A 112,423-nucleotide genomic window follows, 5' to 3' on the forward strand; every position below is an offset into this window, starting at 1 on the left:
GCGGGCGGGCATTAGTGTGGATATTGCGGATCGTGCCGTCGCTCGCGATGAACAACATATCGAGCGGTATGAAGGTGTTACGCATCCAGAATGAGACCGAACGCTCTTCGAAAAAGTCGAAGAGCATGCCCGCATCATCGCCGAGTTCCTGACGATACATCAGGCCGCGCGCGCGGGTTTCGGCGGTATCGACGACTTCGACGGTGAAAGCGTGATCGCCGTTTTTGGAGTGGATAACCAGTTGGCTATCGTCGGCAAAAGCAAGGGCCGGCAGGCTGACGGCGAGCAGGACAGCGGCGGCAGCAAGTGCCTTGAATTGGTGCAGCATCGAAGGGGCTTTCGTTAGCAGTCCGTTAACATTGAGACAGCCCGAACGCACTTAGTGCGACGATGGCGCGTCGCCCCAACCATCGGGGCGGATTTCGGCGACCATAAGGCCTTTTGGACCATTGCCGTAGCGCACGAGAACATACTGGCCGGGGCGCAGTTCGGTGATGCCGAAACGGCGCAGCGTTTCCATGTGCACGAAAATATCGGGCGCGCCCTCACCCGCCGAGAGGAAGCCGAAACCGCGAATGCGGTTGAACCACTTCACCTCCAGGCGAACCATGGCCGAACTGGGTTCCACCACGACATGCGTGCGCGGGCTCGGCATCTGGGCGGGATGGCGGGCGGTCGAATCATCCATGGAGACGATGCGGAAAGCCTGAAGGCCACCGGGACGATTGAGCGCTTCGACAACAATGCGCGCGCCTTCATAAGCTGTCTGGTAGCCATCGCGGCGGAGGCAGGTAACGTGGAGGAGGACGTCGGCCTTGCCATCATCGGGGATGATGAAACCAAACCCCTTGCCGGCATCGAACCACTTGATGGTACCCGAAATCTCGATCGTATCGAGATTTGCGTCATCTGCGTGTGTAGGCACGGTTTCGCGCTGGTCCGATCCGGACTCCTGCGACGGATCCGTGGCATTCCCACCTGCGCCGTTAAGATTGGCCCCCATGACCTACGCCTTTTCCGCAACTCCCGTGACAACGGGTACTCCGACAATAGGACCACTCTGTCCGATTCAGGCTCAAAAGTTAAGAAGGTGTTGCGAAATAGTTGTCCTCTGTTGCAACCGGCGCGGTTGCGAGGGCTTGCTTGCATTGCTAGGCCAATGACCGGACACTAAAAAGGAGGCTAGTTATGAAATATCTGCACACGATGGTGCGCGTCACCAATGTCGAGGAAAGCCTCAAATTCTACTGCGAAGGCCTGGGGCTTGAAGAGGTGCGCCGCACCGAAAACGAAAAAGGCCGCTTCACGCTGATTTTCCTTCGCGCACCGGGTGACGAAGGCGGGGAAGTGGAGCTGACCTATAACTGGGACCCGGAGGAATATACGGGTGGGCGCAATTTCGGTCACCTTGCCTATCGGGTGAAGGATATCTATGCGCTATGCCAGCATCTTTCGGACATGGGCGTCGTGATCAACCGGCCACCGCGCGATGGGCATATGGCCTTCGTGCGCTCGCCGGACGGGATTTCGGTTGAGCTGATTCAGGATGGGACGCTGCCGCCGCAGGAGCCTTGGGCTTCTATGGCGAATACAGGCAAGTGGTAGGGGGTTAGGCCCCTCACCCGCAGCTCCGCGGCGACCTCTCCCCCAGAGGGAGAGGTGTTGCTGCGCGACGGAGCGACCTTCGCGCTTTGGGACTAGTAAGAAACTGCTAACCGTGCTGCTTAGCGGGCGGTTAGCGAAACTCTTCTAATTTTAGCGACTACACCGTCCAGCCCCTTTTCTGTGGCAGATGCGCCACACGGGCCCATCGGGAAAGTCGCTATGCCCCGTTTTCTGCGCTCCATCCTCGCTCTCATAACCATCGTATCCGCGCTTGCCGCATGCGTGCCCATGGCCATGTTCGCTTCAAGCAGCGGCTCCGGCTATTCGGGGTTGAGATCGGACTGGGGGACCTATGTCACCTCCAAGAGCGTCAATGCATTTTGCCTCAGCCCGAAACTGCGGCTGCTGATCTGGGAATTCGAGGGCCAGTTTGGCAAGAAGGTCGTGATGCAATCGGGCTATCGCGACGCCTATCACAACTCGGCTGCCGGGGGGACGGACAACTCCTTCCATATGAAATGCATGGCCGCCGACTTCTATATTCCCGGCGTCGACAAAGCCCGGCTGATCGAATTCGCCATGCGCACGAATGGCGTCGGCGGGCTCGGCTGCTATCCAGGCCGGAGCTTCATGCATGTCGATGTGCGCGACAGGCCGCGCGGCTACAATCGACCAGTCACCTTCTCAGGCTGTTGATAACTTTGTCCTTTTTGAAAAAAGTTTGAAATCTCCAACAAGGGGGTTGCGTCCGGAAAAAGCTCCCTCTATACGACACCCAGCGTTGAGCGCGCCCTTCGTCTATCGGTTAGGACGGCACCCTTTCACGGTGCAGAGAGGGGTTCGATTCCCCTAGGGCGTACCACGCTTCTCCCACCTTTGGTTGGGAAAGCAGGTTGGCTCAGGCGCTCAAACAGCTTTAGGCGCCCTTCGTCTATCGGTTAGGACGGGACCCTCTCACGGTCCAAAGAGGGGTTCGATTCCCCTAGGGCGTACCAAGCAAAGTCTTCTATATTTTTGGGTTTTGAGCCGGCGCGGGGTTTTGGTGCGCTTGGTTTGTGCCGTGGTGCTTACAAGGCGACGCGGCTTTTCGCGTCGTTTTGACTGAAGTTTTTGTTGGCAGCGCGCGTGTCTCGTCGCGGAGGCCTTCTCGGGAAAGCTGAATCCCATGCGTGGAAGGAGAGATTCCCGCTTTCGCGGGAATGACGCCGTGGGTGGGGCGGGGTCGTGAGTGTTGATGAGGTGGACCGACTTGGCCGCGCTTGGTCATTGTGTGGCCATTCTCATGCCCTGGACTGGCGCAACCCCTGCCCTATGGAGCGCCTATGAAGGTTTTGGACCACGAGCCCTATGCCTGGTTTTTGCTCGAGCATGAGGGGGCGCTCTATCTCGATGCGCATTGCAGCCATAGCTTTTTTGATTATTCGGTGCTGATTAAGCTGAGCGCCGAGGAGTGCGGTCAGTTCGAGACGCTTGGGCGGGATTATATCGGGCGGCTGGCTTACGACATTCATTATAGCGCGCCGGCGGCGCTAGGGAGCACGTCGCCGTTTCGGAGCCGGAATTTGACGCGGGAGCTGGGGGATGCGGTTTCGGCGGCGGTGAAGGATTGGCGGGGGAGAGAAGCTTTAGGATCGCACACGGCCTTCCCTCGGGCTTGACCCGAGGGTCACTTGCCCATGCCGAAACATTTGTGGCTCCCGCATTGGCCCTCGGGTCGAGCCCGAGGGAAGCGCGGTGGGTGGGGATGGTCGTATATAGTCTCGGCGGCCGGCACACCCTCCCGCCCCCCCCCCATCGAGGGGAAGATGTCACCGTATTCGCAAACGTGAATTCAGTTGGGGCTGGCCGTTAGGACAGCGCCTTGCCGCTTTCCTTTATTTTCAAGCCCACTGCACATTGGCGAGTTTGGCGGACGCGTCCCAGAGTTGCTTTGAGACGGCCTTATCGTTGGCGGCCTCAGGGACCTTGGCGGGGACGGGATAACCGCGGGTTTCGCTGAGGGCGTTGGGGCCGTAATAGGCGCCGGGTTGGGCGTTTGGATCTGTGGCAGCGTAGAGGGTGGGCAAGGCGCCTTGCCAGGCGGGTTGGAAGAGGAACCAGCCCAAGGAGCGGGCGATGCCCATGGGGCTGAAGCGGCCGGGGGCGTTGTGTAGAAGATCGGTGCGCGAGACGCCGGGATGGGCGGCGAGGCTGGTCACGTTCCAACCATTGGCGGCGCTTTGGCGCTGTAGCTCGACGGCGAACATCAAGCAGGCGAGCTTGGACTGGCTATAAGCCGTCATGGCTACGTAGTTCTTTTCCGATTGGAGATCGGTGAGGTCGATCTGGCCGGCGCGGGCAGCGACACTGGAGAGCGAGACCACGCGCGCGCCCTGCCCGCGGCGCAGCAGCGGCAAGAGGCGCGCGGTCAGCGCATAGTGGCCGAGATAATTGGTGCCGAACTGGAGTTCGAAGCCGTCCTTGGTGGTTTCGCGCTTGGGCGGGACCATGACGCCGGCATTGTTGACCAGGATATCGAGGCTATCGTGCCGCATGGCGAGACGCTCGGCAAAGCGGGTGACGGTCGAGAGATCGGCGAGATCGAGGGCTTCGAAATGGACATTGGCTTTCGGGACTTCGGCGAGGATCGAATGGATCGCCTGATTGCCCTTTTCGGGATTGCGGCCGGCAACGACAACCTCGGCCCCTGCTCTTGCCAAAGCGAGAGCCGTTTCGTAGCCGAGGCCACCCGTGCCCGTGACTACGGCCAGGCGGCCGGCTTGAGAAGGAATGTCAGACGTGGTCCATTTGGACATGATGGAAAGCCCTCGCTTTAAAATTGCACTCGGTGCATAATTTATATTGCACTGAGTGCATATTTTTACAAGAGTGATCCCAGTGGAAAATTTGGATGGCAGCGACGAGATGGAAGGCGTGCGGGAGCGCAAGCGCCGGGAGACGCGGCAGCGGATTGTCGATGCGGGGCTAAAACTCTTTGCGGCCAAAGGCTATGAGGCGTCGACGCTCGACGATATCGCGGCAGAGGCCGGGATTTCGCGCCGGACGTTCTTTCACTATTTCAAATCCAAGGACGAAATCCTGCTGTCGCTGCAATCGGGGCTAGGCGAGGCGCTGTCGGATGCCGCGCGGGATTGTTCGAGCGAGGAAGAGCCGCTGGCGGCGATGAAGACGCGGATGCTGGAGATCTCGCGGCGCTACCCGGCGGCGGAACTGCTGGTGATCGACCGGATGATGCGCTCGAGCGAGGTGGTGCAGGCGCGCAAACGCGCAAGCTATATTGCCGATGAAAGCGTGGTGTTCGCGGCGATGCGGGACGTCTGGCCAGAGCGGGCGGAGATGGATTTGCGCATTCTCGCCATGCTCTGCATCAGCGTGACGCGGCTTTCGCTCGATGCGTGGAGCCGGGAGGGCGGGACACGGGAATTGGCCGAGGTGGCGGAGGAGACGTTTGTGGCGCTGGGGGCGGTGGTTTCAGCTTGACGCCCGCCTTGCGGCGCTTGGCGGGGTCGGGCTGACTCGGCTCCAGGCGCGGCGGAGTTGGCGGCTGGAGCTGAAGCCGACGCGTTCGGCGATGTTTTCCATGTCGAGGCGGGTTTCGGTGAGCAATTGCTGGGCGAGCGCGACGCGTAGCTTGTTGAGATAATCGGGCAGGCTCATGCCGGTGTGTTCGTTGAAGAGCCGACTGAGATGGCGGGGGCTTGCTATGGCGATGGCCGCGAGGGTTTCGAGTGACCAATCACGTGTTGGGTCGGCGGTCATGGCATCCTGAACGCGGTGGATGGCCGGGTGGATGTGGTTGCGGCCTTCGAGCCATGGCGACAGCTGCGGATCGGTGCCGGCGCGGCGGAGATAGACGACGAGGGAGCGCGCGACGACGGCGGCTGTGGTCGGATCGGTTAGGCGGCCGATAATATGGAGCATCAGATCGATGCCGGCGGTGATGCCGGCGCTGGAGAAACAATTGCCGTCTTCGACATAGAGGCGATTTTCGAGAACGCGGGCGGCGGGCGCGGCGGCGGCGAGTTCGGCGCAATCGGAAAAATGCGTGGTGCAGGAGATGCCGTCGAGGAGCCTTGCCCGGCCCGCGAGCAAGGCGCCCGAGCAGATGGAGACGAGGCGCGTTTGCGGAGTCACGGATTTCTGGAGCCAGGCGATGATTTGCTGGGTGCCCGTATCGGTGGGCTCGGCGGGGTGGCCGGCGTCCATGGGATCCTCGGTGTGGCCCGAGAGGATGATCATGGCGTCGGGTTCGATGGTCTCGGGAAGCGGCTCGATGCCGGAGAGGCGGAGACCAATGGACGTGGTTAGCTCCGGCAAGGGTCCGATATAGCGGACATCGAACTGGATCTCTTGCTGGAATTTGTTGGCGTAACGGAGAGCCTCGAGCGGGCCGGCGACGTCGAGGAGAAGCGTCCGCGCCGGGAGGACGACATAGGTCGGGATGCGGCGCGGGCTTTTGGTCATTCGGCAGCGATCCTTGTGGGGCCATCGAGGGCTTCGGCGATGGTGCAGACGCGGGCGAAGCGGCCATCGAGGACGGCGGCGGTGCGGGCCTTGATGTCGTCGACCGTCCAGGTTTTGCCGGTGGCGTCGGTTAGCGGCATGGTGTGGGTGGCTTCGGTGACATAATCGACTTGCCAGCCGAGGTCGGAGCCGTGGCGGGCGGTGGTTTCGCAGCATTGCTCGGTGCGGATGCCGGAAATGACGAGGCGGCGGATGCCGTTTTCGATGAGGAAAACTTCGAGCTGAGTGCCGACAAAGGCGGAATGACGCCACTTGACGATGTCGAGATCGGGCTTTTCGAGACGGAGATCGCTGATCGGGGTGACGAAGCCGGAGGCGAGCGAGAAGAGGCCTTCTGGCTCGGCATGGAGGACGCGGACAATCTTCCAGCCGCTGGCGACGGCGCCGTCGATCAGGGCCTGCTGGTTTTTGAGGTAGGTTGGGCTATCGATCTCCTGCCAGCTGGGGCGCTGGCGGAAGCTTTCCTGAGCATCGATAACGAGCAAGGCGGTGTCGGTCATTTTCGGCCATCATGGTAGTTTGGGTGATGAGTCCAGTCTAGCTAAGCCAGATAGCTGCACGAGGCATGTTCCGGACTTGTTGCGGACAGAAAAAGACATCGGATTACTCAGGCGGCGCCGAGAGGTGACGAGCGGGGCTTGGCGTGGTGGAGTGTGGGCATGAGCACAGATTTCATATTCGACGGGCCTAACGATGCGCGGGTGACGGTGTTGCTGGCGCATGGGGCCGGGGCACCGATGGATTCGGACTGGATGAACACGCTGGCCGGGCTTCTGGCGGCCGAGGGGCTGCGGGTGGCGCGGTTCGAGTTTCCCTATATGGCGGCGCGGCGCACCGGCGAGGGCGCCAAACCGCCGCCGAAGGCCGAGAAGGTGATGGCCGATTATGTGGCGGCGATCGAGGATCTGGGGCCCAACAATGGCAGTTTGATCATCGGCGGGAAGTCGATGGGTGGGCGCGTGGCAAGCATGATTGCGGCGGAGGCTTTCGCGGCGGGGCGGATCGCGGGGCTGTTGTGCCTGGGGTATCCGTTTCATCCATCGGGGAAGCCGGAGCAGTTGCGGGTGGCTCATCTCAAGGATTTGCAGGTGCCGACGCTGATTTGTCAGGGGACGCGGGATGCGTTGGGGACGAAGGAAGAGGTCAGCGGCTATGCGCTGTCACCGGCGATCGAGGTGATGTGGCTGGAGGATGGGGATCATGATTTGAAGCCGCGGAAGTCGGTTTCGGGGTTTTCGGCGGCAGATCATATGGGGAGCGTGGCGAGGGGTGTGGCGGAGTGGGCTGGGCGACTGAGGGGGTAGTGCCACGCCCTCGTGGTTCGAGGCTACGCTTGCGCTTCGCACCTCACCATGAGGGCTACTGATTGGTCGGCGTGATTTAGCCGGTAACAGTCTGAATTGCTTCCACATGATGTCGGCCGATAGGGACGATCATGGGGGTGTTCGAGATCGGATCGAGGACGATGCGGGAGGACATGTTGAAGACGTCGTGGACGACTTTTTCGGTCATGACGTCGACGGGCTTGCCCTCGGCGATGATCTTTCCCGATTTCATGGCGACGATGTGATCGGCGTAGCGGCAGGCGAGGTTGAGGTCGTGGAGAACGACGACGACGGTGCGGCCGCGGGATTTGACGAGATCGGTGAGGAGATCGAGGACTTCGACCTGGTGGTTGATGTCGAGAAAGGTCGTGGGTTCGTCGAGGAGGAGAAGATCGGTCTCCTGGGCGAGGGCCATGGCGATCCAGACGCGTTGGCGCTGGCCGCCTGAAAGTTCATCGACTGGGCGGGCGGCGAGATCGGCCATGTCGGTGGCGCCGAGGGCTTCGGCGACGGCTGCATCGTCTTCGGGGGTCCAGCGGCGAAACCAGCCCTGATGCGGATAGCGGCCGCGACCGACGAGATCGGCGACGGTGATGGCGTCAGGCGCGACGGGGGATTGGGGCAAGACGCCAAGGAGGGTTGCGACTTCGCGGGTTGGCATCTGATGAATGGGTTTGCCATCGAGATAGACGGCGCCCTTGCTGGGGGACAAGAGGCGGGCGAGGCCGCGGAGAAGGGTGGACTTGCCGCAGGCATTGGCGCCGACGATGACAGTCAGTTTGCCGGATGGAATGGTGAGGTTGAGATCGGAAACGATCTCGCGGTCGGCATAGCCGAGGTGGAGACCGGCGGCCATGAGCTGGTGGTTGCGCATGTGGGACTCCATTTCAGTTGACGCGCCCCGAGCGGCCGGAGACGACCAAGAGCCAGAGGAGGAATGTGGCGCCGAAGGCACCGGTGACGACGCCGGTGGGCAATTGCGTGCCGGGCAGCGCGTGTTGGGCAACGAGATCGGACACCAGCATGACGAGCGCGCCAACCAGGGCCGCTTGCGGGAAGCCGCGCCCTGCCCCACCCATGAGGCGACGGGCGATAGGGCCGGAGACGAACGCGACGAAACCGACGGGGCCGACTGCGGCGGTGGCGAAGGCGGCGAGCGCGACGGCGACCAGCATGAGGCCGAGGCGGGTGCGCTCGACATGGGTGCCGAGGGCATGGGCGGTGTCGTCGCCGAGTTCGAGGCCATCGAGACCGCGGACAAGGACGAAGAGCATGGGCAGAATGACGACCATGGTGATGGCGAGGACGATCGAGTCCGCGGGCTGGGCGGCGTTGAGGCTGCCGACGAGCCAGGCCATGGCCTGTTGCACCTCGTTGAGGCGGGCGCGGGTGAAGAGATAGGAGATGATGGCGCTGAGCATGGCGGCGGCGCCGATGCCAATGAGGACGACACGATAGGCGGTAACGCCATTGCGCCAGGCGAGGAGATAGATGGCCACGGCGGTGAGAATGGCGCCGGCAAAGGCGCCGAGCGAGACCGAAAGACCGCCCCAGCCGAGGACGATAATGCAGAAGACGGCGGCGGCGCTAGCGCCATGAGCGATGCCGATAATGTCGGGGCTGGCCAAAGGGTTACGCAAAAGCGTTTGGAAAATGATTCCGCAGAGGCCAAAGGCGGCGCCGGAAAGCAGCGCCAGGATTAGGCGCGGCAGGCGGACCTGAAGGACGATGAAATCGACGCCCTTATTGCTGATGCCGGTCAGTGGGGAGAACAGCGACTGGAGGACGGTTTCGGGCGGGACCGGAAAATCGCCGAGGAGCATGGCGGCGATGGCGGCGACGAGCAGCGCGGCGAGGAGGCCGAGGGTGACACGGGTGGCGTGGTTCTGGCGGGCGCGGCGGGCGGCAGCGATGGTTGTGGCTTGGACCAGAGTCATCAGAGGGCAGCCAGTTTTCGGCGGCGAACGAGCGCAATGAAGAACGGCGCGCCGATAAAGGCGGTGACGATGCCAACCTGCACTTCGCCCGGTGGGGCGATGACGCGGCCGATGATGTCGGCGCCGAGCAACAGGATGGGCGCCATCAGCATGGAATATGGGAGGATCCAGCGATAGCCGGGGCCGGTGATGGCGCGGGCGACGTGGGGGACGGTGAGGCCGACAAAGGCAATGGGGCCGGCGGCGGCAACGGCGGCACCGGCGAGGATGACGGCGGCAAGACCAGCGAGCGCCCGAGAAAGGCCGATGCGTTGGCCGAGGGCGCGGGCCACATCGTCGCCCATGCTGAGACCATCGAGAAGGCGTGCGCTGAGGAGAGCGAGGGCAGCGCCGATGGCGATGAAGGGGCTGACCTGGAGCGCGATCTCCATGGAGCGGCCAGCGAGCGAGCCGACCTGCCAGAAGCGGACTTCATCAAGGGTGCGCGGGCTGGTGAGGAGGATAGCATTGATGACGGCGAGAATGATGGCGGTCATGGCGGCGCCGGCCAGCGCGAGCTTGATAGGCGTCGCGCCCTCGCGGCCAAGGGAGGCGACGGAATAGACCACGAGCATGGCAACGCCAGCGCCGATGAAGGCGAGCCAGACATAGAGGCTGAGCTGGGTGATGCCGAAGACGGAGACGCCGAGGACGACGAAGAGCGCGGCGCCCGAATTGATGCCGAGAATGGAGGGATCGGCCAGGGGATTGCGCGTGGCGCCCTGAAGGACCGCGCCCGAGAGGCCGAGGGCGATGCCGACGAGGACACCGACGAGGGTGCGCGGGAGCCGCAAATCCCAGACGATGCGGTGTTCGGTGGAATTGGGATCGAAGGCGGTGAGCGCAGACCAGACCATGTCCACCGGAATGGCGCGGGCGCCGGTGGCCATTGAGAGAAGAATGATGGTGATGAGGGCGACGGCGAGCAGCACGAGGCCGAGGCCGAGCGCGGCGGCCCGGCTGGCGCGTGCTTCGACGACGGATGCCTCCATCAGGGTGTCAGGTCCGGATCGGCCGCGTTAATGGCGGCGGTGAGATCGGTGAGCGCGCCGGCATAGGGCTTATAATTGCGCAGCCAAAAGGCGGGCCATTCGGCGACCTGGCCGGCTTCGGCAGCTTTCATTAACGTCCAGGTGGGCTGGGCGAGCGCGGTGGCCAGGGTGCTTTCGGCGCGATTGTCGACGAGGATGAGATCGGCCGGGTAGCGATCGGCATTTTCCCAACTGACGGTCTCAAAATAATTGTTGCCGGCGGCATCGACGCCTTCGGGTTTAACGATGTCGAGCCCCCAGGACTGCATATCGAGCAGCTCTGCGGCGCCAGCAGGATCGGCGACATAGAGAGCGTCGTCACCGGCATAAACAGCGAGCGCGGTCAGTCCGGGCTTGGCCTCGATGGCGGTTTTGAAGTCAGCGAGGGCGGTTTCGAAGGCTGCCTTGTTTTCGGCGATGGCGGGAGCGGAAAGATCGGCGCCAAGGCTTTGGGCAAGGGTTTCGTAGTCTTCGATCATGCCCACGATGGAATCGCCAGCCGAGACGCCGGTGATCGGGGCTAGCTGGCTCAGCGTTGCGACGACGTCTTTGCCGCCGGACCAAGTGCTGTTGCGGTCCCACCATTCGGCGAGGACGAGATCGGGTTCGAGGGCGGCGGCCTTTTCGATATCCACTTCGCCCCAGGCCTGGCCGATGATTTCGATGCCCGTGAGGTCAAGGCCTTCGAGCGCCTTGGCGGCGTCCACGGGGCTATCGGCATAGATGCCGACCGGGCGGATGCCTAGGGGAATGATGCCGGCGGCTGCGTCCTGACTCGCGATGATGCGCTGGGGGACGGCGTCGAGCGTAACGGTTTGGCCCGAGCCATCGGTATAGGTCCAGGGCTCGGCATGCGCAGCGCCGGAGAGCGCGAGAACAGCAAGGGATCCTAGAGCGATGGAGCGGAACAGCATTGGCCTAACCTTCCTCAAAAAGTCAGGGTTTTCTGCAACGCTTAAACTGATCGGTCAAGTCAAGTTTTAAACCGCTGATCCAAGCCTTTGCGCGCGGCGTAATCAAGCTGACAAGGATGGCGCGGCCGATGTATTCGATAACCATGTCCGACAGCAAAACCGGATCTCATTCCGGACTACCGCAAAGTGCCGACCCTGAAACCCTGCTGCTGCGCATTGCGCAGGATCGGGACAGGGAGGCGCTGGCGCAATTGTTTTCGCTGCTCGGCACACGCGTCAAAGCCATGATGCTCAAGCTCGGCGCCAGCGACGCCATTGCCGAGGACATGGTGCAGGAGACATTTCTCGCCGTCTGGCGGAAGGCGCATCTTTATTCGACGGACAGGGGCGCGGCCTCGACCTGGATTTTCACGATCGCGCGCAATCTGCGCATCGACCAATTCAGGCGGCAATCGAACAAGCCCTATGAAGACCTTGAAACCGTTACCATCGAGAGCGCGGAGCCGAATGGCAGCGTGATGGTTGAGCAGCGGCAGGTCATCGCAAGGGTGACAGATGCGCTGAAAACACTCTCGGCCGAACAGCAGGAAGTGGTGCGGCTCAGCTTCCTCTACGACCTCCCCCACGCGCAGATTGCAGAGCGGATCGGGATACCGCTCGGCACTGTTAAATCCAGACTTAGACTTGCTTACGAACGGCTCCGGCCCATGCTGGAGGATTTACAATGACGGTTACACACCACCCCGATATTGCAACCCTGATGGCCTTCAGTGCGGGCACGCTCGACGAGCCTTATGCTGCTGTGATCGCGACGCATCTGGCTATGTCAGAGGGCGGGCGCGAAACGGTGCGGCATATCAATGTCATTGGCGGCGCCTTGTTGGCCGATGAGCAACCGGCAGCGCTGTCGGATGGCGCGCTGACGCGGTTGATGAGCCGGTTGGGTGATGACCGGATCGAGGTTTCATCGCGGGATGACAAGGCGACGGCCGACGATGTGCCCCTGCCCTTGCGCAGGTATTTGCCGAAGGGCCTCAAGAGCGTCAAATGGCGCTGGACGGGTCCGGGCGTGGCGACGGCCGATCTTGGCTGGGGTCGGGACGGAAAATCGCGGCTGATGCTTTTGCGTGTGGCGGCGGGCCGCCCTGTGCCGGAGCATGGGCATGGCGGGCAGGAGCTGACGCTGATCCTGCAGGGCGCCTATCGCGACCGGTTTGGGGTTTTTGCTGTGGGCGATATTGCCGACCATGACGAGGACGTCGAGCACCAGCCGATTGCAGAGCCGGGCGAAGATTGCATCTGCCTCGTTGCGGTCGATGCCAAGCTGACTTTCCAGGGGCGGATCATGCGCGCCCTGCAACCACTGTTCGGGATCTGACCATGCAGCCGGGTGTCGCTTGGATTATCGGTGGTGGATCGGGCATTGGCGCTGCGGTGACCAAGAAACTTGCCGCCGAGGGTTGGACCGTGGCCATTTCGGGCCGTCGCGAGGACAAACTGGCGGCGGTGGCTGGCGGCAACCCCAATATTAGGCCTTATCCGCTCGATGTGACGGATAAGGATGCGGTCGAGGCGATGGTGCGCCGGGTCGCCAGCGAACTGGAGCGGATCGACCTGTTCCTCTTCGGCGCGGCGGCATGGCAGCCGATGGATGCCGGCAATTATGGGTTCGACGAATTTTTGAAGACGGTCGATACCAACTATCTCGGCGTTCTGCGGATTGCGCAGCCGATGATCGAGCAGATGCGCAAGCAGGGTGCCGGGCATTTTGCCGTTATCGCTTCAGTCGCGGGCTATTTTGGCCTGCCGCGCTCGGCCGCCTATTCGTCGACCAAGGCGGGGCTTATCAACCTTCTCGAGACGATGCGGACCGAACTTGCCCCGGACAATATCAAGGTGCGGATGGTGGCGCCGGGTTTCGTCAAATCGGAACTCACGGACAAGAACGACTTTCCGATGCCGTTCCTGATGGAAACCGACGATGCGGCGACCCGAATTGTCGATGGGCTGACGAAGTCGGACCGGTTCGAGATCGCGTTCCCCAAGCGCATGGTTTGGCTGATGAAGACCATTCGCTTCCTGCCCTATCCGATTTTCTTCTCGCTGATGAAGAACCTGCTGCCCAAGTGATTGCGCGCTGGCGATTGTCAGCGCTTTGATCCTCCGCGTAGAAGACTGAGGTCTTTGAGGAGGAAACCATGACCCCAGTAATCCGCCCTGCCCGCCCTGACGATCGCGCGGCGCTGTCTGAGATTTGTCTGCTGACGGCGGATACGGGCCAGGATGCCTCGGCGCTTTATTCCGATCCGGACTATCCGGGGCTCGTGTGGTCCGTGCCCTATCTTCTCTTTGCGCCCAAGCATGCTTTCGTTTTGGAGAACGAGAGCAAGGTCGTGGGCTATGTCGTTGGGGCGCCCGATACGCATGCTTTTGAGGCGCAGCTCGATCGGGATTGGTGGCCGGGGCTGGCGGAGCAGTATGCGGGGCGGCAGCCGAGGGCGAAGCTCGATAGCAATGTGCTCGATAAGCTGACGGCGCCGCCGAAGAGCGACCCGGCAATCGTGGCGGATTATCCGGCGCATATGCACATCAACCTGCTGCCAGAGGTGCAGTCGGGTGGATGGGGTCGGAAGATGATCGAAACGGAGATGGATTCGCTGCGGGCCGCGGGTGTGCGGGGGATGCATCTGGGGCTGGGGCTGCGGAACGAGCGGGCGTTCGGATTTTACCAGCGCGTTGGGCTCAAGGAGCTACGGCGCGATGATGCGATCTGGATGGGGATACGGTTTTAGGAATCCGTTTCAGGCATCGTGGCTCTCGGCATCCCCTCCCGGCCTCCCCTTTTACGGGGAGGTGCAGGTTGGAGCATGCGGAGAGGTTGTGCCGCGCCACAGTCCTTTGAGGTTCGCCTTTGGCGAGCGCCTCAGGATGAGGGCTAATGCTGAGTAGCGCCTAAGCGGGGCGACGGTATTGGTAGATGCCGACGTCGATGGAGCCTTCGGTGAAACCGGCTTCGCAATAGCTGAGGTAGTAGACCCATTTGCGCTTGAAGACTTCATCATAGCCAAGCGGCGCGATCATGGGCCAGCGTTCGAGGAAGCGCTCGCGCCAGAGCTTTAGGGTCTTGGCATAGGACAGGCGGAAGTTTTCGACGTCTTCGAGGACGAGGCCATATTTTTCGCCGAATTCGCGCATGACCGTCTTGGTCAGCAACATGCCGCCGGGGAAGATATAGCGCTGAATGAAATCGGGCCCACTGCGATAGGCGTCGAAATCGGCCTCGCTGATGGTGATGGCCTGGATAGCCGCCGTGCCGCCCGGTTTCAGGCGATCGTGAATGGCCTGGAAGTAGCTCGGCCAGTTGTCCTCGCCGACGGCTTCGATCATTTCGATGGAGCCGATGTGGTCGAACTGGCCTTCGGTGTGGCGATAATCTTCGAAAACGAGCGTAGCGAACTGGTCGAGGCCCTGGCGCGATAGGCGCTCTTGACCGTATTTGAGCTGCTCAGCGGAGAGCGTAATGCCGCGCAGGTTGGCCTGGTAATCGCGAGCAACTGTCTCGGCAAAGCCGCCCCAGCCGCAGCCGATTTCGAGGACGGACGAACCGGGCGTGATGCCCGCCATATCGGCGACGCGGCGATATTTGACGCGCTGCGCTTCTTCGAGACTTTGATCGCCGGACTGGAAGATGGCCGAGGAATAGGTCATCGAGGGGTCGAGCCATTGGCCGTAGAAATCGTTGCCAAGATCATAGTGCTCGGCAATGTTCTTCTTCGAGCCTTCGAGCGTGTTGCGGCGCGACATGTGATAGTGAAGATCGGTGGCGGCGCGGCGGAAGAAGCCACTGCCGGCGCTTTCGAACATATCGCGGTTCTGCAGGAAGAAGCGGAAGAGCGCGGTGAGATCATCGACCTCGATATCGCCATTCATATAGGCAGCGGCAAAACCAACCGTGCCGCGCCGCATGGCTTCGGTGATGACCTTGAAATTATTGACGCGCAGGACGGCGTGTTCGCCCGTCTTGGTATTGCCGATGGTGCGCGTGCGGCCGTTGGGCAGAATAACCGTCACGGCGCCAAATTTCGGATTGCCGATCAGGGCGACGCCGATGCGCTCGACGATGCGCGAAGCAAAACGCGTCCACAGGGTCACGCCGGTACGCGATTGTTCTACTACAGATTTACTCATTGCGCCGCTCTATCCAACTATCGCGATGCCGACCGACGTGGCGCATGCAACTTGCGCAATTTCAACGTCGGAGGCACGCCTTTGAGCCAGAGCAGAAGCGCTTCCCAATGGATGCCTAGCAATATTTTAACGGTCATTAACGGATATGCAAGCAGCAGTTTGAAGAGTTCCCTGTCGGTAATCTCCCGCCGCTCGCCACCAAAATAGGCCGACAATAACGGACCTTCGTCCGTCGTCAGCGTGATGCCCACAAAGACGTCCTGCTCGGGCGGACGAATGGCAAAACGGTAATTGCCCTCAAGCGTATTGAAGGGCGAAACGTAGAAGGCCTTGGCGTTTTCGTGGCGGATCTTGCCATGGGCCTCCGTCACCGGCGCGCTGTAAAAATGATGCTCGCCGAACGTATTGGATATTTCGTGCAGCATGAAGACGGTTTTGCCCGCTTCATTCTCGCAGAAGTAGACCGTGATCGGGTTAAACGCGTAACCAAAGATGCGCGGATAAGCGAGCATGCGGATGCGCACGATGCCTTCGACGCCCGCAGCCTGCGCCTTGCGACGGACGAAATCGCCGATATCGGCGCCATCGCGAGGGCCAAAATCTGACGAAAACAGCGAAACAGCGTTGAAGCGATTAAACGAGAAGAGGCGCAGCTTGCGGTCCAGTGCCTCGATCTGATCGAGATCGACCAGAAGCGAGAAAACGCGATAGCGGAGACTATGGCGCTTGGGCCTGACGCGTTTATGGACGACGTCTCCCACATAGATTGCGCTGCCGGTGTCCACCGCCCTACTCCGCAGCCAGGAGCTGCTCGCCCTGAGCCCAGTTGTGAGCAATGCGGTAGCGCTGATTGGCAAGGTTCCACGGGCGAAGAAGACCGCCGATGCGCTCGGCTACTTCAAGACCGGCCTGCAGACCATCTTCATGGAAGCCATAGCCCATCCAGGCGCCCGCGAACCAGGTGCGGTTGACGCCCTGGACCTGCCAGAGATCGTTCTGCGCTTCGACGGCCGTGGTATCGAACAGGGGATGTTCGTAATCGACTTCGTACTGGATCGAACCCGGCGCAAAATCCATATGCGGATTGAGCGTCACGAAGAGGTTCGTAGTCGTTGGCAGCGGCTGGAGCTTGTTCATCCAATAGGTGAGGCTGAGATTATCCTCGCCACGGCTGGACCGAAGGTAATTCCAGGCCGACCAGAGATGGCGGCGCTTGGGCATGAAGCGCGCATCGGTATGGAGCACGGCCTTGTTCTTGGTGAACTGGAAGCACGAGAGCACGCGCTGTTCGGCTTCGGTGGGGTCGGCAAGCAGCGCTAGCGCCTGATCGGCATGGCAGGCAAAGACCACCTGATCGAAATGGCGATGACTGCCATCTTCGAAATAGATCTCGGCGCCCTGCGCATGGCGGCGCACCGAGACGATCTTGGCGCTGGTGACAACCTCGGTCTTCTGATCGGCGAGAATGCGCGAGACATATTCGCGCGAACCACCCTTGACGGTGCGCCAAGTGGGGCGACCGAGAACCTGAAGCAGAGAATGATTGGCGAAAAAGCCGATAAAGGTCTTGGCCGGAAAATCGAGCATGCCGCGCGACGGCGTCGACCAGATGGCCGCTGAAATCGGCAAGATGTGATCGTCGATAAACGCTTGGGAATAGCCGAAGCGCTTGAGGAAATCGCCGATCGAAAGATCATCGTCGCAGGTGGCGATTTGCTTTTCCGCATCGCGGAAGAAACGCATGATATCGGCAACCAGCTTCCAGTGGCGCGGGCTGATGATATTTCGGCGCTGACCAAAGAGGCCCCAGAGATATTCGCCGGAATATTCCATCTCGCCCTGCCCGACCGAGACGGCAAAGGTCATATAGGACCGGGCGGTTTCGACTTTGAGATGATCAAAAAGCGCGGTGAGGTTGGGATAGTTGCGTTCGTTATAGACGATGAAGCCAGTATCGACCGCAACATCGCCCTGAGCGGTGCGAGCGACGATGGTATTGGCGTGTCCGCCGGGGCGTTCGTCTTTCTCGAAAAGGGTGACGTTTTGAGTCCGCGAAAGCAGCCAAGCGGCTGATAATCCAGATATCCCCGATCCAATAACAGCGATCGATGAGTTCGTCATAGGCGGGGATCTCCAGGCGTTCGTCTATTCAACTACGTGTCCAGCAACGTATTGGATCAGCAGCAAGTTTCGCCTTGGAGCCGATTTCACCGGGCGGGCCGCGCAATGTCGGAGAGGCGAAACTGCGGCTGCTCGCGACCTTGATAGTGGTCGATATTGAGCGTGCCTGCAAAGTGAAGCGGCTGCTCATTATCGCGCATCAGAATATCACCAAGAGGGGTATTGGCGGCGCGGAAGGCAATGGCCTTGAGGCGGGCGCCGTCTTCGGAGGTCAGCGTGAAGCTGACATGGCCGCCCTTGCCGACGATCTGCGGGAAGCGCGCGCGATGGGCGGGGAAAGCAAAGACCGGGTTGGGATTGCCGGAGCCGAAGGGGCCGGCTTTCTCGATCTTGTGCAAGAGATCGATGGTCGCGCCACGTGCGGTTAGGGCGACATCCACCTTGAGAGCTGAAGCGGCGCGGGCCGTGGCGACGCTTTTGCCCAACTGATCGGCGATGAAGGAGCGGAAGGGACCGAGATCGCCGGGGCGCAGCGTGACGCCCGCCGCCATGGCGTGACCGCCGCCCTTGGGGATGAGGCCGGTTTCCACTGCCTCGATGACGGCGCGGCCGAGATCGACGCCGGGCATGGAGCGGCCGGAGCCGGTGCCGGTGCCATCGGGATGAAGCGCGATCGCAAAGGCGGGGCGATCGAAGCGCTCCTTGAGGCGCGCGGCAATGAGGCCGACGACGCCGGGATGCCAATTGGCCGAGGCAAGGACGAGGACCGGGGGCCCCTCCCCGCTGCCGATCTCGGCGGCGGCGACGGCGGTGGCCTCTTCGACGGCCTCGACTTCTATGCGCTGGCGCTCGGTATTGAGTTCATCGAGCTTGGCGGCGATCACCAGCGCCTGGTGTTCGTCATCGAGCGAGAGAAGCTGTGTGCCGAGAGCTGCGTTGCCGATGCGGCCGCCAGCATTGATGCGCGGGCCGATGAGAAAGCCGAGGTGATAGGGATTGAGCGGCCCACTAACGCGGGAAGCGAGTGCGAGGGCCGACATACCGCGGTTGTCGCCGCGGCGGGCGACTTCGAGGCCGCGGATGACAAAGGCGCGGTTGAGCCCGACGAGCGGGACGACGTCGCAGACGGTACCGAGGGCGACGATATCGAGAAAGCGCAGGAGATCGGGGAGCCCGGTATCGCCGCGCTGGCGGAGAGCGCGATTGACGGCGACGAGGACCATGAAGGTGACGCCGGCAGCGCAGAGATAGCCGAGGCCGGAAATATCGTCGGGGCGGTTGGGATTGACGAGGGCCGTCGCGGGCGGGAGATCGTGGTCAGAAAGGTGATGATCGATGACGAGGACATCGACGCCGCGATTGCGGGCGTGGGCGATGGGGCCGTCGCTGGTGGTGCCGCAATCCAGCGTGATGATCAGCGTGGCGCCGGCATCGATCAGCTTGTCCATGGCCGCGATATTGGGGCCGTAGCCTTCAAAGATGCGATCGGGAATATGGACCTGCGGGGTCAGACCGAAATGGGCGAGATAGCGGACCATGAGGGCGCAGGAGCTCGCGCCATCGACGTCGTAATCGCCGAAAAGAGCGATGGATTCGTTGTCGGCGACGGCCTGGGCCAGGCGGCTGGCGAGGTCATCCATGGCGGTGAGAGTCGACGGGTCCGGCATGAGATTGCGGATCGTCGGCTCGAGATAGGCCTCGGCGGCGTCCAGATCGACGCCACGGCCGGCAAGGATGCGCGCGACGATGTCGGAAATGCCGGTGCGCTGAGCGATTGCAGTGGCGAGGCGGCTACCGGCGATATCGAGACGATCGACCCAGGCACGGCCAAGGACCGACTGGCTAACATCAAGGAAATTGCGGCGCGGTTCCAGCATGGGCTGGTGTTAGGCGATTTGAGGCGGGGGTGGAAGGGGTTGCCGGAGGTTGTGTGCGCGTGCTTGGTGCGCGGCGACCGGAGGAGCTGACATGACGAGCAAAGCCAGCATCATTTTTCTTCATGGCGCTTCGAGCAGCGGAAAATCCACGCTGGCGCGAGAGATACAGGCCAAGATCGAGAAACCTTTCTGGCATATCTCCATCGACCATCTCCGGGACTCCGGGGTCTTGCCGCTTGCCCGCGTCAAAGCGGGAGATTTCAAATGGAGAGATATGCGCGCGCCGTTCTTTGCCGGCTACCACGCCTCGCTCGCAGCCTATGCCGAAGCGGGAAACAACCTCATCATCGAACATATACTCGATACGCCAGGCTGGCAGCTTGAGCTTGCTGAACTCTTTGCACCGTTCGATGTGCTTTTCGTAGCGCTGCATTGCGAGATCGAAGAACTGCGGCGGCGAGAGTATGCAAGAGGGGATCGCCCGGTCGGCAGCGCGGAACAGGATGCGCTGACGATCCACGAGGGGCGTCGGTATGATCTCGAACTGGAGACGGCGGACGGCGTGGACACGAATGCCGCGCGAGTAATGACGGCTTGGCGAGAGCCACGAGCACAGTCGCGGTTTTTCGAGGTGACCGAAGGCAGGTGAGCTGCGGTCCTTCTGACGCGCAAGCTTATTTGGTCGGGCGGGTGCGGGCGCAGAGTTTGTTGCCGTCGGGGTCGCGGAGATAGGCGACGAAAGTGCCGTTCGGGCGGAGATTGGGTGGGGTTTCGACGGAGGTGCCGCCGTTTTCGGTGCCGGCCGCATGCCAGGCGCGAACATGGTCGGCGGATTCGGCGAAGATGCCGATGGTGCCGCCATTGGCGGCGGTGGCCGGTTGACCGTTGATGGGTGTGGTCACCATAAGGCGGCTGCCGTCGCGGGTGTAGACCAACCGGCCGCCAGCATCCATTTCGCCGGGACTGCTGCCGAGAGCAACGAAAGTGGCATCGTAGAATGCCTTGGAGCGGGCGAGGTCGTTGCTGCCGATCATGACGTGGGAAAACATGGTTTTACTCCAGAAGAGAGCGCGGCTTGCTAGCGCGCGTGGCGCGCCTTGATCCAGCGGGTGGTCTGGCTCCAAGAGCGCATGACGACGGTATTGGTTTCGACCCAATGGCGGCGCAGTTTTACGCCTTCGACAAGGGAGCCGTCGGTGATGCCGGTGGCGGAAAAGAGGACGTCGCCGGCCGCGAGTTCGCTGACATCATAGATACGGTTGGGGTCGGTGATGCCCATTTCGCGCGCGCGGGAGCGCTTGTCGGGCGTGTCGAGGATCAATTTGCCCTGCATCTGGCCGCCGATGCAGCGGAGCGCCGCGGCGGCGAGCACGCCTTCGGGGGCGCCACCGGAGCCGAGGTAGATATCGACGCCGGTATCTTCGGTGTTGACCGCGTGAATGACGCCGGCAATGTCGCCATCGCTGAGGAGTTTTACCGATACACCGGCTGTGCGCAGTTCTTCGATGAGGCCGGCGTGGCGGGGCCGATCGAGGACGATGGCGGTGATTTCGGAGACCGGAACGCCTTTAGCCTTGGCGAGCGCCTTGACGTTTTCGGTGGCGGACCACTCGATATGCACGGTTTCCGGCGCGTATTCGGCGCCGACGGCGATCTTGTGCATGTAAACGTTGCGGGCAACGTTGAGGAGGCCACCGCGCTCGGCCATGGCCAGAACCACCAGGGAATCGGGCTGGTTCTTGGCGCAGAGGGTGACGCCTTCGAGGGGATCGACGGCGATATCGACTTCGGGACCTTCATCGGCGCCGACGGTTTCGCCGACATAGAGATGGTCGCATTCGTATTGCTCGCCCTCGCCAATGACGATGCGACCGGCGACGGAGACGCGCTCCAATTCCTTGGACATGGCGGCGACGGAGGCATCGTCGGCCGCCTTTTCATCGCCCTTGCCGCGCCATTCGGCGGCGGCGACGGCGGCGCGCTCGGTGACGCGGACCATTTCGAGGGTCAGGGTGCGATGAAGATTGGCCGGGCTACGGGCGTCGTCGGCCTTGCTGAGCTTCATTTTGTCCCCTCGCCCTGAAACGCCTAGAGCATTTCGATGCGGATCAATTGCGGTTCGCCCACGATAAAGCCGTCTGCGGCGATTTGCGCAAGCGCGTCGCGCACCGACGATTCCACGGTCTGCTGGGTAATCATTACGACGGTCCGGGCCGGCGTGCCATCTGGCGCTGTGGCTTTAGCCGTCAAGTCTGACCGCTGGATGACGGAATCGATGGAGATCGCCTTTTCGCCCATGCGGGTCGTGATGGCGGCAAGGGCGCCTGGCACATCCTTGGCGCTGAGGCGAATATAGAAGCCGCCTTCATGGGCGCGGGAGGGCGCTTCGCGATAAGGGAGCAGTTCGTCGCTGGGGACGCCGAGAGGCGGCACGCGGGTGCCGCGGGCGATGTCGAGAATATCGGAGAGAACCGACGAGGCCGTTGGCGGACCACCGGCACCAGGACCGGCAAGAAGGAGTTCGTGGACGTGGTCGGTTTCGAGCGCCACCGCGTTCATGACGCCATCGACGCCGGCGATGGCGGAGCCCTTGGGCACGAAGGTCGGGTGGACACGCTGCTCGATGCCATCGGCGGTGCGCTCGGCAATGCCGAGAAGTTTGATCTTGTAGCCGAGGTCGGCGGCGACCTGGATATCGTGCTGAGTGATGCGGGAAATGCCCTCGACGCGCATCTTATCGGGGGCGATTTCATAGCCGAAGCAGAGCGTCGCGAGGATCGAGAGCTTGTGGGCGGTGTCAAAACCTTCGACGTCGAAGGTGGGGTCGGTTTCGGCATAGCCGAGCGCCTGCGCATCCTTGAGGCAATCGGCGAAGGAGATGCCTTCATTGCCCATGCGGGTGAGGATGTAGTTGCAGGTGCCGTTCATGATGCCAAAGACCTTTGCAATGCGGGCGGAGCCGAGGCCTTCGCGGAGGGTCTTGATGACGGGGATGCCACCGGCGACGGCAGCTTCGAAGCCGAGCTGGGCGCCGGATTCTTCGGCGAGTTTTGCAAGGGTCACGCCGTGTTTGGCAAGGAGCGCCTTGTTGGCGGTGACGACCGGACGGCCGATTTCTAGGGCGGATTTGACGGCGGCAAAAGCCGGACCATCTTCGCCGCCGATCAGTTCGACGAAGAGATCGATGCTGTCGGATTTGGCCAGGGCAACCGGATCATCGAACCACTCTATGCCCGAGATATCGATGCCGCGATCGCGCGACCGGGAGCGGGCGGCGACGGCTGTCACCTGAAGCTGGCGGCCGAGCTTTTTGTTGAGTTCGGCGCCGTCTTTTTGAAGGATGCGGACCAGCGTAGCGCCGACATTGCCGAGACCGGCAACGCCGATGCGGAGGGGCGAGAGCGTTTCGGTTTCGCCGAATTCAGCCATGGCTTTGAGGATGCGCGAGCGCGTTTCGCTGCGCGGTTCGCGGCCATCGCGGAGATCGAAGACGAAGAGCGGATCGCCCGCGACGATGCGGCCGAAACGCGTGGGAGTCCAACCGCGCGCGGAAATGAAAGACTCAACGGATTGGCGGAAAGACTGGATATCGCTCATGGGGCGAGCATGTGCATAGGAAGTCGCCTAGTCGTCAATAGGATAATTGGCGACTAGGCATTCGATGCACTCATTGCGCTTTGGCGGCTGTTGCGGCTCGACCGACTTCCTTGGCGACCTGGGGAAAACCCCAGCGCAGCGATACGGGTGTTACCGCGCCGCTGACAGCCATGGTGACGTCTTCGCCGACGAGCTTGGTATAGGCCTCCTTGGCGACGAGGGGCGAGAGTTTGATCAGGTCCATCGAGAAAAACTCATCGGCCGATTTCTGATCGTTGAAGAAGCTGAGGAGCATGTCTGCGGGGATGGTGTCGAAGTTCTCGTAGCTGACGAAATAGGCGATGCCGGTTTCGTTGATATTGGCGTTTTCCGGGGCCTTGGAGGGCACGAGGCCGATATCGGCGAAAAGCTGGACGCGGGGATCGCCTTCGAGACGAACGGAGACCTGACCGTCATTGCGATTGACGACATTGGCGAACACGGTGCCGGCGGCATCGGGATATTTGTCGAGTTCGGATTTGAGGAAGGTTTCGGTATCGGCGACGAGCTTTTCGGCTTCGGCGGAACGGCCGAGGGCCTTGCCGGTCATGGTGACTACCTGTTGCCAGCTCGCAAACCAGGGCTTGTCGGGATAGGCGACGACGGGCGCGATGTTGCTCAGAAGCGCGTATTCGTCGGGGGTCAGGCCGGAATAGGGTGCGAGGATCAGGTCGGGCGCCAGGGCAGCGATGGCTTCGATGGGTGGTTCGGTAACGTTGGGCAGGACTGTGGGCACCGCCATGCCACGTTCGGCGAGTGCAGCCTCGGTCCAAGGGAGGACGCCGTCTTCGCCGCCGCCATAGGCAAAGAAGGGCATGCCGACCGGCTCAATGCCGAGATCGATTACGACATCTTGCGCGGACCAGCCCCAGGTGACCACGCGCTGCGGCTGGGCTTCGATAGTGGTGGAGCCGAGGGCGTGTTCGATGGTGACGGGGAACGGGTCCTGCGCGAAGGCAGGTGCGGCGAAAAGGGATGCCGCGAGGACGGCGAGGCCAAGCTTGGTCAGCATGGTGGCTCCAGAAATTGGGGTTAGTTCTTGGTGACGGCGTCGGCAGCAGCGCCGAGGATTTCGAGATATCGCGGCAGGCCCCAGCGGAGGGACAGGATGCTCGGCGGGGAAACGGCGGCGACGTTTTCCGTGCCGACGAGAGCGGCGAGGCCGCCATTGACGATGGGCGGATAATTGCGCGCCTGGGGCGTGGCGAGCCAGGTATCGAGGGCGGATTGCTCTTCGAAATAGGTGACAAAGATATCGGCTTCGAGCTGATCGAAGAGTTCGTAGCTGAGGGAATAATAGAAGGCATCATCGCCAGGCGAGAGCGCTGCGACGCTGGGATTGAGGGTCATGCCGAAATCGGTGAGGAATTTCATGCGGGCGTCGAGCGGCGCGTAGACGGCCATGGAGCCATCATAATCGTTGGCGCTGGCGAAGGTGACCTCGCTTAGGGCCGGATATTTGGCGAATTCGGCTTTCACCCAATCGGTGGTTTCGGTGACGAGCGTCTTGGCCTCGTCTTCCTTGCCGAGGGCTTTGCCGACGATCAGAGTCAGGTCCTGCCAGGAGGTGGACCAGGGGGCGCCCGAAAAGGCGATGGTGGGGGCGATGCCGGAGAGGACGGCATATTGCTCTTCGGTGATGCCGGAATAGGCGGCAATGATGAGATCGGGATTGAGGGCGGCGATCCGTTCGATCGGCGGTTCGCCTGTATTGTCGAGGATAGTTGGGGGTTCCGCGCCGGCTTTGGCGAGGGCCTCTTCGACCCAGTCGTGGATGCCGTTGTCGCCGCCGCCATAGGACTGGAAGGGCATGCCGACAGGAATTTTGCCGAGCGCGATGACCGCATCCTCATTGCTCCAGCCCCAGGTGACGATACGCTGGGGCTCCGCGGGGATGGTGGTTTTGCCATAGGCGTGCTCGATCGTGACCGGGAAAGCCTGGGCTTGAGTGGCGCCGACCGAGGCTAATGCAATGGTGGCCGAGAGCAGGATCGAACGGACGGACATGGGGCACCCTTTTCGTGGAGGTCACACTCCATACGAAAGGTGATTATCGTTGTCATGTAATTTCTGGACGCTATGCGTCGGTGCGACGGGTCAGGAGCACCATGACTTCGTAGTGGTCGGTCTGGGGGAACATGTCGAAGAGGCGGATGGCAGTGGGCGTGTACGCCGGCATGGCGGCGAGGTCCTTGGCGAGGGTGACCGCGTTGCAGCTTGAATAGATGATGGTTTGGGCGCCGGAGGCTTGCAGGGTTTGGCAGAGTTGATCGCCGAGGCCGCGGCGGGGCGGATTGACGATGATGGCGTCGGGGAGTTCGGCGGCGACGAGGGCGGTGGCATCGCCGACTGAAAAGGTGACATCGGTGAGGCCGGCTTCGGCGGCGCTGAGGCGGGCAGATTCGACGGCTGGGGCGCTGAGTTCGATGCCGTGGACGCGGCGGCCGGGTGCGGCGATGTGAAGGGCGAAGCCCCCTACACCGCAATAAAGGTCGAGAATGGCGTTGGCGCCGGCTTGGTCGATCCAGTCCCGGGCCTGAAGGTAGAGACCCTTGGCGATTTCGGTATTGGTCTGGAAGAAGCTGGCGGGGCGGAGATGGAGGACGGTTGTGCCGAGACGCATGGCGAGCGTTTCGCTGCCGCTGAGCCAGATTTCCTCTTCGCCTTCGAGGACCGCCTTGTGTTCGGGGAGAAGGTTGGCGGTGACGACGGCGAGTTGGGGGAGCGCAGCAAGCAGGCTCGGCAGGTGCTTTTGCATGCGGCCAAGCGCTTCGGTCGAGCGCAGCACGAAGCGGAGCATGAGTTCGCCATCGGCGGATTCGGTCAGGAGGACGTGTTTTAACTCCCCGCGGCGGGTGGGCACGTCATAAGGGGCGATGCGCGCGAGGGAAATGAAGGATTTGGTGGGTTCCAAGGCGCTACGAAGGCCGGGGGTCAGGATGCCGCAGCAGGTGAGATCGACGCCGTGCTGAGTGTCATCGAGAATACCGAGGGTGGGCGCATCGGCGGTGCCGCCGACGACCATCTTGGCTTTGTTGCGGAAGGCTTCGGGACGGCTGACCATGGGCGGCAGCCATTCGGCTTCGGGCCACGCGGCGAGAAGGTCGTGGGCGTGGAGGAGCTTGGCGTCGAGTTGGGCGCCGTAGGGCTCGCCCATGCGGGTGCAGGAGCGGCAGACGCCGTGGTCGAAATAGCCGCAGTGCATGATGGCGTTCAGATTTGCCTCCACGCGGCTAGATTTGGAAATGAAGGCACGAATCCACGTCCCTCCAAAACTGCGATACGAGCATTCTATCACCGCGTCATTCCCGCGAACGCGGGAATCTCACTTCCGGTGAAGGGATTCCCGCTTTCGCGGGAATGACGTCGTTATAGGGCCGAGACCCAGGACCTAGGTGAAGTCGAGCCTAACTTAGTTCGTCGCAGAAGCCATCGGCACGATGTTGCTCTGCTCGCCCTTGCTACCGAGGAGCTTCTTGATGTTGCGGGCGGCCTGGCGGATGCGCTGTTCGTTTTCGACGAAGGCGAGGCGAATGTATTGATCGCCATATTCGCCGAAGCCGACGCCGGGAGCAACGCCGACGCCGGTTTCCTGGATGAGGAGCTTGGCGAATTCGAGCGAGCCGAGATGCGCGAACTGGGGCGGAATGGGCGCCCAGGCGAACATCGTGGCCTTCGGCACGGGAATATCCCAGCCCGAACGGCCAAAGCTTTCGACCATGACGTCGCGGCGGTGCTTATAGACCTTGCGGACTTCCTCGATGACGTCGTCGGAGCCGTTAAGCGCGGCGACGGCGGCAACCTGGATGGGCGTGAAGGCACCATAATCGAGGTAGGATTTGACGCGGGCGAGCGCGGCAATCAGGCGTTCGTTGCCGACGGCGAAGCCGACGCGCCAGCCGGGCATGGAATAGGTCTTGGACATCGAGGTGAATTCGACGGTGATGTCGATCGCGCCAGGCACCTGGAGGACCGACGGCGGCGGATTGTCTTCGTCGAAATAGATCTCGGAATAGGCGAGATCGGACAGGATGAAGATGTCGTGCTGCTTACAATATTTGACGACCTCGGCGTAAAAATCGAGATCGGCGGTGTAAGCGGTCGGGTTGGCCGGGTAGTTGAGAACCAGCGCGATAGGCTTTGGAATCGAGTGGCGGACGCCGCGATCGAGCGCGCGCATGAAATCCTCGCCCGGCTCGGCGGGCATGGAGCGGACGACGCCGCCCGACATGATGAAGCCGAAGGAATGGATCGGATAGGTCGGGTTCGGCACCAGCACCACATCGCCCGGGGCGGTGATGGCGGACGCCATATTGGCAAAGCCTTCCTTGGACCCAAGGGTCGCGACGACCTGGGTATCGGGATTGAGTTTTACGCCAAAGCGGCGGCCATAGTAGCTCGCCTGAGCCTTGCGGAGGCCGGGAATGCCGCGGGAGGTGGAGTAGCGGTGCGTGCGCGGGTCCTTCACCGTTTCCTGGAGCTTGGCGACGATATGCTCGGGCGTCGGCATATCTGGATTGCCCATGCCGAGATCGATGACATCGACGCCTTCTGCGCGCGCCTTGGCCTTGATCGGATCGATATGCGCAAAAACGTAGGGCGGCAGGCGGCGGATGCGATGGAAGACTTCGCTCATTTGATTCCTCGGAAGGTCCCTTCAAGGACCCTGACTGATCGCGACGCGCTGTGCGCTGGCGGCTCAAGAGAGGCGCCGATTATCGCGGAATTATGGTTTTGGATGGGTTAAAGCGGCCCTTGCGGGACTAAACGATCTATTCGGCTCCTCCCGGCCACCAGGTGGCCACGCGGGAAGAGCTATCGGGCGCTCGCCGCCGCGGCGATGGCATTGGCAGCGGCAATAGCAATCACCTTGCCGGCGAGCGGAGCTCCAACCCATGCAACAGTGAATGGAGACAGCATGTCTCTTGCCCTTCGAAGGTCGTTTTTGTAAAGAATGCAACAATCGACAGGCCGTTCATAATTGCTCCACATGGTCTTGTAAATGCCCGGGGGCACGACAACGTACGGCCTGACGGCGTATGATGAGGTTGAAACTTGAAGCGCATTGCCCTGGTGACGATCGGCACGCAAGGCGACGTACAACCTTACATCGCGCTCTCGCTGGCGCTGCAGGAACGTGGCTATAGCGTCGTGATCGGCGCCAACGAGGACTTTGAAGGCCTCGTGACGGGATATGGAATCGAATTCCATTCGCTGGGCCCCTCGATCCAAGCATTCCTCAAAGAAACCCGTTTCGAAAATGCGATGAACAGCTCGATGCTGATCAATGGCCCATGGTTTCTCAAACAGGGCCAGCAGATCATCGACACGGCGGCGCGGGCTGCCTGGCGCATGTGCCAGGGCACCGATGCGATCATCGTCAATATGAATACGAGCTTCGGCATCGACATTGCCGAGGCGCTGAAGATTCCGGCGATCATGACGGCGCTGCAGCCGCTTAACTCGACGAGCGAATTCCCGCTCTCGATGTATTATGTCGCCGACGATCTCGGCCCGACGCTGAACAAGCTTTCCTACACTGCTGCCACCATGCAGCAGGCCTATATGAACCTGCCGCGCAATCGCCTGCGCCGGGAACTGATGGGGCTTGAAGCGCGCAATATGGGCGGGGTCTTCACCAATACGGATGGCTCCTACCTGACGACCCTTTACGCTTATTCAGCCGCCGTCAGTCCGCGCCCGCGGGATTGGCCGAAGACGGCTTTGGTGACCGGCTACTGGAACCTGCGCGATCGCAGCAATTGGGAGCCCACACCGGAATTCGAGGCCTTTCTTTCGGCAGGTGAAGCACCGGTTTATATCGGCTTTGGCTCGATGCCGTTTGGGGCCGAGCGCAACACGCGCATTCTGAAAGAAGCCGTGGCGCTTTGGGGCGGCCGAGCCGTCGTGGCGCGCGGTTGGGGCGGCATCGATCCGCGCGATCTGCCCGATACGATCTTTCCAATCGAAAAAGCGCCACACGATCGTCTTTTCCGCTATGTCAGCGCTGTGGTGCATCATGGTGGCGCGGGCACGACTTCGGCGGGCCTGCACCTTGGGCGACCGACGTTCATCGTCCCCCAAGCCATCGACCAACCCTATTGGGGCCGCCGGGTTTATGAGCTTGGATGCGGACCAAAGCCGATCCGGCTGCGCAAGCTGACGGCGGAATCGCTGGCCGAAGCGCTCGCCGATCTCAACAGCAACGATTCCTATCGCCGCAATGCCGCATTGGTGGCGGAGCAATTGCGCAGCGAGGACGGCACTGACAAAGCCATCAAGGTCATTGAGCGGGTGATGGGCAACTTCGTGCCGCGCGTAGCCAAACTAGCGCGAAAATCCAAGACCAAAGCCAAGAAGCTATCGCTGAAAAAGGCTGTCTGAGCCGAAACCGGCTCAGCTTCCGACGCGGATGTTGCTGACTTCGGCCTCGAGCTTGTCGAGGCGCTCGACCATGGCTTTCTGGCGCGAATTCAGGCGCCCTTCGAAGGCGCGCAGCGAGTGCTGCATATCGGCATCAGTTTCCCGCGGCATATAGGGACGGCTTTCGGCGATGCCGAGAATAATCGTGCCCTTGACGACGAAGACGCCACCGATTCCGGCGAGAACCAGCGTCCACTGTGTCAAATCCGTCTGCCAATGCGTGCTGAGCCAGGCAGTGACTGCGGCACCGGCGGCTGCGGCCGCGCCGATGATGTTGGAAATCATGCCCAGGGTAACGGCGCGACGCCGTCCGTCCCACAAACCAGGTCTTTGAGCCATCATGCAAATCTTCCCATATGCACAGTCGGGTTCAATACCGGCTTGAACGGGCAAGTTGAAGGCTAAATGTGACTGGTTGGTAAAATGAGTGAGAATAGCTGACAACAAAAAGGGGAGGCAGCGCCTCCCCTTTCATATGGTTTATTGCGTCGCTTACTCGGCAGGAACTGCGTCAGCGCCGAGGGCGTCGATGCTTTTGCCGCGGTCGTAGGTCGCCTGATCGAGAATACCCTGGCGCTTGGCAACAATGGTCGGCACAAGGGCCTGGCCAGCGACATTGACCGCAGTGCGGCCCATATCGAGGATCGGGTCGACGGCAAGCAGCAGGCCGACGCCTTCGAGCGGCAGACCGAGGGTCGAAAGGGTCAGGGTCAGCATGACCGTTGCGCCTGTGAGACCAGCCGTGGCTGCGGAGCCGATGACCGAAACGAAGACGATCAGCAGATAATGCTCGATCCCTAGCGAAATGCCGAAGAACTGGGCGACGAAAATGGCCGAGATCGCAGGATAGATCGCGGCGCAACCGTCCATCTTGGTGGTGGCGCCGAGTGGCACGGCGAAGGCGGCGTATTCACGCGGCACGCCGAGATTTTCTTCGGTGATGCGCTCGGTGACCGGCAGGGTGCCGATGGACGAACGCGAGACGAAAGCAAGCTGAATGGCTGGCCAGGCGCTCTGGAAATAGCGGATGGGGTTGAGGCCATTGAGCTGCAGCAGCACGGGGTAGACGACGAACAGAACGAGGGCGAGACCGATATAGATGGCGGCCGAATACCAGCCGAGCTGGGCCAGCGCATCCCAGCCATAGACGGCAACAGCATTGCCGAGGAGGCCGATCGTGCCGATCGGGGTCAGCCGAATGACCCACCACAGGACCTTGTGGATCACCTTAAGGAACGAGCGGGTGAAGGCGATGAAGGGATCGGCGGCTGGGCCGACGCGGAGGGCAGCGATGCCGACAACGATGGAGATCACGAGGATCTGCAGCACGTTGAAGCTGAGGCTCGTCGAAGCGCTACCATCGGTGACGCGGGTCGAGGCCTGAAGGCCGAGGATATTGGACGGGATCAGGCCCTTGAGGAAATCGAGCCAGGAGCCGGTCGAGGACGGAGCCTTGGCAAGATCGGCGGCGACGCTGGAATTGAGGCCCGGCTGGATAATGAGGCCGAGGGCGATGCCGATGGCGACGGCGATCAGCGCCGTGATGGCGAACCAAAGAAGGGTCTGCCAGACGAGCTTGGCAGCGTTGTTGAGTTCGCGGAGATTGGCGATCGAAGCGACAATGGCGGTAAAGACGAGAACAGGGACCAGGGCGCGCAACAGCGACACGAAGGACGAGCCGATGGTCGCGAGCGTCTGGGTGAGCCAATTGGCGTTGCCGGCAGCGTCTGGGCCCATGGAGCGGGCGACGAAGCCAAGCGCGAGGCCGATGACCATGGCCGCCAGAACCTGGAATCCGAAATTGGCGTAAAGCGGCTTGGGCGCCTTGGGCGGGCGCGCAGCGGATACGGTGGTGGGAGACATTGTACGACCTTTGCACTGGCAAGGGCCGCTCAAAAAACGGGCGCCCTGCCTTTATCTTGCCCACAACTTACGCCCGCGCATGCGCTTGCGCAGCGCATGGCGTTCCATTTCCGGCCGCTAGAGAAGAATTTTCTCATTCTGTACAGGGAATTAGGGAATAGAAGTTGTCAGACCCGGTGCACGGCCAGACTCACGATGGCTGCGATGGTGGGAAGCAGGATCAGTGCGGACGCGTAGGACAGGGCCAGGATCGCCGGACCAGGATCGGTCCAGGCCATCCAAATGGTTAGCAAGCCAACCAGCGATGTCGCAAGGCCAGTCAGGCGGTGCGCAAGGAACCAGCCGCGATCAGAGCGGATCGGCCACGGTAGGCGCAGGCCGCCATAGCTGTGGCGCTCGGCGTAAAACAGGACAAGCCCGATGAAGCCCAGTGCGGCGCCGAGGATATAGCCTTCGCCGCGGATGATATCGAGATCAGAGCCGATGCCGATGAAGAGGAGGCCAAGCTGGTACACGGCGGGGACGGCGAGGAAAAAGCTGAGGGCAGGATCGAGAATGTGCTGGGTCTTGGCGAAGTGATTTTTAGTGAGGGCGCGGCCGAGCAGGAAGAAGGCGATTAGAAGCACGGCCTGTATAGCGGGGGCGACCGACAGCGCGATGCCGCGGGGCCATAGCCAGTCGGCGTTCGTGGCATGCCAATGGGCTTGGAACAGAAAGTCCGCAGGGATGCGGAACAGGGCGACCGCCGTAATGGAGAGCGTCACCGAGAAGATCAGGAGATGGAAGCGGGTGACGAGGGGCATCGGCGCGGGGTGGTCAGTGGGTTGGAGGATAGATGGGGTGTCGGACATGGATTGGAATGCATTTGCCTCTGTGTGAGGCGGTATTTTTTGAGCGACATGCTTTGAGCTTGGAGTTGGTGGCGGCGTCACCCCCTCCCATCCTCCCCCATCAAGGGGGAGGTGCGCATCGAGTTTGGGATACGGTCGGCTGGCAATCGCTGAACCACACCTCCCCCTTGATGTGGGAGGATGGGAGGGGGTGATGCATAATCCGACGCCCGCGCAAAAAGAAAGGGCCGGTTTCCCGGCCCTTGCAAATATCGAAAAGTGAAGCTTAGCGCTTCGAGAACTGGAAGGAGCGGCGGGCCTTGGCCTTGCCGTACTTCTTACGTTCGACGACGCGGCTATCGCGTGTCAGGAAGCCACCCTTCTTGAGGGTCGGGCGCAGTGCTGGCTCGAAGTAGTTGAGCGCCTTGGAGATACCGTGACGCACGGCACCGGCCTGACCGGAGAGACCACCACCGGCAACGGTGACGTTGACGTCGTACTGGTCGAGACGGTCGACAGCAACGATGGGCTGCTTGACGATCAGCTGGAGAACCGGACGCGCAAAGTAAGCGGCGAATTCGCGGCCATTGATCGTGACCTTGCCCTTGCCGGGCTTGATCCAGACGCGGGCGACGGCGTTCTTGCGCTTGCCAGTGGCATAGGCGCGGCCGAGGGAATCAAGCTTCTGCACATGAACCGGAGCCGAGGAGGCAGCGGGAGCAGCAGCGGAGGTGCCCAGGGCTTCGAGAGAGTTGATGGTTTCAGCCATATTACTTCACCCGGACGTTCTTGGGGTTCATAGCGCCGACATCGAGCTTGCTCGGGTTCTGCGCTTCATGGGGGTGCTCGCCGCCAGCGTAAACGCGGAGGTTCTTGAGCTGAGCGCGGGTCAGCGGGCCGCCCGGCATCATGCGGCGAACGGCGTTTTCGAGGACGCGGTTCGGGAAACGGCCTTCGAGCAGTTCGCGAGCAGTGCGGTCCTTGATGCCACCGGGGTAGCCGGTGTGCCAGTAGAAGCGGTGCTGGTCGAGCTTGCGACCGGTCAGCTTCACCTTGTCGGCATTGATGACGATGATGTTGTCACCCATGTCCATGTGAGGCGTGAAAGTGGCCTTATGCTTGCCGCGCAGACGCGAAGCAATGATCGAAGCCAGACGACCCACGACAAGCCCTTCGGCGTCGATGAGGATCCACTGCTTTTCGATCTCGCTCGGTTTTGCCGAGTAAGTGGTCATTGTTGGAATTCCCTAGAAAAAGCTGGGATGCCATGCTCCCAAATGCGGGAAAACGGCATGTTCGGCGGCTCGTTTAGGGGGGATTCTAGCAGGCGTCAATAGGGTTGATTTAGGTCAACGAAATCAACACGTTACGAATGCGGTATCATATTACCGCAAAGTATTGCGCGCTTTTTCAGCCCGGTATGCGAAGAGCGCCTTAAAGAGCGGATAGCAGCTCGCTGCGATGATCGCACCGCTTACCATCCATCCGATTGCGCCGCCGCCCATGAGCTCCTGGCCGATATAGACGCCGATGACGGAGCCAACGATGGCGAGAACGGTCTTCCAGATCCAGGCGGTCATCTTGCGGCTAACTCCTCAGCAAGCCGGACTCACCTGGCCCGGCGCATATCGGCAATATAGCCGAAAATGGAGCCGGCAAGCATGAAAGCGAGGCACTGGTGGCCAACCGCCAGCGAGATCGGGACGCTGGTGAGCAGCGTCGCAATGCCGAGGGCGACCTGGAGGAGGACGAGGAAGCCGATGCGCGGCAGCCAGCCATGGACGCCGCCAAAGCCGCCATCCTTGTTTCGGCGCCAGATGAGATAAGCGACATAAGCGGTGATGCCATAGGCGATGCAGCGATGGATGAACTGCACGGTCAGCGCATTTTCGAAGAAATTGCGCCAGGCGGGATCCATGATCAGGAGGCCTTTGGGGATGATCGCGCCATCCATTAATGGCCAGGTGTTGTAGCCCATGCCGGCATCCAGACCGGCGACAAAGGCCCCCGCCCCGATCTGGATGATCAGCAGCACGCCGAGGATGACGCCCGTTACCAGATGCCAGCGCGTAACGCGGCCGAGCACCCTGCCCGGCTCAAGGCTGCGCGCGACATAGATGAGCGCGACGAAGAGCAGCGAGGCGGCCGTGAGGTGGGCGGCGAGGCGGTATTGGGACACCGAGGTCAGTTCGGATAGGCCCGAGGAGACCATCCACCAGCCGAGCAGGCCCTGGAAGCCGCCGAGAATGAAGAGCGTGAACAGTGGCCAGGCGAGCTGGCGCGAAAGACGCTTCTGGACGAGAAAAACGAGAAAGGGAACGATGAAGATCAGGCCCAGCGTGCGGGCAAGCAGGCGATGCAGCCACTCCCAGAAGAAAATGTATTTGAAATCGCCCAGCGACATCCAGGAATTGAGCACCGTATATTGCGGGATCTGCTTATAGGCGTCGAATTCGGCCTGCCACTGCGCATCGTTGAGCGGCGGAATGATGCCGGAGATCGGCTTCCAGCTCGTGATCGAGAGCCCCGATTCCGTCAGGCGCGTGATCCCGCCGACCACGACGATCAGCAGAACGAAGCTCGCGAGCGCATAAAGCCAGATGCGGACGGGCCGCAGGAGGTCGCTGGCGTAGCTGATCTGGCCCGGTGCGGCATTGTGCTGGGTGGTCACGGTGATATTCCGGTATCGATGGGGCTGGCGGAGTGGTAATCCCCGCTTCGCTCCGTCGCAACAGTCCAGATGCCGCACATGACCCAACGTACTCGCAAATTGATCGGCGCTTTCCTCTGCGTGATCTCCATTTTCGTCTGGGCGTGCATCGCGACCTCGATCTATTTGATGTTTCCCGAGGGGCTGCCGGGGCTGGTGTTGATCGTCTATTTCATCGTCGCGGGGATGGGCTGGGTGTTTCCGGCGATGTGGATCATTCGCTGGATGGCGCGGCCGGATGAGCGCGTATAGGAAGGCCCCCTCACCCGGCGCTGCGCGCCGACCTCTCCCCCAGAGGGAGAGGTGAAGACGGTCAACCCGTCAGCTTGCCGATGGTGGTGAAGAGGCCGCCGCTGGCGAAGATGTCGACATAGCGGCGGGATTGGAAATAGCCGTTGAGGGAGACGCGTGGAAGGGCTGTGGGGGTCTGCACGTGGTGCGAATAGAGGCCACCGGGGCGAGTTGTAACGGCGGTTTTGAAGCCGAGATCACGGACTATGTCGAACTCGCGCGGACCGCACGAGAGTGAGCCGCCGAGAGGATATGAAAAGTGCTCAGGGCGTAGGCCGAACTGGGCTTCGATGACGTCGACGGACTGGGAGATTTCCTGGCGCGCGTCATCGGCGGAGAGTTTTGCCAATTCGTAATGGTGCACCGTGTGGGCGCCTATGGTGCAGAGCGGATCGCCGGCGAATAGCCGGAGCTCCTGCCAGGTCATGATCAGATCGCGGCACTGTTTTTCGAGATCGTAGCCGTAGTTTCTGCAGAACTCCGCGAGGAGGGCGCGGCGGGCGGGCTCGGGCATTTTGCGCATATGCCAATAGAGGCGCGAGAAGGCGTCTTTTTTCTTCGCCGTGGTCGAGGTGTCGACATATTCGACGTCGCCATTTTCGGTGAAGGCGACCGCTTCCTGGCGCGCAATGATGTCTTCGATCGCCTGCCACCAGATTTCGCCAACGCCATCGGCAAAGGCCGTGGGCACGTAGAGCGTGAATGGCGCTTCGTGGCCGCTGAGTATCGGCAGGGCATATTGGAGATTGTCGCGATAGGCATCGTCGAAGGTGAGGACGACAAAGGGGCGTGGCTTATTTTGCGCGGCGAGGCGCTCCATGGCCTCGTCGAGCGTGATGATGTCTATGCCCAGGTCGCGGAGGCGCTCGATGGTGTAATCGAGAAAGTCCGGCTCGATCTGGAGGATCGCATTGGGGGAAAAGGCCGGGGGCGGTTCGGGCAGGACACGATGCAGCGTAAAAATGACGCCGCGGGACTTCGACAGCGCCCGCGAAAGCAATGGCAAGCGCGAGAGCCAAATCAGCTCGAAGGCGGCACGGATGGCGGCGTATTTCATTAAATCTCGCTCAGCGGATCAGGCTGCAACGGCATCGTCCACGGCGGAAATCTCGACCCGCGGCAGGCCAGCATCGATAAGCTGACGGCGGACGCTATCGGCGGAATCGATATCCTCGTCTTCGGCGGTGACCAGAACGACCCGGCCGCCGAGATCGGCGAAGATGGGAAGTGTCGAGCGGCCGCCGACTTTGCCGGTGAGGACGAGAACGACTTCGTAGATATCGCCTAGGGCTTCCACCAGCGTCGATGGCTTTGTGGAGCTGCGCTCGATGGTTTCGCCTTGCCCCCAGGCAACTTCCGCATAGCTTTGGTCGGCAGATTTCTGCACGACATCGCCGAAGCCAGCGCGATTGAGGCTGAGATCGGAGAGGCCAGGGTTCTCGCCGACATAGCCGCTGCCGGCATCGATAAGGACGACGCTCAACCCCTTGCCAAGCGCGTCGGCAACGAGGGCGTCAGCCATGCGGCGGCCGGGCTCGGCGCTGCCGTGATCGGCCAGCAGCAGCAGATGGGTCTTGCCGAGGACGAGGTCGGCCGCAAGATCGGAATAGCGGACGATGCCCGTGACCTGTTGGGTCTTGGGACGCATGGTAGCGACTTCGACGGGTTCTTCTTCGGACGATGCTGCGACGGCCGCACGGGCCGCTTCGCGCTCGGCGCGGCGTTCGGCGAGATCACGAAGCAGAGTGCGGGCATTGGCGGAGGCGACTGCGGTTTGGTCGACCGGCTCGGGCTCGGCGACTACCGCGGATCCATGGTTGGTTTCCGCTGCGGCTTCGTCATAGACGACCTCGTCTTTGACATCGATTTGGACCGGCTCTTCGACAGGCTCAGGAGCCGCAGCGGTGCGGACGGGTTGAGTCACAACCGGGACCGGTTGCTGGGCAGCGGCGTAATAGGGTTCGATCGGGCGCAGCGCGCGGCCCGACATCAGTTCGCCGAAAACCACGGCGCCGAACTGGACGGAGAACGCGACGATACCAATGCCGGCGAGAATGAGTGCGGTCTTGGGAAAGGCCGGGATAACCGAAGGCACAGCCTCAGTCACGACGCGGACATCGGGAAGCGTCGAATTGGAATCGACGCGCGACGAGGCTTCATTATAGCGCAGCAGGTAGGACTCGAGCAGATCGCGCTGGGCCTTGGCTTCGCGCTGCAGGCTATCGAGCGCAACAGTGTCTTGGGTTGCGGTCGACGCCGTCTGCTTGAAGCGGGCAAGATCGGACTGCATGGATGCTTCGAGATCGGCCTCGACCTGGGCTTCGGCTTCGAGGGCCGCAGCGACACGATAGCCTTCCTGGTTGATGCGGGTATCGAGCTCGGCGATCTGCGCATTGAGCGCGCGCACCGTGGGGTGGTTGGAAAGCAGCGTTGCCGAAAGCTGGGCGAGCTGGCCCTGGAGTCGCGCCTTTTCCTGGCTGAGCTGCTGGATGACGGTCGAATTTCTCGCGTCAGCAATGCTCTCGATCGGCTGGCCGCGTTCAAGGAGGCCGCGAATGACGGCGGCGCGCGATTGCGCGGTGTTCTTGCGCTCCTGAGCCGATGTGATCTGGGTCGTCAGCGTCGAGAGTTGCTGATCGAGCAAGGTGGTGTTGTTGGTACCGACAAAGAGATCATTGTCGACGCGGTACTGGGCAACCTTTGATTCAGCGTCCCGCACGGCAATGCGCAAACGATCGATTTCCTGATTGAGCCATTCCGATGCCTCGGCGGTATCAGCAAGCGAAAGCTGGGCGCGGCGGGCAACGTGGGCGGCAGCGACGGCATTGGCAATGTCGGCGGCCAATTGCGGATCGGTCGAGCGCACGAGAATGGAGATGATGCGGGAATCGCGCTCCTGAATGACCGTCATGCGATCATAAAGCGTGGTCATGACGCGCTCGTCGACGCTGACTGGTGTCGAGCTGCGGCCGATAAGCTGCATGATGACGCCAAGCGGCGAGAAGCCGGACTGGCTGCCGTTGAATTCGGGTTTGGAGCGCAGATCGAGTTTATCGATGACGCCAAGCAGGGTATCGCGCGATTTGATCAGTTCGATCTGGCTCGAGACGACGCTAGCATCGCCAGCCGTGCTCGACGGCGCTTGTTCATTGGCAGCGCGCGCATAAACATTGGAGCGCGGTTCGACGAGAATAGATGCCGAGGATTCATAGAGCCGCGGCATCATCATCAAGACGAGAAATGCTGCAGCCAAGACCAACAAAGTTATGATGATGATGCGCGGCAGTCGCCGGCCGACGGCGGAAAAGACAGCAGCTACATCAATTCGCGCATCGCGCATCGTCGGGGCGTATTCGCTCACGGCAAATCCTCATCATCCGCCGCACTATCGGTGTTCGCTATCAAAATTCAGTTAATCGTCAGATCACATTCGAATTGCCCCGCAAGGACATAAGGGAAATCTTAACCATAAACGGGAAGACTGAGGGTCAATTCAAACGCGCGGATTCACCATGCGCTGGCTTCCCATACTCGCCGTCACATTGATGCTCCCCCTTGCTGCGTGCGCTACGACGCGGCCGGCTAGCTATTTCGTAGAGCCCTCCGGGCCCTATACGCTCGACACCGGCGATCTCGTGCGAGTGACCGTCTACGGCGATCAGGAGCTGAGCAACAGCTACCGCGTCGGCGACAATGGCACGATATCCTTCCCGCTTGTGGGTCAGGTGCAGGTGCGTGGACAGACCACTTCGGTGGCGGCCAACCGGCTCGCCGGAGCGCTGGCCAACGGTTATCTTCGCAATCCCAATGTGGCGGTGGAAGTGGCGCAATATCGCCCCTTCTTCATCCAGGGCGCTGTGCGGACATCGGGCCAGTTCGCCTATGTGCCGAACATGACGGTGCGCGCTGCGATCAGCACGGCCGGCGGCTATGGCGAAACGGCAAACCGCAACAATGTCACCGTCTATCGCCGCCAGGGCAATGAAATGGTGCGCGGTGACGTCGATCTCGACTTCCCGGTCTATCCCGGTGACACTGTCGTCGTTTCCGAACGCTGGTTCTAAACTCGATGACGAGGCCGCTGCGCATATTGCAGGTGATGCGCGCGCCTGTCGGCGGACTTTTTCGCCATGTGGCCGACCTCACCCGCATGCTCAATGCGCGGGGGCATAGCGTCGGGCTAATCGTCGATGCGCTCGCAAGCGATGCGCAGACGACGGCGCGTCTCGATGCACTGCGCGAGCATGCGACGCTTGGCATTCATGCGATGCCTATGCCGCGCGTGCTAGGCAAAGGCGATCTGACGGCGCCTTTTGCCGTGCGGCGGATCGCTCAGCAAGTTTCGGCCGATATTCTTCACGGGCACGGCGCCAAGGGCGGGCTTTATGCGCGGCTGGCGCATTTGGGACGCAAGCTGCCAGCGGCGGTCTATACGCCGCATGGCGGTGTGCTGCACTTTTCGGCGCGCTCGCGGAGTGGGCAGGTTTTTCACTGGCTGGAGCGAAAGCTGCTGAGCCAGACCGGCGCCATCGTCTTCGAAAGCCAATTTGCCCGCGACACCTATAGCCGGTTGATCGCGCCGCCCAGTTGCCGGACTGAAATTATTTATAATGGGCTCGATCGCGCTGAATTCGAGCCCGTCGCGAAGGTTGGCGACCCGGCTGATTTCGTGTTTGTTGGCGAGTTGCGCGAGCTTAAGGGCATTTTCCCGCTGGTCGATGCGCTTAATCAGTTGAAGCGGGCAGATGGCAAGCCGGTGACACTTGTAATGGCCGGCGACGGACCGCAGCGCGAGGAGCTTGAGGCGCATATTGCGGGGCTGTCGCTGCAGCGTCAGGTCAAGCTTGTGGGCTCTCAGCCGGCGCGCAGTGTCTTTGCCATGGGCAATTATGGCGTGATCCCGTCGCTGGCGGAGTCACTGCCCTATGTGGTGCTGGAGGCGACGGCGGCGTGGCTTCCGGTGGTGACGACGCGGGTTGGCGGCATCCCGGAAATCTTTGCCGGCACTACAGAGACATTGGTTGAGCCGGGGAATGCTGAGGCTCTGGCCGTGTCGATGCAGCGGATGCTCGATGAGCCGGAGGCTGCAATGGCGGAACTTGCAATCCGGCGGCGGCGCGTCGAGACAGAATTTTCGCTCGACACCATGGCGACGCGCATCGAGGCGCTCTATCGCGATATCCTCGACAAAGCCTGAGCTTTCGTTTCACCGAGTATAAACCCCTTGGCCCCATGATGCAGCCGGGAGTAGGTGAGTACCGGTAGCATCATGTTTCGTGTCGATCCAAAGCAGGCCATCGCGGACCATGCCGCGCGCAAGCCCGAGGGGGATGGCGCGACGCTGTCGGCCGCTGCCGTCGAAATCGCTGCGCGCCCTGTCGAACGCACCTATTCGGGCACCGTTATCGTCGGCGTGGCGCAGGTCGTCGAAGCGCTCCTGCTGATTATTCTCGGCTACGGCATTCACGCGGTCTATGTGCCATCGGGACAGGAAGGCTTTTATCTCTCCGTCGTCGTCGGCACGTGCCTCGCGACCAATATCGGGCTCAACCTGATCCGCGCGCATCGCATCACCACCTATCGCCGCGTGGTCGGGCAGTTCGGCCAGGTATTGGCGGTGTGGCTTTGCGTGATGGCGGTGATGACCGCTGCCATTTTCTTTTTCAAGGCGGGGGATATGCTCTCGCGCGTCTGGCTGCTGACCTGGTTCATTTCGGGCGCAGTGGTGCTCATCGCCTATCGGCTCATGCTGCGTTTTCTCGTCCTGCGCTGGACAAATCTCGGACGGTTGAAGCGTCGCGCGGTGATCGTCGGTGGTGGGCGCGATGCGGAAATTCTCATCGAGCAGATTCAGAACGGCGCAGACAAAGACATCGAGTTGCTGGGGCTGTTTGACGATCGCTATGACTCACGGTCGCCAGAATCGGTGGCGGGACTGAGCAAGCTTGGCCGGGTGTCGACGCTGATCGACTTTGCGCGACTGACACCGGTTGATCTCGTGATCGTGTCAATGCCGCTTTCAGCGGAAAAGCGCGTGCTCGATATGCTGACCCAGCTTTGGGTGCTGCCGGTGGACATCCGCCTTTCGGCGCATATGAGCAAGCTCAAGTTCACGGATCGCGCCTATTCCTATGTCGGTGGCGTGCCCGTGCTCGACATGGCCGATCGGCCGATCTCGGACTGGAACCTCGTCTTTAAATGGGTGTTCGACAAGATCGTCGCGATAACGGCGCTGCTGCTGCTCTCGCCGGTGATGATCGTCGCCGCCATCGCCATCAAGCTCGAGAGCAAGGGGCCGGTGTTCTTCGTGCAGAACCGGCATGGCTTTAACAACCAGCTGATCCGTATCTACAAGTTCCGCTCGATGCGGACCGACATGCTCGATGCCGGTGCCACGAAGCTCGTGACCAAGAACGATCCGCGCGTGACACGCGTCGGCAAGTTCATCCGCAAGACCTCGATCGACGAATTGCCGCAGCTTTTCAACGTGTTGAAGGGCGAGCTTTCGGTAGTTGGCCCCCGCCCCCATGCCCTGCAGGCCAAGGCCGATAACCAGCTCTATTATGAAGCGGTTGAGGGTTACTTCGCGCGCCATCGCGTCAAGCCCGGGATGACCGGCTGGGCGCAGATCCATGGCTGGCGCGGGGAAACCGACACGATCGACAAGATCATGCAGCGCGTGAACCATGATCTCTACTATATCGAGAACTGGAGCCTCTTGCTCGATCTCTACATCGTCTTGATGACGCCGGTTTCGCTCATCGCCAAGAACGAGAATGCGTATTGAGTGTCTCTGGCACATTTGACCCAGGCCTTGTGAGGCCTAGTGTCTCGGGCCGGGATTATGTGCGGCAGCGCGCCGAGAAACTGCTCGATGTTGTCGTCGCCCTTTGGATCTTTGCCGGCGGCATCGTCATCATCGAGCCATCGCCCTACGAGGTGATGTTCCTGCTGGTATTGCCCGTGGCGGTCATGGCCGGGCTTGGGCTCTACCGATCAACGTTCGGGCTCCTCGCCATCATTCTGGGCTTCATACCCTTCGCCCTGATCGCGGCCATCCAGGTTCGGATAACGCCGATATCGGAAGCGATCATCTTCACGGCCGTGACCATCTTCCTGATGATCACGAGCTATTTCCTCGCAAATTATCTCGCCGAAGCGACCGAGCGGCGCATGCGCGTGATCATGCGCGCCTATACCTGGATTGCCGTGATACTCGCGCTGGTCGGCACTCTCGCCTATCTCCGGGTTATGCCGGGCGGCAGCTTTTTCCTGATCTATGATCGCGCCAAGGCGACGTTCAAGGATCCCAACGTTTTCGCGCCGTTTCTCGTCCTGCCGGCGATGTTTGCGCTGCAGCGCATTCTCCTCGGACGCGGTTGGCAGGTGATCCTCGCCTGCGCGGCCTATTTCATTCTGTTTCTGGGGGTCTTCGTCAGCTTCTCGCGTGGCGGCTGGGGGCATTTTGCGGCCTCGTCGCTGATCACGCTGGTGCTGGTCTTTCTGTTCGAAGCCAATGCGCGAGATAAGGTGCGTATTTTGCTGATGAGCCTGATCGGCGCGGGCCTTCTCGTCGTGGCGCTGGGCGGTTTGCTCTCGGTGCCGGCCGTGAGCAAATTTTTCGAAATGCGCGCCTCGGCCCAACACTATGACGAGGGGGAGACCGGCCGCTTTGGCCGCCAGGGCTATGCGCTTGAACTGGCGCTCGATCACCCATGGGGTATTGGGCCGGCAGAGTTCCGCCATCTCCGTGTCCGAGAAGAACCGCACAATGTTTATGTGACGGTGCTGCACGTCTATGGCTGGGGCGGCGGGCTCTTTTACTACCTGATGATCCTGCTGACCCTCTGGAAGGGCTTTGGGACGATCATGCGCCCCTCACCCTATCGGCTGATGGCCATTCCGGTCTTTGCGACATTCACCATGGTGGTCGCGGAATCAGCGATCATCGACTCCGATCACTGGCGGCATTTCTTCTTGCTGATCGGCCTCACCTGGGGCCTATCGAGCGCCATCAACAATGAGCGGCGTACGACAGCGAGCCGCGAGCGAATGCTGATCTGAAGATCAGCGTCGCATCACGCGCGGATTTTGGTGAAATGGTCGGAGCGACAGGATTTGAACCTGCGACCCTTTGTCCCCCAGACAAATGCGCTACCAAGCTGCGCTACGCCCCGACTGCGCGGAGACATAGAGAAACCGGGGTTTGGGTGCAACCCTCAATTTGGAGGGTTGTGTGAGCAAAGTGCAGATTTTTGCGCGACCCTATCTGAGCTGGCGCGGATGCTGGCGGTGAAACCCCGAGATTTTCAAGGGGTTTCACGCCTTTTCCAAGTGCCTCAGACGGTCAAGCCGGCTTGATCGGATTGAGTTTTCGCCAAGCCTGGTATTCGTCCTCGGCGTCGGGATGCAATGGATAGTACCGCTGTAGCGGTTCGCCCTGCATGAGCTTCATGCGCGAAAATTCTTCCCATTCAGCGTGCTTCTTGCCGTCTTCGATGACATGCTCAGCCATCGAGACCGGCACGACGACGGCGCCATCGTCATCGGCAACGATGATATCGCCCGGGACGACCGTGACGCCACCGCAGGCAATGGTGACGTTGACGGCATTGGGGAAGATGTCGGTCTGGACGTGATAGTTCGGCGACCAGCCCTTGAGCCAAAGCGAGAGATCGAGCTTTTCGACATTGGGGCGATCGCGCATCACGCCGTCAATGATCATGCCGGCGCCGCCGCGACCCTTGAAATAGGTGGACATCATGTCCCCGAAAATGCCTGAGCGCATGTCGCCGCGCGCATCGACCACGACCACGTCGCCATCCTGAACATGATAGAGCACATGCCGGTGGAGCTGGATCTCAGGATTGGCGTATTCGCCTTCGCTGAATAGGTCTGGACGCTGTGGGAGACATTGCAGGGTGAGCGCCGGGCCGCAGATCGACTTGCCCTTGGTCTGAGGCAGGATGCCGGTCATGTGCGGGTTCTTGAACCCCATATGGCCGAGCGTGCCGGCAATGGTGGCGGCGCCGAGATTTTTGAGGCCCTCGATGAGGTGCTTGGACGGACGCGTGATGTCGTGTGTCTCGATCATGGTTTCTCCTCTGGGCCTTTGGCCTACCAGTTGGTCACCGAACCGTCGGTGCGTTTGAGATGGGGCGCTTCCCAGAACTTGAAACTTTGCTTGGCGAGCAGCGCCTCGTTGACTTCAACGCCCAGGCCCGGCGCATCGCTGACAGGATAGACCGCGCCCTCGAGTTTGAGCTGGACCGGGAAGAACTCGGAATTGTCAAAGCCGAGCGCAGTTTCAGGAGCGCGCGTTTCGAGCCAGGCGAAATTGGGGACGGCCGCCGCGAAGTGAACCGTGGCGGCGGTGCAGATCGGGCCGAGCGGGTTGTGGGGCATGAGGTCGACGTAGTGCGCCTCGCTCCAACCGGCGACTTTCATCGCTTCGGTGAGGCCGCCGACATTGCAGACGTCGAGGCGATTGAACTGATGGATGCCGCGCTCGATATAGGGAATGAATTGCCACTTGCTAGAGAATTCCTCGCCGATGGCGAAGGGAATGTCGGTCATGGTGCGGAGGGTTTCATAGGCTTCGGGCGCCTCGTCGCGGATCGGCTCTTCGAGGAAATCGAGGACGCCCTTGTCGAGCTTGTTGCAGAAGCTGGCAGCCTCGGCGACCGAAAGGCGATGGTGGTAATCGATACCGAGGACGACCTCGCTGCCGAGTTCTTCACGTGCTCGATTGAGAATGCGGGCGGTTGCGGCGATGGATTGGCGCGGCTCGAAGACGTCTCGACTGTCCTGCCCGATTGGGAAGAAGCGGATGGCATCAAAACCCATTGCGCGCAGTTCATGGGCGCGTTCGACGGCCTCCTCCCCCGCCGCATCGCCGGTCGAGGCAAAAGCGGGCACGACATTGCGCTGCTTGCCGCCAAGGAGTTCATAGACCGGCACGCCGAGCGCCTTGCCCTTGATGTCGTGGAGGGCGATATCGATGGCCGAGATGGCGGCCTGGAGTACGCGGCCGCCCTCGAAATACTGGCTGCGATACATTTCCTGCCAGATGCGGCCGATCTGCATGGCATCCTGGCCGATGAGGAATTTGGCATAATGCTCGATGGCGCCGGCCACCGCCTTCTCGCGGCCAGAAAGGCCGCTTTCGCCCCATCCGACAATACCCTGATCGGTTTCGATCTTGAGAAGGAACTGATTTCGTATGCCGACCCATACGGGATAGGGCGTGATGGCAGTGATCTTGAGTTTTAAGGACATAATGATTTCTGGTTAGTCGGCGCGCAGAGCCATTTCGGTCTGGCCATCGAAGAGGTGAATGCGGTCCTGGTCGAATTCGAGCCAGACCTGTTCATCGGGCGCAACGACGACGGAGGGCGGAAAGCTGATATTGACGATGGCGCCGGAGAGGAAGGCTTGCACGAAGGTGATGTCGCCGGTTGGCTCAACCGTATAGACGCGCGCCGGGACGGTGCCGGGCATCTGAGACTTGTGTAGTTTGATGGTCGAGTGGCGGGCGCCGAGGACGACTTTGCTGGACGTGGCGCCGGCAACTTTTCGAGCGTTTTGTTCAGAGAGCGGCAGGCTCCAGCCTTCGGGGCTGGTAAGGACGCTCTGGCCATTGGCGGTCGAGAGTTCGAGCGGCACGAGGCTCATGGCGGGGCTGCCGACGAAGCTGGCGACGAACATGTTGACCGGATTGGCGAAGACGTCGGCCGGCGTGTCGTATTGCTGGAGAAGACCGCCATTCATCACTGCCATCTTGTCGGCCATGGTGACCGCTTCGAGCTGGTCGTGCGTGACATAGATGATGGTGGCGTTGAGATCCTGATGGAAACGCTTGATCTCTGAACGCATCTGCACGCGCAGTTTGGCGTCGAGATTGGAGAGTGGTTCGTCCATGAGAAAGACGGCAGGATCGCGGACCAGCGCACGGCCGAGGGCGACGCGCTGTTGCTGACCGCCCGAAAGTTCCCGCGGCTTGCGCTCGAGAAGATGGGTAATGTCGAGCACCCTGGCGGCTTCGCGCACCTTCCGGTCGATCTCATCCTTCGGGAGCTTCCGCATCATCAACGGGAACGCGAGGTTCTGGAACACCGTCTTTTGCGGATAGAGCGCGTAGTTTTGGAAAACCATGGCGATGTCCCGATCCTTGGGATCGAGATCGTTGACGACGCGATCGCCGATGACGATGTCGCCCGACGTGATCGGAATGAGCCCGGCAACGAGATTGAGCGTCGTCGTCTTACCGCAGCCGGAGGGGCCGACGAGAGCGACGAATTCGCCGTCATTGACCGTCAGCGACACGTCCTTGGCGGCATAGATGGAGCCGTAGGTCTTGACGAGATCCTTGAGAACCACTTGGGCCATGTGTACCCCCGTTAGTGTTTGACGGCGCCTTCGGTGAGGGCACGCACGAAGTATTTTTGCAGCACGAGGAACAGCACCACGACCGGCACGCTCATCAGGAAGGTGGCGGCCATCAGGCCCGGCCAATCGGTCGCGTTCTCCGAGAAGAAGCGTTGGATGCCGACCGGAAGCGTCATCTGATCGTGCCGCGTGAGGAACGTGTAGGCGTAGATGTATTCGTTCCAGGCGCCGATAAAGGAATAGATCGAGGTCGCGATGATCCCCGGGATCGAGAGCGGCATGACGATATGGAAGAAGGCCTGGAACCGGGTCGCGCCATCGATGCGCGCAGCCTGTTCGAGCTGGATCGGGATATTGTCGTAAAAGCCCTTGAGCAGCCAAATGGCGAGCGGCAGACCAAAGGTTAGGTAGGTCAGGATCAGGGAGCCATGTGTGTTCACGAGGCCCAGAACCCGCATCAGGATAAAGAGAGGCACAAGGAACACGACCGCCGGAAACATGTTGCGCAAGAGAATAGCGAAGAACAGGAAGTTCCTGCCCGGAAACCGAAAGCGCGAGAACGCGTAGGCCGCCGGGACCGCGACGACAACGGCAAGCACGGTCGTCGCTACGGACACGAACATGCTGTTCCAGAAATAGCGCAGGAAATCGCGGCCTACGCTGCCATTAGGATCGAGCAGCCGCCAGTAGTTGTCGAGTGTCGGCGCCGCCGGCCACCATTGCGGCGGATATTGCATGGCGGCAAAGCCGGTCTTGAGCGAGGTGATCACCATCCAGAACATCGGCATGATGGTGAAGCCGACCAGCAGCGTCAGGAAGATGCGGCCGGCCCAGCGCCAGCCGTCGATGCTGCGTCGTCGCGCCACCCGGATTGGTTCAGCGGCGGTTGTGATCTCGGAGGTCATGCGCCGGCCCTCGATTCATCGCCGCGGGTCAGTGCGCGGACATAGAAGTAGCCCAGCGTCATCATGATGATGAAGAGCAGGACGGCGTAAGCGGCGCCGACACCCCAGCGCTGGCGCAGGAAGGCGAGTTCGTAGATGTGGGTGATCCAGATCTGCGTCGAGCCAACTGGCCCACCCCCGGTCATGATGAAGGGGATGATGAACGAGTTGAAGTTTTGTACGACAAGCAGCAGGATTGTCACCGTCGACACGCCCGACAGATGCGGGAAGGTGACGTGCCAGAAACGTTGCCAGGGATTGGCGCCATCGACCTGGGCGGCGCGCAACAGCGAGTCGGGCACTGTCTGGAGGCCAGCCATCAGCATGATCATGGCGAAGGAGAACTCCTTCCAGACATTGACCACGATCAGCGAATAGAGAGCGCTCGTCGAATTATCGATGAAGTTGATGGGCCTGTCGGTGATCCCGAGCTGCACGAGCGCCGCGCCGATGGCCCCGAAATCGGAATGGTAGAGCCATTTCCAGACATAAGAGGCGGCCACCGCACTGATCACCCAAGGGATAAGCAGCAAGCCACGCAAGAGCGCGCGCCCGACAAACTCGCGATGTAGCGCGAGCGCGGCACCTAGGCCCAGCAGGAAGGCAAAAAGGGTCGAAAGCACGGTCCAGACAATGGTCTGCCAAGTCACTTTCCAGAAGACAGGACTGGTCAGGATGGTGACGTAATTGTCTATGCCGTTGAACTGCTTATCGGCCAGCGACAGGCTGGCTGGTGTGTTAAAGAAGCTCAGTTCGATAGTGTAGTAGATCGGATAGGCGATCACCACGATCATGGCCACAATGGCAGGCGCGACGTAGAGATAATCGGCGCGGCTCTTCCAGATTTTTTGACCGAGATTGGGCCGCTTGGGCACAATCCCAGGCACGTCGCGAAAGATGGCCTGCTTCTGAACGCTGCTCACCAGATAACCCCTTTATACCGGCATCGCGGACCGGCAGCACGAGCTGCCGATCCTTGGAGTTGGTAGAGGTCAGAGGCCGCCGCCGCCGCCAATGATCGCTTCGATCTTGGTGGCCGCATCATCGGTTGCCTCGTCCACCGTCATGTTTTCCGTCAGAGCATTCTGCAGCATGTCCGGAACGATGATGTTCATGATCTCCGGCGCTTCCGGGATCACCGGGAACGGAATGCCGTTGGGCAGCATGGAGGTGGTGACATCCAGGAACTTGATGGTATCGAGACGTTCCTTCATGGCATCGGTGAGGAAGCCATTGATATTGCCGGGATTGGAGCCGACCCAAGCAAGCTTGGTGGACCATTCCGGGCTATTCCAGAAGCAGATCAGCGCCTTGACCGCCTGCTCGTCCGACTGTCCGCCTTCGACGAATTCGGGCTTGACCACATGGATGTTCGAGCCGCCGAACACGACGGCGCGCTTGCCATCGGGGCCCGTCGGCAACAGGCCATAGCGCATATTGGCGACAACATCGTCGGCAACAGCCTTGTCTGCGCCGGTGGCCTTGGAAGCAAGGTCGACCATCTTGGCATATTCGGCAGGGTGGGCGATCATCATGCCGAGTTGCCCGGCGATGAACGGGGCCTGATTTTCCGCCTGAGTATTGGTCAGGGCCGAAACCGGAACTGATTTATCGACGACATACATCTGGTACGCAGCCTCGAGTGCCGCCTTGGACCCGTCATTATTGATCTCGACCGTGGTATAGGTCGGGTCAGCCGAGGTTTCGTCGAGCGCGCCGCCACCATAGGCCCAGAGCTGGGGCATGAAGCGGAACGGCGTATTGCCCGCATTCTGCTTGGCAACGAGGCCATAGCCGGCAATGCCGAGCTTGTCGTGGATGGTCTTTGAATAAGCCACCACGTCATCCCAGGTCGCTGGGGGATTTTCTGGATCGAGCCCGGCGTCCTCGAAAATCTTGGCGTTCCAGATCAGCGCCATGGTCTCGTTATTGGTAGGCAAGCCGTAGGTCGTGCCCTCGTAAGTGACAGACTTGAGAGCACCGGGCCAGAAATCGGCGGCCGTGTATCCGACATCCTCCGGCGCGAGCGGCTGCAGATAGCCCTTGGCGGCAAACTCGACGCCACCGAGGATCTGGAGACGGATGACCATCGGAGCGGCATTCCCGAGCAGAGCCGTGCGGAACTTGTCGAGCAATTCGTTATAGGTAATCGACTGCACATCGGTCTGGATATTGGGATATGCTGCCTTGAAGGCTTCCCAGAATGCCTTGTCCTGATCGTGCGCGATCTGCGGATCTGCCTCGAATGGCCCGGTGTACCAGTAGCTGACCTTGCCAGCATAATCGTTGGGAACGACAGCGCCGCAATCCTTGGCGGCGTCGAACTGCTTCGTGCCTGCGATCGACTTGACGTAGTCTGGCGACCACTGGCTGAGATCGACGGTCTGAGCAAATGCGGTCGTCGACATCAGCGACGTAGTCGTCAGAGCTGCAACGGCATAGGCAACGGCCTGCCGACGAGTCAGCGAGCCCGGCCGCTGAGCGCGGCCCTGCATATTCGTCATCGATAGTCCTCCTCAAGCGGAAAGCCGCTCGACCCCATCGGTCTGACCTGGCTCTCCACGCAGCTTGCGCTGCGCCTCCTCTGCAGACGATCAGGTGGCGCCTGCTCCGGGGCCGGGCTTTTGCCCATGTCTCCCAAACAAGAACGTTACAGACGGGAAGTTGTGTGTCAAGCGCGCGAAAATCGTACATTATTTTGTGATTTATGCGTGCGAAGAAGCTTGGCTTACCCGTGAAAGGCGCATAAGACAGGCGCTATGACTGAGAGCAGCGCCACCCCTTCTTTGCCTGAAACGGCGAATGACCAGCCGGGCACTGTCTACGAATTGATCCGCGAGGATATCATTTCGGGACGGCTCGAGCCCAGTGCGCGCCTCAAGGTTGCCGACCTGGCCGCCACCTATAACACGTCGACCAACCCGGTGCGCGAGGCGCTGCAACAGCTGCGCGGCGAAGGGTTTGTAGTGATGGAAGCCAATCGCGGTGCGCGCGTGGTCGCCATCGACGAAGACTTCGTGCGCGACATCATCGAGATCGAAATGCTCATTGAGCCGGCGCTGACACGCTGGTTTGTCTCGATCGTCAGCGACGCCGACATTGCAGAACTCGAAGCCGCCCAAGCCGAAATCGAGGCGCTCAATTTTTCCGATCCGCGGCAGCATGGCAAGCTGGATACGAAATTCCATCAGCTCATTTACGACCGCCACTACAACAGGCACGCCGCTGAACTCTGGTGGAAGCATCGCGAGATCCTCCGCGCTATTAGCCGCCGTTTTCCGACTTCGCTGAGCCGTCGCGTCGCCGTGTTGAGCGAACATCGTGAGCTCATTGCCCGCATCAAGGCGCAGGATGCCGACGGCGCTGCGGCTGTGGTTGCACGGCATGTCGAAGGATCGGGACGTCACATCATCGAACAGATGGGCGTTGCCAAGCGCAATCTGGCGCGGAGGAGCGCCGGATAGAGCATCCGCACCGCTGGCGCGGTGAGAGCATAACAAGGGAGGGAGTTTCATGACCAGGGATTTGACCGCCGGCGAGCATATCGAAACCAATGTGCGCCGGTCTTCCGCGCCAAGCGACTTGCGCATCACCGACCTGCGGGTGGCTGAGATCGTCGGCGCACCCTTCACCTCCGCCTTGCTCAAGATCTACACCAACCAGGGCATTGTCGGCCTCGGCGAAATCCGCGACGGCGCGAGCGCGACTTACGCGCTGATGCTCAAAAGCCGGCTGCTTGGCGAAAATCCCTGTGACATCGATCGGCTCTTCCGCCGCATCAAGCAGTTTGGTGGCCATGGCCGGCAGGGCGGCGGGGTGTCAGCGATCGAGATTGCGCTCTGGGACCTTGCGGGCAAGGCCTATGGCGTGCCGATCTATCAGATGCTGGGCGGCAAGTTTCGCGACAAGGTCCGCTGCTATTGCGATACCGACGCCGACAAGCCAAGCGGCACCGAGACGGGCAAGCGGCTCAAGGCGCGCATGGATATGGGGTTCACCTTCCTCAAGATGGACCTGGGGCTGATGCAGATCGCCGATATTCCGGGGGCCGTGGTGTCGCCGGCAGGATCGCTCGAAGCCTATCGCGTCCATCCCGATCGCGGGCCGGTGACGTCGATGGATGACCGCCGCGCGCGCAACGCAGTCTATGACACGCATAATGTGCGGCACCCCTTTAGCGGATTGCATTTTACCGACAAGGGCATCGATCTCTTGGAGCAGTATATCCACGAGGTGCGCGAGGTGATCGGTTACGAAGTGCCGCTCGCCATCGATCATGTCGGCCATATTTCGCTGCAGAACGGTATTCGGCTGGCCCGCCGGATCGAGAAATACGTCCCCGCTTGGCTCGAGGATGTCATCCCCTGGCAATATACCGAGCAATATCGGCAACTTCAGGAAGCGACCACCGTGCCGATCTGCACGGGCGAGGACATCTATCTCAAGGAGGGGTTCGAGCCGCTCCTCAAGGCCGGGATTTCAGTGATCCATCCCGATCTTCTTACTTCGGGAGGCATCCTCGAAACCAAGAAGCTTGGAGATATGGCGCAGGATCATGGAGTGGCCATGGCCATCCACATGGCGGAAAGCCCGATCGCGGCGATGGCCGCTGCGCATGTGGCGTTGGCCACCGAGAATTTTATGGCGCTCGAATATCACTCGGTCGAAGTCGACTGGTGGGACGATATCGTCACGGGCCTGCCCAAGCCGTTGGTCAAGAACGGGTTTATCGAAGTGCCGGACAAGCCCGGGCTCGGGATCGACGATGTGGTGGATGAAGTCATCCGCCAGCATCTGCAGCCGGGTGTGAAGGGCATCTGGCAGCCGACGGATCATTGGGATCAGGAATATTCTTGGGATCGGACCTGGAGCTGAAATCTCTGGAAGGCTCCCTCACCCGACCTGCGGTCGACCTCTCCCCCAGAGGGAGAGGTGAAGAAAGGCAAAAGGCATGAAAATCACTGATCTGCGCTGCGCCGTTATCGGGCGGCATCCAATTGTTCGCATTGTGACCGATGAGGGACTGTATGGCTTAGGCGAGGTGGAGTTCACCAAGACCTATCTCAAACCCTGGGTACTGCATTTCCGCGATGCACTGATTGGGGAAGACCCGACCGATGTCGAGCGTTGCATGCTCAAAATCCGGCAGCGCGGGTCGTTCAAGCCCTATGGCGCAGCCGTCAGCGCCATCGAGCATGCGCTCTGGGACATTGCGGGCAAGGCGGCCAATGTGCCGGTCTATAAGCTCCTCGGCGGCAAGGTTCGCGACAAGGTGCGAGTTTACAATGGTTCTATCCGCCAAAAGCGCACGGGCGACCGGCCGGAGGATTATGCGGCTGATGTGAAGTGGATGATGGAGCGGCCCGAGAAATTCTTCATGGTGAAGCAGGGCATCTCCTTCCACTCGAACATGAAGGATACGGTCGACGACTTCCACTATGGCGTGCGCCAGAACAAGGCCGGCTATCACGGCGCCATGGACCAAGGGCAGATTTCCGAGCGCGGGTTTAACCACATGCTCGACTGCGTGGCGGCCATGAAGGAAGTGCTGGGCGACAAAGTAAGCCTGGCGCTCGACTGTGGGCCGGGCTGGTTCCTCAATGACGCCATCCGCTTTGCGCGGGCTGTCGAGAAATATGATCTGATGTGGCTCGAAGATATGCTGACAGGGGACTATGTGCCTTGGGTCAACCATCAGGCCTATCGCGAGCTGACCGTTTCGACCTCCACACCGATCCATACCGGGGAGCAGATTTACCTCCGGCACAATTTCAAGGAGCTGATCGAGACGCAATCGGTGCGGGTCGTCGGGCCAGACCCGGCCGATATCGGCGGGATCGCCGAGCTCAAATGGGTGGCGGAACACGCCTACATGCACTCGATCATGATGGCGCCGCATGGCACCGCCAATGGCCTTTTGGGGCTCGGGGCGCTGATCAATGTCTGCGCGACGCTGCCGGCCAACTACATCGCCTTCGAATATCCCAGCGCATCCGATCCGTGGTGGGAAGACATTGTCATCGGGCTACCGAAACAGATCGTCACCGATAGCCATGTCGATCTGCTCGAAGCGCCGGGCCTTGGGCTCGATATCGATGCCGACGGCGCGAAAAAGTACCTGGCAGAAGAAGATGCCGGATTCTTCGACTAGGAGGATTTCTCGATGAAGTATCGCTATCTAGGCCGCTCAGGGCTTCTGGTGTCGCGGCTCTGCCTTGGCACCATGACATTCGGTAATGCGCAATGGGGCTGCAACCAGGACGAGGCGAGTAGCATCGTCCGGCGGTTCGTCGAGGCTGGCGGCAATTTCATCGATACCGCAGACGGCTATAGCGGTGGCGAATCCGAACGGATGTTGGGCACCGCGCTGAGCGAACTCGATCGAGACAATCTCGTCATCGCAACCAAATGCTGGTTTCCAACAAATCAGGCAGTGACATCCCGAGGGCTTTCGCGAAAACACATCATCGAGGCCTGCGAGAAAAGCCTGAAGCGCCTGGGGCTCGACTATATCGACCTCTATCAGTTTCATGGGCCAGACCCTTACACACCGATCGAAGAAAGCCTGAGGGCCGCCGACGATCTCGTGCGGGCGGGTAAGGTGCGCTATCTCGGCTGCTCGAATTTCCACGGCTGGCAGATCGCCAAGGCGAATGCGCTTGCTGATGCGAAGGGGCATGAGCGGCTGATCTCGGCCCAACATCTCTACAATCTTATCCGCCGCGATGTTGAGCGCGAAATCTTGCCGGCCGCCGAAGATGCTGGCGTCGGGATGATCTGCTGGAGCCCGCTCGCAGCAGGCATGCTTTCGGGAAAATATCGCAATCAGTCGGCGCCGGACGCGCAATCGCGTATTGGCATTCAAGCCTCCGTCACCATGCCGCGCTACTGGTCCGATAATGCGCTGCGATTGATCGACAAGGTGGTCGAGGTTGCCGATCGGCAGGGACATACGCCGAGCCAGGTGGCGCTGAGTTGGCTCTTTGGCGATCGACGGGTGACTGCGGCGATCATCGGGGTGCGCACGGCGGAGCAGCTCGACGAAAATCTGGCCGCGGGCGACGTGGATTTGCCGCCTGACGCGAGGGACGAGCTGACGGAAGCTCTACCGTTTGCCTTGGGATATCCTGTCGAATGGACGGACAACAATCTCAAGGCCACATTCGGGAAGGCGGAGTTCGAGCCGAACCACCGCGTGCGTCTGCCGTGACCAGGCCGAATTGTGGGCGCCTAACCGCAGTCGGCGAGAACTTTGCCGATTGCTGCTGAGGAACCCACCGCGCCAAAGCGATGACGATCGAAAAAATCCGGCCCGCCGCTGGCGGTGGATTTCACGAAGGCAAGTTCCATGGTTTCGCCGGCCTGCTGCGCGGTCCGTGCCCATTGCCGCGCTACCGGGCCGCGGATGATCAGCGAGCTGCCATCGTAGTGGATCATCGGAAAGTCTTGGGCGAAACTCGTATCTCCCCCGGCTGACACCCCGCCGCCTCGCGTGCTGATTGCAAGGCTGAGGGAAAGTGACTTGGCGACCGTCGCGCCGGGCTTACGCACCCAATACGCCATGGCCAGATCACCGCCGCGGCAGGCGAACTGGAACTGGGCCTCGCCATTGTCGGAATAGGCGATGGGCGTAGCGCCGCCTTCAAATTTCCAATCGGCGGCGATAGCTGGGGACGATAGCACTAAAACAAGCAACAACGCTCTGAGCATGGATCCATTCACGTTGGGAAAGGGCGCGTACGCATTACTCGATCGCGCATCTCATCTTGGTCGATGATGGTGAATGGAATGATAAGATCGGCCATTGTGTCGACGAGCCTCAGCTCGCCCAGTCATTCAGTGCAGCACGGAAAATCGCAGTGTTGCAATGTCTTGGCCGTTCGGGGATGTTGCGCACGGCCAAAGCATCTGCACGCCTGAAGGAAATCAGCGGCTTGACGGAAGAAGATACAAAGACGGCCCGCAAGAGCTGGCGCACCAAGCTGTTGGCGGCTGTTGGTGGGGTCTCGGCTGCGTTGCTTTCTCTGGGCTATTCGGTTTCTCAGCAGAAAGTGGCCACCGCAGTGCCTCAGGTGGACGTCGGCACTCCGATCTCCGCGGGTCGGTGGACCGTATCGGTTTTGAAGGCTCAAGTGACGTCTGAGCTACCCAATGGCCTATCGGTGTCGCCAGACAAACGGGCGTTGGTCGTGGAGATGTCTTTGGAAAATATCTCGTCGGAAAGCTCAAATCTTTACGGCGACCTTCTCGTCCTCTCCGACATTCCCGATCTTCCAAAGCCTGATTTCTACCTTTTGCGGGACCGAAGCATATTGTGGGATTTGCAGCCCCGAATGCCTGAAACAGTCGCCGCGGTTTGGGAAGTGCCGGTGGATCTCCGACTGCCTGAGACGCTCACAGTTCATGTCCAGGGCGCCGCATTCAAACCGCGTGACAATCTCTATGCAGCGCCCGGCTGGTTCCCGACGGGTGACGTGGCGGAAGTCGTGTTTCCCCTTTCCGAGGTTGCCTCTGGGGATGGGAATTGATGGGGCACCTGCTGAGGATCTTTGCGCTGGGGATGACGGCGCTTGTGCTGGCCATGCTGCAAACGACGACGCCGCCCTATGCAATGCTGACCGGGCCAATCAAGACGGCAGGACCACAATCCGAGAGGGTGACGAGTGCGACGTTCGCCATCGACGTTGCCACGGTGAAGCAAGCGCGCGTCCTTGCCTATGATCAGTTCGGCAAGGCGGTGGAGCTGGACACCTCGGGGATGTGGGTAGTCGTTTCAGCCAAGCTGGAAGGTTTCCGGCAGACCATGTCCGTTCGTGCAGCGACGCTTATCGGAGCCTCAGGCCGGCGTTATCGCCAATCGCAGCGGGCGGGAGGGGCGCCGGACGTTCTCGCTTCGAAAATCGTCCAGCCGGGGCTGCCGACGACGGGACTGTTCTTTTTCGAAATTCCCGAGGACGAACTGAGCAAGATGACCTTGGTCGTTTCCGAACAATACGACCCGCAACTTCAGGATGAAATTTCTGTCTCGCTCACTCCCCTCCCCGGTTCACCGCAAGACCGACTGGACATTGGCCCAGATGGCATCTGATCGCGAGAGAAAGATCCGATGGCTGTCGCTTGCAAGCCTTTCGGTGCTTGTCGCCGCGGCGATCGGTATCAATGCATGGCGCAATGTCGACGAATACCGGCATCGCATTGAAACCGATGTGCAGCCGGGGCCGACCGAACCTGACTATGCAGGCGCCACGTGGCGCATTGCGCAGGCACGCCTGATCGGCGACGGGAGAGACACGGAGGTTGTTCTTCCTGGCGAAATGCGACTTGTGATCGTACGGCTTTCAGCGACTGCAACGCAGACCATTGGCGAAGGATGGGGACAATGCGAAGTCAGCTTGGGCGACGGCACTGGTCGCCGCTGGCTGCCGCTCGACGTGGTTTTATCGGATGATCTCAGCCGGGATCTCGACCCGGCGGCCGAGCCGCTCGACGGCTGCGGCATCACATCGCTCAACCCACCTGCTGCAAATGAGACTGCTACAATCGAAGAAAAGTTCGTTGTTCCCGCAAGTGCCGTTCTTGCGCTCTCCGTTACTCTAAGCGTCGGCGCCTTGAGGCCCGCGGCAATCGCGTTTCCGCTCGGCCTTGATCGCAGCTAGTCCGCCGCTGGCGCTTGATTGCGGCCGCGCCATTGCCGGCCACGCGCGAAGCCAAGCTCCAATGTCGCGGCGAGCAGACAGATCTTGATCGGCGTCACCAAAAGGCCTTCGCCAGGATCACTCGGCGTTCCGATAAAAGGCGAGATGACCTGGGCGATGATTTGCCAAAGCGGCAGATCGTGCGGGCCGATGATTTGGGTGAGGGCATACCACGCCCAGGCAGAGAGCCAGTCCAGAACGCGATAAAGGACGATCGCGGTGACGATAAGCACAGAGCCTGATTTCAGCGTCAGTCCTATTCCTTCGGCAAGCGCCTGATATCGTTTGACGGTTCCAGCACCGAAGCGCGCGATAAACTCGCGGACCGTCTTGGGCAGTGCCTTCCAGCGAGACACGACCCTTGCGAACCGCCCCTCTGCAATCGCCGGCGCCGCGTTGATATCGTAGCCATAAACAAGCGCAGCGATGGTGAGCCAGACCACAGGATAGAGGCTATAGAAAAAGAGGCTGATCAGTCGTGGGCCGGCCGGTGGCGATGCAAATTCGGGTGGCGTTGGAAGAACGGGCTGCGCCGCTGCTTCGCGAATGGGCGAGAGAGCGCCCAGGACCGAACCGATCACATGGGCCAATTGGCTGAACCAGGCGACAATGTCGCCTTGCCACTGCGAAAGCGCGAAAATGCCGATGAAGGCCCAATTCGCCTCGCACAGCACTGTCAGCACCGGCCAAATCCAGGCCTTCGATCGTTTGTGCATGGCTTTGGCGAACCGTCGGACGGCCCAAGCGACCACGATGGGCACCGTCAACCAGGCACCACCAGTCACCTCCAAGAGGCTTTTTTGCTCACCGGCGAGAAAGAGGCTGAAGGCGAGGCGCGAATAATCGCGCAGCGTATCGCCCAGAAAGCCCCACGCAGCATAAAACGCAAAGAAGGGGACAAGGGTCAGCGTCAGTACGGTGATAAAATCTGTCGGTTCTTTGTCTTCGCTAGCGGTCTCAGCCCTCTGGTCCGCCACCGCCCTCGACGCTTTTTCAAGCGACGGCAGGGCCGGCCTCACCGTTTCAAAAAGCGCGACGATAATGATCAGCTTGAGCAGCACAACAACTGCTAGCACCGAAAGACCCGCCAGCGAATTCCAGCGCCCAAGCAGGGCGGCGAATTCATTCAACACGAGGTTGCCGATAAAGCCGAGCAGCCAGATTGCCGCGAGCTGAGGCCAGAAGCGCCAGAGCAAAGCGACCATCAGGCGAAACAGGTCTACCACGGTCTGAGCACTGCCGCGGACAACGGCGGAGGAGTCTGAATTTGGCATGGGCACTGGATATCACCTCGCCAATGCACGACCAAGACCATCTGCAACGGCAAGGCCAATCCTCAACGAGTTGGTCCTGTGGATAGGCGAAGCAATTTTACCTTTCGTTTATCGGGCGACTTGATGATCTGCCTCGATTTAACAAAGGAGTCATCATGAGCGACGCAGGCATTGCAGGCGGCCGTATCCGGTCTTTCGTGGAACGCGTCGAGCAGATCGAGGCGGAGATCGCCGAGCTCAACGAGGGCAAGAAAGAGATCTTTGCCGAGGCAAAGGGCGAAGGCTTCGACATCAAGGTGATCAAGGAAATCATCAAGCTGCGCAAGCAAGACAGCAACGAACGCGACGAGCACGAAACGCTACTCGACCTCTACATGCGCGCCATGGACAGTGCGCCAGACGGCGAGCAATCGAAGGCTGCCTAATCGAGATGAGACAGGAGCATCGCCGGACTAACGGCGGTGCTCAGACTAATTTTTGAACACACGCAATTCTGTGCCAACACATAAAACTTGTGTAGGTAAAACACCCCGATGACGTGCCACCTGCGCGTAGGCTCTTAACCGGGCATTGGGAAAATTCCGGATATAGATTGAAATTGCGCGAGCGGATTTGTGTCTCCGTCGCCCATGTTCGGTGTGTCGATCCGTGTTCGTCGATCAGTTCAGAGAGCAGGACTTTGAGCCGTCTCCTTTGGGAGATGCTCGTGCATTGACGCGCCTTGCTGCAGCGTTGGCTGTCGATGGCGCGGGCTTTGCCACGCCGGACGGTCAATGGCTCGCCTTTGGTGGCGCAGCGATTTTGCCCGTCCTTCCCGCTCTCGGTGAAGGCGTTCGCTGCTTCGACGTCGGCAAATCGACGGTCTTTGCAGCGCCCATCATGTCCTATGGCGATGCGGCGGACCGCTGGCTCGTGGTCTGGTTGACCAGGAAACCTCTGGCCACCAAGGCCGCGCAATTGCTCTTCAAGCTTGATGCTTTGACGGCGCAGATGTCATTGGCCCGCGTCCGCGCAGGGTCGATGGCGTATCGCCATAGGCTGCGGCGGGCGGCGAAGACGGCCGCGATCGGCTTCTGGTCTTGTGAGTTGCCGGGCGAGCAGATCGAATGGTCCGAAGGGGTTTACGAGCTTTTCGAATTGCCGGCGGGCTCTGCCGTGCCGCGTCAATTGATCCTCGAGATGTACGCGCCTGACTCGCGCTCGGCCATGGAGGCAGTCCGTCGCCAAGCGATCGAAACTGGTGGCTCGATGCGCTTTGACGCCGAGATAAAAACGGCCACCGGCAAGAAGCGTTGGATCCGGATTACCGGTACTGTCGATGTGGAAGACGGTAAGGCAACCCGCATCTTTGGCATCAAGCAGGACATCACCGAAGAAAAGGTGCTGGCGCAGGAAACGCGACGGCTGGCCAATACCGATCCCATGACCGGTCTAGCCAATCGCATGCATTTCCAGACGCGGCTCGAAGAGCCGGTCGGGGCGTTGCTTTTGCTCGATCTCGATGGATTCAAGGGGATCAACGATACGCTCGGCCACGCGGCGGGCGATGCGTGCCTAATCGAGACGGCTCAACGCATGGCTGAGTGTTGTGGCCCCGACACGTTGATGGCCCGCATTGGCGGAGATGAGTTTGCCGTGGTGCTCGACGACGAGCGGCCAGATGTGGCTCGCCTTCTCGCGCAGACGATCGTCGCGCGCTTGCAGGAGCCATACAGGTTCAACGGCACGACGCGAAAAGTGACAGCATCCGTCGGCATTGCCTATGGACACGTGTGCGTCGCCGATGAACTTTATGCCAGGGCTGATCAGGCGCTTTATGCTGCCAAGCGCGAAGGCCGCAATACCTGGCGCGAATTCACGCCAGCCTAAACTGCTATCAAACTTATATTTTTATGCCGAACACCCATGATCTGGGCTCGATTTTCGCGCTCAGTGAACACGTGCGCGTCACCGAGCCGTCATAGAACTATTGGCGCCCCGTCATAATTCCGAAGTCTGATCGTCAAGGACCCGCTCTAGGACTCCGCCCGCCTCAGAAGGCCAAGTTCTCCGGAGCCCTACCATGACAAACATCAAGCTGCTGACTGCGGCTTCCTCGCTGACCCTCCTCGCGCTGGCCACTCCGGCTTTGGCGCAGACCAAGTTCGAATTCTGGTACGGCCTTTCGGGCGACCTGTCCGAGCGCGTGCAGGACATGTGCAAAGGCTTCAATGAGTCGCAGGCCGATTATGAGATCGTCTGCGTCAGCCAGGACAATTACGACGCCAACCTGCAGAACACGATTGCAGCCTACCGCGCCAACAAGCAGCCGACCGTCACCCAGATCTTCGACGCCGGCACGCTCGACCTGATGCTCTCGGGCGCCTATGTCCCCGTGCGCCAGCTGATGGAAGAAAACGGCTACCAGATCGATTGGGACAACTACCTCTCGGGTATCGCGTCCTACTTCTCGACCTCGAAGGGCGAGATGCTGTCGCTGCCGTTTAACAACTCGACCGCTGTCATCTATTACAATACCGACGCGCTCGAAAAGGTTGGCTTCGAAGGCACGCCCAAGACCTGGGAAGAAGTCGAAACCGTCGCCCGCGCCATGAAGGACGCCGGCTATGAATGCCCGATCGCCTTCGACCCGTCGGGCGCCTGGCAGTGGTTCGAGCAGTTCTCCGCCATCCACAACCAGCCGATCGCCACCAAGGGCAACGGCTTTGGCGGTCTCGATGCCGAAATGGTTGTGAGCCAGGGCAAGTTCGTCGATCAGCTCACATGGATCAAGAAGATGTACGATGAGGGTATCATCGTTCACAAATCCAAGGATGCCGGCGAAACCGCCAACGACGCCTTCGTCAACGGCAAGTGCCAGATCACGTCGTCCTCGATCGCCGACCACGGCACCTTTGGCAAGCAGGCCGCCGATGGCGTGCACTGGACCGATGCCATGCTGCCGATCTGGGCCGGCACCGAACGCACCAATTCGCTGGTGGGCGGCGCCTCTCTCTGGACCCTCAAGGGCAAGTCGGAAGAGGAATACAAGGGCGCTGCTGCGTTCTTCAACTACCTCGCCCAGCCAGAACAGGCCCAGACCTGGTCGACCATCACCGGCTACGTTCCCGTGACCATGGCTGGCTTTGAAGCCATGAAGGCCAATGGCTTCTATGACGAAGCCCCCTACAAGGGCCGCGAAGTCGCCATTGAATCGCTGACCTTCACTCCGCCGACCGAAAACAGCCGCGGTATCCGTCTTGGCAGCTATGCCTCGATCCGCGCCGAAATGGTCAAGACCATGCAGGACGTTCTCTTCAACGATCGTCCGGTTCTCGAAGCGCTCCAGGCGTTCGATGCCAAGGGCAACGAAATCCTCCGTCGCTTCGAGCAGACCTACAAGGGCGCCCAGCTCCCCTGATCGCTTGATCCGATTGCACGGGCGGTTCGCGGCCCGTGCTTTTTCTTTTTCCTTGGGAGACGGCGATGGAACGACGCGCCTATTACCGCAATGGGGTCCTGCCCTGGCTGTTGATCGGCCCGCAGCTCATCCTCGTCCTGGTTTTCTTCTACTGGCCGACATCGCAAGCGCTTTATTGGGCCTTTACGCTCGAACAGCCCTGGGGCGGCGGCAATAGCTGGATCTGGTTCGACAACTTCCTCGCGATCTTCCGGGATAGCGACTATTGGACGACCGTTGCGCGCAGCGCCTTTTATGCGCTTTGCACCACCGGCCTTTCGATGGCGGTTGCGCTCTTTCTCGCGTGCTTTGTCGATCGCTCGCTCAAGGGCACAAAGATCTTCCAATCGGTCTATGTCTGGCCATATGCGATTGCCGCGCCTGCTGCAGGGGTCGCCTTCCGGTTCATCTTCGCCCCGCAATCGGGGATCATCGGCTCGATCAACCAGATCTGGCCCGGCATTTGGGACCCGTCTACCAACGGCATGCACGCCCTTGCCATGATTATTATCTGCCACGCCTGGCTCGGCATCGGCTACAATTTCATCTTCTTCCTCGCCGCCCTGCAAATGATCCCACGCTCGATCACCGAGGCTGGGGCCATGGACGGCGCGCGGCCGGTTCGCCGCATGTTCGACCTGCAACTGCCGTTGATCGCGCCGACCGTCTTCTTCCTCCTGATCATGAACCTGATCTCGAGCTTCACCGACAGCTTTGGCCTCATCGACACGATGACCGAAGGTGGTCCGGTCGGCTCGACCGAGGTCATGGTCTACAAGATTTATTTCGACGGGTTCAAATCCCTCGACTATTCGGGCGCTGCGGCCCAGTCGATCGTCCTGATGCTCCTCGTCATTGCGCTCACTTTCGTCCAGTTCAAATGGGTCGAAAAGCGCGTTCATTACAATTGAGGGCGCCGAGATGATCGAACGTTCCCCCTTTTTCAATTTCGTCACTTATGCCGCGATGGTTCTGGGGCTGCTTGTGGTGCTGGTCCCGTTCTGGATCGTCATCGTGGCCGGCAGCCAATCGCTGCAGGAAGTCAGCCGCGTGCCCATCGTCCTCTGGCCCTCTTCCCACCTCTGGGAAAACATCCAGGCGGCCTGGGCCCGGGCCGATCTCGGCCCGAAAATGCTCAATTCGCTCATCGTCGCGGTCGGCGTGACGACAGGCAAGATCGTGCTCGCCTCGCTTTCGGCCTTTGCCATCGTGTTCTTTAACTTCAAGGCACGCATGGTCTGCTTCTGGCTGATCTTCATCACCCTGATGCTGCCGCTCGAAGTGCGCATCGTGCCGACCTATGCGATCGCTGCTAACGCACTGCTGCCGTTCCAGGTCGTTCTCGATGCGCTTGGGATCACCGGACTCGTCGAGGCGGTTTCAAGCGTGCGCATCAGCCTCGAATGGAACCTCCTCAATTCCTATACGGGTCTGATCCTGCCGCTCGTTGCGACAGCTACCGGCACCTTCCTCTATCGCCAGTCTTTCATGACTATCCCCGATGAACTGGTGGAAGCCTCGAAGATGGATGGCGCGAGCCCGATCCGGTTCTTCTTCGATGTGCTCCTGCCGCTCAGCCGCACCAATATGCTGGCGCTCGCCACCATCATGTTCGTATCGAGCTGGAACCAGTATCTCTGGCCCCTCCTCATCACCACCGACCGCGCCAATTACGGCACCGTCGTCATGCAATTGAAGGCCCTGATCCCGACCCAGAACGGCACCCCCGACTGGAACGTCACCATGGCAGGCGCCCTCATCATCATGCTGCCGCCGCTCCTCATCGTTGCCTTCATGCAGCGCTGGTTCGTGCGCGGCCTCATCACCAAGGACAAGTGAGACAACCATGGCTGCGATCAGCTTTTCCGGCGTGAAGAAGCGCTACCAGAAGAACGACGTGATCCATGGCGTCGACGTCGACATCGAACCCGGCGAATTCGTCGTCATCCTCGGCCCCTCGGGCTGCGGCAAATCCACCCTGTTGCGCATGATTGCCGGGCTCGAAGAGATCTCGGACGGCACGATTGCCATCGACGGCAAGATAGTCAACGAGCTCGAGCCGCGCGAACGCGGCTGCGCCATGGTGTTCCAGAACTATGCGCTTTACCCGCATATGAGCGTGCGCCAGAACATTGGCTATGCGCTCAAGGTCGCCGGCATGCCCAAGGCAGAGCGCGAGGCGAAGGTGCTCAAGGTTGCGAAGTCGGTTAGCCTCGACCCCTATCTCGACCGCAAGCCGGGCGAGCTTTCCGGTGGTCAGCGCCAGCGCGTCGCCATGGCCCGTGCCATGGTGCGTGAGCCCAAGGTGTTCTTGTTTGACGAGCCGTTCTCCAACCTTGACGCAAAACTCCGCGTCGCCATGCGCGCCGAGGTCCGCAACCTCCACCGCAGCCTGGGCGTCACCTCGGTATTTGTGACGCACGATCAGACGGAAGCCATGACGCTAGCGGATCGGTTGATCGTCATGAACTCCGGCATCGTCGAGCAGGTCGGCAAGCCCTCGGAAGTCTATCATCACCCGGCGAGCCTTTTCGTCGCTGACTTCATCGGTTCGCCGGCCATGAATCTCGTGCGCGGCTTCTTTGCCGAAGACGGTTATTTCCGTCACGGCAATGGCGGCATGATCCGGTTGCCCGGTCTTGCGCCGCATCACCTCAGCCATGAAGTTTCCGTGGGCATTCGTCCCGAACTCGTGCGCCGGGTTGATGCCTCGCACAAGGACGCGATCCACGCGACCGTCGACTATACCGAAGAACTCGGCGCCTCACGCCTGATCTATGCCCGCGCCGATGGCAGCCAGATCATTGCCGTCGATACGCGCGGCGATGCGCTGGGCACCGGCATGCCGGTTCACTTCGCCTTCGACGAAGCCGATGTCCACGTTTTCAGCCACGACACCGGACGCCGCGTCGATGCGCCCGGCCGCACCCAACGCAGCTCCGCACCCGTTTCCGCCTGACCCATGGAGATCATCTTGAGCAATATCATTGGTACCGGCTTCAATGTCGGCTCGACCGACGGCGAACTCGCCAGCTTCCACGACGACATGCGCGCCCTTGCCGATATGGGCGTCGATACGGTCGAACTGGGTCTCACCAGCCTAGACCTCATTTCGGGCGGCCGCATCATCCCCGAGCGCATGCAGCGGCTCGAAGCGATCACCAAGCAGTTCGACTTCCGCTACACCGTCCACGGTCTTGTCTCGTCGAACTTCATGGATCCGGTAACGCAACGGTACCAGATCGATGCCGCAAAGGCCCTGATCGAAGTCTGCGACCGCGTCGATGCCCGCGTCATCGTGCAGCACGGTGGATGCCTCCGCGCCGACCAGATCGCCGAGCGTAATGGTGCCGACCAGCGCGAACGCGAAGCCCTCACCGAACTCGCCGACTTCGCCCGCCCCTATGGCGTACGTATTGCGCTCGAGAACATTTTTACGACAGAACTCGGCCAGTATCGACAGACGCCGGGCCAGGTGGCCGAGACGGTCAAGGCCGTCAACCATCCGAACGTCGTGGCGCTGATCGACTTCAGCCACGCCTATATCGAGAGCACCTATCGTGGCCTCGATTTCTTCAGCGAAATCAGCGCCATGGCGCCGGTCACGGGCCATCTACACGTTCACGACAGTTTTGGTCGCCCACAGGGATTCTACAAGCCGTTCCATCCGCAGGAAAACACGGCCATGGGCATTGGCGATCTCCACATGCCACTTGGCTGGGGCGATATCGATTGGGATCGGATTTTCTCCGAACTCACCTTCCTGCCCGACACCGTCCTGATGATGGAAGTAGGCCATCGCTATCGCGCCGAGCAGCCGGAAAGCCTGCGCCGCGCGCGCGAACTGGCTGGGCTGGCGACGCCGGAAGCGGTTGCAGCGCAGTAAGCCCTTGGCGGGAGGGTGGTTTCCATCCTCCCAGCCTTTTCTCAGCCGTGTTTGTCCGGTTAATTCACGCCAGGACTTACAGCGCCTGGACCAGACCATGCCCATCACTATCCGCCCTGCCCGCGCCACCGACCGGGATGCGATCATCGGCATGCATGTCGAGATTAGCCGCAAGGCTTATGGGCACATTTTGCCGGACTATTATTTCGCCGAAGTTTTGCCGGTGGAGAAGGACAAGCTCTGGTCGGAGCGCTTTGCCGGGCCTGTCGACCCCGAGCGGCTATCGATCATGGTGGCGGATGCGGATGGCGCGCTGGCCGGATTTACCAGCGTCGTCTTTGATCCCAACGAAAAGTGGGGTGCTTATCTCCACCACCTCTATGTCGGCTCTGAATTTCAGCGACAGGGGCTGGCGCGGCGGCTTTGGCTCGCCATTCTTGACACCTTTCCTGCATCGTTCCAGGATGCGCCGATTTCCCTTCTTGCTCTTGAGGGCAATATGCCGGCACGGACGCTTTATGAGCGTGTGGGCGGCAGGGTTGAGGAGCGCATACTGGCACAGTATCCGGGCAGCCCGGATACGCCGGTGTTGCGATATACGTGGCCGCATCGCGATGTGTTGCGCCAAAGGCTTGCGCCACACACTGCTTGATCCCTCAGTTGTATGAAAGCGAGGCCGCGACCTTTGGCGGCAGGGCGGAAACGGGCCTTGAACGCAGATCGCGGCGGAAGTCACTGGGCGACATGCCGGCGATTTTGCGGAAGAGTTTGTTGAAGGCACTGAGCGAGCCGAAGCCGCTTTCCATGGCGATCTGGAGCACGTTTTCGTCGTCTCGCATCAGGAGCGCCTGGGCATAGGACAGGCGGATCAGGTTGACGTAGTCGTTGAGCGTCATGCCCGTGCATTTCTTGAATACGGTCATGGCGTATTTGGGGTGCACGTCGGCCGCCACGGCAATGTCGACGGAGTCGATGTCCTCGCGGAAATTGTCGGCGATGAAATCGCAGATGCGCACGACGATCGGCGAAATGTGCTGGTCGGTCGAGGAGCCGTCGGACTGGATTGGGTGGCTCGACAGCAGCTCATAAGGCGCGAAGCGGATGCGCTCGATCCGAAGGAGGAGTTCGTCCACTGCGACGCTGACGCGAAGCGGATCATTGGAGCGCACATAGTCGTTCCAGCGGGCGAAATTGAGCGTATCCGAAGGATCAGTTGCCTTGGTGACGAGAGAGGCGCCCTGCATCAGCCCAGCCTGGACGTCCTGTGGCAGGCGCAGGCGGAAGAAGTGTACCAGCGGCAGATGACCGCCGGTATAAACGAGGTCGTCCGAGGCATCGTCGAGGCGATGGGGTTGGCCGCCCCAGAACAGGGCGAGATCGCCGGCAGAAAAGCGGACTTCGTAGCCGCTCATGGCATAATGCGCCCAGCCACGGACGATATAATTGACCTCCACCTGCGCATGCCAATGGGGCGTACGCATCAGCAGCGGAGACGCATGGAACATGTTGAGTTCGGTGGGGAGGCGTTCGACGCCATTGATTGACGGCTCATAAAAGCCGCGATCCACCATCTTACTATCCGCCAATTTGAAATACCCGATAAGAGCGACGGCTCTAATAGAGTCTCTAGCTTAGGTAGCGCTCGGCATAAGAGCAAGGGAGGAGAGCGCGCGGCGCCTTGTGTCAGCCGCGCCCACCTGATTCTGCCGACAGCAATAAGATCGAGCCAACCGGAAACGGGATGGCTCCTTGCGAGGAAAGAACATGACTGACAAGAAAATTCGCTGGGGCATTATCGGCCCAGGCAGCATCGCCAAGGCCTTCCGCGGCGGCCTTGAGCACTCCAAGCATGGCGTTCTGGCAGCAATCGCTACCCGCGATCCGAGCAAGCCGAACCTGGCCGTGGATTTTCCCGGCGTGCGCGTGGTGAAGGGCTATGACGCCCTTCTCGCCGACAAGGACATCGACGCGGTCTATATCGCTGTGCCGCACACCGGCCACGCCGAATGGGCCATAAAGGCGGCGGAAGCCGGCAAGCATGTGCTGGTCGAAAAGCCGCTGGCGCTTTCTGCCCATGAAATCGACGCCGTGTTCCATGCGCACAAGAAGGCCGGCACCTTTGCCGGGGAAGCCTTCATGTATCGCCTGCATCCGCAGGTGAAGCAGCTTCTCGACCTGATCAAATCCGGCGCCATCGGCGAAATCAGGATGATCCAGTCAAGCTTTGGTTTCTCGATGGGCAAGTTCCAGCCGCAGCACCGCCTGTTCGCTTCCGAATTGGCTGGCGGCGGCATTCTGGACGTCGGCGGTTATCCGGTTTCCATGGCGCGGCTTATTGCCGGCGCGGCGCTCGGCAAACCGTTTGCCGATCCGGTTAAGGTGGCTGGCGCGGCTAAGCTAAACGATGAAGGCACGGACGACTGGGCCGCGGCGCTGCTGACGTTCGAGAACGGTATCGTCGCGCAGGTGTCTTGCGCGGTGATGGCCAATCTCGACAATGTGCTGCGCATCCATGGTTCGGACGGTCGGATCGAAGTGCCGGAATTCTGGTTCGCCAATGGCAACCGTGACCAGGGCCTGGGACGCATCGACATCATCAAGGGCGGCAAGACCGAAACGGTTTCGGTCAATGAAACCGCCCATGTCTATTCGTTCGAAGCGGACGCCGCCTCGCTCGCTATTCTCGAAGGCAAGCAGGAATTCCCGGCGCCAGGCATGACCTGGGGCGATAGCCTTGGCAACGCACGCGTACTGGATCAGTGGCGTAAGGACGCCGGGATTGAGTACTCGGTCGAAAAATACACCAACCGTGTCAACACCTTGGACAATCGCAGGCTGGGACCGAACGGCGGCGTCATCACCAAGCGCTCGATTCCGGGGCTGAACAAGCCGGCTTCGGCCGTTGCCCTTGGCTTTGAGGATTTCCGCACCTTCTCCTCGGGCGCGATCCTCCTCGATGCGTTTTGGGAAAAGGGCGGCAATATCTTTGATACCGCCTTCATCTATGGCGGCGGCTATACCGAAAAGCTCTTTGGCGAATGGCAGAAGAGCCGTGGCGTGCGTGAAGAAGCCGTGGTGATCGGCAAGGGCGCGCACTCGCCGCTGGTCTATCCCGATGTGATCGGCAAACAACTCACCCAGTCGCTCGATCGCCTGCAGACCGACTATGTCGACGTCTATTTCATGCACCGCGACAATACCGATGTACCGGTGGGCGAATTCGTCGATGCCATGGATGCCGAGGTGAAAGCCGGCCGCATTCGTGGGCCGTTCGGTGGGTCGAACTGGACCAAGGAGCGTATGGACGAGGCAATTGCCTATGCCGAGCGCACCGGCAAGACCAAGCCACAGGCGCTGAGCAATAACTTTGCGCTGGCCGAAATGCTCGATCCGATCTGGGGCGGCTGCGTCACCTCATCGACGCCTGATTTCAAGCAGTGGCTGATCGACCGCCAAGTGACGAACTTCTCGTGGTCCAGCCAGGCGCGCGGGTTCTTCACGGACCTTGCCGGTCGCGACAAGACCGATAATGAGGAACTGGTTCGCGTTTGGTACAACGAGCAGAACTTCGGCCGCCGCGATCGGGCCATCGAGCTGGCCAATCAAATCGGGCATAACCCGATCCATGTGGCGCTGGCCTATGTGTTGGCCCAGCCCTTCCCCAGCGTGCCGCTGATCGGACCGCGTCGCCTGGTTGAGCTCGAGGACAGCCTCAAGGCTTTCGACATCAAGCTGACGCCGGAACAGGTGAAGTGGCTGGAAGGCTAAGCTTCAACAAAACCAAGACAGATCAAGGGGTCCGGCAACCGGCCCCTTTTTCAATGGCTGGAATGATGGCGATAATTTCACACCGCCGCGTAGAGAATTCATCCGCGCTGTTCGGCCAAAGAAGACAGTTTGTGCCCTGAAGCGTGGTTGTCAGGTCAATTGGCCTGCCCTATGTTATTCATCGTGAGATTACGATCTCACGCAATTCTCAGGGCGGGGTGCAATTCCCCACCGGCGGTAAGGCGGCGACGCCAAGCCCGCGAGCGCCTTTGGTCCTTCGGACCCTGGGGTCAGCAGATCCGGTGTGATTCCGGAGCCGACGGTATAGTCCGGATGAAAGAGAATGAGTTGGTAAGCGTTTGACGGAGCTCGCGTTTTTCCGCGAGCACCGTGATGCGTCGCCTTCTCGTAACCCTGAGGAAACTGGTTACGGAAAGGACACCATATGAACCAGATTTCCTCTTCTAAATATGCCAGCGCCACTTCGGGCGCGCTGTTCATGCTTATCGCGAGCCTTGCATTTGCTGCGTCCAATACGCTGCAATCAATTCTGCCCACTCCCGTTGAATATGGCGGGTTTGGCATGAGTTCGACCGGCATGGCCTTCTGGCAATATGTCATTGCCTCCATTTTGGCGCTGCCGATCATCATGCGGATTGGCCTCAAGAATTTGCGCACCAGCTATCCGCTTGCCCATGAAATTCGTGCCTTCGCTTCGGCGCTGGGCGTGCATGTATTCGTCTATGGTTTCGCCTCAGGCGTGCCGATCTGGCAGATGGTGACGCTGCTCGCCACCGGGCCGCTGTTCATTATTCTGGGGTCTACGCTGCTTCTCGGCGAGAAGGCGTCCACGGCCCGGATTGGCGCCGCGCTAACCGGCTTTGCTGGTGCGATCATTGTTTCGGGCATTGGGGCCGAAGGGTTTTCCTGGCAAACCCTTGTACCGATTTTGGCGGCGGCGCTTTGGGCAACCACGGATATTCTGACCAAGTATCTGACGCATAAGGGCGAAAGCCCCGAGACGCTCACCATTTCGCTGCTGGTGCTGATCACGCCGAACCACCTTGCTATCCTGTTGCTGGTGACCGCCTTTTCCTGGGCGCTGCCAATCGGTGCTGCTCCTGGCTTTCCGTTTGCTTTGCCGACGGGTACCGGGTTGATCCTGCTTTTGTTGCTCGGTGCACTAACGGCCGCGGCGCAGTATCTGCTGAGCTTTGCCTATCGGGCCGCCGATGCAACTTTCCTCCAGCCATTCGGTGATTTGAAGGTCCCCCTGGGCGCGATCGTCGGCTGGATCGTGCTCGGTCAGGTGCCATCGGTATGGTTCTGGCCCGGTGCAGCGCTGATCATTCTGGCGTCGCTGTTCCTCTATCTTGTTGAAGGACGCGACCAAGGATCGAAATTCGTAACGGCATAGCGTTCCGCGCGTAGAATAATTCTTCCAAATCGTGCGCCGGCGATGCGATATTGCCGGCGTTGCTATTTTGAGGGTGTTCGATGGACCGGGGAGAGATTTTGGCGGCGCCGAAAAATTTCGAGGCGCTGCGGGAGCTTATCCTTGAACGGCGGCGCGAACTGCCCAAGCGCCTGGCGCAGGTAGCGGCCTTTGCGCTTGATCATCCTGATGAGATCGCGTTTGGCACGGCGGCGAGTATTGCGCTAGCGGCGGAAGTGCAGCCATCTACGCTGGTTCGATTTTCGCAAGCCTTTGGTTTTGATGGCTTTTCGGCATTGCAGGCTGTGTTTCGTGAGCGGTTGCGAGAGCGCAATTCGAGCTATGAAGATCGCCTTGCAGAGCTTGAAAGCGGGGAATTGGCGCCGGCAGGATCGGCGGTCATCCTCAGTTCATTCATTGCTGCAGCCCATCGCAGCCTTGATAATCTGGGGACTGCAATCGACCCTAAACGCTTCGAATCCGCTACCATTACGTTAGCATCGGCGCGCACAATTCACCTTATTGCACGTCGGCGCAGCTATCCGATCGCGACCTACATGGCCTACGCGCTTTCGCAGCTCAAAATCCGCTGTCAGATCGCTGGAACAGCATCCGGCATCGACGATGATTTGCTCGCAATGGCCGACCCGGGTGACGCGGCTTTTGCGATCAGCTTTTCATCTTATGCTCCGGAGACAATCGCGCAAGCTTCGGCACTAGCGGCGCGGGGCATTCCGGTGGTGTCGCTGACCGACTCAGCGTTCTCGCCGCTGGCGGAATGTTCGACGGTGTGGTTCGAACTGGTCGAAGCGGACCATGCGGGCTTCCGATCCCTATCCGCGAGCATGGCTTTCGCCATGGCGCTGGCAGTCGGCATCGCAGAGGAACGGCGGCGAATGCAAATTTCATGAATGGAACAAGTATTCTATATTTGATCTGATTTAGAAGATGTGTTTCAATTCCTCCAACGATAAGCCGCCGTGGGAGGAATTTCGGTGAGCACGCAACAGACGCTCGATGTGATCACCATTGGCCGCGCCTCGGTGGACCTCTATGGCCAGCAGATCGGCACGCGACTTGAGGATATCGGTAGCTTCGCTAAATCCGTCGGCGGATGCCCGACTAACATTTCGGTCGGGACGGCGCGGCTGGGGCTTAAATCGGCGCTGATCACGCGGGTTGGCAATGAGCAGATGGGGCGCTTTATTCGCGAGCAATTGCAGCGCGAAGGGGTTGAGACCAAGGGGGTCGTCACCGACCCCGAGCGGCTGACGGCGCTGGTGCTGCTTTCGGTCGAGAATGACAATTCGTTTCCGCTGATTTTCTATCGCGACAACTGCGCCGATTCTGCGCTTGATGAAGGCGACATCGACGAGGATTTTGTGCGCTCGGCCAAGGCGGTGCTGGTGACCGGCACGCACTTTGCCAAGCCCAATACAGACGCTGCGCAGCGCAAGGCGATGAAGATTGCCAAGGCGAATGGCGCCAAGGTTATCCTCGATATCGACTATCGACCTAATCTTTGGGGGCTGGCAGGGCATGATGCGGGCGACAGCCGCTATATCGCTTCGGATGAAGTCTCCAAGCACATGCAGACCGTTTTGGCGGATTGCGATCTGATCGTCGGGACGGAAGAGGAAGTGCTTATCGCGTCGGGCGAGAGCGATCTGACAGCGGCGCTGAAGACCATTCGAAGCTTTTCGAGCGGGACCATTGTGCTCAAGCGCGGGCCGATGGGGTGCATCGTTTATGACGGGGCTATTCCGGATGATCTCGAAGACGGAATTGTCGGTAAAGGGTTTCCAATCGAAGTCTATAACGTGCTCGGGGCTGGCGACGCTTTCATGAGCGGATTTTTGCGCGGCTGGCTGCGCGGGGAACCGCACGCGACAAGCGCGACCTGGGCCAATGCTTGCGGCGCCTTTGCGGTGAGCCGGCTGCTGTGTGCGCCGGAAATTCCGACCTGGACCGAACTCAACTACTTCCTCAAGCATGGCAGCAAGGAGCGCGCGCTGCGCAAGGATGAGGCGATCAATCACGTGCACTGGGCGACGACGCGGCGGCGCGAAATCCCAAGCATGAAGGCGCTGGCAATCGACCATCGGCTCCAGATCGAAGAGATGGCAGCGGGCGACGCGGAAAAGCTCAAGCGCATTCCGGCGTTCAAGGTGCTGGCCGTGAAGGCAGCGGCGCAGGTGGCTGGTGGGCGCGACGGCTTTGGCATGTTGCTGGACGATAAATATGGGCGCGATGCGCTTTATGCGGCGAGCGCGATTCCTAATTTCTGGGTGGCGAAGCCGATCGAACTGCCGGGCTCGCGGCCGCTGCAGTTTGAGTTTTCGCAGGACCTGGGATCGCGGCTGGTGGATTGGCCGGTGGATCACTGCATAAAGGTGCTGTGTTTCTATCATCCGGACGATGCGGCGGAACTGCGGGACATGCAGATCGATAAGCTCCGCGCGGCTTATGATGCGGCGCGAAAAGTCGGGCGGGAATTGCTGGTTGAGATCATATCGAGCAAGAATGGCGCGCTGAACGACGATACGGCGGCCCGGTCGATGCAAGCGGTTTATGAGGCTGGGATCAAGCCGGACTGGTGGAAGCTCGAGACGCAGCCGAGCACGGAGGCATGGCGCCAGATCGATGCCACGATCGAAGCGCATGATCCGCTTTGCCGGGGTGTAGTCCTGCTCGGGCTCGATGCGCCGGCGGAGCAGTTGATCGCTGGCTTTGCGGCGGCGAAGGCAGCAAAATCGGTGAAGGGTTTCGCGGTTGGGCGGACGATTTTTGCTGATGCGGCGCGGGCCTGGCTAGATGGGCGGATCGGTGATGATGAGGCCGTGGCGATGATGGCGCAGCGGTTTGCGGGATTGGTTGAGGCTTGGGATGGGGCCTAGCTCCTAAGCCGGTACTTGTGGCTCCACCCCCTCCCGCCCTCCCCCATCAAGGGGGAGGTGTCTGGATGGTGGGTGTTGCAAGGTCTAGCCCCAAACTCGATATGCACCTCCCCCTTGATGGGGGGGGGATGGGAGGGGGTGACCCCGGCCTAAGAGATAAAACGGAGGTTCCCGCTTTCGCGGGAATGACACCGGGAATACGAGGAGTGGCCATGAGCCAGAAGACTGTTCGATTGACGATGGCTCAGGCTGTGGCGCGATTCATGACCGCGCAGAAGACTGTCATTGACGGGGAGAAGGTGCCGATCTTTGGCGGCGTTTTTGCCATTTTCGGGCACGGGAACGTGGCCGGGGTGGGCGAGGCGCTCTATGGCGTGAAGGATACGCTGCCAACCTATCGCGGGCAGAACGAACAGGGCATGGCGCATGCGGCGATTGCCTATGCAAAAGCCAGCTTTCGGCGGCGGTTCATGGCGGTGACTTCGTCCATCGGGCCGGGCGCGCTGAACATGGTGACGGCGGCAGCGCTGGCGCATGTGAACCGGTTGCCGGTGCTGCTGCTGCCGGGCGATGTGTTTGCCAATCGGCTGCCCGATCCTGTTTTACAACAGGTGGAAGACTGGGGCGACGGCACGGTTTCGGCCAATGACTGTTTTAAGCCCATCAGCCGCTATTTCGATCGGATCACGCGGCCGGAGCAGATCATTCCGGCGCTGCGGCGGGCCATGCAGGTGCTGACCGATCCCGCCGAATGCGGGCCGGTGACCCTAAGCCTTTGCCAGGATGTTCAGGCGGAAGCCTATGACTATCCCGAGAGTTTCTTTGCCGAGAAGGTGTGGGTACCGCGGCGGATCATGCCCGATGCGGACGAATTTGCGACGGCGGCGGCGACGCTGAAGCTGGCGAAGAAGCCGGTCATTATTGCGGGCGGCGGCGTGCTTTATTCGGAAGCGAGCGAGAGCCTGATGGCTTTTGCCGAGGAGCATGGCATCCCCGTTATGGAGACGCAGGCGGGCAAGAGCGCCCTGCCCCATGCGCATGAACTGAACATGGGCAGCGTGGGTGTGACGGGATCGTCAGCGTCAAACATTTTGGCTGGAGAGGCTGATGTGGTGCTGGCTGTCGGCACGCGGTTGCAGGATTTTACCACTGGGTCGTGGTCCCTGTTCAAGAACGAAGATCTCAAGATTATCGGACTCAATGTGCAGCCGTTTGATGCAGGGAAGCATGAGGCGCTGCCGCTGGTATCGGATGCTCGTGTAGGACTTGAAGCGCTGGATGCGGCGCTGATGGGATGGCAGGTTGATTCCGATTGGACGCATAAGGCCATGCGGGAAAAGGACAAATGGCTGCTGGATGCTGACGCCGCGACCGGGCCGACCAATGTGGAATTGCCGTCGGACGCGCAGGTGATCGGAGCAGTGCAGCGGGCGCGGCAGAAGGCGACGCTGGTGTGTGCGGCGGGCGGGTTGCCTGGCGAGTTGCACAAGCTCTGGAAGGCGGGTGCGCCGGGCAGCTATCATCTCGAATATGGTTTTTCGACCATGGGCTACGAGATTGCCGGCGGGCTTGGCGTGAAGCTGGCGCGGCCCGAGGACGACGTGGTCGTGATGGTCGGCGATGGCAGCTATATGATGCTGAACTCGGAGATCGTTTCGTCGATCATGCTGGGCGCCAAGCTGACGATCGTGCTGCTGGATAATGCGGGCTACGGCTGCATCAACCGGCTGCAGATGGCCACGGGCGGGGCGAATTTTAACAACCTGCTTAGGGATACGCATCACGTGACGCTGCCGGGCATCGACTTTGCGGCGCATGCAGCGGCGATGGGGGCGGTGAGCCGCAAGGTCGGGTCGATCGCTGAGCTGGAAGCGGCGCTGGTCGAGACGGCGGATGTCGAGCGGACTACGGTGATTGTGATTGATACCGATCCGTTGATCACCACGGATGCTGGGGGGACCTGGTGGGATGTGGCGGTGCCAGAGGTTAGTGAGCGCGGCGCGGTGAATGCGGCGCGTGAGGGGTATGTGAAGGCGCTGATGGCGCAGCGGATTGGGTGAGGCATCCCCCTCACCGACTCGGCTTCGCCGAGCCACCTCTCGCCGATGGGGAGAGGAATAAGAGGGGCCGGACTATTCTTCTCCCCTTCGGGGAGAAGGTGGCGCGTAGCGCCGGATGAGGGGGTGGCCGAGTGATCCACAGACCCCTCTGCGGAGGATAGAACCCCTCACCCTGGAAATCTGCTGAACGCAGATTTCCAGTCCCTCTCCCGCAAGGGGCGAGGGAAGAGCGGTGGGTGGGGCGAGATTGGCGCGACGGCGCGGGAGAGACCAAAAGAATGAAAGCCAAGCTTGGGATGTCGCCGATCGCGTGGTGGAACGACGATCTGGTGGAGTTGAGCGATGATGTGTCGCTCGAAGAGTGCCTGCGGCAATCGCGGTCGGCTGGGTTTACCGGGATGGAGAAGGGGCGGCGGTTTCCGGATGATCCGGAGGTGATGCTGCCGATCCTGCGCGCGGCTGACGTGACGCTGTGTGGCGGATGGTTTTCGGGGACGCTGGTCGAGGAAGAGCTGGCGGCCAACAAGGACCGCATTCTGCCGATGATCGAGCTGTTCAAGGCGGTCAACGCGCCTTGCATCGTTTATGGAGAGGTCGGCCGATCGGTGCAGGGCAAGCGGGAGATTCCGCTGGCGCAGAAGCCGAAGCTCTCGGATGACGAGATGAAGGCTTATGGGCGCAAGGTGACCGAATTTGGCGAATGGTGCGCCGAGCAGGGCATGCCACTGAGCTATCATCACCATATGGCGGCTGTGGTCGAGACCGAGGCGGAACTCGATGCGTTTATGGCGGTTTCGGGCGCGGGCATTCCGCTGTTGCTCGATGCGGGGCACCTGGCTTTTGCAGGGGGCGATCCGCTAAGGGCGATTGATAAGCATCATGCGCGGATCAACCATGTTCATGTGAAGGATATTCGGCGCGCTGTGGTCGATGGGCTTGATCGAACAAAGCAAAGTTTCCTTGATGCCGTGGCGCTTGGTGCTTTTACCGTGCCGGGTGATGGGTCGCTCGATTTTGGCGCCATCGTGCAGCGGCTGGCCGATCATGGCTATGAGGGTTGGTTTGTGGTCGAAGCCGAACAGGACCCGAAGGCCAATCCGCCGCTGAAAATGGCGCAGGTGGGCCACAAGGAACTGATGCGCGTGATGACGGCGGCGGGTTACACCGTCGAGACGCAAGGTTTTCCGAACGCGTGAGTTTTGCTAGACCATGCGCCAACGAAGAAGGATTGGCGCATGGCTCTGAAAGAAAACGATCTCAACTGGTTCCGGCCGCTTTGGCGCCGGGTTGCCATCGTGGTGTTTCTGGCGATCTGGCTAGCCTGGGAGGCGATCTGGACCAAGGAGACACTCTGGATCGTGCTGGTAGGCGCTGCGCTCGCCTATTCGCTCTGGAATTTCTTCTATGCCTTCCCCAAGGAGCAGCCAAAAAATGAGCAAATCCCCCCTGCTGGTCCGGTCGACGGCGACGAGCGGCAAGATCCATGATGTGACGCCGGCTTCGGCTGGCTGGACGCATGTCGGCTTCGGGCTACATCGGCTCAAGCCGGGCGAGGCCTATGGCGAAGCGACGGGCGAGCGCGAGGTTTGCCTAGTGGTCGTTTCCGGCAAGGGGCGCTTTGCCGTCGATGGCGAGGATTTTGGCGAGCTTGGGGAGCGGATGAGCCCGTTCGAAGGGGCGCCATGGGCGCTCTATGTGCCGGCGGGGCGCGACTGGGCAGTCGATGCGACGACTGACCTGGAACTGGCTGTGTGCTCGGCGCCGGGCGGCGGGGATTTCCATACCAAGGTCATCCCGCCGGGGACGCATCCGCGGCTGAGCCGTGGCAAGGGCGCCAATATCAGGCATGTGTACAATATCATGCCCGAGGATGATGGCTCGGCCAATGCGCTGCTGGTGGTCGAGGTGATCACGCCGCAGGGCAATACATCGTCCTATCCGCCGCACAAGCACGACCAGGACAATCTTCCGCACGAGAGTTTTCTGGAAGAGACCTATTATCATCGCATGAACCCGCCGCAGGGGTTTGCGTTTCAGCGGGTCTATACCGATGACCGGAGCCTCGATGAAGCGATGGCGGTGGAGGATGGCGATGTCACGCTGGTGCCGCGGGGATATCATCCGGTGGCGACGACGGCGGGGTATGATCTCTATTATCTCAATGTGATGGCCGGGCCAAAGCGGGTGTGGAAATTCCACAATGCGCCAGAGCATGAGTGGATGCTGAAGTAGGGTTTGTAGCCTTCCACTCCGTCATTGCCCGGCTTGTCCGGGCAATCCAGTTCCCGGTGGTGACGATGGAGTTGAGGCGTTCGAGCTTGACGCCGCGAAGTGCTAATCGAGCATATTTTCCGGCGGTGCGCCGTCGGTGAGCAAGGCGAACTTGTAGGTTTTGTCGGTGTCGTCGGTGGCTTCGCAGGTGTATTGCGCGGGGCCGGCGGTGGGGTCGCCGGCGAGCGTGCATTTTCCTGAGGCTTTGATCTCGACATTGTTGTTGCCACTGCCGTCCTTGCCTTCGGTGATCTGATCCACGGCGAGCGCGAGATTGCCGTTCTCGGCGCTGGCTGTGCCGCTGAGGACGAAGAAGCGGCCGGAGGGGTCGTCGGTCCAGATGGACAGGTCCATGCGGCTGTCGCTGTAGACCACTTGCATGACTTCGCCGGCGCAGAGGCTGGTGAGGTTTTCGGTGCCGACCAGAAAACTCTGGCAGGTGCCGCGGAGGGTGAAGACCGAATGGGGTTCGGCGCTTTGGGCGTTGGGGGACATGAGCAGGAGACCGGTTAGCAGGGAGAGGAATTTCATTGTGCCATCGGTGTTTGGGCTCGGACTAGACTAAACGAAAAAAGGGCGCCGTGGTGGCGCCCTTTTATTTTATAGACCTGAGGATGGGCCCCGGCTTTCGCCGGGGTGGATGGCTGAGGCTCAGCGGCCCTGGAAGACGGATTTGTCGGCCATCACGCCGGTGATTTCGCTGACTTTTACGGCCCTGCCCTCTTTGACGGATTTGAGGGCGGCGTCGGCGAGAGCGAGGGCGATGAGGCCGTCGGTGCCGCTGGGCGAGGCTGGGGATTTCGATTCAACGAAATCGATGAAGCTGCTGATTTCACGAGCATAGGCTTCGGTGTAGCGGGTCATGAAGAAGTCGTGCAGCGGCGGGCGGGTGTAGCCGTTGCCGTTGGCGATTTCGATGGAGACCGGGCGCTGATTTTCTGCCGCGACGGCGCCCTTGGAGCCGTGGACTTCGATGCGCTGATCGTAGCCGTAGGTGGCGCGGCGGGAGTTCGAGATCGTGGCGTGCTTGCCGGAAGCCGTGGAGAGCATGACCGAGGCGCTGTCGAAATCGCCGGCGGTGCCGATGGCGGGGTCAACGAGGACCGAGGCCTGGGCGGTGACGGTGTCGATTTCTTCGCCGAGGAGGAAGCGGGCCATGTCGAAGTCATGGATGGTCATATCGCGGAAAATGCCGCCGGAGCGCTTGATGTATTCGACGCCCGGCGCGCCGGGATCGCGCGAGATGATGGTGACCATTTCGACATCGCCAATCTGGCCTTCGTCGATGGCTTGTTTGACGGCCTGAAAGTGCGGATCGAAGCGGCGGTTGAAGCCGACCATGAGCGTCGCGGCGGTTTCGTCGACGACGCGGATGCAGGCCTTGACGCGCCCGATGTCGAGGTCGACCGGCTTTTCGCAGAATATGGCTTTGCCGGCGCGGGCAAAGCGTTCGATCAGGTCGGCGTGGGTGTCGGTGGGGGTGCAGACGACGACGGCGTCAATGTCAGCCGAGGTCAGGATCGTATCGATCGTGCGGACTTCGGCGCCATATTGGCTGGCGATGGCGTTGGCGGCGTCAGCCATTGGATCGGCGACGGCGACGAGTTTCGCCTTGGGATTGGAGCCAATGGCCTTGGCGTGAACCTTGCCAATGCGGCCGGCGCCGAGAAGGCCAAAACGAACGGTCATGAGGGTACCTCCACCCGGAAATTGTTGTGGAATGAATAGGCGATTTTTGGTGCGGATGGAATGAGAATTCTAGGTCATCATGCTGGGGTTTGTGCACTCATGGCACTTCGGATTTTGTCTTTGCCGAGTTTGGCCTAGCAATCCATATCGCCGCGCATGGACTACCCGGACAGACCGGGTAGTGACGACGGGGTGGAAGGTCGGGCCAAGGGTCCAAAAGACCACGCCATGCCGTCGTGCTTGCTGGCGGGCAGGCCCCCTCACCCGCCGCTTTGAGGCGACCTATCCCTCAGAGGGAGAGGTGAGGATGGTGCCATGACCTAGCGGTTCGAGGCATGCTGCGCAAGTACCTCACCATTACGGAGCAGGATTAGCAAAACAGAGATCCCCGCTTTCGCGGGGATGACGTTGTGAGTGCCTCGGCTTCTAAGAAACTAGTGCTCGCGCGCCCGCTCGAGGATGCGTTTGCATTCTAAAAGTTCGCGCAAAACTTCGGAGAGTTTTTCGCGCGATTCTTCGTCGAGGGCGGGGTCGGCCGTCATGACGGCTTCTTCGATCTCGGCTTCGTCGGCGGCGGCCTGCGCTTCTTCGATGAGGGGGATGATCTCGTCGAGGCCCTTGCCTTCGCCGACGGCGATGACATAGCGCGGGCCCTGATCCTTGAGGATCTTTTGGACGCCCTTGATGGTAAAGCCTTGATCGTAAAGGAGATGACGGATGCCGCGCAGCAGCATGACGTCTTCGGGGCGGTAATAGCGGCGGCCGCCACCGCGCTTGAGCGGCTTGATGGTGGCGAAGCGCGTTTCCCAGAATCGCAGGACATGCTGAGGAAGATCGAGCTCTTCCGCGGCTTCAGATATCGTCCGGAATGCGTCTGGAGACTTGTCCAAACCGGTCGCCCCTCGAGTAAGAAAGCCTTACTTTTCAGCGGCAACCATAGACTTGTTGATTTTTGACTTCAACACATTGCTGGGTTTGAACACAAGAACCTGCCGGGGGGAAATGGGCACTTCCTCGCCGGTCTTCGGATTGCGGCCGATCCGCTCGTTTTTGGAGCGAACCTGGAATGATCCAAAGGATGAGAGTTTGACATTAGCGCCGGTGATCAGCGCATCTGTGATGAGTTCTAGAACGCGTTCGACCAATTCGGCCGACTCGGTTCGCGACAGACCCACAGTGCCATAAACAGCCTCGGCAAGATCGGCCCGCGTTACCGTCTTCTGCGTCATTCGCACCCCCGTGGTTCAGAATTGATTTCCAAGCCAGCGTACTGGTTTTTTATTCCACTGTCGCCAGTTAGCAGTGCAAACCGGCTGGAAACCTTCCCTCGATCGACGCGATGCTCCGGATGGCCATTGCGTCGGGCTCCTCCACCCAGGACGGAGACTAACGCCTTGAAACGGTTGAGGTCAATCGGCTCAATCGCCGACTACCAGCGAATGAGCGAGGCTCCCCAAGTAAAACCGCCACCCATGGCTTCGAGCATGACGAGATCGCCCGCCTTGATGCGCCCGTCGGCGACCGCGACGCTCAAGGCGAGCGGCACGGAAGCGGCAGATGTATTGGCGTGAATATCGACCGTGGTGACGACCTTTTCGGGCGGCAGGCCGAGCTTGGCCCCTGCCCCATCGATGATGCGCTTGTTGGCCTGGTGCGGCACGAACCAATCGAGATCGGCGACGGTATGGCCGCTCTGTTCGAGCGTCGCATAGACGACGTCGGTGATCTTGCCGACGGCGTGGCGGAAGACTTCTGGGCCCTGCATATGGACATGGCCAGCCGTGCCTGTAGAGGACGGGCCGCCATCGACATAGAGCTTATCCCAATGGTGTCCATCGGAGCGGAGAGCGGAGGCGATGATGCCGCGCTCCGGCTCGCCTTCGGCCAGTTCGGCACGCTCGAGAATCATGGCACCGGCGCCATCGCCGAAGAGCACGCAGGTGGTGCGATCGGTCCAATCGAGGAGGCGGGTGAAGGTCTCGGCGCCTATGACGAGGGCGCGCTTGGCGAGGCCATTCTTGATGTAGCTATCGGCCGTCGTAACCGCATATACAAAGCCGGAGCAGACTGCCTGGATATCGAAGGCGAAGCCATGGTGCATGCCAAGCTTCATCTGCACGAGCGTAGCAGCCGCCGGAAAAGTGTAATCGGGCGTTGTTGTCGCGACAATGATGAGGTCGATGTCTTCGGGCGTGAGGCCGGCATTGTCGAGCGCGGCCTTGGCCGCGGCAACCGCTAGATCTGACGTGAACTCGCCTTCGGCAGCGATGTGGCGCTCCTTGATGCCGACGCGCTGCTGGATCCACTCGTCCGACGTATCGACGGTCTTGGCCAATTCGGCATTGGTGACGACGTTTTGGGGCAGGTAGCTACCGACCCCGCGCACAATGGAACGAACTCTGGTCACGCGGACTTGGCCTCGGAATCGGAAGACGGCTCGGGAGCCGCTACAGTGACAGGGAAGCGCTGCATGGTGTCGCTGATCTTGTCGATCAGGCGGCTGCGCGCCATTTCATAGGCAAGGTTGAGAGCACTCTTGTAGCCCACTTCATCCGTGCCGCCATGCGATTTTATGACGATGCCGTTGAGGCCCATGAAGACGCCACCATTGACGGTACGCGGGTCCATCTTGCGGCGCAGAGCATTGAGCGCGGACGAGGCGAAAAATGCGCCGAGCATGCTGACCCAATTGGCCTTGAGTGCCGAGCGCAAATAGGACGCGACCTGCCGGGCGGTGCCTTCGGCGGTCTTGAGCGCGACATTGCCGACAAAACCTTCGGTGACGACGACATCGACCGTGCCCTTGCCGATATCGGTGCCCTCGACAAAGCCATGATAGGTGAAGCCGGCGCCGCTGGCCTGGCTCAGGATCTTGCCGGCATCCTTGATATAGTCGAGACCCTTGGCCTCTTCCGTGCCGATATTAAGAAGGCCAACGGTCGGCGACTCGGAATCAAACAGCGCGCGGGCGAGTGCCGAACCGAGAATGGCGTAATCGACGAGCTGGCGGGCGTCGGCACCAATGGTGGCGCCCATATCGAGCACGATGATGTCGCTGCGGGTGGTCGGCCAGATGGCGGCGATGCCTGGACGGGAAATGCCTTCCATGGGGCGGAGGCAGAAGGTCGCCATCGCCATCAGCGCGCCGGTATTGCCGCCCGAAATGGCGACATCGGCCTCGCCATCCTTCACGGCCTGGATGGCCATCCACATGGACGAGACGTTCTTGCCCTTGCGCAAAGCCTGGCTGGGCTTTTCGTCCATGGCGATGACGGCTTCGCAATGACGGACAGTGCATGCAGCCTTGAGCTTGGGAAATTCTTCGAGGAGCGGATCGATCTGCTCCTTGCGCCCATGGAAGATGAAGCGGGTGTTTTTACGCTCGCGAAGGGCCAGATCGGCCCCATGGATGACTGCGCGCGGAGCGTGGTCGCCGCCCATGGCATCCACGGAAATCGTTATAGTATCGGTCATTTCAGCCCGTTTTTCGGCCCGCTTGGGCAGGCATGACAACATATCCCATCAGGGGGTCGGTGCAAGCCCCGCCGGGAAAGGTTCAACTCTTGTCCTGGTCCTTGAGCTTGGCGAGCGCAGCAAAAGGACCGCTTTCTTCGTCATCACCAATTGGTCCGAGCGCATTGAGATCTTCGCCTTCGCGCCGGGGATAGGGATCGATGGCGAGAGCAAGTATTTCAAGGAGCAGCGCCGAGAGATCGACCTCGGGACCATCGATATGGTCAGGGAAATCATCGTCTTCAAGATCGATGAAGACTTCCGAGCCGGGCGCAGGCGCCTGATGGCCATGCGGAACGGGCAGGAAGACGCGATCGACTTCTTCGTCGATATCCTGGCTGATCGGCTCAAAGGTGACGACCGAGGGCTGCGTAATGCGGGCTTTCAGCCAGCCTTGGGCGCGAAGGCCACCGCGCAAAGGCACGACGGTCAATTCGGCGACGAACCTTTCGACCGAGGTCAGCTTCATATCCCTCGCGATTTTTTCTCGCGTAGATGCATCGGCATCAACGCTCACCGAGCGCCCGGAGGCGGGGAGTTTGTCGATGCGGACGATAGCGTCAAAAAGCGGTTCCGGCTGGTCTTTCATGCGGCGGGTCCGAAAGTGATGTTTCCGGCCGAAATATCGGCAGGCTGCTGGTCGGCGAGGGTCTGGTCCTGCTCGAACATATAGTCGGCGAGGATGCGGGCGTGTTCGAGGTCCGCGCCTTCGAAAAGATTGCGCGAGAGGACACCGGCGAGCGCCTCCCGATCGTTGCGATCCATCGCTTCATTGATGGCAGCAAGAAGGCCAAAAAAGAGATTGCCCATCTTCTGAATACGTTTTGGGACTCCGAGATCGCCCACGCCCATTTCGCGCAGCGAGCGGTCCATATCCTTGAAGAAGAGATCAAACACAGCCTGGCTGAACTGACGCGTCGATTCCGTGCCGCGCATGCGGCGGAACGCCAGGGCCATGTGGAGGCTGATCATATCGAAGCGGCCAGTGACCGTATCGGGCACACCCCATTGGGCATAGAAGACTGGCTGCCGGGATTGCGCCACAATGGCATTATAGACGCCGTAAACGGCATCTGTGGCTGAGTTTTTGCGGAACAGAGACAAGATCATGGGATTGCGCTCAGCCTCGGGATGGGTCAAACACATGCATCGTTCGCCAACCCAATGTCAGCTTGCCACCGAGCCAAGTTGACAGCTAAACATTCCGGCGGCCAAGGGGCACGCGCCTTGTTGAGACGCCTATAGTCGAGAGCCATCGGGAAAGTCAAATTCATGCCCATGCGTATTGCTTCCGCTCCCATCGCACCGATCGCGGCTGCAGCCCTTCTGGCCGTGACCCTGGCGGCCTGTACGAGCAGCACATCGCTCGTGACCAAGCGGACCCAGGGCTACGAGATTTCCGATAGCGCGCTGCAGCAGATCCGCGTCGGCCAGAGCCAGGAGCTCGTGACGCTCGTGCTCGGCTCGCCACAGTCGACCAATACCTTCGGCGATCAAAGCGCCTGGTATTATGTGCAGACCAAGGTGCAGCAGACATCGTTTGGCATGACGACCGGCATGGAGCGCACGGTGCTCGCGGTCTACTTCGACAAGAACAAGAAGGTCGTCGACAAGGCAGTCTATTCGGCAGCCGACGGCAAGACGGTCGAAATCGAAAGCCGCCGTACGCCGTCCTTCGGCGAAGACCGCACGTTTATCGACCAGATACTACAGTCGTTCTGAGTTTTCTTGGATCTCCAGAATTGGAAAAGCCCCGGTGGATGTCGGGGCTTTTTGTTTTTGGGTGGTACCCACCGAACCTCCCCCTGGTCGGGGGAGGAACAAATGGAGGGTCAGGCGAAACCGAGGTTGAGGGTGTAGGTCACCGGCGATTTGGCGGTGATGTAGACGCCGTGGCCTTTGAGGGTCAGGCTGCCATTGGTCCAGCTATATTGTTCGCCGGGACGCACCTCGATGAGGCCTTTGCCATTGCCGGGGCCGAAGGTGATCTTGTCCTGGCCGAGGGTGTAGGTCCCCTGCCCTTCGATCAGATGGAAGGTGCCATCTTCGAGTGCTTCGACGCCTGACAGTTCGCCGCCTTCGCGGAAGGTGAGTTCCCAGGTCAGTTCGACATCCTCTTCGCCCGAGACGTCGAAGGCGAGATCGAATCCATTTTCGGTTTCAGTGATGGCCACGTCGGTCTTGAGATCGCGCGTCGAGACCGGGCGATTGTCGAAATCGAGCATGGAATTGAAGCGGCCATCCACGGACCGCGAAAGCGCATAGACGCCATCGGGATCGCGGCGCTCTGGGGGCATGGGAAGGTAGTAAGGGACCTTGAGCTCATTGCCGAGCGTGATGGCGCCGTTGTCGTAGCCGATGCCGTTGGAGCGGAAATGGCCCATGGAGAAGAAGTTGGGCACGAGGCGCACGGCGTCGAGGATTGCAGCGCCGTTTGTGGCGCGGAAAAATGTGGGGTTTGTCGAGAGGCCAGAGCCGACAGTGTTGAAGTACTTGCTCTCTTGCCCGTTCACATACCAATCACTGCCGCCGAAGGCGGAGGCGGTAATTTTGCCGCGGCGGATGCGGACGAGGCCTGCGGTATTGTAGTGTTTCTTGAAATCGACGAGGGCTTCCTCGCTGGCCGGGAGGGCTGCGGCGAGTTCGGGACGTTCGATGAGATCGCCAAGATAATCGCCGAGTTCAGGGGCGAATTTTTCTTCGATAAGGCGGGCCATGGCAGCAAAACGGCCATTGGTATCGAGGAGAGCCAGTTCGCGGAACTGGACGTAGAAGGATTTTAGATTGGTGCCCTGCTGATGCTGATCCTGGCGGCGGGAGTGAACGGCTTCGATTTCGCCGTTCCGGTCAGCGTGCTCGATCGAGAGTTCGAGATTTTTGCGGACATAATCGAGAAGTTCTGGCCGATCGAGGACGTGGGCAACGACGAGCAGCGAGGGATTGGTGACCTCGGAATAGTAGATCGGGCTGCGCTCGGAATAGATGCCGTCTTCGTCGATATCCATGCCTTCGGCGAGCCATTCGTCGATGCGGGCTAGGTAGGATTTATCGCCGGTGACGTGGCTGATGCGCGCGAGGGCGGCGCAGATTTTCCAGCGGTGATTGGGCGTGTGGACGCCGCCGGTCGCGAGGCCTGGGCCGGCCTTGGTCAGGATGGCGCGGATCGTGTCAGCGATGGCGGCGCTATCGGCGTGATCATCAGCCTCAAGCAGCGAGACCATGAGACCGAAATCTTCGATGAGGAAGCCGGTATCGGGCGGGGAATGGCGATTGCCGACGCTGAAGGTGCCATCGTCATGCTGCGCCTGGCTGAGCTTTTCGAGCGCCTGGCGGATGTGGGGGAGCAGGGATTCGTCGTGGTGGTATTTCGAGTCCGCCCAGACAAAGGGCGTGACGAGGCGGCGAACCTGGCGCGTCAAGCCGCGTGGGGAACCGGTCATCGCCTGGGGCTGGCCTTCGATGGTCTTTTGGACCTGGTCGTCCGCGGATTTGGTAAGAAGAGCGAGACTAGCGGTATCGGCTTCGGCTGACATGGCGGTTCCTGTAAGACCAAGGGTGATGGCGGAGCCCGCGAGCCAGCGGGACTGGGCAACGGCCTGCGTGCCGAGCGCCGCCGCGGCACCCAGGAAAAAACGGCGATTCATGATGTCCTCCTCAATGAGCGGAGGCCGGCGTTTATTATTGTACCGAAGGCTCAGCCGCTCTTGGTGATGATATGCAAATTCCACAATCGTAGATCGCGGAACAAACATTCCATCAGCCAGACGGAAACGTCAAGGCTAAGTAACCAGTTGGTGCATTGAATGCGGCTAGCGAGCTCACGGGGATTACTTTGGCGAGCCGCTTCGCCGAAGAGCTCTTGGAAAGCGGCTCTTGAGACAACGACCGTGTTTGGCGATACCGGGCTCGACGGCGCTGAAACAACAGTGAAGGCTTTTTGCACTGGGAACGAGCCGAGCGGGGTGTCCGGTCCTTCCGGAGAGAGCAGATTCACGCTGTCACCTTCAGTTACGCCGAGCGAAAATGCGACGTCGGGAGACAGCACAATGTCTTCGGCTGCAAGCTTAGCGTTCTTCGCGCTGCACTCGACGATGACGCCAACGCTCTCCGATGCCGTGCTCGCCAGCGCGTATTGTACCGGACACGGCGCCTCCGCCTGCACAGCATAGGTCAACGCCATAGTTGCGAGTGCAAGGGCAGCCGCGTGGAGCACTGTGCGGAAAGGGCTCAGGCCTTCTTTTCCATATCGACGCCGGCAGTGCGGGCGATTGAATCGAGGGCGGCGTTGACCATGCCTGAGGCGTCTTCTTCGAAGAAAGCGCGGGCAACATCGACATATTCGGTGATGACGACGCGGGGCGGGATATCGCGGCGGCGAAGCAGCTCGAAGGCAGCGGCGCGGAGGATGGCGCGGAGCGTCGAGTCTATGCGCTCCATCGGCCAATCGTCAGCCAGAGCCGTATCGATAGCGGGGTCGATTTCGAGCTGATTTTTGGTAACGCCACGAACGATCTGGCTGAAAAAATCTGCGTCGGCCGGGAGATATTGCTCGCCTTCGATCTCGCGGCCGAGATGGAAGGCGCCGAACTGGGCGAGCGTATCTTCAAGCGTCTGGCGGCCCACATCCATTTGATAAAGCGCCTGCACGGCGGCAAGGCGTGCAGCACCGCGCTGATTGGCGCTGCGTGCGGTCTGGGGTACGGGCTTCTGCGTGTCGTTCATACTATGCGTTCAACTTTGCCTTGAGAGCGGCGAGAGCGAGGGCGGCGCGGGCAGCATCGCCGCCACGGTCGCCATCATTGGTGCGGGCGCGGGCCCAGGCCTGACCTTCATTCTCGACGGTAAGAATGCCGATGCCGAGAGGCAATGCATCGACGACGGCCAATTCGGCCAGCGCACGAATGCTCTCGCTGGCAACAGCGACGTAATGATTGGACTGGCCGCGGATGACACAGCCGAGGGCGACGAAGCCGTCATATCGTTCGGTTTCGAGCGCCATGGCGACGCCCACCGGAACTTCCATGGCGCCGGGGACGGCAATGACGTCGTAGGTCGCGCCAGCGGCGGTCAGCGCAGCAACGGCACCCGACTTCATTTCATCGGCAATGCCGGGATAAGCCCTACCCTCGACGATGAGGAAGTGGAGCCCAACTGCGGCATTGGCCTCGATGGGGAAACGTTCGCCGTAAGAATCCATTGCCGTCATCCTAAAACTTGCCAGCCAATCCCTTAGTCCCCCGGGCGAGTCCGCGCAACTGCAGGACTCCGGTGGGGAACTCAATCATCTTCGGGAGGCGGCGTATTGGCGTCGGCATCGAGGGTAGCAAGGAAATCCCGGAAATCGTCGGGACCGGCAAAGTTCTTGTAGACCGAAGCAAAGCGAACGAAGGCGACGTCATCGAGCCCCTTGAGCCCCTCCATGACATATTCGCCGATCTGATCCGAGGTGATTTCCACATCGCCAAGGCTTTCGAGCTGGCGGACGATGCCCGAAATCATGCGCTCGACGCGTTCGGGATCGACGGAGCGTTTGCGCAGCGCTGTATTGACCGAGCGGGTGAGTTTTTCGCGATCGAAGGGGACTTTTCGGCCGGTTTTCTTGACCACGGTCAGATCGCGCAACTGCACGCGCTCGAATGTGGTGAAGCGGCCGCCGCAGGCATTGCACACGCGGCGACGGCGGATAGCGCCCGAATCTTCAGTCGGGCGGCTATCCTTCACCTGGGTATCGTCATTGCCACAATAGGGGCAGCGCATTGGCTCTATGTCCTCTCATGGCAAAGAAGGGTTCCCGCTTGCGCGGGAATGACGAAGGGTGTTTTACCCGTAGATCGGGAAGCGGTCGGTCAGGGCTTTTACCTTGGCGCGGACTTCGGCTTCGACGGCACCATTGTTGTCGTCGCCATTGGTCTTAAGGCCATCGAGCACTTCGATGATCAGCTCGCCAATGGTCTGGAACTCGGCCGTGCCAAACCCGCGCGTCGTGCCCGCCGGAGTGCCGAGGCGGATGCCCGAGGTGATCGCCGGCTTTTCCGGATCGAAAGGCACGGCATTCTTGTTGCAGGTGATATGCGCGCGGCCGAGGGCATTTTCGGTCGCCTTGCCGGTGAGGCCCTTGGGACGGAGATCGACCAGCATTAGATGATTGTCGGTGCCGCCCGAAACGATATCGACGCCGCCCTTGACGAGGGTTTCGGCAAGAACCTGAGCATTGGCAACGACCTGAGCAGCGTATTGCTTGAACTCAGGCTGGAGCGCTTCCTTGAAGGCCACGGCCTTGGCCGCGATGACATGCATCAGCGGGCCGCCCTGGATGCCCGGGAAAATGGCCGAATTGATCTTCTTGGCGATGTCTTCATCGTTGGTAAGGATCAGGCCGCCACGCGGACCACGGAGGGTCTTGTGGGTGGTGGTCGATGCGACATGCGCATGGGGGAACGGGCTCGGATAAGCGCCGCCGGCAACGAGACCGGCCACGTGGGCCATATCGACGAACAGGATTGCGCCGACTTCGTCAGCGATCTGGCGGAACTCGGCCCAATCCATGACGCGCGAATAGGCCGAGAAACCGGCGACGATCATCTTGGGCTTGTGCTCGCGCGCGAGCTGTCGGACCTGGTCCATATCCACGCGACCATCCTGCTTGCGGAGGCCATATTGGATGGCGTTGAACCACTTGCCGGACTGGTTGGGCTTGGCGCCATGGGTCAAGTGACCACCGGCGTCGAGCGACATGCCGAGGATGGTATCACCCGGCTGGATCAGGGCCTGGTAAACACCCTGGTTAGCCTGGGAGCCGGAATTGGGCTGGACGTTGGCGAATGCAACGCCGAAGAGCTGCTTGGCGCGCTCGATCGCGAGGGTTTCGGCAACGTCGACATATTGGCAGCCGCCATAGTAGCGCTTGCCGGGATAGCCTTCGGCATACTTGTTGGTCAGCACCGAACCCTGAGCTTCGAGCACAGCCTGCGAGACGATGTTTTCCGAAGCGATCAGCTCGATTTCGTTCTGCTGGCGACCCAGTTCGTCCTGGATGGCCCGTGCGAGATCGGGATCCGTCTCGGCCACTGCGGCAGAGAAGAAATGCGGAAAGAGCGGAGTTGACGTTGCAGCGCTCATGGGAAGACTTCCTCAAAAAGGATCAGGTTGGCCGGCATGGCGGTGCCCATATCACGTCGAATGGCGCAAATAAAAGGACGGACAGACGGAATCGGGTGCATGGGGGCTCCCTTGATCGCGGATGGGTGCCCAGGCGAGCGGCTTCACAGAGGTTCGCGTTCCCCGGTGGTTGCCCACCTTTTCTCGCCAGTCGCGCGAACGGCACCCTTATGCCGCAAATGGGCGCCGGGGAAAAGAGGGCGCGTCACTCAACTGGGTGAAAGCACATATGAGGTGTTCATTATTTAGGCATCTCGCAACCAGTCGACAGGTCTCGACATTGTTTGCGCAAGGATCTTGTGGGCTGCGGCCCGGGAGTTGAGAAATGATGAACCTTGCACGTATCGTGAGTGGTGTGGCCCTGGGTGGCATGGCGATGCTGAGCGCCGCTGCCCCGACGCAGGCGCAATCGGTCAATCTAAGCTTTGGCCAGCGCTATCAGGTCGTTGAGACCTATTGCGACCGCAACCCATGGGACCGCGATTGCCGCGGCTTCTACAATGGTGGTTGGGACGATCGCGACTACTATAATTTCTACAATACCCGCCGCTCGTCGATCGACAATATCTCGGCCGGCATCTTCGGGATCGCTTTTGGTGCAGCGCTTGGCTCGATCATTGCCAATGGCGCGGCCAACAATAATCGCGGCGACGTGGTCGTCTATCGCGAAGGTAATGGCGGCGGCAACGTCAATGCGTGCTACGCCCGCTATAAATCCTATGATGAGCGGACCAATACCTATCTCGGCTATGATGGCATCCGCCACCAGTGCCGTCTTTGATTTCAGAGTAGCGCCGAGACCTTTGTGGTCTCAGGCATAACGTCCTGATGAACGCGGCGGCGGCGGGGGCTCGGTTTCACCGAGTTTCCGCCGAAGCTTTGCGAGGGCCAAGCGTTCCATGTGAATGCGGGCAGCGTTGACCGGCGTGATGACGAAAACTTCCGTGCCGGTTTCTTCGTCGATGGCGGCGACACGCATCACCTGCCCCATCTGCACAAATTCGAAGAGAACCTCGCCCGCCATGGGACCTCCATTGATGGATGGAGTTTAGCAGGGATTTTCAGGCGGGGGAGTCGGAATAGATGGGACCGGCTGGCCGCATCGATGATCATCGATCAGCATCAACTCCCTCCGCCCACCTACGGCGTCATTCCCGCGAAAGCGGGAATCCATCTACGGGACCAAAGATTCCCGCTTTCGCGGGAATGACGCCGAGAATGAGGGGAGAATACTCAAAAACAAAAATCCCCGCTTTCGCGGGGATTTTTCGTATTTTAAGGGCTTAACGCTTACGCATCAAAGCTCACTTTGCCCTGCTCGTCGAACTTGTAGACGTCGTCGCGGAAGCTGACGGTGCCCTGACGGTTGGCCCAGGCGGTGATATAGGTCGTGTGAATCGGCACGCGGGCCTTGCACTCGACGTCGAGACGTTCAAGCGCTTCAAAGGTCGAGTCGACCTTGGTCTGGTCCCAATCGCCATTGTCGCGCAGCAGCCAATTGACCAACTGATTGACGCCATCGACGCGAACGCAGCCGGAAGAGTGGAAACGAGCGTTTTCGCCGAAGAGGGCCTTGGACGGGGTGTCGTGCAGGTAGCAATCGTAGGGATTGTAGAAATTGATCTTGCAGTGACCCATGGAATTGGCCGCGCCAGGTTCCTGGCGATACATGTAATTCACCTGCTGATCGGTGATGGCAGCCCAGTTGATCGTCGAGGGATCAACCTTCTGACCCGAGCCGTCATAAATGAAAATGTTCTGTTCAGTCAGGTAGTTGGGGTTTTCCATCATGTACTTGGTCAGGTCCTGACGGACCAGCGACTTGGGCACATGCCAATAGGGGTTGAAGTTGATCTGGCTGATCTTGCTCGCCATGATCGGGGTGGCGCGCTCGACGCGGCCGACCACCGCGGTGTGGCGCTGCTCGACCATGCCGTCATTCACCGCTTCGATGGTCGCAGCCGGAATGTTGACGACAACATAGCGCGGGTTGAGGTTCGCGGCCATGCTCTGGACGCGCGTGTAGTTGAGGTAAAGCTGCTGCAGGCGCTGCTGAGCCGGCACGGACATTGCGTACCAAGTGGCTTCGTCGACCTGGCCGGTTACGACGAGACCATGGCGGGCCTGGAAAGCGCGGACGCCAGCATCGGTCTGTTCATCGAAGACGTCGTTGACGTTTTCAACGAGCGCCATATCGCCCGAAGAAATCAAACGACGCTTGAGGGCAACGGCGGCGCGCGAAGACTTACCGAAGTTGAGGCCATAGGCTTCCTGCGGGATCTCTTCCCAGCCGCCGGCTGCGACGAATGGCTCGTATTGCGAGATGGCGAGCTGCAGGTTGTAGACCGTGTCGAACGACAGGATCGGCTCGTTTGTCGAAATGAGGGCTTCGGCAGCGGCGGTTGCCCCGCCCTTGGCAGCGTCGCCCAACACGCGATCGCGCGAGAACATGCCCCACATCGACTCGCTTTCCTGCGCCCGTGCCAAAGTCGGCAGCACTGCGGACGCGCCAACGAATGTCATGGATTGAAGAAAGGAACGTCGATTTACCCGCATATCGGTACCTCAGAAAAAGTCGCTCGCCACGTTATGGCGCGATATCACTGCTGAGGCGGATTACACAACGGCTCTCAACGCCTTGTGAACCACGCTCGGCTCAACCTTGAATTAGCGAAAAATGGTTTAAAACCAGCAAAAATCGCTGCGCCCGGTTTGCGGCACAAATAAGAAAACGCCGGCTTGCGGCCGGCGTCTCTGCAAAGAGTGTGGCGTGGAGGCAACACATACCTACACCCGCATGCTATTTTCTTGATTCTGTGGCGCCCTGCCCCGCCCCGCGCTTTGAGGCGGTGACGGAGGCAAATCGCTTCGGACGGCTACCGGATCAGAGCTTGTAGAGGATCTGGTCGACCCAGAAGCGCTCTAGACGGGCCAGTGCCTTATTGAGGTTGTCGAACTCTTCGTCGCCGAGCCCACCGACCTTGTCGATGGACTTGAGGTGACGATCATAGAGTTCGTCGATGACTTCCGCGACTTCCTCGCCCTTGGGGGTGAGGCGGATGCGGACCGAGCGACGATCGGTCCGCGAACGTTCCTGGAAGATGTAGCCGGTTTCGACCAGCTTCTTGAGATTGTAGGAGACGTTCGAACCGAGGTAGTAACCGCGCGAACGCAGTTCGCCGGCGGTCAATTCGCTATCGCCGATGTTGAACATCAGCAGCGCCTGGACCGGGTTGATATCATCCCAGCCCATACGGTCAAACTCGTCCTTGATCAGATCGAGCAGACGGCGGTGCAGACGCTCCACGCGGGAGACGGCTTCGAGATAAAGGGGCTTCAGACTTTCCGGACGGTTCGGAACTAGGGTCTCAGCTGCGTTCGACTTGATTGCCATTTTTTGCCTCACTGTTTTTATCTGCGTGCGATTTTTCGCATCTCATGAGGCCAAACTACGACGGCCGGACTAAGATCCACCTAAGCAGCACGCTTAATGTCATCTTACTGGAAAGCAATGAGAATTTGGCTTAACGGATCGTCACACCGGTGCATAAAGTTGTAACCTTTCCGGGGCGTAAACGGCTTTGACACAGGGTTGGGGCTGTTAGCGCGTTGGGCAGAAGTAGGGTCTTCGCGCAGACGGGCCGCGTATCAGGCGCCCCTCTTTGCCTCATCGCAGCCACCTCGGACGGTTACCGTGATCCCAGCGATTTGAGCCGAATTGGCAGGCTAAGATTCAGTCCGCTGCCTGGGCGCGGGTGAAGCGGAAGCTGAGGGCAAAAATCACGAGAATGGCGACCAGCAGTATGACGCGGACGGCAAAGCCTGGAGCGGACATGTGGATATCGCCATTGCCGGCGAGATAAAGCGCGAGTTCGGCCGTGGTCGATCCAACGAGAAGCACGGCGCCCCAACTAGCCTTGAGCCAGAGCCCAACGCCCGCGAAAAGGCGCGAGAGCGAAAAGATCGCGAGAAATACAAAGCCCGATGAGCCAAGGACGGCGACGGGGCTGGTCGCACCAGAGTTGATGCCGAGAAGGCGCCCGGCATCGCTGAGCCCCAGAGCGAGGCTGAGGAGTGCGGTGATGCGGAGATAAAGACCGAGTTGGGGTGACTTGAACGACATGGCTTCTTACTATGCCATGGGACGGGGCTGCGACAAGCGGCGGCTTGGAGGCGATCACTCCGACTGTTATGACGCCCAAAGCCAAAGTGATTGTTGCCCCCTCCCAGCCGCCCCCATCAAGGCGGAGGTGTCACCGAATTCGCTAGTGCGAATTCGGTTGGGTCCGGTGGATGCCGCAATCACGTAGCAAGGAATGAAAGAATGAGCGAAAGCTGGCCCAAACACGATATGTCCTTCCTCGCAGGCCGCAGGCCGCGGCGGTTGCGGCGGACGGAGTGGAGCCGGAACATGATGCGCGAGACGGAGCTCTTGCCGCGTGACCTGATCTGGCCGCTCTTTGCGATCGAGGGGCAGAACGAGCGGACGCAGATCAAGACCATGCCAGGCGTGGAGCGGCTTTCGATCGATCTCCTGGTTGAGGCGGCGAAGGCCGCACGCGATGCAGGCATTCCAGCGCTGGCGATTTTCCCCAATACGCCAGATCACCTGCGCAGCGAGAATGGGGCCGAGGCCTATAATCCGGACAATCTGATGTGCCGGGCGCTGACGGCGATCAAGTCCGCTGTGCCCGAGATCGGGCTGATTGCCGATGTGGCGCTCGACGAATATTCGAGCGACGGCCAGGATGGTCTGGTGCGGGACGGTCATGTCCTCAACGATGAGACCGTGGCGGCGATGGTCAAATCGGCGCTGGTGCAGGCCAAGGCGGGCGCCGATATCATCGCGCCATCCGACATGATGGATGGGCGCGTTTCCGCTATCCGCACTGCGCTTGATGCCAATGGCTTCGAGGACGTGCAGATCATGTCATATGCGGCCAAATATGCGTCCTGCTATTATGGGCCATTCCGCGAAGCCGTTGGATCGGGAAGCCGATTGCGCGGCGATAAGCTTACTTATCAGATGGACTATGCCAATTCGGACGAGGCGCTGCGCGAGATCGAGCAGGATATCGCCGAGGGCGCCGACAGCGTCATGATCAAGCCGGGCCTGCCCTATCTCGATATCGTGCGGCGGACAAAGGACGCCTTCAACGTGCCGATCTACGTTTATCAGGTGAGCGGGGAATATGCGATGATCGAGCTGGCTGGGGCGGCCGGCGCAATCAACCGCGACGCGGCAGTGCTCGAAAGCCTTTGGGCGTTCAAGCGCGCCGGCGCCAACGGCATCCTCACCTATTATGCGCTCGAAATGGCGCGAAAGCTTGGGCGCTAAACCGACTCTTCCGGCGCGGCTGCAACTTCTTCCTTGGCGCGCGGGCTGCGGCGGCGCGCCATGGTCGCGCTGACGACGCCACCGCAGGCAACGAACGCGATGCCGATCAGCGCGATCGAATCCGGGGCGTGGCCGAAGACAAGCCAGCCGAGCAGCGTTGCCCAGCCCAAGTGCAGATAGTTCATCGGCGCGAGAATGGCGGCGGGTGCATAGCGATAGGACTGCGTAAAGAGATAATGGCCCAGCCAGGCGGACACGCCGAGGCTGAGGAAGAGCACGATCTGCAATTGCGTGGGCGCAACGCCATAGAGTGTCCAGGGGAGAAGGATACCGAAGGCGATGGCGCCGATCAGCGCTGTATAAAACAGCATGGTGATGGTGCGCTCGGTGCGGGCGAGGACGCGCGACAGCATGTTGTAGGCGACCGACACGACGACATTGCCGAGCGCAAAGGCAACGCCGAGCGGATCAAGCCCGCCGCCGGGACGCGCGATGAGCATCACGCCACCAAAGCCGAGCGCTGCTGCGAGCCAGGCAGCGGACCCAACCTTTTCATGAAGGATCGGGCCGGAGAGCAGGATGACTAGAACGGGAATGATGTAAACGATCGCCGTCGTCTCGGGGACCGGCATGCGTTGCAGCGCAAAGCCCATCAGGAGAGACGCCACCGCGAGGCAGGCACCGCGGATGAGGACGAGACCGGTGCGCGTGGTTTTCACCATCTGCCGGCCGCGGAACGGCGCGACGATAGCCAGCATCAGAAGTGTATGAGTGATGTAGCGAATGGCCGTGACCAGCGGCACGTTATATTCAGTGACCAGCAGTTTGTTGGTCGTGTCGTTGAGGGCGAAAAGCATCGTTGCCCCGATGATCAGGGCAAGGCCGCGCAATGGCTGATCGGTCAGCGGCGCGGGGGACGCAGAAGTGGTCGACATGGTTTGGTCCGGGGCGGCGAGCGCAAGGGGGCGACTCGCAAATGGCGGGATTGGGTCGACAATAAGCACCGTGCCCCGCCAAGCCTAGCGGTAATCTTGCTGACAGGCAGGGCCTAAGCTGCTTTGCGGCTAACGACCAGGCCGACTTCCTTGGTGACGTCGACGGCACCGTTGCCGGCGTCGAACGCGGAATGAATTGCAGCGCGGAAGGCGGCTTGCTGATCGGGCGGCGCGGTATCGCCGGGCGGATATGAAGTCATGGCGAGGTAGACGACTTCGGGATCAGTGACGCGCATGGTCGCAGGGTAGATCTTGAGCTCGGCATTGCCGAACTGGGCTTTCAGAAGATGCTCGGCGCGGTCGAGGCCGAAGGCGTCGCCAGCGGGATCGTGCGGGGCGCTGCCAAAGACGGTGGTCAGGGCATAGAGTTCGGCCATGTTGTTGCGGCCATTGGTGGTGACGAGGAGCGTCCCGCCTGGTTTGAGGACGCGATGGAACTCGGCGATGGCGGCGGCTTGGTCTTTCACATGGTAGAGCATGTGCATGGCGATGAGAGCATCACAGCTTTCATCGGCAAAGGGCAGGCTTGTGGCGTCACCGACCTGGGTGGAGATGCTCGCGAAGGGTAGCGCGCGGCAGCGGGTTTCGGCTTCGGCCACCATGCCGGGGGATTGATCGAACAGTGTCACATCGAGGCCATTTGGGAGCACCGACACGGCCTCCTGCCAGAACCAGGCTGGGCCGCAGCCAATGTCGAGGATTTTGGCGCCGGTAGAGACCGAAACATGTTGGGCAACCCAGGTGAACCATGGGACCTCCGCTTTGCTGAAGCCACCGGAGAGGCGAGCGCGGGCGGCCAGCTTTTCGCTGTCGGAATATTGGCGATCCATGCCTTGGGTGATCTGGCTCATCGCGCCCTCCTCGTTTTTGAAAGGATAGGATGCTCGGGCGAGCATGTCACCCTTGGCGGAGGCGGTTCCTTTTCTGTGCCTTGGGTCTTGCATTGCGGCGCAGGCGTGACAATTTCTGGACCATGACCCAGGACCATGTTCGCCCCTATCTCCCAGACCCCGCAAATGCCCCCGAATTGTTCGAAGGCGTGCTGACGCGACGCGTCATGGCTTACTTCATCGACCTGATGATCATGGGGGCGCTGGTGCTGGCGGCGCTGATGATTGGCGGGGTGCTTGGCTTCTTCACGCTGGGGCTGGCCTGGATCGCCTTGCCGGCGGTGATTCCCGGCGCCATCGTGCTTTATTATGCTGCAACGCTCGGGTCATCGCGACGAGCGACCGTCGGCATGCAGATGATGGATATCGTTTTGACGCCGACGCGGGGGCAGCCACTCGATGGCTGGATGGCTATTTTCCACGCGCTGCTCTTTTGGGTAAGCTTCTGGATTTCCTGGCCTATTTCGCTGCTGTTTGCGCTTTTCACGCCCCGGCGGCAGATGATCCATGACCTGGTCGTCGGCACGCTGATGGTGCGTCGATCGCCCATGGTGCGGCGTTGGGGCGGTGCGAGAGGCACGGCCTTTTCGTGAACATTGCGAGGCGGCTGCTCTAAGGCTAGTATCGTCTGATTGCAGCAACGGGTCGTAGATGACCGACCAATCACCAGAGACAACGCAGCTTTTTTTGACTGCAGCCATGCCGTGCCCCTATTTGCCGGGCCACATGGAGCGGAAGCTCTTTACCCATTTGAGCGGGCGACGCGCTTCGGCGCTGCATCATGTGCTCAGCGACAATGGGTTTCGCCGCAGCCAGAACCTGATTTATCGGCCGGCCTGCGAGGGCTGCAATGCCTGCCAATCCGTGCGGATTGTGGCTGGCGAATTTGCGGCATCGAGCCGGTTTCGACGCGTGTTGCGGAACAATGAGGATCTGTCCGTTACCGTCCGGCAGACGACCGCCACCACCGAGCAATATGAGCTTTTCCGACGCTATCTCGAATCCCGGCACGCGGGCGGCGGGATGACGCAGATGTCCTATCAGGACTATGAGTACATGGTGGAAGACACGCCAGTACAATCCATCCTGGTTGAATATCGTCTTCGCGACCATCCTGACGAGCAATTGGTCGCGGTGGCGCTCACCGATGTGATGCACGATGGGCTATCTATGGTCTATTCGTTCTATGACCCGGAACTGGCACATCGCAGCCTCGGGACTTTTCTTATTCTCGACCACATCGCGCAGGTGCGCTCCTCGGCGCTGAACTACGTCTATCTTGGCTATTGGGTGAAGAACTCGCCCAAGATGGCCTATAAGGCGCAGTATCGGCCGCTGGAAGTGCAGCGCGGCCATGCCGGCTGGTGTCGGGTCGAGGATTGATACGACCGGCGTTTGCCGGTCACACAACCATATCGAACACGATCAGACCATCACGGCCGCCTTCGAGTGCCGCGACGAGTTTTGAGCCTGCGGCCTTATGGTCGGGGTGGACGAGGTAGGCGTCACGGGCCGCCTCATCCTCAAAATCCATGGTGAAGCCATCGACGAAGCCTTGGTGGACGCCTTCGGGTGACACATTGTGGCCGGCGGACATGGCGAGAAATCCGGGAACGACTTCACGCAATGATTCAAGTTCAGCGTAAAGCGCGGCGCGCTGCTCTTGCGTTACTTCAGGACGGAAACGGACGAGAACGCAGTGGCGGATCATTTTCGTGAGTCCTTGGAAGGGGTTGGGGTGGGAGCTTCATAAGCTTGTTGGTAATCCACCGCGCGTCATCCCGGCCTCGAGCCGGGATCCATCTTGAAATCTCAGGATGGGCCCGGCTTTCGCCGGGGTGACAAGCGGTGGTCCGTGATGAGCACGTCCGGCCCTCGAGCATAGCTCTCCGGGCGTTCGGGCCTAAAATTGCTCCACTGGAGCAATTTTGCGCTGCGCGCTCGCCCCTCACCCAACAAACTTATTGTTCTTCGGGAAGCCAGTCGGGGGCTGGCGGCCGGCGGTGGCGCGGTCGCTGAGCCAGTCGGTGAGTTCTTCGGTGGGCTTGGAATAGGTGCGGCCGGACGAGTCGGTCCAGGTGAGGCCATCGGCGGCGTAGAAGGTCTTGATGTCGGAGATGCCGCCATCCTTGTAGCGCTGCAGACGGACGCCCTTGCCGCGGCTCATGGTGGCGAGTTGGGCCATGGGAAAGACCAGAAGCTTGCGGTTTTCGCCAATGGTGGCGACGCGGTCGCCGTCGCAGGGGACGATGAGGCGCGCTTCTTCGGGTAGCGAGACGTTGAGGATCTGCTTGCCCTTGCGGGTATTGGCGATGAGGTCGTCTTCGGGAACGATGAAGCCATAACCGGCCGAGGAGGCGATGATGCGCTTGGCGCCGGGCTTGTAGACGAAGAGCGCAACGATATCCTGGCCTTCTTCCATATCGACCATGATGCGCACCGGCTCGCCCTGGCCGCGGCCGCCGGGAAGCTTGTCAGCGCCAAGGGTATAGACCTTTCCGCCCGTCGTCAGCATCAGAAGCTTGTCGGTGGTCTCGCAATTGAGTGCGAGTTTCAGGCGATCGCCGGTCTTGAAGCCCTTTTCGTCGGCCGGCGCATTGTGCCCCTTGGGCGCGCGGATCCAGCCTTTTTCCGAGAGGATGACGGTGACCGGCTCGCGCTCGATGAAGGCTTCGGTGATTTCGGCAGCATCGGCGGTTGGGGCGTCGAAATAGATGGTGCGGCGGGCGCCGAGGGCGTGAGGCGTCGTGCCATCGGCTTCGAAAAGCGGATAGGCCTTTTTCAGCGCTTCGACTTGCTTGGCGATTTCGCCCCACTGCTTCTTTTCGGAGGCCAGCAGCGCTTCGAGCTTGCCCTTTTCGGCCGTGAGGTTCGTGTGCTCCTTGCGGAGTTCGATTTCCTCGAGCTTGCGGAGGGACCGCAAGCGCATGTTGAGGATAGCTTCAGCCTGATTGTCCGTCAGGTCGAAGGTCGCCATCAGGCTCTTTTTGGCATCGTCCTCTTCGCGGATGATGCGGATCACCTCGTCGAGGTTGAGATAGGCGACGATGTAGCCCTCGAGCACTTCGAGGCGATTGGCGATCTGTTCGAGACGGTGCTCGGAGCGGCGGACGAGAACGATCTTGCGGTGATCGAGCCAGGCGCGCAACGCATCGGCAAGGCTCATGACCTTGGGCGTCGTGCCCTTGTCGAGAACGTTGAGATTGAGCGGGAAGCGCAGTTCGAGCTCGGTGAGCTTGAAGAGCTGTTCCATGAGAATGACGGCATCGACCGTGCCGGCGCGCGGTTCGAGGACGAGACGGATGTCATCGGCGCTCTCGTCGCGTACGTCTTTCAGCAGCGGCAGCTTCTTGGCGAGGAGCAGCTCGGCGATCTTTTCGACGAGGCGGGATTTTTGTACGCCATAGGGGATCTGGGTGACGACGATCTGATAGACGCCCCTGCCCTTTTCTTCCTTGGACCAGACGGCACGATGGCGGAAGGCGCCGCGGCCGGTTTCGTAGGAAAGGACGATGGAGGAGCGGGATTCGACCAGATGCCCGCCGGTCGGAAAATCGGGGCCACGGACGAGGTCGTCCATGCTAGGCGGGGCCGAGAGATCGGCGTGGATCAGCTCTTCGGTCGTTGCCGCGGGATTGTGGATGAGCTTGAGCGCGGCATTGCAGAGTTCGACGACGTTGTGCGGGGGCACCGAAGTCGCCATGCCGACGGCAATGCCGGTCGAGCCATTGGCGAGCAGGTTCGGAAAGTTCGAGGGGAGAACGACAGGCTCTTCGTCTTCGCCGTCATAGGTCGGGCGGAAGTCGATGGCGTTCTCGGTAATGCCTTCGAGAAGGCGCATCGAGACTTCGGTCATGCGGGATTCGGTGTAGCGCATGGCCGCGGCGCTATCGCCGTCGATATTGCCGAAATTACCCTGACCGTCGACGAGCGGGTAGCGCAGCGCAAAATCCTGCGCGAGGCGCACGAGGGCATCGTAGATCGACTGGTCGCCGTGGGGGTGGAACTTACCGATCACGTCGCCGACGATACGGGCGGACTTCTTGTAGCCCTGGCCGGGGTCGAGGCGCAGCAGGCGCATGGCGTGAATGATGCGGCGATGGACCGGTTTAAGGCCATCGCGCGCGTCCGGCAGGGCACGCTGCGTGATCGTCGAGAGGGCGTAGCTCAGATACCGTTCTTCGAGCGCCTGCTTGAGATCGACGATGCGCTGATCATCGGGTGGTGGCAGGGTATCGGCGTCGGACATGCGGTGCTCAGGTTCATGGAGAACGAATCAGGAAGACAGTATAGCGGGCGCGCGGGAAAGGGACAGGAAAGGCGCGGATTTCTTGGGGATTTCTGCCATTGGTTGCTCTGCAATGCACGGCGCCGCGATCTTGCTTCTTCCCTTGTGGGAGTAGGTGCCCTGAAGGAGCGCATGAGGGTATACGATTTTTCTATGAGTGCGGCGCGTGGGGAGAGAACCCCTCACCCTGGAATTTCTTCTGAACGAAGAAATTCCTGTCCCTCTCCCTCAAGGGGCGAGGGTAGTCAGTGGCTCTCCCGGCTTAGCAACGCCACCAAGGCATCCCGAATGGCCGGTTGCTCCATGCCTCGGGCCGCCCACACATGCCGGTCTAGGAAATAGCTCGTCAGGCGGAAGGCGTTGCGGAGGTCGTCGGGGGAGGCGTTGCCGCGGGCGTTGAGGAAACTGGGGAGTGGCAGGAGGCGGTCGCGATAGGGTTCGGCGGCGGCGCGGGAGACGGCTCGGCCGGATTTGGGGGAGACATGAGTCAGGTCGGTGGTGGCGCCGGTCGAAGCGCAGCTGGAGAGATCGAGGCCGAAGCCGAGTTCTTCGAGCAGGTTGAGTTCAAAGCGCGCCAGCGCGACGCCATCGGGCGGATGGTCGAGCAGCGACAGGGCCTGGCCCAGCAAGCGGTCGTGGGGATCGCGCTCGGGCAGGAGGCGCAGGTGCTCGCAGACCAGTTGGGCGAGATAGAGCCGGGTCCGGTCGGTCATGAGGTCGGCGGCGCGGCCGCGCATCAGTTCGACGGTGAAGGTGCCCAATTGGTCTTCGAGCCGGGCGCGCCAGGTGAGTTGGATCGTGTTGCCGACCTGCAGGGTCGGGGCGAGCTTTGACGAGCGGCCGCCGCGCACAAGGCCGACATTACGGCCGCGCCCGGCGACCATGGCCTCGATAATAAGGCTGGTCTCGCCATGGCGGCGGACGCCTATGAGAAGGGCTTCACCGGTCCATTCCATATGGGCTCGCTACCGTGCCAAACGCCGGTCGAGGAGGACCATCAGGGCGCCGGCCGCGAGATAGGCCACGGTGATGACAATCACCGTCATCGTGACCTGCGGGATGCCATACTTAACGTAGTCGATGAACGGATAGGCGAAGTGGCCTTGGGCCGCGCCGCGGACGAGGGCGTAAAGGAGGTAGGCGATCGGATAGATCGCCCAGACGAGCGGATCGCGCATGTCGAGCGCGCTGCGCCGGACCCAGAACAGCCAGAATATCGGGACCAAGACCGGGGTAACCATGTGCAGCAGCACGTTGGCGACGGCCGCGCCTGCCGTAAGTTCGACAAGGCCGTGCAGCAGCAGGGCATAGATGACGCCGACCAAGGCAATGTTTATGGTGACGAAACCGAGGAGGCGCGGCCCCACGCCACCCTTGCGGAGGGCGTGGAGCGTGAAGGCCAGGGCCACGATCAGATTGGTCGTAACGGTGAAATAGTCGGCCAGCACCCAGAGCCCGCCAAGGAGCGAGCCGCTCAGGCGCCATTGGGCTCCGATGTGAATGCCGAGACCCACCCAGGCTATGGCGGCAATCACCGAGGAAAATAGCCTTACAACCGTAGCTGTCCGCATGCTTTCCTCGCGTTCGCCTTACTTTTTCTCGTGGGGAAATTCGAGGCCCATTTCCTGATAGCGCTCGGGGTCGTCTGCCCACTTTTCGCGGACTTTGACGAAGAGGAAGAGGTGGATCGGCACCTCATACATTTCCATCAGTTCCTTGCGGGCCTCCGCGCCGATCGCCTTGATGGTCTGGCCGCCGGCGCCAAGGACGATCTTCTTGTGACTTTCGCGAGCAAGATAGACCACCTGGTCGATCTTGTAGGAGCCATCTTTCTGGATCTTGAAACTCTCGGTCTCGACGGTCGAGGTATAGGGGATCTCGTCGTGAACGCGAAGGAAGAGCTTTTCGCGGGTCACTTCGGCGGCGGTGATGGCCATGGTGAGATCGGTGAGGTGATCTTCCGGGAAATGCCAGGGGCCGGGCGGCACGTGCTTGACGCACCAATCGATGAAATCGGTGACACCATCACCTTTGAGCGCTGAGAGCATGAAGGTGGCTTCGAAACGGAGACGCTCGTTGAGGTCCTGCGAAAGTTGGAGGAGCTTTTCGCGCTTAACCTGATCGATCTTGTTGAGAATCAGGACTTTTGGGTGCGGGATGTTATCGAGCCCTTCGATCAGAAGCTCGATATCGGGCGTGAGGCCGCGGTCGGCGTCGATGAGGAAGGCGACGATATCGGCATCCCCTGCCCCGCCCCAGGCGCTATCGACCATGGCGCGATCGAGCCGACGCTTGGGTGTGAAGACGCCGGGGGTATCGACGAAGACGAGCTGGGTCTGATCGAGCGTCAGGACGCCACGGACCTGGCTGCGAGTGGTCTGCGCCTTGTGCGTGACGATCGAGACCTTAGTGCCGACCAGCGAATTGAGCAGCGTCGACTTGCCGGCATTTGGTGCACCGACCAGAGCAATGAATCCGCAGGCGGTGTTGGCGAGATCGACGGGCGCGATTGGGTCGGTCATGAACGGTCCTTCCAAACATTCTGGCGCTTGAGGAAATCTTCGGCGGCCTTGTGTTCGGCTATTTTCTTGGATGGGCCAGTCGCCGAAATCCGCTCGAAACCGGCGAGATCTATGGCGATGGTGAATTCGGGAGCGTGGTCGGGGCCGGTGCGTTCGACGAGCGCATAGGTTGGCGGCTCGAGGCCGCGGGCCTGAGCCCATTCTTGCAGCGTGGTCTTGGCGTCGGCGCGATGGGTCTGGCCTTCGCCGATAAATTCTTCGAAATGCTTGCGCACGAAGTCCGCGGCGGGGTCGAGGCCACCGTCGAGAAAAATCGCGCCGATGATGGCTTCGGTGACGTCGCCGAGAATGGCTTCCTTTTCGGCGCCGCCGGTGCGGGCTTCGCTTTCGCCAAGGATCATTTCCGGCCCGAGATTGAGCTGGCGGGCAATGATAGCGCAGGTTTCCTTGCGGACGAGCGTATTGAGCGTGCGGCTCAGTTCGCCCTCATTGGCCCTGGGGAAGCGGGCATAGAGCATGTCCGCCACGACGAGGCCGAGGACGCGATCGCCCAGGAACTCGAGCCGCTGATAGGAGCGTTCGACGCGCTTGCCCGGCGAAACGGCGCTCGAATGGGTCAAGGCGCGCGAGAGAAGGTCCCGATCGGCAAAGTTATAGCCGAGACGGTTTTGAAGCTGTTCGTGGCTCTTGTCGCGCCGACTCACGGGGCAGCCGTCGTGTCATATGGCGGATTGCCATAGACGGACTGGAACATGCGATCCCAACGGACATTGGCGGGCCACTGCCAGATCTGCCACGGCGGCAGGTTGTCGCGGATCGAGAAGAAGCGAGCTTCGGCCTTGGCGATCAGATTGACGGCAGGGACATAGCCGACCTGCGAGAGGACACGGCTATCGGCCGAGCGGTCGCGATTGTCGCCCATCATAAAATAATGGCCGGCAGGCACTACATATTCAGGGGTGTTGTCGAGCGGCGCGTTGTCCGAGATTTCCTGGATGATGTGGGTCGTGCCTTCGGGGAAGGTCTCGCGATAGACTTGGACTTCGCGGGCATCGCCCGTGCTGTCGGTATCGGTCGTCGTGCCAACCAGTTCGCGCTCGACCATGACGTCGTTGATGTAGAGACGCCCTTCCTTCATCTGGATGCGATCGCCCGGCAGGCCCACGACTCGCTTGATATATTCCTGGGTCTGCGGGACCGGGCGGAACACCGCGATGTCGCCGCGGTTCGGTTCGCGACCGAGGATGCGATTGGAAATCGGCAGCTCGAAATCGAGAAGGCTGAAATCGCCGTAGCGGCCGAGCGAGAAGGAATGCTTGCCGTAACCCCAGACGAACTTGTTGGCGACGAAATAATCGCCGATCATCAGGGTCTGCTGCATGGATGCCGTCGGGATCGAAAAAGGCTGATAGAGGAAAAAGCGCAGCACGATGGCGATCAGCAGCGCTTCAACAATGACCACGAAAGTATCCCACCACTCGCTGGCGGCTGATTTGTTCACTGTCTTATTGGCGGGTTGGGTCATTGCAGTTCCAGGATAGCGCTGACGAGAGCGTTAGACGCTTGCCCGCGACGGGTCAATCGGCAGCGCTTCGATGATGACGAAAGCCTGCGCGAGGCCTGCATCGTCGGTGATGGTAATATGGATATGGGGCTCGTGGCCCGGTGGGATAAGGCGCTCAAGAGCGCGCAGGGCACCGTTGGTCAATTTCATCGTGGGCTTGCCCGATGGCAGGTTTACAACGCCCATGTCGCGCCAATAAACGCCAAAACTAAGGCCGGTGCCAAGCGCCTTGGAGCACGCCTCCTTGGCGGCGAAGCGCTTGGCGTAAGAGGCGGCGCGCTGGGCCCGGCGATCGGACTTTTTCCGCTCGAGTTCGGTGAAGCAGCGGTTGGTAAAACGGTCGCCATAGCGCTCGATGGTGTTGGCGATGCGATGGATCTGGATGAGGTCGGAGCCGAGGCCGATGATCATTCTTTTATTCCTTGAAGGACCTCCACCTAACCTCCCCCTGGAAGGGGGAGGGATTGCGGCAGTGTTTGCCTCGATCGGCCGCCACCCACCACTGCGCCCCTCCCCCTCTCAGGGGAGGCTGGGTGGGGGTGTCAGCAGTCGCCTATTTCACACCCTGAATACCACGGCTGCCCGGCTTCACCGCCGGGATTGCCGCCAGTTCAGGGGGAAGTTGATCCGCCGGATAGGCCGGAACCTTGAACTCGATCAGCGAAACGAGCGGCACGCCGACATCGGCTTCGCCGCCGGAGCGGTCGATGAGGCAGGCGGCGGCCACGACATTGGCGCCGATGGCGCGGAGGGCGGCGACGCATTCGCGGATGGAAAGGCCGGTCGAGACGATGTCTTCGACGACGATCACCTTGTCATCGGGCGAGATCTCGAAGCCGCGGCGGAGTTCGAACTGGCCTTCTACACGCTCGGTGTAGAGCGCGGGGAGACCAAGTTGGCGCGCGGTTTCATAGCCGGGGATGATGCCACCGATGGCCGGCGAAACGACCTTGGTCACGCCGGGGACTTCGGCCTTGATCTTGTCGGCCAGCGCCTTGCAGAGCTTTTCGGTCTCGGCGGCGTATTGGAAGACTTTTGCTTTTTGCAGGAACAGCGGCGAGCGGAGGCCGGAGGACAGGATGAAGTGGCCTTCGAGCAGGGCCCCACATTTGCGGAAAATATCCAGCACTTCATCTTTCGTCACGGCGCGCACTCCTGTCGACTTTGCCATCCCATTCGAGGGTCGAAATCATGCTCGCTTCCCGAATGCCAGCCCGCTGGACGGCGGAAAGGCCGGGGCTGCGCTTGAGCGTTGCCAGAACATCGGTCAATTGCGCAAGATCGCGGACTTCGATTTCGAAAATCATCTGGTGGAAGTCGGGCGAAATCATCCGCATGACGAGATTGTTGATGTTGGCATCGCAGGCGGCGATGGCCGAGGAGATTTGGGCGAGGGAGCCGGGCTTATTGACCGATTCCATCGACACCACCGTCGCGTAGAGCTTATCCTCGGTGGCAGCAACATCCCAGCGGACGTCGACCCAGGCAAGATCGCCATCGTGCTTTTCGATCAAAGCTTCCGAATGGATCGGATAGACCATGAGCGGAGCCTGCGGCTCCAGAATACCGACGAGGCGGTCACCTGGCACAACGCCTTCACCCGAAATCGTGACCGGCGTGTGGAAATCGAGCTGCGCCAAGGCGGTCTTGGCTGCGGGGCCAGCATGCTGACCACCGGGCACTCGGAACTTGAACTGATCGGTCGCGCGAAGCGCAAACCAGCCATCGGCGGTATCGGCGACAGGCAGATCGAGTTTGCGGCGACGCTTGCGGATGCCTTTTACCTTGGCGAGCGCATTGCCAAGGTCTTCGCTGCCGATCTTCCCTTCGCCGACGGCGATGAGGAATTCGCGCTTGCCGGACTGGCCCATCTCGTCGGCGAGCGTCTTTGTTTCGGAATCGTCGAGCATGACGCCTTCACGCTCGAGCATCATGTTGAGCACGTGTTCGCCGAGCGCCAGAGCACGCTGCATCGAGGATTGACGGACGGCACGGCGAATGGCGGCGCGGGCCTTGCCGGTGGCGGCGATGCCGATCCAATTGCTGGGCGGGCGATGGTTTTGGTCGCGCAGGATTTCGACTTCGTCGCCTGAGCGGAGCTGGGTAACGAGTGGCAGGATCAGGCCATTGATCTTGGCGCCGACGCAGGTGTCGCCAATGTCGGTATGGAGCGCATAGGCAAAATCGATGGGCGTTGCGCCGCGTGGCAGAGCAATCAGGCGCCCGCGCGGGGTGAAGCAGAAGACCTGATCCTGAAACAGTTCAAGCTTGGTGTATTCGAGGAAATCCTCGGCCGAAATGCCCGAGGTCAGGTGGCTGATCGACTGACGCAGCGAGCCATAGGCATGGGATTCGTTTTCGATGCGGGTCAGGTTGGCCGAAGCGCCATCCTTGTAAAGCGCATGTGCCGCGATGCCGAATTCGGCGATACGGTCCATTTCCTCGGTGCGGATTTGCAGCTCGACGCGCTGGCGGCTGGGGCCAACGATCGTCGTATGAATGGAGCGATAATCATTGTGCTTGGGGACAGAGATATAGTCCTTGAACCGCCCCGGCACGACCTTCCAGGTGGTGTGGACGAGCCCCACGGTGCGGTAGCACTGCTCCACGGAATTGACGATGACGCGGAAGCCGATCATGTCAGAGAGCTGTTCGAGCGCGATCGACTTTCGCTGTATCTTGGCAAAGATGGAATAGGGCGACTTGACCCGCGCCTTGACGCGAGTCGCGATCCCCTCGGCAGCAAGGCGCTCGGTTAGCTCGCGCGTGATGGTGTCGATGGCTTCCTTGTTCTCGGCCTGCAGAAAATCGAGGCGCTCGATGATCGCCTTGTAGTGGTCGGGCTGGAGAATGCGGAAGCTGAGATCTTCGAGCTCATTGCGCATATCCTGCATACCCATGCGACCGGCAAGCGGGGCATAGATATCCATGGTTTCCTGCGCGATACGCTGCTGCTTGTCGGCACGCATATATTGCAGGGTGCGCATATTGTGCAGGCGATCGGCAAGCTTCACCAGGAGAACGCGGACGTCCTGGCTGATGGCGAGCAGAAGCTTGCGCAGGTTTTCAGCCTGCGCCTCTTCGCGGCTAACGAGATTGAGGCGCTCGATCTTGGTCAGGCCATCGACGATGGTCGCGATCTCGCCGCCAAAGATCTGGTCGATTTCGGCGCGTGTCGCGTCGGTATCCTCGACCGTATCATGCAGAAGACCAACAGCGATCGAGGCATCATCGAGCTTGAGTTCGGTGAGGATGGCCGCGACTTCGAGGGGATGGTTGAAGTAAGGGTCGCCGGAGGCGCGCTTTTGCGAGCCATGCTTTTGCATGGCGTAAACATAGGCCTTATTCAACAACTGCTCGTCGGCGTTCGGGTTATAGGCCTGAACGCGTTCGACGAGTTCATACTGACGCATCATGGAAGTCGCCGCTCTCGGAAGATTCCATACTTAGCGCGTTGAATGGAAATGGGAAGGGCGCGCGTGAAGTATGTGGTCATGATGGCGGTAGACCCCCGCCTAGCCCCCCCCCCTGGCAGGGAGAGGGATCGAACGGTGGCCCAATAACAACTGAGTCAAACGCGACCAAGTGAGAGCTCAGTGCCCGCTAAAACAAAACACCCCCAGCTCACGCCGAGGGTGTCGTAAATTCAATAAAAGCAGAAAACTTAGTCGTCGCGACGTTCTGGCGGCGCAAGGCTCTCGATGCCGCGGAGAAGTTCTTCTTCGCTGATCGTGTCGAAATTCATCGAGTCATCGTCGCCCGAGCCTTCGAGCAGCGGAGCGGCATGGCTTTCGGGTTCGTCGACTTCGACATACTTCTGCAGCGAGTGGATCAGGTCCTCGTGCAGATCATCAGGAGATATAGTGCCATCGCCGATTTCACGCAGCGCAACGACAGGATTCTTGTCGTTGTCGCGCGAGACGGTGATCTGAGCGCCGGAGGAAATCATGCGCGCACGATGAGCGGCCATGAGGACGAGGTCGAAGCGATTGTCGACCTTCTCGATGCAGTCTTCAACGGTGACGCGTGCCACGAACGTCTCCAAACTTGTGGGGATGAACCGTCCGCATACACCAGGTTAACGCTGCTGGCAAGGGTAACGGGCATAGCCCGCTTGCATTGTTTCTCACCGAAAAATATATGAGGCCGATAATTAAACCTGGATTACCCTGCGCCCTGGCCTAAAACAGCTGCTGCGCCGTCGTATTTTCAAGACCATGTATTTTTTCATTTGGGGACATTCAAATCATGACCGTAGATCCGCGGGAGAAAATTGCGCTCTTCATTGACGGTGCCAATCTCTATGCGACATCCAAGGCGATCGGCATCGATATCGACTATCGCAAGCTTCTCACGGAATTCGGCAGCAAGGCCTATATGCTGCGCGCCAACTATTATACGGCGCTTGTGGAAGATCAGGAATATTCCTCGATCCGGCCGCTGATCGATTGGCTCGACTATAACGGCTATACCGTTGTCACCAAGCCTGCCAAAGAGTTCACCGACGCTCTCGGCCGCCGCAAGATCAAGGGCAATATGGACATCGAACTCTGCGTCGATGCGCTGGAACTGTCCCCATTCTTCGATCACCTCATCCTCTTTTCAGGCGACGGCGATTTTACCGCTCTCGTGGCTGCCCTGCAGCGCAAGGGCAAGCGAGTGACGGTTGTCTCGACGCTGACAACGTCCACGCCGATGATCTCGGACGATCTGCGCCGGCAGGCCGACTTTTTCCTCGATGTCGCTGACCTGGCAAAGACCGTTGGCCGGCCGCAGGTGCAGAGGCCGGTTGAGGTTTGAGCCTCTTCAGAGGCAACAATTCCCTCTTCGCGTCTTAATGCTGATGCGCATGTCCACTCGTCACCATCTCATTCCGAGCAAGCGAGAATTCGATTTGAAACAGAGATCCCCGCTTTCGCCGAGATGACACGGTGTTTAACGATATTGAGACGTGCAGACGGTAGCAGCCTAACCGCGCCCGCCTTCTTTCATGATGCGTGACTTGTCCCGATTCCAGTCGCGATTCCTTTCGGTTTCGCGCTTGTCATAGTTCTTCTTGCCCTTGCCGATGCCAATCAGAAGCTTGGCGCGCCCTTGGTCGTTGAAGAATAGCTGTAGCGGCACGATGGTGTTGCCAGCGCGCGAAACTTCGGTTTCGAGGTGTGCCAACTGCTTTTTGGAAACCAGCAGCTTACGCGGGCGCTTTTCAACGTGGTTGAAGCGGTTGGCCTGCAGATATTCGGGGATGTGGCAATTGATGAGCCACAGTTCACCCTTTTCCGGCGACGCATAAGACTCGGTGATCTGCGCCTTACCCAAGCGGAGCGACTTAACCTCGGTGCCCGTTAGCACGAGACCCGCTTCCATCGTTTCACCAATGGCGTAATCGTAGCGCGAGCGGCGGTTTTCAGCCACGAGGCCGTGGCTGATCACACCGTTTTTCTTCTTGTCGTTCTTTGCCTGTACCATGAGGGCTTAGATAAGTCCTGCATGGGCAATTGCAAAGTCCATCGCGTCCTGCGTTGGCTTGCTGATGGGGGTCAAAGGCAGGCGCATTTCATTCGCGCAAAGATTTAAGCGATTTGCCACATACTTTGCCGGAGCGGGATTGGGCTCCATGAAAAGGTCCTTGTGAAGATAGGACAGCTTTTCATTAATGGCGCGCGCAGCCTTGAAATCGCCAGCCAACGAAAATTCCTGCATCTGCGAACAAAGACGCGGCGCAACATTGGCGGTGACCGAAATGCAGCCATTGCCGCCATGAGCATTGAAACCGAGCGCGGTGCTGTCATCCCCCGAGAGGAGGATGAAATCCTCGCCGAGCTTGACACGCTCCATCGTCGCTCGCTCCAGACTGCCCGTCGCATCTTTGACGCCGATAATGTTGGAATGCGCATCGCGCAGACGAACGATGGTGTCGACGTTCAGGTCTACGACCGTGCGCCCTGGCACACTGTAAAGGATGACCGGGATGCCGATGGCCTTGGCCACGGCCGAAAAATGCTGGAAGAGGCCTTCCTGGTTGGGCTTATTATAATAAGGCACGACAGACAGCACGGCATCAGCGCCGCACTTTTCCGCAAAGCGGGCGAGAT

General features: G+C 60.5%; 116 protein-coding genes, 3 tRNA genes and 2 riboswitches (2 of these 121 only partly in view). Of the genes, 47 read left to right on the plus strand and 72 right to left on the minus strand.

Annotated features, from left to right (window positions below):
* Together ASG47_RS01460 and ASG47_RS01465 are read right to left on the minus strand one after the other, a co-directional pair.
* On the minus strand, positions 1-328 hold the 5' portion of the coding sequence (locus tag ASG47_RS01460) for a DUF192 domain-containing protein (RefSeq protein ID WP_061906956.1). Its footprint begins 122 nt before the window's first position; the window shows 328 of its 450 coding nt (coding positions 1-328); its start codon is at positions 326-328; its stop codon lies off the left edge, out of view.
* Positions 329-379: 51 nt separating this feature from the next.
* Positions 380-1,003, minus strand: coding sequence for a cold-shock protein (locus tag ASG47_RS01465; protein WP_082511505.1), 624 nt, complete (start codon positions 1,001-1,003; stop codon positions 380-382).
* A 185-nt stretch (positions 1,004-1,188) separates the two neighbouring features.
* On the opposite strand from ASG47_RS01465, the gene ASG47_RS01470 reads away from it, so the two are divergent.
* The 5 genes from ASG47_RS01470 (at position 1,189) to ASG47_RS01490 (ending at position 3,263) form a co-directional block, all read left to right on the plus strand.
* Positions 1,189-1,605: a VOC family protein gene (locus ASG47_RS01470; RefSeq protein ID WP_061906957.1), complete on the plus strand. Its 417-nt coding sequence runs from the start codon at positions 1,189-1,191 to the stop codon at positions 1,603-1,605.
* Between the two features lie 219 nt (positions 1,606-1,824).
* The gene (locus tag ASG47_RS01475; RefSeq protein WP_061906958.1) at positions 1,825-2,301 is read left to right on the plus strand and encodes a YcbK family protein; all 477 of its coding nucleotides are present in this window, start codon (positions 1,825-1,827) and stop codon (positions 2,299-2,301) included.
* A 91-nt stretch (positions 2,302-2,392) separates the two neighbouring features.
* Positions 2,393-2,467: transfer RNA gene (locus tag ASG47_RS01480), tRNA-Glu, on the plus strand.
* A gap of 58 nt (positions 2,468-2,525) precedes the next feature.
* A tRNA-Glu gene (locus tag ASG47_RS01485) sits at positions 2,526-2,600 on the plus strand.
* 327 nt (positions 2,601-2,927) lie between these two features.
* Positions 2,928-3,263: a hypothetical protein gene (locus ASG47_RS01490; protein ID WP_061906959.1), complete on the plus strand. Its 336-nt coding sequence runs from the start codon at positions 2,928-2,930 to the stop codon at positions 3,261-3,263.
* Between the two features lie 222 nt (positions 3,264-3,485).
* Here ASG47_RS01490 and ASG47_RS01495 read toward each other — a convergent pair whose 3' ends face one another.
* Positions 3,486-4,400, minus strand: coding sequence for an oxidoreductase (locus ASG47_RS01495; protein ID WP_061906960.1), 915 nt, complete (start codon positions 4,398-4,400; stop codon positions 3,486-3,488).
* Positions 4,401-4,482: 82 nt separating this feature from the next.
* Here ASG47_RS01495 and ASG47_RS01500 point away from each other — a divergent pair, with 82 nt between their 5' ends.
* Complete coding sequence (locus tag ASG47_RS01500) at positions 4,483-5,085, plus strand: TetR/AcrR family transcriptional regulator (protein WP_156463938.1); 603 nt, start codon at positions 4,483-4,485, stop codon at positions 5,083-5,085.
* Here ASG47_RS01500 and ASG47_RS01505 read toward each other — a convergent pair.
* Both ASG47_RS01505 and ASG47_RS01510 read right to left on the minus strand, forming a co-directional pair.
* Positions 5,077-6,069 carry a GlxA family transcriptional regulator gene (locus ASG47_RS01505; RefSeq protein WP_061906962.1) on the minus strand — a complete coding sequence of 331 codons (993 nt, stop codon included), beginning with the start codon at positions 6,067-6,069 and terminating at the stop codon, positions 5,077-5,079. The genes ASG47_RS01500 and ASG47_RS01505 overlap by 9 nt on opposite strands.
* A complete protein-coding gene (locus ASG47_RS01510) occupies positions 6,066-6,629 on the minus strand; it encodes a cysteine hydrolase family protein (RefSeq protein ID WP_061906963.1) in 564 nt (187 codons plus the stop codon). Before ASG47_RS01510 ends, ASG47_RS01505 begins: the two co-directional genes overlap by 4 nt.
* 159 nt (positions 6,630-6,788) lie before the next feature.
* Between ASG47_RS01510 and ASG47_RS01515 the strand changes: the two genes are divergently transcribed.
* On the plus strand, positions 6,789-7,433 hold the full coding sequence (locus tag ASG47_RS01515) for an alpha/beta fold hydrolase (RefSeq protein ID WP_061906964.1): 645 nt from the start codon (positions 6,789-6,791) through the stop codon (positions 7,431-7,433).
* Positions 7,434-7,509: 76 nt separating this feature from the next.
* Here the strand turns inward: ASG47_RS01515 and ASG47_RS01520 are convergent, their stop codons facing one another.
* From ASG47_RS01520 to ASG47_RS01535, 4 genes are read right to left on the minus strand one after another with little or no spacing between them, the layout of a single operon-like run.
* On the minus strand, positions 7,510-8,328 hold the full coding sequence (locus ASG47_RS01520) for an ABC transporter ATP-binding protein (protein WP_061907266.1): 819 nt from the start codon (positions 8,326-8,328) through the stop codon (positions 7,510-7,512).
* A gap of 13 nt (positions 8,329-8,341) precedes the next feature.
* A complete protein-coding gene (locus ASG47_RS01525; RefSeq protein WP_061906965.1) occupies positions 8,342-9,391 on the minus strand; it encodes a FecCD family ABC transporter permease in 1,050 nt (349 codons plus the stop codon).
* Positions 9,391-10,422, minus strand: a complete 1,032-nt coding sequence (locus ASG47_RS01530; RefSeq protein WP_061906966.1) for a FecCD family ABC transporter permease — start codon at positions 10,420-10,422, stop codon at positions 9,391-9,393. The genes ASG47_RS01525 and ASG47_RS01530 overlap by 1 nt, the downstream gene beginning before the upstream one ends.
* Positions 10,422-11,375: an ABC transporter substrate-binding protein gene (locus ASG47_RS01535; RefSeq protein ID WP_061906967.1), complete on the minus strand. Its 954-nt coding sequence runs from the start codon at positions 11,373-11,375 to the stop codon at positions 10,422-10,424. Before ASG47_RS01535 ends, ASG47_RS01530 begins: the two co-directional genes overlap by 1 nt.
* Positions 11,376-11,503: 128 nt before the next feature.
* On the opposite strand from ASG47_RS01535, the gene ASG47_RS01540 reads away from it, so the two are divergent.
* From ASG47_RS01540 to ASG47_RS01555, 4 genes are all read left to right on the plus strand, one after another.
* Positions 11,504-12,103, plus strand: a complete 600-nt coding sequence (locus ASG47_RS01540; RefSeq protein ID WP_244487018.1) for a sigma-70 family RNA polymerase sigma factor — start codon at positions 11,504-11,506, stop codon at positions 12,101-12,103.
* Positions 12,100-12,753 carry a ChrR family anti-sigma-E factor gene (locus ASG47_RS01545; RefSeq protein WP_061906968.1) on the plus strand — a complete coding sequence of 218 codons (654 nt, stop codon included), beginning with the start codon at positions 12,100-12,102 and terminating at the stop codon, positions 12,751-12,753. Before ASG47_RS01540 ends, ASG47_RS01545 begins: the two co-directional genes overlap by 4 nt.
* Positions 12,754-12,755: 2 nt before the next feature.
* Positions 12,756-13,505 (plus strand): SDR family NAD(P)-dependent oxidoreductase, encoded by a 750-nt coding sequence (locus tag ASG47_RS01550; protein ID WP_061906969.1) that lies wholly within the window; start codon positions 12,756-12,758, stop codon positions 13,503-13,505.
* Positions 13,506-13,573: 68 nt separating this feature from the next.
* Positions 13,574-14,167, plus strand: a complete 594-nt coding sequence (locus ASG47_RS01555) for a GNAT family N-acetyltransferase (protein ID WP_061906970.1) — start codon at positions 13,574-13,576, stop codon at positions 14,165-14,167.
* Between the two features lie 160 nt (positions 14,168-14,327).
* Here the strand turns inward: ASG47_RS01555 and ASG47_RS01560 are convergent, their stop codons facing one another.
* The 4 genes from ASG47_RS01560 to recJ form a co-directional block, all read right to left on the minus strand.
* A complete protein-coding gene (locus ASG47_RS01560; RefSeq protein ID WP_082461240.1) occupies positions 14,328-15,563 on the minus strand; it encodes an SAM-dependent methyltransferase in 1,236 nt (411 codons plus the stop codon).
* 17 nt (positions 15,564-15,580) lie between these two features.
* Positions 15,581-16,348 (minus strand): DUF1365 domain-containing protein, encoded by a 768-nt coding sequence (locus ASG47_RS01565; RefSeq protein WP_061906971.1) that lies wholly within the window; start codon positions 16,346-16,348, stop codon positions 15,581-15,583.
* A 4-nt stretch (positions 16,349-16,352) separates the two neighbouring features.
* On the minus strand, positions 16,353-17,684 hold the full coding sequence (locus ASG47_RS01570) for an NAD(P)/FAD-dependent oxidoreductase (protein WP_061906972.1): 1,332 nt from the start codon (positions 17,682-17,684) through the stop codon (positions 16,353-16,355).
* An 86-nt stretch (positions 17,685-17,770) separates the two neighbouring features.
* Entirely contained in the window at positions 17,771-19,561 is a 1,791-nt protein-coding gene (recJ, locus tag ASG47_RS01575) for a single-stranded-DNA-specific exonuclease RecJ (protein WP_061906973.1), read from the minus strand.
* 91 nt (positions 19,562-19,652) lie between these two features.
* On the opposite strand from recJ, the gene ASG47_RS01580 reads away from it, so the two are divergent.
* Positions 19,653-20,210 carry a chloramphenicol phosphotransferase CPT family protein gene (locus ASG47_RS01580; protein ID WP_061906974.1) on the plus strand — a complete coding sequence of 186 codons (558 nt, stop codon included), beginning with the start codon at positions 19,653-19,655 and terminating at the stop codon, positions 20,208-20,210.
* Positions 20,211-20,235: 25 nt separating this feature from the next.
* Here the strand turns inward: ASG47_RS01580 and ASG47_RS01585 are convergent, their stop codons facing one another.
* The 7 genes from ASG47_RS01585 to ASG47_RS01615 form a co-directional block, all read right to left on the minus strand.
* The gene (locus ASG47_RS01585; protein WP_061906975.1) at positions 20,236-20,610 is read right to left on the minus strand and encodes a VOC family protein; all 375 of its coding nucleotides are present in this window, start codon (positions 20,608-20,610) and stop codon (positions 20,236-20,238) included.
* Between the two features lie 29 nt (positions 20,611-20,639).
* Entirely contained in the window at positions 20,640-21,626 is a 987-nt protein-coding gene (glpX, locus tag ASG47_RS01590; protein WP_061906976.1) for a class II fructose-bisphosphatase, read from the minus strand.
* 23 nt (positions 21,627-21,649) lie between these two features.
* Positions 21,650-22,990, minus strand: a complete 1,341-nt coding sequence (locus ASG47_RS01595; RefSeq protein WP_061907269.1) for a homoserine dehydrogenase — start codon at positions 22,988-22,990, stop codon at positions 21,650-21,652.
* Between the two features lie 238 nt (positions 22,991-23,228).
* Entirely contained in the window at positions 23,229-24,209 is a 981-nt protein-coding gene (locus ASG47_RS01600) for an ABC transporter substrate-binding protein (RefSeq protein WP_061906977.1), read from the minus strand.
* 20 nt (positions 24,210-24,229) lie between these two features.
* Positions 24,230-25,204 carry an iron-siderophore ABC transporter substrate-binding protein gene (locus tag ASG47_RS01605; RefSeq protein WP_061906978.1) on the minus strand — a complete coding sequence of 325 codons (975 nt, stop codon included), beginning with the start codon at positions 25,202-25,204 and terminating at the stop codon, positions 24,230-24,232.
* Positions 25,205-25,274: 70 nt separating this feature from the next.
* Positions 25,275-26,426, minus strand: a complete 1,152-nt coding sequence (locus ASG47_RS01610; RefSeq protein WP_200940848.1) for a methyltransferase domain-containing protein — start codon at positions 26,424-26,426, stop codon at positions 25,275-25,277.
* 183 nt (positions 26,427-26,609) lie between these two features.
* Positions 26,610-27,833, minus strand: a complete 1,224-nt coding sequence (locus ASG47_RS01615; protein ID WP_061906979.1) for an LL-diaminopimelate aminotransferase — start codon at positions 27,831-27,833, stop codon at positions 26,610-26,612.
* A gap of 419 nt (positions 27,834-28,252) precedes the next feature.
* Between ASG47_RS01615 and ASG47_RS01620 the strand changes: the two genes are divergently transcribed.
* A complete protein-coding gene (locus ASG47_RS01620) occupies positions 28,253-29,581 on the plus strand; it encodes a glycosyltransferase (protein WP_061906980.1) in 1,329 nt (442 codons plus the stop codon).
* Between the two features lie 12 nt (positions 29,582-29,593).
* Here ASG47_RS01620 and ASG47_RS01625 read toward each other — a convergent pair whose 3' ends face one another.
* The 7 genes from ASG47_RS01625 to ASG47_RS01655 form a co-directional block, all read right to left on the minus strand.
* Positions 29,594-29,962 (minus strand): hypothetical protein, encoded by a 369-nt coding sequence (locus ASG47_RS01625; protein ID WP_156352174.1) that lies wholly within the window; start codon positions 29,960-29,962, stop codon positions 29,594-29,596.
* A 150-nt stretch (positions 29,963-30,112) separates the two neighbouring features.
* On the minus strand, positions 30,113-31,483 hold the full coding sequence (locus tag ASG47_RS01630) for a dicarboxylate/amino acid:cation symporter (protein WP_061906982.1): 1,371 nt from the start codon (positions 31,481-31,483) through the stop codon (positions 30,113-30,115).
* A 167-nt stretch (positions 31,484-31,650) separates the two neighbouring features.
* Complete coding sequence (locus ASG47_RS01635) at positions 31,651-32,334, minus strand: hypothetical protein (RefSeq protein WP_156463939.1); 684 nt, start codon at positions 32,332-32,334, stop codon at positions 31,651-31,653.
* Positions 32,335-32,599: 265 nt separating this feature from the next.
* Complete coding sequence (gene rpsI / locus ASG47_RS01640) at positions 32,600-33,082, minus strand: 30S ribosomal protein S9 (protein ID WP_061906984.1); 483 nt, start codon at positions 33,080-33,082, stop codon at positions 32,600-32,602.
* 1 nt (position 33,083) lies between these two features.
* A complete protein-coding gene (gene rplM / locus ASG47_RS01645; protein ID WP_061906985.1) occupies positions 33,084-33,548 on the minus strand; it encodes a 50S ribosomal protein L13 in 465 nt (154 codons plus the stop codon).
* A 150-nt stretch (positions 33,549-33,698) separates the two neighbouring features.
* The gene (locus tag ASG47_RS01650; protein ID WP_061906986.1) at positions 33,699-33,893 is read right to left on the minus strand and encodes a hypothetical protein; all 195 of its coding nucleotides are present in this window, start codon (positions 33,891-33,893) and stop codon (positions 33,699-33,701) included.
* A 29-nt stretch (positions 33,894-33,922) separates the two neighbouring features.
* Positions 33,923-34,990, minus strand: coding sequence for a COX15/CtaA family protein (locus ASG47_RS01655; protein WP_082511527.1), 1,068 nt, complete (start codon positions 34,988-34,990; stop codon positions 33,923-33,925).
* Positions 34,991-35,062: 72 nt separating this feature from the next.
* Here ASG47_RS01655 and ASG47_RS01660 point away from each other — a divergent pair, with 72 nt between their 5' ends.
* On the plus strand, positions 35,063-35,275 hold the full coding sequence (locus ASG47_RS01660; RefSeq protein WP_061907271.1) for a DUF2842 domain-containing protein: 213 nt from the start codon (positions 35,063-35,065) through the stop codon (positions 35,273-35,275).
* 61 nt (positions 35,276-35,336) lie between these two features.
* Here the strand turns inward: ASG47_RS01660 and ASG47_RS01665 are convergent, their stop codons facing one another.
* Positions 35,337-36,371: a polysaccharide deacetylase family protein gene (locus ASG47_RS01665; protein WP_061906988.1), complete on the minus strand. Its 1,035-nt coding sequence runs from the start codon at positions 36,369-36,371 to the stop codon at positions 35,337-35,339.
* A gap of 18 nt (positions 36,372-36,389) precedes the next feature.
* Complete coding sequence (locus tag ASG47_RS01670) at positions 36,390-38,675, minus strand: GumC family protein (RefSeq protein ID WP_156463940.1); 2,286 nt, start codon at positions 38,673-38,675, stop codon at positions 36,390-36,392.
* 151 nt (positions 38,676-38,826) lie between these two features.
* Between ASG47_RS01670 and ASG47_RS01675 the strand changes: the two genes are divergently transcribed.
* The 4 genes from ASG47_RS01675 (at position 38,827) to ASG47_RS01690 (ending at position 43,378) form a co-directional block, all read left to right on the plus strand.
* Positions 38,827-39,378 carry a polysaccharide biosynthesis/export family protein gene (locus tag ASG47_RS01675; RefSeq protein ID WP_061906990.1) on the plus strand — a complete coding sequence of 184 codons (552 nt, stop codon included), beginning with the start codon at positions 38,827-38,829 and terminating at the stop codon, positions 39,376-39,378.
* Between the two features lie 5 nt (positions 39,379-39,383).
* Entirely contained in the window at positions 39,384-40,511 is a 1,128-nt protein-coding gene (locus ASG47_RS01680) for a glycosyltransferase family 4 protein (RefSeq protein ID WP_061906991.1), read from the plus strand.
* 72 nt (positions 40,512-40,583) lie between these two features.
* Positions 40,584-42,101: an undecaprenyl-phosphate glucose phosphotransferase gene (locus ASG47_RS01685; RefSeq protein WP_061906992.1), complete on the plus strand. Its 1,518-nt coding sequence runs from the start codon at positions 40,584-40,586 to the stop codon at positions 42,099-42,101.
* 59 nt (positions 42,102-42,160) lie between these two features.
* Positions 42,161-43,378, plus strand: coding sequence for an O-antigen ligase family protein (locus ASG47_RS01690; RefSeq protein WP_061906993.1), 1,218 nt, complete (start codon positions 42,161-42,163; stop codon positions 43,376-43,378).
* 36 nt (positions 43,379-43,414) lie between these two features.
* On the opposite strand, the gene ASG47_RS01695 is transcribed toward ASG47_RS01690, so the two are convergent.
* From ASG47_RS01695 to ASG47_RS01725, 7 genes are all read right to left on the minus strand, one after another.
* Positions 43,415-43,491: transfer RNA gene (locus tag ASG47_RS01695), tRNA-Pro, on the minus strand.
* A 170-nt stretch (positions 43,492-43,661) separates the two neighbouring features.
* The gene (locus ASG47_RS01700) at positions 43,662-44,408 is read right to left on the minus strand and encodes a ribonuclease activity regulator RraA (RefSeq protein ID WP_061906994.1); all 747 of its coding nucleotides are present in this window, start codon (positions 44,406-44,408) and stop codon (positions 43,662-43,664) included.
* A gap of 23 nt (positions 44,409-44,431) precedes the next feature.
* Positions 44,432-45,592, minus strand: a complete 1,161-nt coding sequence (locus ASG47_RS01705; protein ID WP_061906995.1) for a mandelate racemase/muconate lactonizing enzyme family protein — start codon at positions 45,590-45,592, stop codon at positions 44,432-44,434.
* Positions 45,593-45,604: 12 nt separating this feature from the next.
* A complete protein-coding gene (locus tag ASG47_RS01710; protein ID WP_061906996.1) occupies positions 45,605-46,702 on the minus strand; it encodes an ABC transporter ATP-binding protein in 1,098 nt (365 codons plus the stop codon).
* 11 nt (positions 46,703-46,713) lie between these two features.
* Positions 46,714-47,607, minus strand: a complete 894-nt coding sequence (locus ASG47_RS01715) for a carbohydrate ABC transporter permease (protein WP_061906997.1) — start codon at positions 47,605-47,607, stop codon at positions 46,714-46,716.
* Positions 47,604-48,545 (minus strand): carbohydrate ABC transporter permease, encoded by a 942-nt coding sequence (locus ASG47_RS01720; protein WP_061907272.1) that lies wholly within the window; start codon positions 48,543-48,545, stop codon positions 47,604-47,606. Before ASG47_RS01720 ends, ASG47_RS01715 begins: the two co-directional genes overlap by 4 nt.
* Positions 48,546-48,638: 93 nt before the next feature.
* A complete protein-coding gene (locus tag ASG47_RS01725; protein ID WP_410494064.1) occupies positions 48,639-50,141 on the minus strand; it encodes an extracellular solute-binding protein in 1,503 nt (500 codons plus the stop codon).
* Positions 50,142-50,405: 264 nt separating this feature from the next.
* Between ASG47_RS01725 and ASG47_RS01730 the strand changes: the two genes are divergently transcribed.
* The 4 genes from ASG47_RS01730 (at position 50,406) to ASG47_RS01745 (ending at position 54,856) form a co-directional block, all read left to right on the plus strand.
* The gene (locus ASG47_RS01730) at positions 50,406-51,110 is read left to right on the plus strand and encodes a GntR family transcriptional regulator (RefSeq protein WP_061906999.1); all 705 of its coding nucleotides are present in this window, start codon (positions 50,406-50,408) and stop codon (positions 51,108-51,110) included.
* Between the two features lie 49 nt (positions 51,111-51,159).
* Positions 51,160-52,521: a mandelate racemase/muconate lactonizing enzyme family protein gene (locus ASG47_RS01735; RefSeq protein ID WP_061907000.1), complete on the plus strand. Its 1,362-nt coding sequence runs from the start codon at positions 51,160-51,162 to the stop codon at positions 52,519-52,521.
* A 76-nt stretch (positions 52,522-52,597) separates the two neighbouring features.
* Positions 52,598-53,797, plus strand: a complete 1,200-nt coding sequence (locus ASG47_RS01740) for a mandelate racemase/muconate lactonizing enzyme family protein (protein WP_061907001.1) — start codon at positions 52,598-52,600, stop codon at positions 53,795-53,797.
* A gap of 12 nt (positions 53,798-53,809) precedes the next feature.
* Positions 53,810-54,856 carry an aldo/keto reductase gene (locus ASG47_RS01745; RefSeq protein WP_061907002.1) on the plus strand — a complete coding sequence of 349 codons (1,047 nt, stop codon included), beginning with the start codon at positions 53,810-53,812 and terminating at the stop codon, positions 54,854-54,856.
* 20 nt (positions 54,857-54,876) lie between these two features.
* Here ASG47_RS01745 and ASG47_RS01750 read toward each other — a convergent pair whose 3' ends face one another.
* Positions 54,877-55,356 carry a hypothetical protein gene (locus tag ASG47_RS01750; RefSeq protein WP_156463941.1) on the minus strand — a complete coding sequence of 160 codons (480 nt, stop codon included), beginning with the start codon at positions 55,354-55,356 and terminating at the stop codon, positions 54,877-54,879.
* Positions 55,357-55,412: 56 nt separating this feature from the next.
* On the opposite strand from ASG47_RS01750, the gene ASG47_RS01755 reads away from it, so the two are divergent.
* Genes ASG47_RS01755 through ASG47_RS01765 form a run of 3 tightly spaced genes read left to right on the plus strand, consistent with a single transcriptional unit; the run spans position 55,413 to position 57,302 of the window.
* Positions 55,413-56,174 carry a hypothetical protein gene (locus ASG47_RS01755; RefSeq protein ID WP_156463942.1) on the plus strand — a complete coding sequence of 254 codons (762 nt, stop codon included), beginning with the start codon at positions 55,413-55,415 and terminating at the stop codon, positions 56,172-56,174.
* Positions 56,174-56,734, plus strand: coding sequence for a hypothetical protein (locus ASG47_RS01760; RefSeq protein WP_061907005.1), 561 nt, complete (start codon positions 56,174-56,176; stop codon positions 56,732-56,734). The genes ASG47_RS01755 and ASG47_RS01760 overlap by 1 nt, the downstream gene beginning before the upstream one ends.
* Positions 56,724-57,302: a hypothetical protein gene (locus tag ASG47_RS01765; RefSeq protein ID WP_061907006.1), complete on the plus strand. Its 579-nt coding sequence runs from the start codon at positions 56,724-56,726 to the stop codon at positions 57,300-57,302. The genes ASG47_RS01760 and ASG47_RS01765 overlap by 11 nt, the downstream gene beginning before the upstream one ends.
* Here the strand turns inward: ASG47_RS01765 and ASG47_RS01770 are convergent.
* On the minus strand, positions 57,299-58,615 hold the full coding sequence (locus ASG47_RS01770; protein ID WP_156463943.1) for a hypothetical protein: 1,317 nt from the start codon (positions 58,613-58,615) through the stop codon (positions 57,299-57,301). The genes ASG47_RS01765 and ASG47_RS01770 overlap by 4 nt on opposite strands.
* Before the next feature lie 155 nt (positions 58,616-58,770).
* Here ASG47_RS01770 and ASG47_RS01775 point away from each other — a divergent pair, with 155 nt between their 5' ends.
* The 8 genes from ASG47_RS01775 to ASG47_RS01810 all read left to right on the plus strand — a co-directional run bounded on the left by ASG47_RS01775 (position 58,771) and on the right by ASG47_RS01810 (position 66,592).
* Complete coding sequence (locus tag ASG47_RS01775) at positions 58,771-59,040, plus strand: DUF2312 domain-containing protein (protein WP_061907008.1); 270 nt, start codon at positions 58,771-58,773, stop codon at positions 59,038-59,040.
* A gap of 286 nt (positions 59,041-59,326) precedes the next feature.
* On the plus strand, positions 59,327-60,484 hold the full coding sequence (locus ASG47_RS01780; RefSeq protein WP_061907009.1) for a diguanylate cyclase domain-containing protein: 1,158 nt from the start codon (positions 59,327-59,329) through the stop codon (positions 60,482-60,484).
* A gap of 193 nt (positions 60,485-60,677) precedes the next feature.
* A complete protein-coding gene (locus ASG47_RS01785) occupies positions 60,678-62,015 on the plus strand; it encodes an extracellular solute-binding protein (RefSeq protein ID WP_061907010.1) in 1,338 nt (445 codons plus the stop codon).
* Positions 62,016-62,080: 65 nt separating this feature from the next.
* Positions 62,081-62,965: an ABC transporter permease subunit gene (locus tag ASG47_RS01790; protein WP_061907011.1), complete on the plus strand. Its 885-nt coding sequence runs from the start codon at positions 62,081-62,083 to the stop codon at positions 62,963-62,965.
* A 10-nt stretch (positions 62,966-62,975) separates the two neighbouring features.
* Positions 62,976-63,893 carry an ABC transporter permease subunit gene (locus ASG47_RS01795; protein WP_061907012.1) on the plus strand — a complete coding sequence of 306 codons (918 nt, stop codon included), beginning with the start codon at positions 62,976-62,978 and terminating at the stop codon, positions 63,891-63,893.
* Between the two features lie 7 nt (positions 63,894-63,900).
* Complete coding sequence (locus ASG47_RS01800) at positions 63,901-65,013, plus strand: ABC transporter ATP-binding protein (protein WP_061907013.1); 1,113 nt, start codon at positions 63,901-63,903, stop codon at positions 65,011-65,013.
* A 15-nt stretch (positions 65,014-65,028) separates the two neighbouring features.
* On the plus strand, positions 65,029-65,940 hold the full coding sequence (locus ASG47_RS01805) for a TIM barrel protein (protein WP_061907273.1): 912 nt from the start codon (positions 65,029-65,031) through the stop codon (positions 65,938-65,940).
* Between the two features lie 97 nt (positions 65,941-66,037).
* A complete protein-coding gene (locus ASG47_RS01810; RefSeq protein ID WP_061907014.1) occupies positions 66,038-66,592 on the plus strand; it encodes a GNAT family N-acetyltransferase in 555 nt (184 codons plus the stop codon).
* Positions 66,593-66,596: 4 nt separating this feature from the next.
* Here ASG47_RS01810 and ASG47_RS01815 read toward each other — a convergent pair whose 3' ends face one another.
* A complete protein-coding gene (locus ASG47_RS01815; protein WP_061907015.1) occupies positions 66,597-67,511 on the minus strand; it encodes a helix-turn-helix domain-containing protein in 915 nt (304 codons plus the stop codon).
* A gap of 193 nt (positions 67,512-67,704) precedes the next feature.
* Here ASG47_RS01815 and ASG47_RS01820 point away from each other — a divergent pair, with 193 nt between their 5' ends.
* From ASG47_RS01820 to iolB, 8 genes are all read left to right on the plus strand, one after another.
* Positions 67,705-69,708, plus strand: coding sequence for an aldo/keto reductase (locus ASG47_RS01820; RefSeq protein WP_061907016.1), 2,004 nt, complete (start codon positions 67,705-67,707; stop codon positions 69,706-69,708).
* 200 nt (positions 69,709-69,908) lie between these two features.
* A riboswitch (FMN riboswitch) is annotated at positions 69,909-70,057 on the plus strand.
* A 96-nt stretch (positions 70,058-70,153) separates the two neighbouring features.
* Positions 70,154-71,125, plus strand: coding sequence for a DMT family transporter (locus tag ASG47_RS01825; protein WP_061907017.1), 972 nt, complete (start codon positions 70,154-70,156; stop codon positions 71,123-71,125).
* Positions 71,126-71,205: 80 nt separating this feature from the next.
* Entirely contained in the window at positions 71,206-72,054 is an 849-nt protein-coding gene (locus ASG47_RS01830) for a MurR/RpiR family transcriptional regulator (RefSeq protein WP_061907018.1), read from the plus strand.
* A gap of 69 nt (positions 72,055-72,123) precedes the next feature.
* Positions 72,124-74,040 carry a bifunctional 5-dehydro-2-deoxygluconokinase/5-dehydro-2-deoxyphosphogluconate aldolase gene (locus tag ASG47_RS01835; RefSeq protein WP_061907019.1) on the plus strand — a complete coding sequence of 639 codons (1,917 nt, stop codon included), beginning with the start codon at positions 72,124-72,126 and terminating at the stop codon, positions 74,038-74,040.
* Between the two features lie 212 nt (positions 74,041-74,252).
* Positions 74,253-76,100: a 3D-(3,5/4)-trihydroxycyclohexane-1,2-dione acylhydrolase (decyclizing) gene (gene iolD, locus ASG47_RS01840; RefSeq protein WP_061907020.1), complete on the plus strand. Its 1,848-nt coding sequence runs from the start codon at positions 74,253-74,255 to the stop codon at positions 76,098-76,100.
* 278 nt (positions 76,101-76,378) lie between these two features.
* Positions 76,379-77,296 carry a myo-inosose-2 dehydratase gene (gene iolE, locus ASG47_RS01845; RefSeq protein ID WP_061907021.1) on the plus strand — a complete coding sequence of 306 codons (918 nt, stop codon included), beginning with the start codon at positions 76,379-76,381 and terminating at the stop codon, positions 77,294-77,296.
* Between the two features lie 39 nt (positions 77,297-77,335).
* Complete coding sequence (locus tag ASG47_RS01850; protein WP_061907022.1) at positions 77,336-77,587, plus strand: hypothetical protein; 252 nt, start codon at positions 77,336-77,338, stop codon at positions 77,585-77,587.
* Positions 77,532-78,332, plus strand: coding sequence for a 5-deoxy-glucuronate isomerase (gene iolB / locus ASG47_RS01855; protein WP_061907023.1), 801 nt, complete (start codon positions 77,532-77,534; stop codon positions 78,330-78,332). Before ASG47_RS01850 ends, iolB begins: the two co-directional genes overlap by 56 nt.
* Before the next feature lie 102 nt (positions 78,333-78,434).
* Here the strand turns inward: iolB and ASG47_RS01860 are convergent, their stop codons facing one another.
* The 8 genes from ASG47_RS01860 to ASG47_RS01895 all read right to left on the minus strand — a co-directional run bounded on the left by ASG47_RS01860 (position 78,435) and on the right by ASG47_RS01895 (position 84,683).
* The gene (locus ASG47_RS01860; protein WP_061907024.1) at positions 78,435-78,902 is read right to left on the minus strand and encodes a hypothetical protein; all 468 of its coding nucleotides are present in this window, start codon (positions 78,900-78,902) and stop codon (positions 78,435-78,437) included.
* A gap of 120 nt (positions 78,903-79,022) precedes the next feature.
* Positions 79,023-80,060: an inositol 2-dehydrogenase gene (iolG, locus tag ASG47_RS01865; protein ID WP_061907025.1), complete on the minus strand. Its 1,038-nt coding sequence runs from the start codon at positions 80,058-80,060 to the stop codon at positions 79,023-79,025.
* A gap of 434 nt (positions 80,061-80,494) precedes the next feature.
* Positions 80,495-80,950 carry a MerR family transcriptional regulator gene (locus ASG47_RS01870; protein WP_061907026.1) on the minus strand — a complete coding sequence of 152 codons (456 nt, stop codon included), beginning with the start codon at positions 80,948-80,950 and terminating at the stop codon, positions 80,495-80,497.
* A 27-nt stretch (positions 80,951-80,977) separates the two neighbouring features.
* Positions 80,978-81,289 carry an integration host factor subunit alpha gene (locus tag ASG47_RS01875; RefSeq protein WP_061907027.1) on the minus strand — a complete coding sequence of 104 codons (312 nt, stop codon included), beginning with the start codon at positions 81,287-81,289 and terminating at the stop codon, positions 80,978-80,980.
* A gap of 200 nt (positions 81,290-81,489) precedes the next feature.
* Positions 81,490-82,467, minus strand: coding sequence for a beta-ketoacyl-ACP synthase III (locus ASG47_RS01880; RefSeq protein ID WP_061907028.1), 978 nt, complete (start codon positions 82,465-82,467; stop codon positions 81,490-81,492).
* A complete protein-coding gene (gene plsX, locus ASG47_RS01885; RefSeq protein WP_061907029.1) occupies positions 82,464-83,534 on the minus strand; it encodes a phosphate acyltransferase PlsX in 1,071 nt (356 codons plus the stop codon). Before plsX ends, ASG47_RS01880 begins: the two co-directional genes overlap by 4 nt.
* 82 nt (positions 83,535-83,616) lie before the next feature.
* The gene (locus tag ASG47_RS01890) at positions 83,617-84,162 is read right to left on the minus strand and encodes a YceD family protein (RefSeq protein WP_061907030.1); all 546 of its coding nucleotides are present in this window, start codon (positions 84,160-84,162) and stop codon (positions 83,617-83,619) included.
* Entirely contained in the window at positions 84,159-84,683 is a 525-nt protein-coding gene (locus ASG47_RS01895) for a ubiquinol-cytochrome C chaperone family protein (RefSeq protein ID WP_082511529.1), read from the minus strand. The genes ASG47_RS01890 and ASG47_RS01895 overlap by 4 nt, the downstream gene beginning before the upstream one ends.
* Before the next feature lie 162 nt (positions 84,684-84,845).
* Between ASG47_RS01895 and ASG47_RS01900 the strand changes: the two genes are divergently transcribed.
* The gene (locus ASG47_RS01900; protein ID WP_061907032.1) at positions 84,846-85,295 is read left to right on the plus strand and encodes an outer membrane protein assembly factor BamE; all 450 of its coding nucleotides are present in this window, start codon (positions 84,846-84,848) and stop codon (positions 85,293-85,295) included.
* A 110-nt stretch (positions 85,296-85,405) separates the two neighbouring features.
* Here the strand turns inward: ASG47_RS01900 and ASG47_RS01905 are convergent, their stop codons facing one another.
* The 6 genes from ASG47_RS01905 to glyA all read right to left on the minus strand — a co-directional run bounded on the left by ASG47_RS01905 (position 85,406) and on the right by glyA (position 90,692).
* On the minus strand, positions 85,406-87,217 hold the full coding sequence (locus tag ASG47_RS01905; RefSeq protein WP_061907033.1) for a hypothetical protein: 1,812 nt from the start codon (positions 87,215-87,217) through the stop codon (positions 85,406-85,408).
* Positions 87,218-87,267: 50 nt separating this feature from the next.
* Positions 87,268-87,753 carry a hypothetical protein gene (locus tag ASG47_RS01910; RefSeq protein WP_156463944.1) on the minus strand — a complete coding sequence of 162 codons (486 nt, stop codon included), beginning with the start codon at positions 87,751-87,753 and terminating at the stop codon, positions 87,268-87,270.
* A 47-nt stretch (positions 87,754-87,800) separates the two neighbouring features.
* Entirely contained in the window at positions 87,801-88,295 is a 495-nt protein-coding gene (gene nusB / locus ASG47_RS01915; protein ID WP_061907035.1) for a transcription antitermination factor NusB, read from the minus strand.
* A gap of 1 nt (position 88,296) precedes the next feature.
* Positions 88,297-88,770 carry a 6,7-dimethyl-8-ribityllumazine synthase gene (gene ribH, locus ASG47_RS01920; protein ID WP_061907274.1) on the minus strand — a complete coding sequence of 158 codons (474 nt, stop codon included), beginning with the start codon at positions 88,768-88,770 and terminating at the stop codon, positions 88,297-88,299.
* 80 nt (positions 88,771-88,850) lie between these two features.
* The gene (gene nrdR / locus ASG47_RS01925; RefSeq protein WP_061907036.1) at positions 88,851-89,330 is read right to left on the minus strand and encodes a transcriptional regulator NrdR; all 480 of its coding nucleotides are present in this window, start codon (positions 89,328-89,330) and stop codon (positions 88,851-88,853) included.
* A gap of 63 nt (positions 89,331-89,393) precedes the next feature.
* Positions 89,394-90,692, minus strand: coding sequence for a serine hydroxymethyltransferase (gene glyA / locus ASG47_RS01930; RefSeq protein ID WP_061907037.1), 1,299 nt, complete (start codon positions 90,690-90,692; stop codon positions 89,394-89,396).
* Positions 90,693-90,812: 120 nt separating this feature from the next.
* Positions 90,813-90,896: riboswitch (ZMP/ZTP riboswitch) on the minus strand.
* Between the two features lie 160 nt (positions 90,897-91,056).
* Between glyA and ASG47_RS01935 the strand changes: the two genes are divergently transcribed.
* Complete coding sequence (locus tag ASG47_RS01935) at positions 91,057-91,512, plus strand: BA14K family protein (RefSeq protein ID WP_061907038.1); 456 nt, start codon at positions 91,057-91,059, stop codon at positions 91,510-91,512.
* Between the two features lie 30 nt (positions 91,513-91,542).
* On the opposite strand, the gene ASG47_RS01940 is transcribed toward ASG47_RS01935, so the two are convergent.
* The 4 genes from ASG47_RS01940 to ASG47_RS01955 all read right to left on the minus strand — a co-directional run bounded on the left by ASG47_RS01940 (position 91,543) and on the right by ASG47_RS01955 (position 94,854).
* Positions 91,543-91,755, minus strand: a complete 213-nt coding sequence (locus ASG47_RS01940) for a DUF6898 family protein (protein WP_061907039.1) — start codon at positions 91,753-91,755, stop codon at positions 91,543-91,545.
* A gap of 266 nt (positions 91,756-92,021) precedes the next feature.
* The gene (locus tag ASG47_RS01945; RefSeq protein ID WP_162236104.1) at positions 92,022-93,230 is read right to left on the minus strand and encodes a L,D-transpeptidase family protein; all 1,209 of its coding nucleotides are present in this window, start codon (positions 93,228-93,230) and stop codon (positions 92,022-92,024) included.
* Positions 93,231-93,615: 385 nt separating this feature from the next.
* Positions 93,616-94,125, minus strand: a complete 510-nt coding sequence (gene ldtR / locus ASG47_RS01950) for a transcriptional regulator LdtR (protein WP_061907041.1) — start codon at positions 94,123-94,125, stop codon at positions 93,616-93,618.
* Positions 94,126-94,464: 339 nt separating this feature from the next.
* Positions 94,465-94,854 carry a hypothetical protein gene (locus ASG47_RS01955; protein WP_061907042.1) on the minus strand — a complete coding sequence of 130 codons (390 nt, stop codon included), beginning with the start codon at positions 94,852-94,854 and terminating at the stop codon, positions 94,465-94,467.
* 201 nt (positions 94,855-95,055) lie between these two features.
* Here ASG47_RS01955 and hemB point away from each other — a divergent pair, with 201 nt between their 5' ends.
* Positions 95,056-96,069, plus strand: a complete 1,014-nt coding sequence (gene hemB, locus ASG47_RS01960) for a porphobilinogen synthase (protein ID WP_061907043.1) — start codon at positions 95,056-95,058, stop codon at positions 96,067-96,069.
* Here hemB and ASG47_RS01965 read toward each other — a convergent pair.
* The gene (locus tag ASG47_RS01965) at positions 96,066-97,004 is read right to left on the minus strand and encodes a DMT family transporter (protein WP_061907275.1); all 939 of its coding nucleotides are present in this window, start codon (positions 97,002-97,004) and stop codon (positions 96,066-96,068) included. The two genes, hemB and ASG47_RS01965, sit on opposite strands and share 4 nt — an antisense overlap.
* A 113-nt stretch (positions 97,005-97,117) precedes the next feature.
* The gene (locus tag ASG47_RS01970) at positions 97,118-97,915 is read right to left on the minus strand and encodes a class I SAM-dependent methyltransferase (RefSeq protein ID WP_061907276.1); all 798 of its coding nucleotides are present in this window, start codon (positions 97,913-97,915) and stop codon (positions 97,118-97,120) included.
* A 92-nt stretch (positions 97,916-98,007) separates the two neighbouring features.
* Here ASG47_RS01970 and ASG47_RS01975 point away from each other — a divergent pair, with 92 nt between their 5' ends.
* Both ASG47_RS01975 and ASG47_RS01980 read left to right on the plus strand, forming a co-directional pair.
* Entirely contained in the window at positions 98,008-98,547 is a 540-nt protein-coding gene (locus ASG47_RS01975; protein WP_210168430.1) for an RDD family protein, read from the plus strand.
* 58 nt (positions 98,548-98,605) lie between these two features.
* The gene (locus tag ASG47_RS01980) at positions 98,606-99,337 is read left to right on the plus strand and encodes an arginyltransferase (RefSeq protein ID WP_061907045.1); all 732 of its coding nucleotides are present in this window, start codon (positions 98,606-98,608) and stop codon (positions 99,335-99,337) included.
* Positions 99,338-99,356: 19 nt separating this feature from the next.
* Here ASG47_RS01980 and ASG47_RS01985 read toward each other — a convergent pair whose 3' ends face one another.
* The 11 genes from ASG47_RS01985 to rpoZ all read right to left on the minus strand — a co-directional run bounded on the left by ASG47_RS01985 (position 99,357) and on the right by rpoZ (position 110,361).
* The gene (locus ASG47_RS01985; RefSeq protein WP_061907046.1) at positions 99,357-99,665 is read right to left on the minus strand and encodes a Dabb family protein; all 309 of its coding nucleotides are present in this window, start codon (positions 99,663-99,665) and stop codon (positions 99,357-99,359) included.
* Positions 99,666-99,902: 237 nt separating this feature from the next.
* Positions 99,903-102,203: a DNA topoisomerase IV subunit A gene (gene parC / locus ASG47_RS01990; protein ID WP_061907047.1), complete on the minus strand. Its 2,301-nt coding sequence runs from the start codon at positions 102,201-102,203 to the stop codon at positions 99,903-99,905.
* A 284-nt stretch (positions 102,204-102,487) separates the two neighbouring features.
* A complete protein-coding gene (recO, locus tag ASG47_RS01995; RefSeq protein ID WP_061907048.1) occupies positions 102,488-103,198 on the minus strand; it encodes a DNA repair protein RecO in 711 nt (236 codons plus the stop codon).
* Positions 103,199-103,207: 9 nt separating this feature from the next.
* Positions 103,208-103,813: a Pr6Pr family membrane protein gene (locus ASG47_RS02000; RefSeq protein ID WP_061907049.1), complete on the minus strand. Its 606-nt coding sequence runs from the start codon at positions 103,811-103,813 to the stop codon at positions 103,208-103,210.
* A gap of 18 nt (positions 103,814-103,831) precedes the next feature.
* The gene (gene era / locus ASG47_RS02005) at positions 103,832-104,764 is read right to left on the minus strand and encodes a GTPase Era (protein WP_061907050.1); all 933 of its coding nucleotides are present in this window, start codon (positions 104,762-104,764) and stop codon (positions 103,832-103,834) included.
* Positions 104,761-105,468 (minus strand): ribonuclease III, encoded by a 708-nt coding sequence (gene rnc / locus ASG47_RS02010; RefSeq protein WP_061907051.1) that lies wholly within the window; start codon positions 105,466-105,468, stop codon positions 104,761-104,763. Before rnc ends, era begins: the two co-directional genes overlap by 4 nt.
* Positions 105,465-106,289 (minus strand): signal peptidase I, encoded by an 825-nt coding sequence (lepB, locus tag ASG47_RS02015; RefSeq protein ID WP_061907052.1) that lies wholly within the window; start codon positions 106,287-106,289, stop codon positions 105,465-105,467. Before lepB ends, rnc begins: the two co-directional genes overlap by 4 nt.
* 30 nt (positions 106,290-106,319) lie before the next feature.
* Positions 106,320-106,739, minus strand: coding sequence for a holo-ACP synthase (gene acpS, locus ASG47_RS02020; RefSeq protein ID WP_061907053.1), 420 nt, complete (start codon positions 106,737-106,739; stop codon positions 106,320-106,322).
* A gap of 142 nt (positions 106,740-106,881) precedes the next feature.
* Positions 106,882-107,472, minus strand: coding sequence for an orotate phosphoribosyltransferase (gene pyrE / locus ASG47_RS02025; RefSeq protein WP_156463945.1), 591 nt, complete (start codon positions 107,470-107,472; stop codon positions 106,882-106,884).
* Positions 107,459-109,744: a RelA/SpoT family protein gene (locus ASG47_RS02030; RefSeq protein ID WP_061907055.1), complete on the minus strand. Its 2,286-nt coding sequence runs from the start codon at positions 109,742-109,744 to the stop codon at positions 107,459-107,461. The genes pyrE and ASG47_RS02030 overlap by 14 nt, the downstream gene beginning before the upstream one ends.
* Positions 109,745-109,992: 248 nt before the next feature.
* Positions 109,993-110,361, minus strand: a complete 369-nt coding sequence (rpoZ, locus tag ASG47_RS02035; protein WP_061907277.1) for a DNA-directed RNA polymerase subunit omega — start codon at positions 110,359-110,361, stop codon at positions 109,993-109,995.
* Between the two features lie 215 nt (positions 110,362-110,576).
* Here rpoZ and ASG47_RS02040 point away from each other — a divergent pair, with 215 nt between their 5' ends.
* Complete coding sequence (locus ASG47_RS02040) at positions 110,577-111,128, plus strand: NYN domain-containing protein (RefSeq protein WP_061907056.1); 552 nt, start codon at positions 110,577-110,579, stop codon at positions 111,126-111,128.
* A gap of 168 nt (positions 111,129-111,296) precedes the next feature.
* On the opposite strand, the gene smpB is transcribed toward ASG47_RS02040, so the two are convergent.
* Together smpB and dapA are read right to left on the minus strand one after the other, a co-directional pair.
* A complete protein-coding gene (smpB, locus tag ASG47_RS02045) occupies positions 111,297-111,797 on the minus strand; it encodes an SsrA-binding protein SmpB (protein ID WP_061907057.1) in 501 nt (166 codons plus the stop codon).
* Between the two features lie 6 nt (positions 111,798-111,803).
* Positions 111,804-112,423 carry the 3' portion of a 4-hydroxy-tetrahydrodipicolinate synthase gene (gene dapA, locus ASG47_RS02050; protein WP_156463946.1) on the minus strand. 256 nt of this gene lie beyond the right edge of the window, so 620 of the gene's 876 nt are visible here — the last part of the coding sequence; the start codon falls outside the window, past its right edge — the gene reads right to left on this strand; it ends in the stop codon at positions 111,804-111,806.

The organism is Devosia sp. Leaf420, from assembly GCF_001425445.1.
GTDB lineage: Bacteria > Pseudomonadota > Alphaproteobacteria > Rhizobiales > Devosiaceae > Devosia.

Bases quoted from the DNA above. Each gene is read 5' to 3' on its own strand.
- ASG47_RS01935 (WP_061907038.1), top strand. From the start codon at position 91,057: ATGATGAACCTTGCACGTATCGTGAGTGGTGTGGCCCTGGGTGGCATG.
- ASG47_RS01545 (WP_061906968.1), top strand. From the start codon at position 12,100: ATGACGGTTACACACCACCCCGATATTGCAACCCTGATGGCCTTCAGT.
- ASG47_RS01675 (WP_061906990.1), top strand. From the start codon at position 38,827: ATGCGCTGGCTTCCCATACTCGCCGTCACATTGATGCTCCCCCTTGCT.
- ASG47_RS01820 (WP_061907016.1), top strand. From the start codon at position 67,705: ATGACTGACAAGAAAATTCGCTGGGGCATTATCGGCCCAGGCAGCATC.
- ASG47_RS02040 (WP_061907056.1), top strand. From the start codon at position 110,577: ATGACCGTAGATCCGCGGGAGAAAATTGCGCTCTTCATTGACGGTGCC.
- ASG47_RS01890 (WP_061907030.1), bottom strand. From the start codon at position 84,162: ATGAAAGACCAGCCGGAACCGCTTTTTGACGCTATCGTCCGCATCGAC.
- ASG47_RS01600 (WP_061906977.1), bottom strand. From the start codon at position 24,209: ATGCTGACCAAGCTTGGCCTCGCCGTCCTCGCGGCATCCCTTTTCGCC.
- ASG47_RS01665 (WP_061906988.1), bottom strand. From the start codon at position 36,371: ATGAAATACGCCGCCATCCGTGCCGCCTTCGAGCTGATTTGGCTCTCG.
- ASG47_RS01875 (WP_061907027.1), bottom strand. From the start codon at position 81,289: ATGACGCAGAAGACGGTAACGCGGGCCGATCTTGCCGAGGCTGTTTAT.
- ASG47_RS01585 (WP_061906975.1), bottom strand. From the start codon at position 20,610: ATGTTTTCCCACGTCATGATCGGCAGCAACGACCTCGCCCGCTCCAAG.
- ASG47_RS01790 (WP_061907011.1), top strand. From the start codon at position 62,081: ATGGAACGACGCGCCTATTACCGCAATGGGGTCCTGCCCTGGCTGTTG.
- ASG47_RS01630 (WP_061906982.1), bottom strand. From the start codon at position 31,483: ATGTCTCCCACCACCGTATCCGCTGCGCGCCCGCCCAAGGCGCCCAAG.
- iolG (WP_061907025.1), bottom strand. From the start codon at position 80,060: ATGACCGTTCGTTTTGGCCTTCTCGGCGCCGGCCGCATTGGCAAGGTT.
- glyA (WP_061907037.1), bottom strand. From the start codon at position 90,692: ATGAGCGCTGCAACGTCAACTCCGCTCTTTCCGCATTTCTTCTCTGCC.
- ASG47_RS01470 (WP_061906957.1), top strand. From the start codon at position 1,189: ATGAAATATCTGCACACGATGGTGCGCGTCACCAATGTCGAGGAAAGC.
- ASG47_RS01530 (WP_061906966.1), bottom strand. From the start codon at position 10,422: ATGGAGGCATCCGTCGTCGAAGCACGCGCCAGCCGGGCCGCCGCGCTC.
- iolD (WP_061907020.1), top strand. From the start codon at position 74,253: ATGAGCCAGAAGACTGTTCGATTGACGATGGCTCAGGCTGTGGCGCGA.
- parC (WP_061907047.1), bottom strand. From the start codon at position 102,203: ATGTCCGACGCCGATACCCTGCCACCACCCGATGATCAGCGCATCGTC.
- ASG47_RS01595 (WP_061907269.1), bottom strand. From the start codon at position 22,990: ATGGCTGAATTCGGCGAAACCGAAACGCTCTCGCCCCTCCGCATCGGC.
- ASG47_RS01510 (WP_061906963.1), bottom strand. From the start codon at position 6,629: ATGACCGACACCGCCTTGCTCGTTATCGATGCTCAGGAAAGCTTCCGC.
- ASG47_RS01785 (WP_061907010.1), top strand. From the start codon at position 60,678: ATGACAAACATCAAGCTGCTGACTGCGGCTTCCTCGCTGACCCTCCTC.
- ASG47_RS01515 (WP_061906964.1), top strand. From the start codon at position 6,789: ATGAGCACAGATTTCATATTCGACGGGCCTAACGATGCGCGGGTGACG.
- ASG47_RS01815 (WP_061907015.1), bottom strand. From the start codon at position 67,511: ATGGTGGATCGCGGCTTTTATGAGCCGTCAATCAATGGCGTCGAACGC.
- ASG47_RS01860 (WP_061907024.1), bottom strand. From the start codon at position 78,902: ATGAAATTCCTCTCCCTGCTAACCGGTCTCCTGCTCATGTCCCCCAAC.
- glpX (WP_061906976.1), bottom strand. From the start codon at position 21,626: ATGAAGCTCAGCAAGGCCGACGACGCCCGTAGCCCGGCCAATCTTCAT.
- hemB (WP_061907043.1), top strand. From the start codon at position 95,056: ATGAGCGAAAGCTGGCCCAAACACGATATGTCCTTCCTCGCAGGCCGC.
- rplM (WP_061906985.1), bottom strand. From the start codon at position 33,548: ATGACCACTTACTCGGCAAAACCGAGCGAGATCGAAAAGCAGTGGATC.
- ASG47_RS01825 (WP_061907017.1), top strand. From the start codon at position 70,154: ATGAACCAGATTTCCTCTTCTAAATATGCCAGCGCCACTTCGGGCGCG.
- ASG47_RS01900 (WP_061907032.1), top strand. From the start codon at position 84,846: ATGCCCATGCGTATTGCTTCCGCTCCCATCGCACCGATCGCGGCTGCA.
- ASG47_RS01715 (WP_061906997.1), bottom strand. From the start codon at position 47,607: ATGACCTCCGAGATCACAACCGCCGCTGAACCAATCCGGGTGGCGCGA.
- ASG47_RS01635 (WP_156463939.1), bottom strand. From the start codon at position 32,334: ATGTCCGACACCCCATCTATCCTCCAACCCACTGACCACCCCGCGCCG.
- ASG47_RS01725 (WP_410494064.1), bottom strand. From the start codon at position 50,141: ATGCAGGGCCGCGCTCAGCGGCCGGGCTCGCTGACTCGTCGGCAGGCC.
- ASG47_RS01810 (WP_061907014.1), top strand. From the start codon at position 66,038: ATGCCCATCACTATCCGCCCTGCCCGCGCCACCGACCGGGATGCGATC.
- ASG47_RS01905 (WP_061907033.1), bottom strand. From the start codon at position 87,217: ATGAATCGCCGTTTTTTCCTGGGTGCCGCGGCGGCGCTCGGCACGCAG.
- ASG47_RS01895 (WP_082511529.1), bottom strand. From the start codon at position 84,683: ATGATCTTGTCTCTGTTCCGCAAAAACTCAGCCACAGATGCCGTTTAC.
- ASG47_RS01730 (WP_061906999.1), top strand. From the start codon at position 50,406: ATGACTGAGAGCAGCGCCACCCCTTCTTTGCCTGAAACGGCGAATGAC.
- ASG47_RS01685 (WP_061906992.1), top strand. From the start codon at position 40,584: ATGTTTCGTGTCGATCCAAAGCAGGCCATCGCGGACCATGCCGCGCGC.
- lepB (WP_061907052.1), bottom strand. From the start codon at position 106,289: ATGACCCAACCCGCCAATAAGACAGTGAACAAATCAGCCGCCAGCGAG.
- ASG47_RS01625 (WP_156352174.1), bottom strand. From the start codon at position 29,962: ATGATGGCTCAAAGACCTGGTTTGTGGGACGGACGGCGTCGCGCCGTT.
- ASG47_RS01965 (WP_061907275.1), bottom strand. From the start codon at position 97,004: ATGTCGACCACTTCTGCGTCCCCCGCGCCGCTGACCGATCAGCCATTG.
- ASG47_RS01745 (WP_061907002.1), top strand. From the start codon at position 53,810: ATGAAGTATCGCTATCTAGGCCGCTCAGGGCTTCTGGTGTCGCGGCTC.
- ASG47_RS01535 (WP_061906967.1), bottom strand. From the start codon at position 11,375: ATGCTGTTCCGCTCCATCGCTCTAGGATCCCTTGCTGTTCTCGCGCTC.
- ASG47_RS01680 (WP_061906991.1), top strand. From the start codon at position 39,384: ATGACGAGGCCGCTGCGCATATTGCAGGTGATGCGCGCGCCTGTCGGC.
- ASG47_RS01580 (WP_061906974.1), top strand. From the start codon at position 19,653: ATGACGAGCAAAGCCAGCATCATTTTTCTTCATGGCGCTTCGAGCAGC.
- ASG47_RS01525 (WP_061906965.1), bottom strand. From the start codon at position 9,391: ATGACTCTGGTCCAAGCCACAACCATCGCTGCCGCCCGCCGCGCCCGC.
- ASG47_RS01495 (WP_061906960.1), bottom strand. From the start codon at position 4,400: ATGTCCAAATGGACCACGTCTGACATTCCTTCTCAAGCCGGCCGCCTG.
- plsX (WP_061907029.1), bottom strand. From the start codon at position 83,534: ATGACCGATACTATAACGATTTCCGTGGATGCCATGGGCGGCGACCAC.
- ASG47_RS01850 (WP_061907022.1), top strand. From the start codon at position 77,336: ATGGCTCTGAAAGAAAACGATCTCAACTGGTTCCGGCCGCTTTGGCGC.
- ASG47_RS01570 (WP_061906972.1), bottom strand. From the start codon at position 17,684: ATGACGAACTCATCGATCGCTGTTATTGGATCGGGGATATCTGGATTA.
- acpS (WP_061907053.1), bottom strand. From the start codon at position 106,739: ATGATCATCGGCCTCGGCTCCGACCTCATCCAGATCCATCGCATCGCC.
- ASG47_RS01760 (WP_061907005.1), top strand. From the start codon at position 56,174: ATGGGGCACCTGCTGAGGATCTTTGCGCTGGGGATGACGGCGCTTGTG.
- nrdR (WP_061907036.1), bottom strand. From the start codon at position 89,330: ATGCGCTGCCCCTATTGTGGCAATGACGATACCCAGGTGAAGGATAGC.
- ASG47_RS01955 (WP_061907042.1), bottom strand. From the start codon at position 94,854: ATGTCGTTCAAGTCACCCCAACTCGGTCTTTATCTCCGCATCACCGCA.
- ASG47_RS01660 (WP_061907271.1), top strand. From the start codon at position 35,063: ATGACCCAACGTACTCGCAAATTGATCGGCGCTTTCCTCTGCGTGATC.
- ASG47_RS01985 (WP_061907046.1), bottom strand. From the start codon at position 99,665: ATGATCCGCCACTGCGTTCTCGTCCGTTTCCGTCCTGAAGTAACGCAA.
- ASG47_RS01560 (WP_082461240.1), bottom strand. From the start codon at position 15,563: ATGAGTAAATCTGTAGTAGAACAATCGCGTACCGGCGTGACCCTGTGG.
- ASG47_RS01520 (WP_061907266.1), bottom strand. From the start codon at position 8,328: ATGCGCAACCACCAGCTCATGGCCGCCGGTCTCCACCTCGGCTATGCC.
- ASG47_RS01830 (WP_061907018.1), top strand. From the start codon at position 71,206: ATGGACCGGGGAGAGATTTTGGCGGCGCCGAAAAATTTCGAGGCGCTG.
- recJ (WP_061906973.1), bottom strand. From the start codon at position 19,561: ATGCTGGAACCGCGCCGCAATTTCCTTGATGTTAGCCAGTCGGTCCTT.
- ASG47_RS01940 (WP_061907039.1), bottom strand. From the start codon at position 91,755: ATGGCGGGCGAGGTTCTCTTCGAATTTGTGCAGATGGGGCAGGTGATG.
- ASG47_RS01970 (WP_061907276.1), bottom strand. From the start codon at position 97,915: ATGAGCCAGATCACCCAAGGCATGGATCGCCAATATTCCGACAGCGAA.
- ASG47_RS02000 (WP_061907049.1), bottom strand. From the start codon at position 103,813: ATGCGGACAGCTACGGTTGTAAGGCTATTTTCCTCGGTGATTGCCGCC.
- ASG47_RS01465 (WP_082511505.1), bottom strand. From the start codon at position 1,003: ATGGGGGCCAATCTTAACGGCGCAGGTGGGAATGCCACGGATCCGTCG.
- era (WP_061907050.1), bottom strand. From the start codon at position 104,764: ATGACCGACCCAATCGCGCCCGTCGATCTCGCCAACACCGCCTGCGGA.
- ASG47_RS01770 (WP_156463943.1), bottom strand. From the start codon at position 58,615: ATGCCAAATTCAGACTCCTCCGCCGTTGTCCGCGGCAGTGCTCAGACC.
- ASG47_RS01795 (WP_061907012.1), top strand. From the start codon at position 62,976: ATGATCGAACGTTCCCCCTTTTTCAATTTCGTCACTTATGCCGCGATG.
- ASG47_RS01615 (WP_061906979.1), bottom strand. From the start codon at position 27,833: ATGAGCGAAGTCTTCCATCGCATCCGCCGCCTGCCGCCCTACGTTTTT.
- ASG47_RS02030 (WP_061907055.1), bottom strand. From the start codon at position 109,744: ATGATGCGTCAGTATGAACTCGTCGAACGCGTTCAGGCCTATAACCCG.
- ASG47_RS01475 (WP_061906958.1), top strand. From the start codon at position 1,825: ATGCCCCGTTTTCTGCGCTCCATCCTCGCTCTCATAACCATCGTATCC.
- ldtR (WP_061907041.1), bottom strand. From the start codon at position 94,125: ATGGCAATCAAGTCGAACGCAGCTGAGACCCTAGTTCCGAACCGTCCG.
- ASG47_RS01705 (WP_061906995.1), bottom strand. From the start codon at position 45,592: ATGTCCTTAAAACTCAAGATCACTGCCATCACGCCCTATCCCGTATGG.
- ASG47_RS01735 (WP_061907000.1), top strand. From the start codon at position 51,160: ATGACCAGGGATTTGACCGCCGGCGAGCATATCGAAACCAATGTGCGC.
- ASG47_RS01740 (WP_061907001.1), top strand. From the start codon at position 52,598: ATGAAAATCACTGATCTGCGCTGCGCCGTTATCGGGCGGCATCCAATT.
- ribH (WP_061907274.1), bottom strand. From the start codon at position 88,770: ATGGATTCTTACGGCGAACGTTTCCCCATCGAGGCCAATGCCGCAGTT.
- ASG47_RS01765 (WP_061907006.1), top strand. From the start codon at position 56,724: ATGGCATCTGATCGCGAGAGAAAGATCCGATGGCTGTCGCTTGCAAGC.
- ASG47_RS01540 (WP_244487018.1), top strand. From the start codon at position 11,504: ATGTATTCGATAACCATGTCCGACAGCAAAACCGGATCTCATTCCGGA.
- recO (WP_061907048.1), bottom strand. From the start codon at position 103,198: ATGGAATGGACCGGTGAAGCCCTTCTCATAGGCGTCCGCCGCCATGGC.
- ASG47_RS01650 (WP_061906986.1), bottom strand. From the start codon at position 33,893: ATGACCGCCTGGATCTGGAAGACCGTTCTCGCCATCGTTGGCTCCGTC.
- ASG47_RS01800 (WP_061907013.1), top strand. From the start codon at position 63,901: ATGGCTGCGATCAGCTTTTCCGGCGTGAAGAAGCGCTACCAGAAGAAC.
- ASG47_RS01775 (WP_061907008.1), top strand. From the start codon at position 58,771: ATGAGCGACGCAGGCATTGCAGGCGGCCGTATCCGGTCTTTCGTGGAA.
- ASG47_RS01710 (WP_061906996.1), bottom strand. From the start codon at position 46,702: ATGGCCCAAGTGGTTCTCAAGGATCTCGTCAAGACCTACGGCTCCATC.
- ASG47_RS01605 (WP_061906978.1), bottom strand. From the start codon at position 25,204: ATGTCCGTCCGTTCGATCCTGCTCTCGGCCACCATTGCATTAGCCTCG.
- ASG47_RS01550 (WP_061906969.1), top strand. From the start codon at position 12,756: ATGCAGCCGGGTGTCGCTTGGATTATCGGTGGTGGATCGGGCATTGGC.
- ASG47_RS01490 (WP_061906959.1), top strand. From the start codon at position 2,928: ATGAAGGTTTTGGACCACGAGCCCTATGCCTGGTTTTTGCTCGAGCAT.
- nusB (WP_061907035.1), bottom strand. From the start codon at position 88,295: ATGAACGACACGCAGAAGCCCGTACCCCAGACCGCACGCAGCGCCAAT.
- ASG47_RS01700 (WP_061906994.1), bottom strand. From the start codon at position 44,408: ATGATCGAGACACACGACATCACGCGTCCGTCCAAGCACCTCATCGAG.
- iolE (WP_061907021.1), top strand. From the start codon at position 76,379: ATGAAAGCCAAGCTTGGGATGTCGCCGATCGCGTGGTGGAACGACGAT.
- ASG47_RS01910 (WP_156463944.1), bottom strand. From the start codon at position 87,753: ATGGCGTTGACCTATGCTGTGCAGGCGGAGGCGCCGTGTCCGGTACAA.
- iolB (WP_061907023.1), top strand. From the start codon at position 77,532: ATGAGCAAATCCCCCCTGCTGGTCCGGTCGACGGCGACGAGCGGCAAG.
- ASG47_RS01555 (WP_061906970.1), top strand. From the start codon at position 13,574: ATGACCCCAGTAATCCGCCCTGCCCGCCCTGACGATCGCGCGGCGCTG.
- ASG47_RS01980 (WP_061907045.1), top strand. From the start codon at position 98,606: ATGACCGACCAATCACCAGAGACAACGCAGCTTTTTTTGACTGCAGCC.
- smpB (WP_061907057.1), bottom strand. From the start codon at position 111,797: ATGGTACAGGCAAAGAACGACAAGAAGAAAAACGGTGTGATCAGCCAC.
- ASG47_RS01750 (WP_156463941.1), bottom strand. From the start codon at position 55,356: ATGCTCAGAGCGTTGTTGCTTGTTTTAGTGCTATCGTCCCCAGCTATC.
- ASG47_RS01505 (WP_061906962.1), bottom strand. From the start codon at position 6,069: ATGACCAAAAGCCCGCGCCGCATCCCGACCTATGTCGTCCTCCCGGCG.
- rpsI (WP_061906984.1), bottom strand. From the start codon at position 33,082: ATGGCTGAAACCATCAACTCTCTCGAAGCCCTGGGCACCTCCGCTGCT.